Genomic DNA, 86,196 nt, shown 5'->3' with positions numbered 1-86,196 from the left:
GTATTTTTTTATCGATAGTTATATCTATCGTTTAAACTGGTTGCGGGAGCAGGATTTGAACCTACGACCTTCGGGTTATGAGCCCGACGAGCTACCAGACTGCTCCATCCCGCGACAATGCTGTGTGTTCTTCATCAGAACTAAAGAAAGTGGTGGGCTGTGAAGGATTTGAACCTTCGACCAATTGATTAAAAGTCAACTGCTCTACCAACTGAGCTAACAGCCCCCGTAGCCTTTCTTTATAAAATCTCGTTACTTATATTATAAAATGTATTACAACATGTATTATAAAATAGTTAACCAAACTTAATAATTTGTGGTGGGTCCTACTGGGCTTGAACCAGTGACCCTCGCCTTGTAAGGGCGATGCTCTCCCAACTGAGCTAAGGACCCACAAATTTTGCTATATACATAGCGAACAAATTGGTTGCGGGAGCAGGATTTGAACCTACGACCTTCGGGTTATGAGCCCGACGAGCTACCAGACTGCTCCATCCCGCGACAATATGTTTCATTTAGCTTACGTTAGGGTACGTAATTAAATGTGGTGGGTCCTACTGGGCTTGAACCAGTGACCCTCGCCTTGTAAGGGCGATGCTCTCCCAACTGAGCTAAGGACCCACATATACCAAGTAAATTGGTAATAGAAATGGTTGCGGGAGCAGGATTTGAACCTACGACCTTCGGGTTATGAGCCCGACGAGCTACCAGACTGCTCCATCCCGCGACAATTCTATAATTAAAAGTAATTAGCTAAACGACTTACGTTGTTTCCGCTAACCCCTCTCAATGGCGGCTATAATACTTTTTTAAGAAAACTCTGCAAGTAAAATCTGCTTAGAATCACAATTCAATGATAAAACCCTGAATTACGTTCAGTTTAACACCAATGAGATGGTAAATAGTACAAGCTTAACGAAAATTAAAACGTATCAACTTCAACACATTATTTTAGAGCGGCCAGTTCTTGTTTGGCAAGCTTAGCAACAGTGTCATTAGGATAATCTTTGATCACTAACTCAAAATAACGTTTCGCCTCACTATTCGAACCAGCTAGCTTGGCAAGTTGACCGAGCTTCTGTAATGAGTCTGCGCGTTTATTCGATTCTGGATATTTAGTAACAATCTTTTCGAATTCAACTTTCGCTTCATCATTCTTATTATCTTTACGTAACAAAAGACCTAACCAATAATGTGCATTAGCCGCTAACTCTGATTCTGGATACGTTGAAATAAAACTTTGTAGCGCAGGAATAGCTTCATCATATTTACGCTCGTTTTTGATTAACTTTATCGCGTAATTATAAGAATCTTTCCCAGTTAAATTTACCGGCTGATTTGCTACATTTAGAATATTAGTGTCAGTTGCAACAGGCGTAACCGGTTTGGCGACCAGCGTAGTACGAATACGCTCAATATCATTAAGGATATCGCGTTGACGCTGAGTCACTTTGTTTTGTTCTAAATTGCTTTCTTCAATAGAGCCCTGCAAGTTCATCAATTCAATGGATAATTGATCAAGTCGTTGCTGAGTTTCTAATTGCGCTCTTGTTCGAGCTTGGAGGATATTCTCTATTCGGGTAAGGCGCTGCTCAATTGAACGAGTTGGTTTGTTCGTTACCACCTGGTTAGCACTTGCTGTTGCATCAAGTACCGTAGCGGGTGCAGCATGGCCTAAGCCACTATAAAGAACGGCCATGATCATGGCCGTTTTAGTATTAATTCTAATCAAGGTGACTAATCCTTAGTAAACTAGCACTGCACGTCGATTTTGAGAGAATGCAGCAGCTGTGTGAGAAGTATTTACTGGTTTCTCTTCACCATAACTAACTGTTGAAATTTGGCTTGAAGAAACACCTAGATTGTTCAGGTATTTAACCACTGCATCAGCACGACGATCGCCTAGTGCGATGTTATAACCTGGCGTACCACGTTCATCAGCATGACCTTCAATTAATACTTTAACCGCTGGGTTATCAATTAAGAAGTTAGCGTGATCTTGTAATAGCTCACCGTATTCAGCTGTAACAGCTTGTTGATCAAAACCAAAGTAAACAACGTGACGTTTACGTAATTCGTCAATCACTTGTTTTTTAGCTTCTTCAGTTGTTAGATTTTCAACACCATCGATACTTACATCAGTGTCGCTACCAACAACAACATTTGAACCAGATTCAGCATCTGCGTTAGCTGCATCATTAGTTGCTTGTTGTGCAGCACTTTCTACTGCATCGTTTGTAGTTGTATCAGTTGTTGAGCTACATGCAGCCAATGTCAGCATTGGTAACGCAATCACTAAACTTTTTAAGATTTTATTTAGTTGCATTTTCATTTTCCTATCAATGATTAATTCTTTTTAGATGTCAAGAAAGGTGACCAAGCTGGTGCTTTTACTTCTCCATCACTTGCTGGTAATACGGCCTTAAAACGTCCATCCATTGAGACTAGCGATAATACCTGTTTTCCCTTAACAACCGTGCTGTAGATCACCATACTGCCATTTGGTGCAATGCTTGGTGATTTATCAAGACGACCGTCTGTCAGTTTTTGAACATATCCATCTGACAAATCCTGTTTCGTTACACTATACTTACCTTTTTGCAAACTGACCATAACTAAATTCTGGCCATCAGGGCTAATTGAAGGATTTAAGTTCGCGTTGCCCTCAAAGGTAAGTCGTTTAATTTTCTTACTTTCTAAATCAATTTGATAAATTTGCGGGCGACCACCACGCTCAGATGTAAAGACGATCGACTTGCCATCGGGAGCCCATGTTGCTTCGGTATCAATACCGCGATTTTTAGTCAGTCTATCTAGTTTTTTCGTTTTCAAATCGTAAACATAAACGTCGGCTTGGCCTGATTTAGACAATATCATCGACAGTTTAGTACCATCAGGTGAAAATACCGGTAAAATATTACTACCTTTATACGGCTCTATTAATTCACGTTTTTGTGTTACCAGGTCATAAATCCAGATTTCATGCTTTTTGTCTTCCATACTCATGTAAGCCAACTTTTTACCTGTTGGGTCCCATGACGGTGACATAACCGGCTCTGTCGAGCGGAATAGTACATGCTGATTCATGCCATCATAATCAGAGATTAATAATTTAAATGGATACTTGTCGTCATAATTAATAGCAACATAAGCAATACGCGTTAAGAATGCACCACGCGTGCCGGTTAAGTTCTCAAAAACATAATCACTTAAACGGTGTGAGATATGGCGCGGACGACGCGTCGAGAAATTGCCTTTCAAGTTCAACTTAATATGATCGTTATTTTTTACTAATTGTTCATCAATTTTTTGTGGTGTTTGGTTTTTAAAACCAGACAACACATTTATTAACTGAAAATGGATCTGCAAACGACCATCAGCTAGAGGTTTTACGGTACCGATAACAATCACTTCAACACCGGTTTCTTTCCATGCCGCATAATCAACCGCATTTTCTGTTGCTGGTGTTTGTGGCATCAAACTACGATCTAATGGTGAGAAACGACCACTGTTACGTAAATCATCAGCAATAATACTGGCAAAATCGGTCATGTTCTTTGGTTTTGGCTGTGCACCTAACCATTTGAACGGTACAACAGCAACAGGTCTAGCACTGTTTGTACCTTCGGTAATGACAATTTCTAACGCCGCATGCGCGATTTGTATCTGCATGAAGCACAAGATAAAGAAAGATAACAATCGTTTAGTTATATGCATATTAAATCTCTGGTCTAAAAATTAAATTAATATTTTTAAGCTTGTTAGCCACTTCCGGATCAGCAGAAATAGGTAAGGACCCAGCCTTATTCACTGCGTTAACACCTGCACGACAAACAATACTATCGCCTTTGCCACTGGTTACGCTTAACACCAAGCCTGAATCGGATAAACGAATATTAAGCGCACAAGATTTACCTTTCATTGCATCACTGGTTAACATATTACGTTGGATCGAATTTTGAATCCGCGCCGTATATTTATCAATTTCACTAAGTACTTCTTGCTGACGTACCGCATCAAGCTGTTGGATCTCACTATCAAGCTCGGATGCAAATTCCGCTTCAATCTGTTCTTGCATCAAGCGCTCTTGCTTGTCTCGTTCAATTTTAGCTAAACGTTGACGTTCTTTTTCGGCCGCTTTACGTTTTTGCTCAGCAACACGCTGCTTTTCAGCTTCCTGGCGTTTACGCTCTTGCTCGGCTTGCTGTTTCGCTTGTTCTGCTTTTTTACGTTTATTTTCGGCTGCAACAGCCGCTTGACGTTTACGTTCTTTTTCCTGTGCAGCGAGACGTTTATTCTCCGCGGCGACAGCTGCAGCTTCAGATTTCTTACGCTGCTCATCGGCTTTTTTGGTTTTCGCTTCCGCTTTTTTACGTTCTTCGACTTTCTTCAAGCGTTGCTGCTCAGCTTTAACCGCAGCCGCTTCAGCATTTTTGCGTTCTACTTCTTTTTCTGCTCGTTTGGTTTCAGCGCGTTTTGCCGCTTGTTCGGCCTTTTTCTGCTGTTCTTGGGCCTTTACAATGGCCGCTTCTTTCTGCTGACGCTCTTTATTAAGCTTGTTGATACGATCTTCAGCCGCCTGTATACGTTGCTGCTCTTTTCTGCGCTTTTCTTGTTCCGTGCGTTTGATTCGATCTGCATGCTGCTTTACAGCCTGCTCACTAACAACGACAGCTTGGATCGCTTGTGCTTTTGGTTTTGGCAGCGGTTTCAATGGTGTAGATGTTGCACTCAAACCAAGTAATACCAGTAGTACAACATGTAATCCGACCGAAACAATAACAGCAACGGAGTACTTAGACTGATTATCCTTCATCTTTATTTATACCCTACTCTACTGCTCGACGGGGTCTGTCATTAGACCCACAGAAGGTGCACCAGCCTGCTGTAGAACGACCATTAAACGGATCACTTGTTCATACGCTACTGAACCATCACCTTTTACCACAACAGGTGTATCCGGCTGTAGTTTCAAGTGAGCAGCAACCAACACAGCTAAATCATCTGGTGACATCGGTGATTTATCACCATCGCCAACATCGAGATAATACAAACCATCTTTATCAACAGAAGCGACGATTGGTGGCTTACTGTCTTCAGATAATGCTTCGGAATGTGCTTGTGGCAAATCAACTACCACACCTTGAGTCACGAGCGGTGCTGTCACCATAAAGATAATAAGCAGCACCAACATGACATCGATATAAGGTACTACGTTAATTTCCGCAACAAGTCGTCTACGCTTACGTTGATAAGGCTGCATCGCTTAATCCTGCGTTTGTTTGGCCAAACTCTGGCGATGTAAAATACTTGAGAATTCATCCATAAAATTAACGTAATTATTTTCAATTCTCATTACTTGACTAGAAAATCGGTTATAGGCAACGACAGCAGGAATAGCGGCAAATAGACCCATAGCTGTTGCAATCAATGCTTCAGCGATACCTGGCGCAACCATTGCCAGTGTTGCTTGCTGCACGGCACCTAATGCAATAAATGAGCTCATGATACCCCATACGGTACCAAACAGACCGATATAAGGACTAATTGAGCCAATTGTTGCTAGGTTATTTAAATTAACTTCAAGCTCATCAACTTCACGTGATAAAGCAACGCGCATCGCACGATGACTGCCATCCATGATCGCGTCGGTATTCTCTTGATTAGTATTATGAATACGCACATATTCCTTAAAACCGGAATGGAAAATAAGTTCCATACCTTGGATATTATTCTTGCGCGCTTCACTTTCTTTATATAATTTTGATAAATCAATACCAGACCAAAATCTATCTTCGAATCGTTTTGATGCTTCGTTTGCTTGCTTCAATGCTTTAGAACGATGGAAGATCATCGCCCATGATGCAACTGACATTGAAAGCAATATTAACATGACTGCTTTTACCAGCAGACTTGCTTCCCAAAAAAGACCAAAAAATGAAATATCAGCAGCTTCCACTGGTTAGTTTCCTTATAATTTCTATCGGCATCGCACAAGGTTTCTTGTGAGACAATTGAATGCATGCCACTTTAACTGTTAATTCTGACAATAATTTACCATTTTCATGATAAATGCTCTGAGAGAAGACCAGCGATGCGCGTTTTAGTTCCTTAATATGTGATTTTATAATTAATAAATCATCAAGGAATGCGGGGTAACGATAATCTATGTCTATTTTGCGTACCACAAATGCAAGATCTTGTTGTAATAACAGCGCTTGTGAAAAGCCTTTATCACGTAACATTTCTGTTCTGGCGCGCTCTGCATAGTTCAAATAATTACTGTGATAAACCACGCCACCAGCATCGGTATCTTCAAAATAAACACGAGCCTTAAACTCACTCTGTATTATTTCACTCTGCGTAGCATCGCTCATTACCATTTCGCTTTTTATTGTTTTCTGCTTCATTCGGCATCTTTTCACTGCTTCATAAAGCCGAGATTGTAAGGTCATCACTCGAACTTATAACGCAGCAATCAAAACATTTAGCGTTATAAGTTTATTAATATACCTGACAAAAATGAGATATGAAATTGATTTAATATCAAGATTAGGTTTCTACGACTATTTTTCTGGATAGTCAAAACCTAAATGTAGATAAGCACGCTGTGTCGCAATCCGACCACGAGGTGTGCGTTGCAAGAAACCTTGCTGAATAAGGTAAGGTTCGAGTACATCTTCGATCGTTTCACGTTCTTCACCAATCGCCGCTGCAACATTATCTAACCCAACCGGACCACCAGAGAAAGTATCAACGATGGCAATAAGTAACTTCCGGTCCATGTAATCAAAACCGCATGTATCAACGTCCAGCATACTTAACGCCGCTGACGCGATCTCCGCGTCAATGTCACCCTCGTGTTTTACTTCAGCATAATCACGCACACGACGTAATAAACGATTGGCGATTCGCGGTGTACCACGTGAGCGCCTGGCTATTTCTAGCGCGCCAGCACTGTCCATATTCAACTCTAAACACTTTGCCGAGCGTAATACAATATCTTGTAAATCTTCCACTTTGTAAAATTCAAGGCGTTGCACAATACCAAAACGATCACGCAATGGTGATGTTAATGAACCCGCTCGCGTCGTCGCACCAATGAGCGTAAAAGGAGGCAAATCAAGCTTAATAGAACGGGCTGAGGGCCCTTCACCAATCATAAGGTCTAATTGATAATCTTCCATTGCCGGATATAATATTTCTTCAATTGACGGATTTAAGCGATGAATTTCATCAATAAACAACACGTCATGGGGCTCTAGATTAGTCAGCAAGGCAGCAAGATCGCCCGCTTTCTCTAATACTGGACCTGACGTGGTTTTGATGCTTACGCCCATTTCGTTAGCGACAATATTCGCTAACGTGGTTTTACCTAATCCAGGTGGTCCAAAAATTAATAAATGATCCAGTGCATCATCACGACGCTTACTGGCTTCAATAAAAATTTCCATTTGACCACGTACGTGATCCTGACCTTGGTAATCTGACAACATTTTCGGGCGAATGGCACGGTCTACCACTTCTTCTTCACGGACGGTACCGCTAGAAATTAATCGATCAGCTTCAATCACTAAAGTAACTTCCTAAATTAATTCTGTAAGGTGGCACGTAATGACAGACGAATGATATCTTCACAACTCATACTTGGCTGTGCAACTTGTTTGATCATCTTCGCGACTTGCGCAGGTTTATAGCCTAAACCAACCAAGGCCGCTTCCGCTTCTTCAATCGCATTTGATGCTGTATTACCATAGCCTTGGAGTTGGGCTTTATCCGCTTCAGGGGTAAATAAATCTTGCGTCACCCAGTTTTTAAGGCGATCGCGCATTTCAACTAATAAACGTTCGGCCGTCTTTTTACCGACACCCGGTAATTTAATTAAACTGTTAATATCATCGTGTTCAACACAGTGAGCAAATTGGTTGGCGGTCATACCCGACAAAATAGCCAACGCCAGTTTAGGACCAACACCGTTCACTTTAATCAATTCACGGAACATTAAACGTTCCATCTTGTTGTTAAAGCCATAAAGCAATTGAGCGTCTTCTCGAACCACAAAATGGGTGTAAACGATCACTTCGCTATCAACATCACCAAGCTCATAAAAGCAGCTCATTGGCAGTTGAACTTCATAACCGACACCATTTACTTCAAGTAAAATTTCCGGTGGTTGCTTTTCTAATAAAGTGCCACGTAAACGTCCAATCACAATTATTTTCCAACATGTTAAATACGAATATAATGTTCAATAGCATAATAAAATACTGGTTAAATATCCAGATCTTTTATCTCAACGTCAAAATACCTAAGGTTATTAATTGAAGCGTCCGCGTGCTGTTCCTTTGACTTTACCCGCCATATTTATCAAAGTACGTAAACTCTGCGCATGGCATAATGCCACAGCCAGTCCATCAGCAGCATCCGCTTGTGGCGTACCAGGTAACTTGAGTAGATTCACCACCATTTGCTGGACTTGTTCTTTATCCGCGCCACCGTTACCTACGACGGCTTGCTTGATCTGACGGGCGGTATACTCCCCCACTTCCAAATCATTTGATACCGCAGCAACAATAGCGGCACCACGGGCTTGACCCAACTTCAATGCCGATGCCGCATTTTTACCCATGAATACATCTTCAATGGCAAATTTATCGGGCTGGAATTGAATAATGATTTCACTCACACCCGCATGAATTTGCTTTAATCTTTCCGGTAAGTTCTCACCAGAGGTGCGGATACAACCGCTACCCAAATATTGGAACTTGCCGTGTATATGTTGGATCACGCCATACCCGGTGATACGCGAACCGGGATCAATGCCAAGAATAATGCTCATAGTCAATTTTCTTCAAATGTCATGTTTATAATTACAGTATACCTGCTCCTCAGCTTGAAACCTAAACGCACTAACACATCCAGCATGCCGGAAGAATAATGTGTATAAATCAAACAGTAAAAACGGCTAATCAGGCGTTGCATTTTTCGTCATGTTGTAAAGAAGTGTATTTCAAATCATTTGGCCATATTGATACATTGTCAATCAGGGCTAGCTTGCTATAATGCGGTTTTTACGATGTACCTTGTGGGGCTAAAATGAAAAGAGTCGTGTTATATACACAGAAAAAGTGTCCAAATTGCGATACGGCGAAGCGCTACTTAGATGAAAAAAGGATCCCGTATCGTTTATGCAGTGTAAACGACCCACGCGGCAGTAAAGAATTAGCCGCTATTGGTGGTCGTGGCGTACCAACGCTTAAGATTGGTGACCAAGTATTACGTGGATTCTCAATTAAAACATTCGAAAATGTATATCGCGATTAATCTCGCGCACGGACCTGACTGTTATTACACTTATTGTTAATGGCAGTATTTAATCATTACTTATGAATATGGATAATAGATCATGAAGAATCGCATTGCTCAGCTAGGACTTATAATCAGTTTATTGTTTTCAACTTTAGTAAACAGTGCTGAGATAGACAACATCGAGCTTAAAGTGACCATGAAGCAAATGAGATTAGCGTATACTCAAGCAATGAAAACAACATCAGCGGATGAATTCACTACTCGTATTGATGAAATGAGTAAAATGCTAGCCGTAGCGCAAAGCTATAACTTTTCACCTGATCGTGCAGAAATGTCACATCAAGGTTTGGATAAAGTAGAATCAATATTGAACAGCATTCAACAAACCGATATTACCGAAGAAAATCTTACGGTTGCCAAAAGCAAACTAGAAGATGTTGATAGCTTAAGAAAAGAATACCACAAGAAAAGTAAACCAAGCGTATGGCAGCTTATTTTCGGTTAATACTGAGCAGCCGCTAATATAAACACTTATATACGTTATTTGACGGTCATAATGCCGTTATTTTGCTAAACATATCTTCATAGAATGTAGGAACAGATTAAATGTCAAAGACTCTCGATAGCAACCAAATCGCGACAATTCAAGCTTATGATGCAGAAAAACGTCTAAGCTATTTATTAAAAGAAGTAACTAGCGAACGTCAGATCTGGATCCTAACGGATGAGCATGGCTGCGTAATGCTAAACAATGAAGACGAAGATTGTGTTCCTGTATGGCCTAACGCTGAATTTGCACAATCATGGGCAACTGGCGAATGGAAAGACTGTAAAACAGAATCGATCTCATTAGCTAAATGGCAAAGCCGTTGGACATCAGGCCTAATGGATGATGATTTAGCACTAGTTATTTTTCCTAATCTTCAAGACGAAGGCCTTATTATGTTCCCTGATGAATTTGATATGGCATTACAGAAACAACTGAAGAAAAACAGCTAATCGCCAAATAATAATTCTAACAGCCTGCCTGCATCAGATGATAACGGCAGGCTTTTTTTTGTTTACTTCCCCCGCCCGCTACGGAGATCTTCATCACTAAGTGATAGCAATGTTATTTTATTTATCATCAATCTCATGTATGGTTTCTCTTTCCTGTGTAATAGGCCTAACGATATGATTTCAAACAAGCTAAAATTATTTATTGTCTGTATATGTTTCTCACTATTAAGTGGTTGTTCACTGGTAAAATGGAAAATAGGCAGTGATGAGGACAGCCTTAAAGCGGTTGGTTTTACACAACAAGATATTAGCCTAGATGAAGGCGGTACTTTGAGCTATTGGCGCGGGGGCAAAGGCCAACCACTATTATTAATCCATGGATTTGGTGGTAACGCCATTACCACTTGGAAAGATGAAATGCTTGCCTTAAGCGCAGATTATGATGTTATTGCACCAGACCTCGCTTGGTTTGGTGATTCTTTTAGTGCCGGTGAAGCCAACCTCACCACAGGAACACAGGCTATATGGCAGCTAGTGAACCAACTGCAGCTTGATAATATCAACATCGCCAGTATTTCCTATGGTGGCTTTGTTACCTTCAATATGATGAATAACAGTCCTCACGAAAACCGTCAGATTAATAACGCTATTATTATAGCCAGCCCAGGTCCCTACTTCAGTGATGATGATCTTGGTGCGTTAAACACCCGTTTTGCTGTTGATAACCCAGAGGACTTCTTTGTACCAAAGAACAGCGATGAATTACGTCGTTTATTTGATGGCACTTTCGTTGAACCTAAAATGATGCCAGATTTTGTTGCCGACCAAATTTACCAAACTTACTTTGCCGCTTGGCATAAGCAGAAAGTAGCCATGATCCAATCGCTACCTGCAGATCGAAATGCGTTACTGCAAGCGCCCCTATCATCAACACCGACACTCCTAATTTGGGGTGAAAAAGATCGTATTTTCCCTATCGAAGACGGTATTTATCTCAGTAAAAAAATCCAAGCACCCCTTGTTATCATTCCAAACACTGGCCATGGCGTCACCAATGAGCAATCTGAAATAGTCGTACGTTTAATCAAGACCTTTATCGAAAGCGAAAAGATATAACGACTATTTAAGCGTGTATCACGGCATAAAGACTGATTTATCTACAAGGCTGAGGTTATCCTTGGTATTTTGTAGGTAAGACATTTATTATTTAGCTGTTATTATGCCGTTATGAAACTTTGAGAGTATTGAATTAAATTATGAGTAAAAAACATTACGTAGTATGGAAAGGTGTGAAGGCTGGGGTATTTGATAACTGGTCTGAAACTAAAGCACAAATTGATGGCCGCAGTGATGCTCAATATATGGGTTTTCCGTCAAAAGATGAAGCAGACCAAGCATTCGCCTCAACCTATACTCGCGCATTAATGAAACGCTCATTCGCAAAAGATGATGCGACGGGGTCTGGCGTTAAACCAAAAACAACACGTCCAGCCGGCGCTCCAAAATCAATTTTATCCGCAGCGCCACAAGTCGCTGACTTCAATATTTACTGTGATGGAGCTTGTTCTCCGAACCCTGGTAAATCGGGCACCGGCGTGGCAGTTTATGAAAAAGATAAACTTTCGCAATTATGGTTCGGTTTATACGAAGAGAATGGTACCAACAACTCCGCAGAGTTAAATGGTTTATTAGTTTCATTCCGCTTAGCCGCCCCACATATTGAACAGGGTAAAACCGTACAAATCTTATCTGACTCAAGATACTCAATTGATTGCATAACTAAATGGGCAAAAGGTTGGAAAAATAAAGGTTGGAAACGCGGTAAAAACGAAGAAATTAAAAACCTTGCTGTTATTCAACAATGCTTTAGCTTATACGAGCAATTAAAATCTAATTTAATTATTTCTCATGTTAAAGGCCATGCCAATATTGAAGGCAATGAATTGTCGGATCGTATGGCTGTACTAGCACGAACTCAGCAAGAGCCAAAATTTGTGCAATATACTAACAGTATTAACATTGCTGACATTCTAGCGATGCCATCGGGTTAATTGATTCCCGGTGTAAAACTATATTCAGCCCCTCAAAAACAAAACAAACTGGCTTGTTTATTATTCACAGTGAATAACATCACTGCCAGCTTGTTTTCATCATCCGAAATAAACCACTAACATCAAGATAATTTATTGAATTGGTGAGCAACCTTTAAGCAACAGTGCTACGTTCGCACTTGATTTAGCCTGTGCATAATAACTATCTGTCGTGGTGACAGCGCCTTCGGTCATCGTACCAATATCTGCCGATATAAGTGGCGCGATAACCGTTAACGCCGATGCAGACTGACGATCAGCTTCATACGCGGTAAATGCTTTACTGATCTCTGGACAGGTAAAAGCATCCGCACCTTGCTGCGCCATACTGTAAGCTTGAGAAGACGTTTCACAACCAGCAAGCGAGCTGGCAAATAATGCTATTGCAATTATTTTATACATTCATATTTCCTTATTTTATATGTACACACTGCCAATACACAGCGCTTCAATCAACCCTGTCTCATCCAGTATAGGTTATAAAATCAAGATAATGTACGACAAAGCACGCTGCACTAGGCTACAGCATATTTACATTTATCATATCCACGTTAAGATACTCATCACACACGACTTAATGCATGGGTTTATATGTCAACATATTGTTTTAAAAGGTTAATATCGCTTCTAATTGGTAATACCCTCATTCCAGTCTCGGCAGCGAGCATCTCTGAACTCTCAGACATTGACTGCAACGCGATGGTAACAGCAGGCGTCATGTCCGCTGCTGCACCAGTACAATGTGCGCGTTTAAAGCAAGTGCAGTTCGACTATATCGATTTCCAAGATCAGCAACACAATAATGGTTCAATTATCGTCATGGATGCGGTTGCACCGTATATCGCGACTATTTTTGAGCGCTTATATACCTTGAAATTCCCTATCAATAAAGCCCAGCCAATACGTCATTACCAAGGCAATGACGATTTATCCATGGCTGATAACAATACCTCTGCATTTAACTACCGCCCTATTGCAGGTAAGCGTTCACTCTCTATTCATGCCTATGGGTTAGCTATAGATATTAACCCCAAACAAAATCCGTTTGTTGAGTTTGGTGAACAAGGTAGCGCTAATTTCAAGCCTGAAGATGGGGCTAAATATGCCAATAGAATGCAATTTAGATATGGTAAAGATCAACGTCAAGGTTTTGCGGAAGATGTAATAACGACGTTTGCTGATAACGGTTTTTTATACTGGGGTGGTTTTTGGAATACGCCGATTGATTACCAGCACTTTCAAGTTAGCCGTAATATGGCCAACTTGATGTCGGCAATGCCTGCTGATAACGCAGCTCAATTCTTTGACAATTATGTGCAGTGGTATCAATCATGTAAAGCCAGTTATCCGGTGGCTTATGCTGAACATAAAGTCAGTGATTATACCCACTATTTAGAAAACAAACTAAATAGTGGGTCATTAAGTAAAACATTTAGCCAATCACCTGCGACTGTCATAGCGGCGATGCAGAAACCGCTACAGACTTCAGCTATGTGTGTAAAAGACTAGATTGAATAAAGTAAAACTGAGAACGTTATTATTCGTCGCCCAATGATTTATACGGCCAGTAAAAATGGCCAGCACGGATGATAACGGTTGCTATAGCCAATACTAATGCAGCCATTGACAGCCAAACAACATCTAAACTCTGTAATTCTTTCATCCCAAGTGTGACATAGCGGGCAATAGCCATCATCGCGATATAAATAGGATAGCGAACTGGGATCTTACCATTCACCACAAACTGCTGGATCATTGCCAGTACTTCAAGATAAATAAACATGAGCAAGATATCAGTTAACTTTACCGTGCGTAATTCATAAACATGATAGAAGTCATTTGCCATCGCAAATATGGTTGCCAGTGTAATTGCAACCAACAGGACAGCTTCGATATAACTAAATAACTTTAAGAAAACATGACTAAATTTCTTTGGTAAATGAGATGGCATAATAGCTCCGAAAGATAAATATAATACTCATTTAACTAATGAGTTATTCTGACAATATACAATAGTTTGTAAACAATTGTATATTTCAATATTGGCTAAGTCGCCGAATTAACGCTCATCTTTTAGTCAGCCAAATTAATACTACTTCAGCAACAACCTCCATTTACATTAAAATAAATATAACAAGATAAACACTAAGTACGATATTTGTTATTATATTATTTATCAATAACTTTTCATATCAATGCCTTAAGATTTTAATTTACGATTTAGTGGATCAGGCCAAAAGATAACCACTGTCAGCACATGTCATACTTCATATGTATGAAATTATCATTATTATATTTTTTATTAATAACTTCATTCTATAATATTAAAAACATAAGACGAGTTGTCGCCAATGGAGTTAGTCGTGCGAAATGTTCAGAAAATAACGATAGGCATAGTGATCGTTACCTTAGTTATTTTAGTTTGGTATCATTTCCGCGCTAATACTAAAACCTATACAGTCACGCCTGACAAGTTCAGCTTTACCAATATCGATGATAGCAGTAAAGGTGGTTTAAGCAGTTCTGCAATTAATTTTAAAGATGGCAAAGTTTACCTGACTTGTGAAGTCGTTAAAGACTCTAATTATCCATGGCCATATTGTGAGTTAGAGATCAGTCTTTCAGATAGTATTTTTCAAGGCATCGATTTCTCGGAATATAATAAAATCAGTCTTGATATTGATTATACCACCACGCATGCTAATAAACGGCTACGTGTATATATCCGTAATAGTCATCCTGCCTATACCCGTGCGGATGAGCGAACCTCATTAAAATTCAATGGTATTGAATACCCTCCAGGTTTTGGCGACGGCGCAAAAGCCATTACGCTTGATACTTTCCAGGTATTGACCTGGTGGATAGCTGATAATAATGTCGATCTTGAGCACGCATCCTCTGATTTTTCCAACGTACCAATTATTGAAATTGCCACGGCATCCGGAGTCACCGAAGGAAGCTTTGAAATCATCATCAATAGCATTGAATTTCAAGGCGTATGGATCGAAGAATCCACCTTACTCAAGGGGCTTTTGTATACCTGGCTATTATTAATAATCGGTTTTATATTATATGAACAAAGTAAGTTGTATCGAAGACTGAAAAAAAGTCATCAAAGGGCAGGACGTCTGTTTAAATTAAATCAGAACTTAACCGAAACCAACGTCAAATTTTCCGCATTAGCCAATAGAGATCCACTCACCGGAGCACTAAATCGAAATGCGGTACAGGATTGGTTAAAAAAAATGGCTCAGGAAGTTCGCTGGGGAAACCAAGATTTCTCGGCGCTGTTTATCGATATTGATTATTTTAAAAATGTTAACGATGAATATGGTCATCAAGTCGGTGACGATATTTTACGTGAGTTTGTACTCGTGATATCGACGAATATTCGCAACAATGATTTTTTAGTTCGTTGGGGCGGAGAAGAATTTATCGTGTTCTTTCCTGAAACCAATAACGAGCAGGCGATGAATAAAGCCGAAACACTTCGACACATCATCGAGTTGCATGAATGGTGCCATCACAAGTCGCTAACGTGCAGTATTGGTGTCGCTCAAATGGGGCAAGAGCGGATAACAGAAATGATTGCACGCGCAGATGAAGCTCTTTACAAAGCGAAAGGTAGCGGCCGAAACAAAGTGGTTTGTAGCTTGCCACCTTTAAAATAAATGATATAAAAAGCCAGCGACAGGGCTGGCTTTTTATATCTCGAAAACAGATCTTGTTACGCTGTTACTGGTTTTTCTTCTGATTGTTTAAGCACGGCATAACTTACACCCGTCACTAACGTACCCGCAGCAATAGCCACTAAGTACATAAATACCGGTGTAATTGCATTTGGAATTAGCAGTACAAACAGACCACCGTGCGGCGCCATCAATTCAGCACCAAACAACATAGATAATGCACCAGTCAATGCACCGCCAGCAATACAGCTAGGGATAACTCGCATTGGATCGCGGGCTGCAAACGGGATCGCACCTTCAGAAATAAAGCATAAGCCTAATACAAATGACGCTTTACCCGCTTCTTGTTCACTACCGTTAAACTTACGTTTCGCAAGGAACGTCGCCAGTCCCATACCTAACGCTGGTACCATACCTGCAGCCATAACCGCCGCCATTGGCGCATAGGTTTGTGATGCTAATAGACCAACACCAAAAGTATAAGCGGTTTTGTTTACTGGACCACCCAAATCGAAACACATCATACTGCCAAGAATAATACCAAGTAGCACAGCATTCGCAGAGCCCATGTTATTCAAGAATTCCGTCAAGGCATTCATTGCTGCAGAAACTGGACCACCAACCACATATATCATAACCAAACCGGTGATCAATGAGGCTAAAAGTGGAATAATTAAGATTGGTTTCAGCGCTTCCATTGACTGTGGCAATTGCACTTTTTCAGCAATTAACTTAGCCGTATAACCAGCAAGGAAACCCGCAACGATACCACCTAAGAAGCCGGCACCAGTAGAGCTGGCTAACATACCACCAATCAAACCTGGCGCTAGACCTGGACGGTCAGCAATCGAGAAAGCGATGAAACCTGCAAGTACCGGGATCATTAACGCAAATGCAGAACCACCACCGATCGTCATTAACGCAGCGGCTAATGTGCCCTCTTCTTTAAATGCTTCAATACCAAACACAAAAGATAAGGCAATCGCTAAACCACCCGCAACAACTAACGGCAGCATGTGTGACACACCTGTCATCAAATGCTTATAAGCGCCGGTTTTTTCTGAGCTAGCATCACCGCTTGCTGCGGCTTTACCGTGACGATAAACTTGCGCATCGTTAAAGGCATTACCCATAGTTTGTTTGGTTTTCTTCAGGGCTAGCCCGGTACTGGTCTTATACACTTTTTTACCATCAAAACGCGCTAAATCGATATCAATATCTGCCGCGATAATCACCACATCGGCAGCAGCAATTTCAGCACTGCTCAATTGGTTTTTAGCACCAACAGAACCACGGGTTTCAACTTTAATACTATGCCCTAAACGTTGACCTTCTTGCTCTAGCGCTTCTGCCGCCATAAAGGTATGGGCAACACCCGTAGGACAAGCCGTGATAGCAACAATCGTTTTACTGCTAGTATCGGCATCAGTACTCGTAACCGCTGATTCATTACTGCTAATTTCATTACTAATAGTTAGCTCAGTCGCATTATCAATCGCTTGCGCTAAATATGCCTTAGCATCTGTAAATACGGCATCCACAGCTGAACGATAGACTTTTTTCCCAATAAAACGGCTGTCATCAACATTGGAATTAGCGGCAATAACAACACACTCAGCCGCGGCTATCTGCTGCTTAGTTAGAGCGGTCGTTGGTGCCACAGATGAATGACACTCAATATCTGCTTGCCAATTTAACTCTGCCACTGCTTTTTCTAATAAACCCGCAGCAATAAGGCTGCTTGCGATGCCACTTGGACACGCCGTTACAATTGCAATTTTCATTATGAATATCCTTTATTCGCCAATAGTGATGCGTTCACTCATCGTGATCACTTCATTTATATCTTTAACGCCAACACCCACTTGTGTCACTGCTAATGCTGATAACGCAGTCGCGAAACCTAATGTTTGTTTTTTATCCCAGTTGTTTAACTGTCCCCAGCACATACCTGCGACTAAGGTGTCACCCGCACCAACGGTACTCACTACGTCCATTTTAGGTGGTTTAGCCTGTAACCAACCTTCATGGTTTAGCCACATAACACCTTCAGCGCCCAGCGATACCACGATATTAGTGATACCAGTACTTGATAACTGCTCTGCGATCTCAACTAAACTCTTGTCCGCCATTGCGGCGCCTTTAGTATCTCTAGCATCTTTAGCCCAGTGTGCCAACTCTTCATCATTGGGTTTGATCAGCCAAGGCTGCACTGCAATACCGGCACTCAGCGCAGCATTACTGCTATCAAAAAATACCTTTTTACCCGCTTGCTGTAACTGCGTGATCCATTTAGCACATTGCTCTGGTGTCACGCCAATCGGTAAACTGCCTGCCATCACAAATACATCATGATCAAGCGATAAGTTAGCGAGCATGGTTTCAAACTCAACAATCGCAGCCGCTGTCACACTCACACCAGGGAAGTTAATATCACTGACCTGACTGCTCGATTCGACTAATTTAACGTTGATACGCGTAGCGCCTTGCACGCGAATAAATTTGTCCTTGATATTACTACGTTCAAACAATTGACCAAACGGCGCTTGATTCTCAACACCTAAGAAACCCGTAGCAGTCACTTCTGCGCCAAGTTCCGCTAATACTTTCGCAACATTAACGCCTTTACCCGCAGGCTCTAATGCACAGTGTTGCACTTGGTTTACCGTGCCTGTAGTCAATATCTGTAAATGCCCAGTTAAATCTAATGCTGGGTTTAACGTCACAGTGACGACTTTTAAATTTGTTAATTTCATGGTCATTATTTACCTTCACCTAATCCAGCTTCGATACCTTCACCTATGGCTTTGAGTGCGAGTTCCGCATCTGTACCATCCGCAGTAAATGTTAATGCTTCATCACAATGCACGCCCAACGACATTAGTTTCATCAAACTTTTCGCATTGGTTGATTTACCCGCCGCATTGGTAACTTGGATATCAGCCTGATACTGCTTGGTAATATTCACCAACATGGCACTTGGTCTGGCATGTAAACCGTGACTATTATGAATGGTAAATGTTGCTGTTATGCCACTTGGCTGCACTTCTGTTAATAAACCAATAATGGTGTCAGCGTCCGCATTAAATAACTGGCTCACTTGTTGGTTATAAATTAAATCGACCACACACTGCATATTATCTAGATGTAGATTGTTAGCACTTGCTAGCATGAGTAAGCCTTTAACAGCTAAGCTATTCGGCTCTGAAATATTCTGCTGTAAGCTTTGTTCTGGCGTCACAAATGAGATTGCGGTAGTGGTTACTGCTTTGCTAGTTCTCGCTAACCATAAACCTTGACCAAGATGGCATGCTGGTGTGGTAATAGCATCAGCAACACCGTTATTATCAATGCAATGGTGATGCTTAAGTAACCCTGCAGCGACAGCGGTCAATTGGGATAGATCTTGCGCAGGAAAATCCAGCTGTATCAACTCCGCAGTTAATAACGTGGCAGATTGCTGCTTACCTTCAAGACTATTACCTTCAAGCAAGGCAATAATCGCTTTTGCACTGTCGCATTGCTGTAGTTGCTGCTCGATACCATCTGCACTTAATACATGAGTAAGCTGTTTTAAAATAGCCAGATGTTCATCCGACTTAGCCGCAATCGCAATCGCCAGGTAAACAGTTTGCCCCTCGCCCCAATCAACGCCTTGTGGGTAATGGTGTAATTGCACACCGGTTTTATTGACCAATTCACGTGTATCAACGGTCCCATGCGGGATAGCGATACCATTACCTAGATATGTAGAGTGCTGCGCTTCACGCGCTAACATCCCGTCGACATAACTTGCTTCAACGTATGTTTTATTTGCCAAGCTTTGCGCAAGGGCTTTAATGGCGTGCTGTTTGTTCGGCGCCGATTGCTTTAATTGAATGTCATTCGAAGACAGTGACAACATAACTTTACTCCATACTTCTGTAAATAATATCGTAGGTAATAACACGACGTTGATGTGTTTATTATTTGCTTACCAATTACTGCTTACTTAGGACTTGCTTACTACTTACTTTATAGGTAGCTGAATCGTTTCAGCAATTAGTTTGTAAAAAAGGCTTCAGTGATGACAAAATGATTATAAATGGCATTGCTGAAACCTTTCAGCTAGTATAGTGAAGTGTTTCTTAGCTGATTACAATTTTCAATAACAGATCATTTAAGAAACTTTGAGCAAGCGCACAGATTAGGGATGAAATAATCATGACATTAGATGAAATAGCCAAATTAGCAGGTGTATCACGTACCACTGCCAGTTATGTGATTAACGGTAAAGCCAGTAAGTACCGCATTAGCGAAAAGACCCAGCAGAAAGTAATGGCGGTGGTTAATGAGCATAATTACCGCCCTGATCATGCTGCGCAATCGTTACGCGGCGGCAGTAACCGTTCGCTTGGTTTAATCATTCCTGATTTAGAGAATAGCAGTTATGCCAAACTAGCCAAATTACTTGAACGTGATGCTCGTAAAGCCGGTTATCAGCTAATCATTTCATGCTCTGATGATGATCCAGACACCGAGATGAAAGTTGCAGAGACTTTGCTCAGTCGTCGTATCGATGCTTTATTAGTGGCTAGTGCCCTACCCGCTGAACACAGCTATTATCGGACAGTGCAAGCCAATGGTGTACCGGTTATTGGCCTTGACCGGGCGATGGATGATGAGATTTTCGCCTGCGTGATCAGTGAAGATTTAGAGGGTGCCTATGAGTTAACCCAAGCTTTATTAGCAGACGATATTCACTCTATTGGTTTAGTTGGCGCTGTACCTGAGCTGGGCATATCTAAAGAACGTGAACAAGGCTTCTTATCAGCCATCAGTCAGCATGGTCATGGCATTAAGCCGTTAACCGCTTACGGTGATCATTTTAGTCAACAGCAAGGTCAAGCCCAAGTACAACAATGGATTGATAGGGGCACATTTCCCGATGCTATCTTAGCCACTTCGTATACCTTATTTGAAGGGGTACTGGATTGCTTGATACGCAACCCAAGTTTAATGGCAACCACCAAACTGGCGACCTTTGGTGATAACCGGTTATTGGATTTCTTACCCAGTAAGATCCAATCATTACCGCAACAATTTGAATTAATTGCCGAACATGCGTTAAAAATGGCGCTTAATGCGGCTAATGGTCGCAACCACCCCGGTATTGAAGTTGTGTCCCGTAAGATCATCCGTCGCTAATAGCGAGTGTTCGAACACCAATAGCTTATCGATACGGTGCGAATAAAGGCAATAGCCAGTCAATGAAAGTCTGCACTTTCAACGGTAATGGACTGGCTGTCGGTGTCAGTAAATAATAACTATACGGGCTAACAAAACCTGCTGAAAATGGAATGACTAAGCTACCATCCGTTAATTGTTGACTGACAAAAAACCGCGGAATAAGCGCCACCCCCATACTGCTCACAGCCGCTTGACTAAGCATATAGAAATGCTCCATACCAAATTTGTTATCTGTGGTAATGGCAATGCCAATATCATCAGCCCAGAGACGCCACAATCCAGGACGAGAGGTATGCTCTAACAAGGTCATCTTGTTGATATCTTGCAGTGAGGTCATTTTTTTAGCCAGTTGTGGCGAACACACCAGACAAAGATCTTCATCCATCAGTTTAAGTACATTACAACCCAGCGGCTTTTTCGTCGCACTGCGTATGGCGATATCGTATTGATGCTGGCTAAAATCAATCGCAAAATCACCAATAGACAGATCGACAAACAAATTCGGATGACTGAGTTTAAAGTTTTCTAGGCTCGGAATTAACCAGTTAATGGTTAAACTCGGTAATACATTAATGGCGATACGTTGTGCTAATTGCGGCTGAGATATAAGTTCTTGCGTCGCGCCATTAATTGTTTGCAGCGCACTCTGCACCTTAATCAAATAAGGTTTTGCCTCTTCAGTAAGCACTAACTTGCGGTGCTGACGAATAAACAAATTAACCCCTAGATATTGCTCTAATATCTTCACCTGCTTACTCACTGCGCCATGAGTCACGAAAAGTTCTTTCGCTGCTAGCGTAAAACTCACATTTCTCGCTGCTGATTCAAAAACACGCATGGCATTTAATGGCGGTAGATTAGGATACATAGAAATACTCATTTTAAATAAGGAATAAAAACAGAGTGAGTTTATCTCACACTACAAAGAAGATAACTCCTTTGCACTACACCTGCAAATAAGATTATATTGTCTTCTCACATTACGCAGGAGCAAAGCATTATGATTTTGGATATGTCATTACAATTATCAACAGAAATTGTTGGTATGCTATTTTTAGTCGCCGTCGTCGCCGGATTTATTGATGCGATTGCTGGCGGTGGTGGTTTACTGACTATTCCAGCATTATTATGGGTTGGCCTGCCTCCAGCAACCGCGCTTGCCACCAACAAACTGCAAGCCTGTGGCGGTAGCTTCTTTGCTAGTGTTTATTTTATTCGTAAAGGCCTAGTCGATATAAAGAAAATGAAGTTCGCTATTGGCTGTACCTTTGTTGGTTCAGCCTTAGGTAGTATTGCCATCCAATCCATTGATCCCAGTATTTTGGAAGTCATTTTACCTTTCCTTATTCTGGCTATCGGTGGGTATTTTTTATTATCCAAACAAATCACCGATGAAGATAAACATCAGTTACTCACACCGACCCTGTTTGCTATTACAGCCGCATTTGGTATTGGTTTATACGATGGTTTCTTCGGCCCTGGCACAGGCAGTTTCTTTGCGTTGGCGTTTGTATCATTGGCAGGGTTTGGTTTAGCAAAAGCCACAGCGCATGCTAAAGTGCTAAATTTTACCACCAATATCGCGTCACTGTTATTCTTTGCATTAGGCGGGAAAGTATTGTGGGCACTTGGCGGCATTATGTTGGTAGGCCAAGCGTTAGGGGCAACACTTGGTTCACGCTTAGTATTATCCAAAGGCGTTAAAATCATTAAACCCTTGATGGTGACTATGTCTATCGCCATGAGCTTAAAGCTGCTCTTTTCTTAAGGTATGCGTCTTAATATAGTTAGGCCTATTTAAGCAGTACTTATTTAAGGAGTGACTTGCCACTGATGCTGCTCGGCATCAGCTTGCAAGTGCGTATCAAAGCTGGCTAATAAGGCCGCAGAACAACTTGATAACTCCACATACGCCTTGCCTTCTTCTGGAAAAGTATGCACAGCAGCATGACTTTCAGCTAGCAACCACAATGCGGTATAACCTTGCGGTTGAAAATAATGCTCAACAAAATTTAATACGCTAAAACCTGCATGCTCAAGGTCTGCAGAAATCACACGTTTAAGTGCTTCACTATCACAGCAGCTTAACCACCAGCGTTGATTATATATTTTTGCTTCCATCGTTATTTTCACTTACTCAAATTACACTAAAACAACATAGTCACAGGGTATCAATCATTATCCACTGCAACTAATTCTTATACAGTTCTGACTCAGTTTGCCACGCCGCACGATTATAGTCATACAAGACCCCAGAGCCTAATCGGTTAATGTCAATCGTGTCCATTTTGTCATAAAAATTACCGGGGAAAACAAACGACGCCAACAAGAATTGCTTATTTAGCCACTTAGATGGTATAGGCAAGGTATCGAATTCAGCAATACGCTGACTTGCTGATTTACCGCGGGTTGTCGCTATCGTCCAGCCCCACTGGCCAAATGACGGAATATTACGTTGATACTGTTCTACGTGTAGAAAACCCGCTTCTTTAACCGTCTTACCTATGCTTAAAAATGCCTTTTGAGCATGATAAGGTGACGTCGATTGTATCGCTAAGGCACCATCAGCCGCTAACAATTGGCGCACCTGATTATAGAAAAAATCACTGTAGAGTTTATTCAGATCAGGGTGATTTGGATCGGGTAAATCAATAATGATGGTATCAAACTTAGCCCCTTCATCGAGCAATGTTTCCACTTGTAAAAATGCATCAGTAGCAAACAATGTTAACCGCGGATCTTGTAATGACGCTTGATTTAAGCGCAACATACGTTGTTTAATCGCTTCTGGCGCCGCATAATCAACAGTCTTAGCACCAAACAGGGCTAATAGTTCAGCATCTAAGTCCACTAAGGTCACCGCCTCAACAGGCCAACGTAATACATTACGCAAGGCTAAACCGTCACCACCACCAATAATCAACACTTTATCATGACGATTAGAAGCCATCATTGCCGGGTAAACTAACAAATCATGATACAGCTGCTCATCGACACTGGAAAACTGTAAATGACCGTTAATGAACAAATCTGTCACCGGTTCAGCGTGATTTTTTAAATAACGTTCCGTCACCACTACATGTTGATATTTTGTCGATTGGGAATAAATCACTTTGTCTTTATACAACACACTACTTAATTGCGCTAACCAACCTGTACCTAAGGTAAGAATAACCGCGAATAATGCAATTAATAATAAATGGCAGACAAACAACAACTTCGCCCAACGGATCTTATCTTGATAACGCCATAAAAATGCTAAACCAGCAATAATATTAAATAATGCCGTCCATGCCGCCGCTTCCATAATCGGTAACGATAACATGATCAACACCCAAATAGCCGCGCCAATACCAGCACCGATATAGTCAGCACCGTAAATAGTACCGGCATTATTTTCTAAAAATCGGCCATACACTTGTTGGCGCACGCGGGCAATCAACGGGATCTCCATACCAATAAAGATACCTAGCACTAAACCGAATACATAAGGCATGAATTTAGCTATTTTTTCTAGCTGTTGTGGCAGGTAACCATCGAGTACTACGTTACTGGGTAAGTTAAACGTCGCCGATAATAACTGTGGCAAGCTATAACTTAAAGCGATCATCGCTGAAATAATTAAAATACAGCTCATACCGATTAAGGCGATCAGGGCTTCTAACCAAGCGAATGCGGTAAAGGCATCTTTAAACCAACGCGCCATAAATGCGCCTATGCCCATCGCCACAATCATGGTACCGATCATGGCATAAATAGCACTCTCGACAGAACCTAATATCCTGCCCGCATAATGCGAAAGCAAATATTCATAGATCAAGCCGCAGCCAGCAAGAATGATCATCACCGAAATTAATAACGCATCGTGAAACCATAATGAACGTTTACGCTGTTGTGCTTGCTGGGCTTTATTATCACTATTTACAACTGAGGGTTCCACACAATGCCTTACTGTAGTTTAATTTAAAAAGCTCAAACTCAATAACATCAACAGTATAAGAAAAACTGCTGCAAATTATCGAATTTGAGCCATATCGATGACTTAGATAAAGAGATTATCTTAACGAAGCATTAGCTACCAAGTAAGGTTGCCATTGTTAAGCCGATTGAGAATGATACCGTTGCCGAGATCACTGCAACACCGATATTCTTTTGGCGAATAACTTCATCAGCAATATCAATACCAGATAAGATCACTTTGATGGTAATCAATTGTAACACAGCGAAGATAGCCACACTGACAATCGCGGAGAATGCCCAATATGTCAGGCTAAGGGTGATATTATCAGCAGCATAAGGTGCGAGACCGGTTGCCGCGGTAATAGCTAAGCCAGAACCGATCAAGAAACCAGAGTAACGGATACCAACAGCCAAGTTATCGTCTAAGATAAGTTGCTGTAGACAATCACCCGTACGCTTGAATAAACGTACACGGTATTTACTCACTAGCAGCATAATGATGTTGGCAACAACAAACGCAGCAACCACGACAGGTAATCCATGCCAACCTTCCGTTAGTACCCAGATCAACGCAGAACGTACCACAATCGCGACAGTGACAATATGACCAAAATCAACGAAGGCCGCCGTGACGTTACCTTTTACGATCTCATCGTGCAGACTGACTTTTTGCAGTGTCACTTTATCTTGGAAAAAATGACCGGCTTTAATTAACGCGATAGCTAATAAGCCATAACCCAGCATTTGAGTTGCTTCTTCAAATAATGAATCCGCAAAGTCGCCACTGGTGACGCCAGTTAATACAATTGCAAGTCCAGCTAAACCGGCGGCGAAACTAATACCAAAGGCAAAGTTATCGCGTTTGGCGATTTCATCATTGGCATGTAAATTTGATACCCAGCCTTTGATCATTTTTAAACTCACAAATAACGCAATGATGACAATAAAGTCAATAACCAGTGCTTGTGTCGTCCACATAGTCAATCCATCAAACTCGTACATACTCAATCTCCATAACTTGTTCTTTCTATTTGCTCAAGGCTATCTATCTTGCTCAAAGCATCTATTTACCGCGACGGACACCACGTGATGTACGGCTGCCACTATTACGAAATGTCCCCGTCTGACTGGTCGCTTTATTACTGCTAGTGAACGACTTTTTCGGTTTAGAATAACTGCTCACCGTTTTCGTTGGGGTATAACTAGAACGACTCAAGCCAGCAGAGCCAGCACGTGTTTTCGCATAAGGCGAGCTAAATGACTGGCCTTTACGCTGAAATGATTTACGGGTTCTCGTTTCAACAGCCGCTTGCTTTACACTCTGTTTTGGACTGGTATAACGTGAACGTCCATGGTCATTGTAGTAACTATAACGACGATTTTGACTCCAATTCGAGTAACCAACACGACCGGTTAAATCACCCAGCATGCGATACATACCGTACCACTGCCAGAAACTGGTGCCGTTGCTACCGCTTTGCCAACCACCATAGTTGGGATTGCCGACCATCTGACTACCTGCGCCGTAATCAGCACCATCACCGGCACTTTTTTCAGCAAATTGGCTAATTGCACCGACTCGAGCAAGTCGGCCGTCAGACATGTCTGCTAACACGTTAATGGGATCTGTTAATGCATCATTAAACAAGCTTGGTTTGGCGGCTTCTTCAATACGCATTAGCTCATCCAGCAAAGGTCCTGAATTATCTAACGTTACAGTCTGTGCTTTTACATCATTCAATCGCATCGCAAGATTCTGATATAAAGGCCCCTTTCGCGTTGCATCTTCAGCAATCAAATCAGCGATACGAGCCAGTTCTGGTTTTTGTTGTTTTAAAACTTGTGCATACTCAGTCAACAATCTGGCATTGCGAACAGAGCCGGTTTCAATGGTAGAACCTAATCTGCTAAGACTGCTTTCTACACTGGCTACTTGTTGGTTAATTGTCGTTTGCGTTTGTTCAAGTTTCGATTCACAGCCCGCTAACAGCTGCAAAATAAATAACAGACTTATTAACTTCCATGGTTTAATCATTGACATAGATGGTCACCTATTTTGCCTGCCGACTCTAATATAATTACGCCATCATCTGGCTTTCTAACATCTTGCTACTGTACGTTTTAAGCATCAAAAAATCAACTGGTTATAGCGTGGTAAATTACCTATTTTGTAAACGATTGTAATCTAATAAACCGGCGTTAATAGGCTGTAACTGTTGATTTAAGGTTTGGATAGTATCACTGTGTGGCCAGAATCGAGGGTCAGAGCGTCTAACACCATAATCATCTAGCCAAGCAGTATAATCTGCGGCTGTTTTCATTGCCGCTAAACGAGCAAAAAATGTGAGTGATAGTGTAGCGTCTATCGAGCCAAGTTATAAAACAAGTTACGCTATTATTTGCTCGCGTTAGTATCAACAAACTTAAAAATAGCTATCAAAAAACATAAACGCCAATTCAACTATTAAATTAAATTGGCTTTAATATGCATTACGCAATCTATTATATCAGGTGCTTTGTTTAGCGCGTTAGCGCAACTAGCCCATGCTATAAGTGTAAGGTGCTTGAATACCTAGAGGGATACCAAGTGCCCAATAACCCAGTAAGAATATTGTCCAGGCGATTAACATCGCGATAGAATAAGGCATCATTAATGCTGCCAACGTGCCAATACCTGAACTCTTCATATAACGTTGTGTGTAAACAACCACTAGCGGGAAGAACACCATTAATGGTGAGATAATGTTAGACACTGAGTCACCAACACGATAAGCCGCTTGGGTTAATTCAGGAGAGATGCCCACCGCCATTAACATAGGCACAAGTACTGGACCGATTAATGCCCATTTTGCTGAAGCACTGCCGACTAATAAGTTAACAAATGCCGTCAATAAGATCATACCAACAATAGTGATTTGTCCTGGCATATCCATTGATTTCAATAAATCAGCACCAGATAACGCCAGTAAGGTACCTAAATTTGATTGGCTAAATGCAGATAGGAATTGTGCACAGAAAAATGCCATCACGATATAACCACCCATAGTGCCCATCGTAGCAGCCATGGCTTTAATTACATCATCACCTGATTTGAACGAACCAGAAACACGGCCATAAACGATACCCGGAATAATAAACAGTACAAAAATAAGCGGCACAATTGATTGCATAATCGGCGCACTAAATGACGTTAATTCACCTTCAGGCGAGCGCAATGGTGATGCTTCAGGATAGAGTGCAGTAATTAATGCCACGATACCCGCTACCATAGTCCAACCCGCATAGCTAAATGCTCTTGATTCTGCTGTCGATAACACAGCTAAATTAGGCGCTTCTTCTGCGTTCTCATCAACAGGCGTAGCTGCAAGTCGAGGCTCAATGATTTTCTCTGTTACATACCAACCGACACACACCACTAGGATTGAAGATAAGCCAGTAAAGAAAATATTTGCCAGTGGATTAACAACATAAGCAGGGTCTAATACTTGCGCAGCTGATTGCGTAAAGCCAGCCAGAAGTGGATCAATACCCGATGGGATAAAGTTAGCAGAGAAACCACCAGATACACCAGCGAATGCAGCGGCAATACCCGCTAACGGATGACGACCTGCCGCATGGAAGATCACACCACCCATAGGGATCACTAACACATAACCAGCATCAGCCGCGGTATGTGAAATGATTGCCACTAAAATCAACATAGGTGTTAATAACTTAGCTGGGGTGAAGTTAAGCATTTTCTTCAAACCGGTATTAATAAAGCCTGACGCTTCTGCAACACCAAGACCTAGCATAGAGACCAGTACAATGCCTAACGGCGCAAAACTGGTAAATGTGGTCACCATATTAGCGAGGAAAGAGGCCAGTGACTGCCCAGTGAGTAAATTATTAATCTCAATAGCTTGGCCAGTGATCGGATGGATCATGCCAAAATCAAACTGTGAAAATAACGCTGACAATAGCCAAACGATGACTAATCCCCAGAAGAATAAAATGGCAGGATCTGGGATTTTATTACCAGCCCGTTCAATTAAATTCAAGAATTTATCCATTGCCCCAGAGGGTTTCCCTGGTATTTTTGCCACTGCTTGCTTACTCATTATTACTCCACCGTTAATCACTACGTGCGATTTAAAAGCAAAAATAATAGCTAAATAGTGGGGATTTACAAGAGCATAATGAGGCCAGTTACGTCATCGAAAAGCACATAGATATTACAAAATAGGTACTTGAGTATTATATTCTTCAGTTATACTTTCAAATCAATCAAAGTGTTACATAACTCTACTATATCAACAATACCGATATTTACATCTAGCAAAGAAGTTATTTAAAGCAGTGTAAATTATTTACCTGACACTTTGACTTGTATGATTAACCATCATTTATTAGTGGTATTTAGTACATTGAAATAATAAGCATGTAAAACTACTGTATCCAATGCAGTGTTACGTCAGCTGAAATTGCATATCCTCATCAACTCGGCGCAGCAATTATTGATTATAACGACGCAAGAAACTATCTACTGATTTTTTTGGCGTTTTAGCTAACGTTTGTACCAACGGAAAAGGAATGCAGGCTAAGCTATAACGTGATTTCATTTCATCTAACATCACCAACCAGAGTTTAGTGGTCATTTCCGAATCAAATAGCGCACGGTGAAAACCACCGTCTGACGGGATATTGGTATATTTAATTAACTCACCTAATTTATGACTCGGGGCATCTTGAAAAATACGTCTTGCCACCAGCAGTGAACAACTAAATTCACCATCATAACCGCGACCAATACGTGTCAATTCAGCGTCTAAAAAGCGCTTATCAAATGAGGCATTATGGGCCACTAAATTGTAACCTTGGATAAAATCAGCAAATCGGTGCATGACTTCTTCACAAGGGGCGGCGTCTTCGAGCATGGTATTGGTGATACCTGTGTAATCGGCAATAAAGCTACTAACACGACGGCCTGGATGCATCAACTCTTGAAAGCGCCCAGTGATCTTGCCGTCTTCAATTTTTACCGCTCCGATCTCAATCGCGCGATCACCCATATCAGGAGATAATCCAGTGGTCTCGAAATCCAATATAATAAGGGTATCAGCGTTCACTATCATTGCTACTTTCTCTCTCGTTATAACTTATAAGCTGGTCGTGAAGTATAAAACAGTATGCTCACACAAGCGATCTATGTCTACACTAGGGGTAATAGCTGTTTTATAAGAGGGAACTGTATGTCGATAAAACCTCTAGATTGTAATCAATTGTATAGGATTTCAACACTCACAGAGCTTGCAGCTGATTGTAAGTCAACTAAACATCTGCAACCACTCGATCAAATTATCGGCCAAGACCGGGCACAACAAGCGGTCGAATTCGCCATGTCGATAAAAGAAAAAGGCTATAACATCTACGCCCTTGGCCACAATGGCCTCGGCAAGCGCACCATGATATTACGCTATCTCAATCGCCATGAGCCAAGCAGTAATAATCAGGCCATTTTTGACTGGTGTTATACGGTTAATTTTGATGAAGCGCGTCACCCAAAAGTATTAAGGCTACCAGCTGGTACAGCGCATCAATTTAAAAAAGAGGTAGAAAGCCTCACCCTGCGCTTAGTAAAAGCATTATCGATGGCCTTTGATAATGAGATCTACTTCGCTCGCGCTGAAAAACTGAAAAACAGATTAGAAAAAAAACAAGAAGCGATATTACAAGATCTAACGAAATCTGCCGAGCAACATAGCATTAGCCTAACATTAACAGCACAAGGTGATTACCAGCTCGTCGCCATGAACGACAAAAATGAAGCCTACTCTGAAACCGATTTTGACGCGTTAACTGACAGTCAAAAAAAGCGCTTTGAAACTAAAATTACAGAATTAGAAATAAAGTTACGTGACATTATTCGTCAATTAACCATTTGGGAAGAAGAGTTCACTGATAAGATCCAAAAGCTTGATGAGCAAATTGCTCAGGATGTATTAGTTCATTGCACCACGCAATTAAAAGACAAATACAGTCACCTGCCCGAGGTGAAAGCCCATCTAATCGCCATGAATAAAGACATATTAGACAATCTTGATATCTTTGTTGAAGATAGCGAGGATGATATTACTTTGGCTTATGCCGCATTAGACAAAAAAATGCCTCGCCGTTATCAAATTAACGTACTCGTTTGCCAAGAAACCAACACCTTCCCTATCGTGGTGGAGGAAAGTCCCAATTACCATACTATTTTTGGCTATATCGAAAATGCAACGTTCAAAGGTACGGTGTTTACCGATGCCTCCTTGATTCGAGCGGGTAGCTTACACCGTGCCAATGGTGGGGTATTAATGATTGACGCGGTCAAGGTACTGGAGCGACCTTATGTTTGGGATGGCTTGAAACGAGCCTTGCGCGCCAATAAATTAAGCCTCAGCTCACTGGAAAGAGAAGTCAGTTTATCAGGTACTATTTCGTTAGATCCCGAGCCAATACCACTCTCGGTTAAGATCATCCTGTTTGGTGATTATCAGACTTATCAACTACTGCAACAATATGATCCTGAATTCAGAGAGTTATTTCGTGTTACAGCCGATTTTGAAGATGTCATGCCCAGAACAGAGATAGCGGAAGCCAACTATGCAAAGTTCATTTCCAGCATTGTCCACGATAACGATATGCTGCATTGCGACCGTAAAGCCATGAGCAGGATCATCGAGTACAGTTCACGCCAAGCGGAAGATCAAGACATGCTCTCCTTACATTCTGTTGATATCGCCAACTTATTACGTGAAAGTAATTACTGTGCACGTCTCGCCAATGCCACCCTTATTCGCTATCACCATGTTGAACAAGCGCTGACAAATAAACAGCAACGTGCAGGTAGATTACAAGACTATCTATTACAAAGCTTTATGAATGGTTCCACGCTCATTGATATTAAGGGCCACGTGGTAGGACAAATCAATGCGCTTTCCGTTATTGCAACAGCAGACAGTCAATTTGGTATTCCCGGTCGCATCACCGCGACCGCTTCTTTTGGCGAAGGTGAAATATTCGATATTGAACGACAGGTCAAACTCGGTGGTAATATCCATTCTAAAGGGGTTATGATCCTAACAGCTTATCTGGCTTCGGTATTTGGTCAAACTGCAATTATCCCACTCACAACGCGTTTAACGTTCGAACAATCTTACGGTCAAATCGATGGCGACAGTGCCTCTCTCGCCGAATGCAGCGCCATCATTTCGGCATTTTCTCAGGTACCATTACGTCAAGATATTGCCATCACCGGTTCCATGGATCAATTTGGTCATGCCCAGCCTATCGGCGGCGTAAATGAAAAAATAGAAGGCTTTTTTGATGTTTGCTCATCGATTACAACATTATCAACACAAGGGGTAATCATTCCGCGCGCTAATGTGCATAACCTGATGTTAAGAAGTGATGTAATTGCCGCTGTTGAGCAAGGTCTATTTCATATTTGGGCAATTGACCATGTCACCGAAGCGATTAATTTACTCACTAACATCATCGCAGGCTCAATGAACAATAAAGGCGAATATGCTCATAACTCTGTTTTTGGTATAACCCAAAGTCGATTAACCAATCTGCGCAAAGATAATAATAACGCCACCGCAAGCACGTAAACTTATACGGCTTAACAAATGAATGGGGACAGCAATAACATTGCGTATTAATGTATTCCCCAGCAGCGACATAAACATGAATAAGTATAAACAAAAATAATAAAAACAAACATTTAGGGTTACTTTCCGATTAAATGTGTTGACATAAACCAACTAAATTTTATACTGCAACTTCTTTAATCAACGCTAAGTAGTCGCTCTGATGATCAGTCTAAAATGGAATGAAGACATGTCTGTTGGTATCGATGAGATTGATACCGATCATAAACAGATCCTCTCTATTATTGCATCTATAATCGAAGCGATTGATACCAACGCGAATGCCGATACGATGGAGCAACATTTTGCTGACCTTACGGCTTGTAGTACCGCGCATTTCAAGCATGAAGAAGCATTAATGGAGACAATGGCCTTCGATGATTTTGTTGAGCATAAAAAAGGTCATCAAACGTTTTTAAAGCAACTCCCTGAATTGAAGAATAAACTGTTACATTCAAATGATACTGATGCGGCAGAACAAGTAAGTCAGTTTTTATATGATTGGGTGATTGAGCATATTTTCATTTCTGACATGGATTATGTACATGCATTTCATAATGAAACAAAACATTCAGTTTCATTGAAAGCCATATTCCAGCGTACATCGGAATGGCTAAGTCATCGAGTCAGCATTTCGACTCGCGTGCTTATTACCTCGTTATTACCAATCCTTGGTATGTTATTACTCAGCTTTATCGCAATTAAAGACAATTACCAACAATACAAAAATATGCAGCTGTTAGATAATCTCACCCAGATCGTGCAGCAAGTGAACTCACTAACACATAACTTACAAGTCGAACGTGGATTACTGTCAAGCTACATGAGTTCAGACTATAAACGTTTCTCTAAAGCGCTCACCACCCAACAACACAAAAGTAATGATGCAATATATACGTTTACCACGCTGCTCAATTCACGTCAGGCGTTATTAACTGAACCTATGTTAATTGAGTTTATTAACTCAACCAAAATTGACATTGCCGAGTTGATCATATTTCGCAGTGGTTTAAACAATACCGACATCAGTAGTGAGCAAATGCTAACTGGTTATAATGAGATTATTGGTAAACTATTATCGCGGGTAAATCGTTTATCGCATATCAAAATGGATGCCGAGTTTGCTAATAATATTACTGCGATTAATGCGATCGTAGGATTGAAGGAGATCCTTGGTCAACAACGAGAGATTGGTACATTACTCATCGATGATGATCTATCCAAGCATGAGTTAATGCACAGCGAACGTTACAAGCATATTTATATGCAACTGGGAATGCAGCTCAATGCTATCTTCATTTTTAATTATTCAGCAACCCCAGAGCAACTCCAGGCGTGTGGTCAGTTATGTAATATAGCAAAACAAAAAGCATTTATTAGCAACGCGATTGAAGACTTCATGCTCAAACCTGAAATAGAGCAAAACAGTCAATTTTGGTTCATCCAACTAACAAATCGCATTGATGACATCGAAATAGTGGCAGATAAAATCATCAATGATCTCGACGTTAAAACACAGTTAAAACTCGAAAAATTAGAATCTAGGTTTTATCTAGTACTTATTATAATTAGCACTATTGTCATTTTTAATACCTTACTTTTCACCATTCTCTATCACAGTGTTATTACCCCTATTCGCCGAATTACCCATGCGTTAAAACAAGTCACATTAGGCCATTACAACCAACAAATGAATGCATCCACATCCAGTGACGAAATTGGCGCTATGTACGAGGCTTACGAAACATTACGCCGAAAATTATTACAAGCTGACATGTCAAAAAATATCATTAAACGTCAGCAACAATCGCTATTAGATCGCCGTAAAGAGCGAGATAAGTACCGTGAATTGGCATCAAGAGATACTTTAACTGGCGCATTAAATCGACGTAAATTTAACTTGGTCCTGAAACAAGAAATTGGCTTTGCCAAACAAGATAAACAAAAGTTGTCATTATTATTACTCGATATTGACCACTTCAAGAATATCAATGACTCTTATGGTCATGCTGGCGGCGATCAAGTATTACGCGATTTCTACGACGCCTGCTTCAGCAGTGTCAAAGCATCCGATATCGTCGCGCGTATTGGTGGTGAAGAGTTCGCCATCTTAATGCCGGAAACCAACAGCACCCAAGCACACGTCATTGCTGAACGACTTCGCCATAATATCAGTAACCTGCAGGTACCTTATGGCCAAGATACGATTCGTCTCACCGTCAGTATTGGACTAGCCCAGTGGCACGAGTACAACTCCTTTAATGTCGAAGAATTTATTTCACATACCGATAAGGCACTTTATCAAGCAAAACATGATGGTCGAAATTGCGTTGTAGCAGCATCTGAATAGACACAAAAAAACGGATATAACCTAAGGCTATATCCGTTTTTTATTATCTGCGATTTACCCGCTATTATCCGTAATGCTTAATCACCGCTATTGTAGGTAAATAGCGGTGAATAAAATTACTCAGCGTCAGTCGCTTTCTCTTTCTTCACAACAGCAATGCTTAGCTCTTCAAGTGATGCTGGGTTTGCTTCACTTGGTGCTGATGTTAATAAGCACGCAGCAGTTGTTGTTTTAGGGAATGCGATAACGTCACGGATGTTATCAGTACCTGTTAGCAACATAGCTAGACGGTCTAAACCAAATGCTAAACCAGCATGTGGCGGCGTACCGTATTTAAGCGCTTCAAGCAAGAAACCAAACTTGTCTTGTTGCTCTTGTGCTTCGATACCTAAGATTTCGAATACTGCTTTTTGCATTTCACCTTTGTGAATACGCACAGAACCACCACCAACTTCATAGCCATTAATAACCATGTCGTAAGCGTCAGAGATAGCGTCAGCAGGGTTAGCTAATAGCTCTTGTGCATCAACATCCATTGGCGCTGTGAATGGGTGGTGAACCGCGTGTAGGTTACCTTCGCCATCTTCTTCAAACATTGGGAAGTCAACAACCCAAAGTGGTTTCCATTCGTTTGAAGTAAGTTCTAAATCAGTACCTACTTTAAGACGAAGTGCGCCAAGAGCTTCAGTTACAATTTTGTTTGTATCTGCGCCGAAGAAAATGATATCGCCGTCTTTGGCGTTAGTACGCTCAAGTAATGCAGTGATCACGTCAGCTGTTAAGAACTTAGCTACTGGCGATTGTACGCCTTCAGCACCAGCGGCAACGTCTTTCACTTTCATCCATGCCATGCCTTTCGCGCCATAGATGCCTACAAATTTAGTGTATTCGTCAATTTGCTTACGAGACAGTTTAGCGCCGCCAGTAACACATAATACCGCTACACGACCTTTCGGGTTGTTGGCAGGTTCAGCGAATACTTTAAATTCAACATCTTTTAGGATGTCTGCAACGTCAACAAGTTCTAACGGGTTACGTAGATCAGGTTTATCTGAACCAAAACGACGCATTGCTTCAGCATAAGTCATGCTTGGGAACGCTGGTAATTCAACGTCCAAGATTTCTTTCCACATGCTCGTGATTAAACGTTCAGTCACTTCACGCACTTGTGGTGCAGTCATGAATGATGTTTCGATATCTATTTGTGTGAATTCAGGCTGACGGTCAGCACGTAAATCTTCATCACGGAAACATTTAACGATTTGGTAATAACGATCGAAACCAGACATCATCAACAGTTGCTTAAATAACTGTGGTGATTGTGGCAAAGCAAAGAATTGACCTTTATGCGTACGGCTTGGTACTAGGTAATCACGTGCGCCTTCTGGCGTTGCTTTTGTTAGTACTGGTGTTTCAATATCAAGGAAACCGTGGTCATCCATGAAACGACGAACAAAGTTACTTGCTTTAGCACGGATCTTAAGACGGTTGCTCATTTCTGGGCGACGTAGATCTAAGAAACGGTGCTTAAGACGTTGCTCTTCGCTGTTCACTTGGTTGAAATCAAGCGGCAGTGCTTCTGCTTTATTGATAATTTCTAGGTCTAGGCCTGAAACTTCAATCGCGCCAGTTGCCATGTCTTTATTTACTTGGCGTTCTTCACGAGCACGTACAGTACCAGTGATTTTCACACAGAATTCGTTACGTAATTGGCTAGCACGTTCAAATACAGCTTCTACATCTGGATCATAAACAACTTGCACAATACCTTCACGGTCACGTAAATCGATAAAAATAACACCGCCTAAATCACGACGACGATTAACCCAACCACACAATTCAACCTGTTGGCCGATATGTGCTTCATTTACTTGTCCGCAATACACTGTGCGCATCTGTATAATCCTACTAATCGATGGATCGGGTAGCCACTTTGGCAACCCTCAAAAAATTACCGTTATTGTAATAGAAATTAGCACCGCAACCAATACTTATACTCAAACAACGTCAAGTTATCCCGAAACTACTTCCAGTTATAGCCAAACAGCCTAAGAACCCGCTTATTCACACCGCTTGCAATTGTCCTTGTTGGTTAAATAACCGTTATTTTGTTAACAAAAAAGTCATTATTAACGCTGAAAAAACCAACACGACAGCGAAACAAGCAAATTATTCCATCTATATGCGGTTTAGCTAGAGACAAAGCTGGTCATTTTAACTAAAATACGTCGCCTTATTTTGCTAATTTTCATTGCAGGTTATAACAATGCAACAACGCGATCAGATTTTCTCAGCCCCGTTAGATCAAATCGGTGACTTCACCTTTGACGAACGTGTTGCAGAAGTATTTCCGGATATGATTAAACGTTCTGTACCCGGTTACTCTAATATCATTTCTGCTATTGGCATGATGACCGCGCGTTATGCTCAAGACAATACCCAGCTTTATGATTTAGGTTGCTCACTTGGCGCTGCCACTATTGCGATGCGCCGTAACGTGCAAGCAAGCAATTGCAATATCGTCGCGATAGATAACTCGCAAGCAATGCTGGAGCGTTGTGAGCGCCATCTCTCCGCTTATAAAAGTGATACACCAGTACAAGTACTGTGTGATGATATTTGTGCGGTGGATATCACCAATGCATCGATTGTAGTGTTGAATTTTACCCTACAATTTATTCCATCAGCAGAACGCCAAGCGCTACTCACCAAAATTTATGCTGGTTTAGTCCCTGGTGGTATTCTGATCCTGTCAGAGAAATTCTGCTTTGGTGATGAAAACGTCAATGATTTACTGATCAATTTACACGAAGATTTCAAACGTGCTAATGGGTATAGCGAATTAGAGATAAGTCAAAAACGCAGCGCGATTGAAGATGTAATGCGTCCCGACAGTATTGAAACACATTTGAAGCGTCTAAAAGATATCGGCTTTAGTAGCGCCAACTCTTGGTTCCAGTGTTTTAACTTTGGTTCTATGGTCGCGATTAAATAACACCGACACGATTGGCACTACAGTCGCACGACCATAAATAGAAAATAAATAGCACAATACACCAAATTAATTTAAGCATTTGCATTAATTTAAAGCAGTAACATTAATTGAAAGTAATATAGGTTACCCATGATCGACTTTTCAAATTTTTACCAGATAATTGCGAAAAACAAATTACACCATTGGCTGTACACGCTGCCTGCACAAATGCACGAATGGGAACGCGAACATAAACATGGTTTTTTACCGCGCTGGGAAAAGGTACTAAAGAAGCTACCTAAAATCGAAACCAAGCACATCAATATTACCGACAAGTTTGAAGTTGGTGCGCCGGGTGAGTTAAGCGAAAGCGACCTGCGTAAAACCGAAAGTCTATTACAAAAATTCCATCCATGGCGCAAAGGCCCATTCAACATACACGGTATTCACATTGATACAGAATGGCGCAGTGATTGGAAATGGGAACGTTTACGTGAGTTTATCTCGCCGTTAAAATACCGTTATGTGCTTGATGTAGGCTGCGGTAGCGGTTACCACATGTGGCGTATGCTCGGTGACGGTGCAGAATTTGTTGTGGGTATCGATCCAAGCCAATTGTTCTTAGTGCAATTTGAAGCAATCCGTCATTTTGCCAATAACGACCAACGTGTGCACTTATTACCCCTTGGTATTCAAGAATTACCTAAATTACGTGCCTTCGACACAGTTTTCTCTATGGGTGTTCTATATCATCGCAAATCACCAATTGACCATATTGAACAGCTTAAAAACCAGCTGCGTGATGGCGGTGAATTAGTATTAGAAACATTAGTGATTGATGGTGATGAGCAAGCAGTATTAGTCCCTGGCGATCGTTATGCGCAAATGCGTAATGTATGGTTCTTACCAAGTTGTGCAGCACTCAAACTTTGGGTTGAAAAACTCGGATTTGAAAATGTGCGTATCGTTGATGTTTCCGATACCAGTATCGAAGAGCAGCGTGCGACAGAATGGATGCGTAACGAGTCATTGGTTGATTTCCTTGACCCGAACGATCACAGTAAAACGGTTGAAGGCTACCCTGCACCGAAACGTGCGGTATTAATTGCCACTAAACCTTATGCAGAGCAGTTAGACGAATAACTTCAGAGTCGAAGCGCCCAATCTGGCGCTTCGCTTAAACATAAGCGCATTACGTTATGCACATTGCCCACAGTTTAATTTAGAGTTAGAAATGGAAATGGATACTTTCAAAACCCCTCGTCAATTAATGACCGCTGTCATCATTAGCGCCCTACTTTCAGGCTGTGCGAATGTGGATCAATTTCTTAATCAAGGAGAGACCGCAGCGCTACTGAAATCTCAAATTGAACAACAGAGTGAACAAATAACGTTATTAGTTGAACAACAAAATACCATTTTAGCTGAATTACAAAAACAGCCAGCTTTATTTGCTCACCAAACACAAAACATCAGCCAACTTAACAGTAAGCTCGAAGATTATGTGCAATTACGCCAACAAGTCATCGACAATAGCGAGCGCATTGCGACTTGCCAAGCCGATAAAAAAACTCAATCCAGCGATAACCATCTGTCCCTTGCACAGTCAACCGAAGGGATAACACCGCTGGAGAAAAGAGTGATCGGCTCAGAAGAACTGGTCTTGCTCGATGATCTAAAAGAACAATATAAAGCCCGCATCGATACAGGTGCAACGACCTCATCATTAAACGCGACCAACATTGTTGAGTTTGAACGGGATGGCAAAAAATGGGTTCGCTTTAACTTCAATCAAAGTCTCAATGATGACCAAGTCATTGAAGCAAAAGTGGCACGTACTATTTTGATCCGCCAAGCCAATAGCAGTGAGCCGACACGCCGTCCTATTATCGAATTACCCGTACAGCTGGGTGATCTAAAAACCTTAACTGAGTTTACCCTTGCCGACCGTCGTCACATGTCATTTCCGGTATTACTTGGACGTACATTCTTAAAAGACATTGTCATTGTTGATGTTGCACGTACTTACACATCAACTAAGTCCATCACTCAGTAATTCATCATCATTAATTTAGAGTGCGAAGTGATACATTAGCTCGCACTCTATAACAGCTTCTTTATATTGTTCCACCACTGCCCATCCACATTCTCCGCTTAGTAATAACCGCCCATAGTAATCAAAAAATTACAGTGATAAATTGCAATTCATAAACAACTACCGTATAAATAATTGATATATAACTATTGTATTAGACATGTTTCACATTTCTGAGGTGTAATAATACCGTTATTATGAACATCTATCTTAAAAACAACTATAATCGATTAAATACCATTGTTATTAAATAGATAGTCATTATTTTTAAGGTCGACAAGCATATTTTAAAAATAAAGATCATCATTATATTAAAAATATATATTGTTTATATAAGAATAACGGAACTATTACCCCACTTTGGTGAACTAACCCTCTTTTTCAGCAGTCAACAGGGCCAAATATCGAATGAAAAATACAACTACAACTCGCACACTAAAAACATCAAAGATCGCTATTGCTAGTGCTCTTAGCCTTGTATTTTTAAGTGGCTGTGCCATGACACAAAATAAAGAAAATACCGCGATTGTCAGCAAGCAACAGGCGCAGATAGAAACTATTTTGCAGCAACAACAACAAATATTAACGACATTACAAGCACAACCAGATAAGTTCAGCGAGCAAGATGAAGCCATCAGTAAACTAACAGAACAGCTTGACGGCCTGGGAGCTAAAACACCCGTGAATAAAACCACAGCAATCGTGATACCAACCACCAAAAAAGTACACAATGACATCGCCGGTAAAGTCATTCTTGGTCAAGAAGAATGGATATGGTTTGACCAATTACAAACTAATTTCAAATCACGTGTCGATACCGGCGCAACGACCTCGTCATTAAATGCAACTGACATCGTTAAATTTGAACGTGATGGCCGTGACTGGGTTAAATTCAATTTATCCCACAAAGATGATAATGAAGTGTTTCCAATTGAAGCGCCCGTTGTCCGTACCGTTAAAATTCGTCAAACCAATGCTACTAAAGCATTGGAACGTTATGTTGTTAGCATACCCGTTGAGCTTGGTAGTATAAAAACAGAAACTGAATTTACACTAGCAGATCGTAGCCGCATGATATTCCCAATTCTATTAGGCCGCACGTTCTTAAAAGACATTGCCATAGTCGATGTTGCGCAAAAGTATACTCAACCGAAAAATAAATCGGTGTCTATTAAAAAACAACCGACTGCAGTTAAAAAAGGGACTAACTAATCATGCCATCTAAGATCCCATTTCGCATCTTCGTTGCGATACTTTTCCTACTCGGTGTTGGCAGTATCGCACAACGCCATTACAGTGGTGAGATCCCTTGGTTACCGGGTGAGACTTACTCGACGTGGATGATTGAAGCTAAAGTTGAATTCACAGCGCAAGGCGATGCGGTTAACGCTTCTTTTGCTACCCCTTCAACACAAAGTAACTTCACCGTTTTAAATCAAACAGCAGCGTCTCCTGGTTATGGCTTATCGTTTCTTGATGATCGAGCACAATGGACAATTCGTAACGCCGAAGGCAAGCAAGATCTATACTACAAAGTGAATGTACTGACTAATGACATTCCATTAGATGTGGCCAATAAACAAGATGTCAGTATTCATAAAACGACTTGGTTACCACCTTATGACATAGCGGCAGAGCAACTTGTTACTAGCGCAATGGAAAAAAGCGCCGATGCATTTTCATATAGCCGTGAATTACTAAAATTACTTTCGGGTGATAATCTAGGCCAAAATGCGACATTGATGCTCCAAGAAAGCAGTAAATCCGATTTATTTGTCGCGCTGCTTAATGAAGCCAATATCCCCGCATTACTGGTTAAAGGTTTATACCTTGAAGACGGTCGTCGCCAACAACAACTACAACCATTTGTATTAGTATTTGGTGAAGATGATAGCCGTTTAATTGATGTTAAATTAGGTCAAGTAGCAGATGCACATAACTTGCTACTTTGGGAACAAAACGGCGAACCGACATTAGACCTCATTGGTGGTTCTAATTCTCGCGTTAGTTTCTCTATCATCCAACAGACTCAACCTGTTATGCAGGTACTGAAAGAGAAAGCCAACGATACCGATCTTTCAAACTTCAGTATCTACAGTCTACCACTTGAAGAACAAGCGCTGTTTAAAGGTATTTTACTGATTCCATTAGGTGTCATGATCGTGGTGTTGATGCGTATTCTTATCGGCTTACGTACATCAGGCACCTTCATGCCGGTGTTAATTGCCATGGCATTTGTGCAAACAAGTCTCGCCACTGGTTTAATTGGCTTTACCTTAATCGTCGGTATCGGTTTAGTGATCCGTTCCTACCTGTCGCGACTAAATTTATTGTTGGTATCACGGATATCTGTGGTCATCATTACCGTGATCGCCATTATTTGTCTGTTCTCAGTACTGTCATACAAAATTGGTTTAACAGAAGGTCTTAAAATCACCTTCTTCCCAATGATCATTTTATCTTGGACCATCGAACGTATGTCAATTCTATGGGAAGAAGAAGGCGCGAAAGAAGTATTTGTACAAGGTGGCGGTAGCTTATTCGTTGCAGTACTTGTCTATCTAACCATTAGTAATGAGCTATTACGCTATTGGGCATTCAACTTCCTTGGCTTACAACTTATCATTATGTCAATCATCTTAATGTTAGGTACTTACACTGGCTATCGTCTGCTAGAACTGCGCCGCTTTAAAGACATGCAAGGTGACTAATGATGACATTTTCATTTTTAAAAGAGTTCGCTCAGCCGCGTAAATTGAAGCAGCAAGGTATCTTAGGAATGAACCAGCGTAATAATATGTATATATCACGCTATAACCCAAGAAAGTTGTTTCCGTTAGTGGATAATAAATTAAAAACCAAACAGATAGCTGAAGACGCTAATGTTAGTACCCCAGAGCTTATTGGCGTGGTTAATAACCAACATTCGGTTAAATCTGTTGATAAGCTTATCGCCGGACTTAATGGCTTTGTGATCAAGCCAGCCAAAGGTTCTGGTGGCAAAGGTATCTTAGTTATCACTAAAGTCGAAGCTGGTCGCTATTACAAACCCAGTGGCAGTGAATGTTCACTCGATGATATTGAACGCCATTGTTCTAACATATTAGCCGGTCTATTTTCACTTGGTGGTGGTATCGATGTTGCCGTTGTGGAAGCACTTATCGTCTTTGATGACAGCTTTGAGGGTTATAGCTTTGAAGGAGTGCCCGACGTGCGAGTGATCGTATTTAAAGGCATCCCAATGATGGCTATGATGCGTTTATCAACATCGATGTCCGATGGTAAAGCAAATTTACACCAAGGCGCTGTTGGGGTTGGTATTAACATCACCACAGGTGAAGCGTTAAACGCGGTGCAATATGATGCGATGGTGACTCATCACCCTGATACCCAGAAAGAATTAGCGCTATTAAAAGTGCCGCACTGGGAAGAAGTTATTCGATTAGCGGCCCAGTGTTATGATATATCAGGCTTAGGTTATTTAGGTGCGGATGTGGTATTAGACCGGGATCATGGACCAATGTTATTAGAATTGAATGCGCGTCCTGGACTGGCGATTCAGATTGCCAATGGCATGGGATTACTACCAAGATTACAACAGATTGAAGCTGCCAATACTGATAATATGGATTTAGACCAGCGTCTTGCCTATTGTAAACAGCACTTCAGCTAATGAATCAATCGTTAGGCCGGATTGGCGTCATTTAAAATAATAAAGGCATATAGTTAACGCTATATGCCTTTATTTATTCAATACACTGTCAACGCATTTTACAACGAGATAGTAGGTCGAGAAAAACTGTATTGAATAGCGTATTTCTGCAACATACTAAGCCATTAAATGGCGCAAGTTCATTTCAAAAATCATTTTTTCAGCAGTGCAAGTAAATTGTAACGTCACTAGGTAAGCATTTTCACCCTGCGCAATAAAATCAATCGTTACTTCTTCACCAAATTGCTCATTCACATAAGCTTCAAGCTCACTGCGTTTTTCATCTGCTGCAAGTTGCGAGTCAAAAGCAATAGGGAAAGATAGCTCGGTATCGTCAGGCTGAATAATGCTACCAATTTCGGCAAATGCACCACAGCAATCTTTAATATCAGTGTTGTTATTATTCGACATAATTATTCTACCTATTAATTTAAATTTACGTTCTACCTCAGCAACCATACCACTAAAGTATAAGTTCTAAAAACAAAAAACCGCTTACACCTGAGTATAAGCGGTTTTTATATTAAAATAGTCGACTTTTTAACTAATATAAAAAGGTAAGCTAAAAGTACAAAATACTAAAAAGAAACTAAATAGTAATTGGCGTCGGCGCTGGCGCAGTACTCATTGCTTTTAATTCTTGATCCATAATAAATAGACCGTAACCGTTATCAACACCAACACGGCGGATTTGGCTAACGATACCATTAAATAATGCTTCTTCTTCTGTTTGCTCTTCCATTAATGTATTAAGGTGAGCAACAGATTGGAAATCTCTGAGTTCATGCGCTAAGCCAAGGATCTCAGAAATAGACTCTGTGATCATTACTTCATGGTCTAATGCTTTGTTAAACACATCAAGTAGATCTGTAAATTCAGACTCTGCCGCAGGAATAGCTTCCATCAATGGCTGAATGCCGCGGTCGATCATATAACGGAATAATAACTGGGCATGTACCTGCTCTTCAGCTGCATGCTTATAAAAGAAATCACCTGCGCCAATAAAATCAGATGCGTAGCAAAAAGATGCCATGCTGCGATAAAGGTGCGAAGCAGTAAATTCTTTTGTCATTTGTTGGTTAAGCGCTGTCGCCATAACCTTAGATAATTTTGGCATAGTATAAAATCCTATAATAAACAGTTCCGGCAATGCTACCGCAACACGTCTTAAATTAACAATAACTTTGTCATATTCACAAATTTTTTCTACGATTAAGCATACGGCAGCAATTAAACGCGCCATAGGCGATGTTGAAATAAAATTACACAATACGTTATTTTTTAATATTTATGACCCAGTTAACACTCTTATGAAAATATAATACGTTATTTTACTACAATTGATCTAGATCACTTTTTAATCCTCAAGAGTACCTATAATTCAAATCAAAGGTATTCACTAAGAGGTAACACTTTGTAAATACTTTTTAAGATTTCAAATTAGTTTTAAGGGAAAATTATGACTGTTAAAAATATTGAAACACTAAATGCAATGGTTGCTAAAGTGAAAGCAGCACAACAAGAATTCGCTACATTTAATCAAGAACAAGTTGATAAGATTTTCCGTGCAGCAGCACTTGCTGCTTCTACATCACGTATCCCGCTAGCGCAAATGGCTGTTGAAGAATCAGGCATGGGTGTATTAGAAGATAAAGTAACTAAAAACCATTTTGCATCTGAATACATCTACAACAAATATAAAGATGATCTTACTTGCGGTATTGTCGCTGAAGATAATGTATTCGGTACGATTACGATAGCAGAACCAGTTGGTATCATTTGTGGTATCGTTCCAACGACAAACCCAACATCTACCGCAATCTTTAAATCATTAATTTCACTGAAAACACGTAATGCTATTATCTTCTCGCCACACCCTCGTGCAAAAAATGCAACGAACACGGCGGCTAAAATAGTCTTAGACGCAGCTATAGCAGCTGGTGCACCAGCAAACATTATTGGTTGGATTGATGAACCTTCAGTTGAACTATCAAATGCATTAATGCAGCACGCAGATATCAATCTTATCCTTGCAACTGGTGGTCCAGGCATGGTTAAAGCAGCTTACTCATCAGGTAAACCTGCTATTGGTGTTGGTGCTGGTAATACACCGATTGTTATTGATGAAACTGCAGACGTTAAACGCGCTGTATCTTCTATCTTAATGTCAAAAACATTCGATAACGGCGTAGTATGTGCTTCAGAGCAAGCAGTTATTGTAGTTGACGAAGTATATGACGCTGTAAAAGCACGCTTCATTACACACGGCGGTTACATCTTATCGAAGAAAGAAGCTGATAAAGTACGCGAAATAGTATTAATCAATGGCAACATGAATCCTGCAATTGTTGGCCAATCTGCGATTAAGATTGCTGAAATGGCTGGTATTAAAGTGCCTCCGTTCACTAAAGTTCTCATTGGTGAAGGCCCTGAAGTACACATTGATGATGCATTCGCTCACGAAAAACTATCTCCAACTTTAGGTATGTTCCGTGCTCGTGATTACAATCACGCAGTAGAACAAGCAATCACTATGGTTGAAATTGGTGGTATCGGTCATACTTCTGGCATCTACACAGACCAAGATGCAAATGAAGATCGTATTAAAGACTTCGGCGATAGAATGAAAACTGCCCGTATCTTGATTAACCAACCAAGTTCGCAAGGTGGTATCGGTGATTTATACAACTTCGGTTTAGCACCATCACTAACGCTAGGTTGTGGTTCATGGAGTGGTAACTCTATCTCTGAAAACGTAGGTCCTAAGCACCTTATGAATAAAAAGACTGTGGCAAAGCGAGCTGAAAATATGTTGTGGCATAAACTTCCAGAATCAATCTACTTCCGCCGAGGTTCATTACCAATTGCAATGGATGACCTAGTTGGTAAAAAACGTGCTTGTATCGTAACGGATAAATTCCTATTCAATAACGGTTATGTTGATGATTTAGTTGCAATCTTAAAAGAAAAAGGTATTGATACTGAAGTCTTTTACGATGTAGAAGCAGATCCAACACTTGCCATTGTGAAAAAAGGTGTGGCTGTGATGAACAGCTTCCAACCTGATGTTATCATTGCATTTGGTGGTGGTTCACCAATGGATGCAGCGAAGATCATGTGGGTAATGTACGAACATCCAGAAGCACACTTCGAAGACCTTGCAATGCGCTTTATGGATATTCGTAAACGTATCTACAAGTTCCCTAAAATGGGTATCAAAGCGAAGTTAGTTGCAGTTACAACAACGTCTGGTACTGGTTCTGAAGTAACACCGTTCGCTGTAGTAACAGATGAAATAACAGGTCAAAAATACCCAATTGCCGATTACGAACTAACACCAAACATGGCTGTTATTGATGCAAATCTAGTAATGAACATGCCAAAATCACTAACTGCCTTTGGTGGTTACGATGCAGTAACTCACGCACTTGAAGCTTATGTTTCAATTCTAGCGAACGAGTACTCTGATGGCCAAGCACTACAAGCAATGAAATTATTGAAAGAATACCTACCAAGTTCTTACAAAAATGGTGCTAAAGACCCAGTCGCACGTGAAAAAGTACACAATGGCGCAACGATTGCTGGTATCGCCTTTGCGAATGCTTTCTTGGGTGTTTGTCACTCAATGGCACACAAAATTGGTGCTGAATTCCATATTCCACACGGTTTAGCAAATGCACTACTTATCACGAACGTTATTCGTTATAACGCCACTGACATGCCAACTAAACAAGCTGCATTCTCACAATATGACCGTCCGAAAGCACGTGCTCGTTACGCTGAAGTTGCTGAGCACTTAGGTTTCCGTGAAGGTAAAACAGCTGACAAAGTTAACGCACTACTAAACTGGTTAGACGAACTGAAAACTGATTTAGACATTCCTAAGTCAATTCAAGCTGCAGGTGTTAACGAAGCAGATTTCCTTGCTAAAGTAGACCAACTAGCAATCGAAGCATTCGATGACCAATGTACTGGTGCTAACCCACGTTACCCATTAATCAGCGAGTTAAAAGCACTATTACTTGCTTCTTACTACGGTCATGATTACCAAGAAAGTTATAACATAGAAAAAAAAGCGGCTACAAAAGAAACAGTAAAAAAATAGTCGTGAAGTAATACAATAATAGTTATCACCAACAGCGTGATAGCTATTACCTAAAAAGGTGTGGTTTTTAAGGTTTTATTAAACAACCTTATACTCCACACTTTTTTATTATGTATACAGTAATAACATTATATTTATTTATGCCAGCCTAAAATCTAATTATTAATAATAAAATCCGCGAAAAGATAACTAGCCCACACCTCACATATTTAACTTTGATAAGCCTAAATTTATCCCCTATAATTATTTCAACTGCATTTTCAATAAACAAGTCACGATATTTAACTCTATTTATATAAACGGATTTAGATAAGCAAAGGTAAATAATGGTAAATGTCTCATTAGCGATCAAAGACCTGCAAGTAGGTCATTACATTAATCTTCCCATTGGTTGGACATCCCACCCTTTTATTCTCAATTCATTTTTAATTAAAGATGCCAAACAGTTACGAATATTACAGCATCTCAGCTTAGAGACAGTTTCGGTCGATCTATCTCGAAGTAAAATAGCGCAGACACCAACATCAGCATCATTACAGCCAACACAAAATGACCAAGCCTCGGCTGAGGCATTTGCACAACAAGCCGTATTCAAAAAAAGAGAAGAGCAGCAAACACAATTATCACAGCAACAAGCCTGGTGGAAACAAATCCGCCATACTCGCTCGAAGTATCAAGACAAGATCACCATCCTCAAAGATATTTACAGTAAACTGAGTTTGCAGCCTAAAAAAGCCATGCAGCTATTAGAATTACTTTCGGGTGAGTTAACTATCGCCGCTGAACAACAGCATGATTTTAGCTTCGTGTTATGCAATGAGGAGATATCAAGTGATAGCCTTTATCAAAACGCGATGAATGTGACGGTACTCAGCACACGCTTAGCAAAGCAACTAGCCTTTAGTACCCAAGATGTCGCTATCATTACGCAGACAGCCTTACTCAGTCAGTTTGGTATGTTATGGGTACCCGCTTCAATTCGTAATAAAAGATCTGAACTGACCAAACCAGAAGTAAATTACCTTAAACAACACCCAGCCTATGCAGCGCAAAGGCTACAAGGTATTGATGCTCTTCCTGATATCGTTATTCATAGTATTTTACAGGTCAATGAAAAGTTCGATGGTAGCGGTTATCCGCGTGGTTTCAAGCAAGACAAAATTTCAAAGTATGCACAATTAGTTGCTATTGCTACCCGCTATAACGAAATGTGTAACGCTAGTTTACCGCAACAGCGTTATTCACCACATCTTGCGATTGGCTTGTTGTTTAAACAAGCAGATAAGCATTACAACAAAACCTATCTCGAGCAGTTTATTAAAATGCTCGGCATATACCCAGTTGGTACTATCGTCAATTATGATAGCAATCAAGCCCTCGTACAGATGAGTATTATAGATAGCCTACGACAACCACTAATTGTCGACTTCAGCGAGCTTGAACCGATAAAAAAACAACCACTTTTACACCATTGTGGTGATGAAGATATAACGATTACCAAAGCTATAGGTAGTAATAATATAGCTCCTGAGCACCTAGCAAAGTTTAATTTACTCCAGCGCAACAATTTATACTTCCCCTGCTAGCACAAAGGAACAGTCAGATATCATAGATAACAGCTGCTGTTTATCTATGATATTATTACGCTCTTATCTTTAATAAATGAACCACACACACTATGTCAAAACGCAATACTCAACAACGTCGTCATACCATTATTCAGCTACTTGAAGAGCAAGGTAAACTCAGCGTTGATGAACTAGCCCAACGTTTTGAAACATCAGAAGTCACCATCCGTAAAGATCTTACCGCGTTAGAGCAAAACGGTTTATTATTACGTCGTTATGGTGGCGCAGTACCGATCCCAAAAGAACTGCTCCCTGAAATTGAAACCGATAAAGTTTCTCAGTGCAAAACTGAAATTGCCATTGCAGCGGCATTACGGATCCGTGATCACAACCGGATTATAATCGACAGTGGCACCACCACTGCCAGTTTAATTGAGCAGCTCGCGAATAAGAAAGGCTTAATAACCATGACTAATTCTCTGCAAGTTGCCACGGCACTTAATGGTTTAGAAAATGAGCCTACGTTATTAATGACGGGCGGCACTTGGGATCCACACTCAGAATCATTCCAAGGTCAGATTGCCGAGCAAGTGCTGCGTTCATACGATTTTGATCAATTATTTATCGGCGCAGACGGCATTGATTTAGAACGAGGCAGCACCACGTTTAATGAATTAATTGGACTAAGCCGAGTAATGGCTGAAGTATCAAGAGAAGTCGTCGTCATGGTCGAATCAGACAAAATCAGCCGTAAGATGCCCAACTTAGAACTCGCATGGGATAATATCAGTACCTTGATTACCGATGCTGATATAACCAATGAGCAGCGTAGCGCTATTGAATCTAAAAATATTGAAGTCGTCGTCGCAACGAGAATCTAAAACACTGGTCAGCCTTAATAAACACTACTTAATAAACACTACTTAATAAACACTAATAGCCCCAAATTTTAGGTAACCATCACTTACTAGAGATGGTTACCTTTAGAGCACCAATTATAAACATTATTATGGTTAGAGTTGATTACTTTATTAAATGTCAACTTACTCCACTTTTTGAGTCTATATATAAATTATAGTATTGAATTAGCCGCTAATTTGGAGCACTGTGCACAACTAATAATAACTCTATCCGATGTTATTTCAACAATTCAAATTTAGCGTTACAAGGCAATAAGCAAACATGAGTAGCCACAGTATTTCTCTCTTCAAACATATCAAACTTAGCACTATGGGTTTATTTTTCACCTGTGGTTTTGCCCTCTCCGCTCTGGTCTTTATTGCTTCAAGCATTATCATCAACAGTAATGTCTCGCTCGCATCTTCGGTATGGACGGAATACAAAGCTAACAAATCTGAAAAAATCAGAATCGATAGTGCCTTACGTTCATCGCTTGGTTATGGTGGTGCTATTCATGAGTTTAAAAACTATTTATTACGCCCAGAACCGTGGCGAATTGAACGCGTTCAGGCAAAACTCGGCGCAGTAAATGCCGCTATCAGCCAATTTAATACGCTAGGGCCAAGCAACGCACAAGCAATCGCCTTGAATGATATTAAAAACATGGTTGATGCTTATAGCGCCGCACTAATACAAGCTGAACTACTTTTTAGTCAAGGGCTACAGCCGCTTGACGTCGATAAACAAGTGATCATTGATGATTCGCTCGCCATGCGTGGGTTACAGATCTTAAATCAAGAATTACAACGTGAATTACACATCAACAATCCGAGTGATGACAGCCCCAATATCACTAAAGCCGACCTCGCCGTTAAGTTACGTTCGGCTCTGGGTTACGGCGGCTTTATTCATAACTTTAAAAATGCGGTATTACGTGGTGATGAAGCATACCTCAGCGAAGCGGCTGGCTGCTTAGTAAAAGCAGAGGAATTGATTGCCCTGTATCGCAATCAAGGCCTTACCAGTGCCGAACACATCTCGCTTGAAGATATAACCAGAACATTAAATAACTACAAACAAGAAATAGACACGATTCGCCAATTAATCAGTCAAAATGCAAGTCCGCAATATATTGATCAACAAGTAAAAATTAACGACACTTCGGCATTACGAGGTCTTGCAGTATTAGACCGAGAAATCGTGGTTCAAATAGAACAAAGTGCTGACAACGTCAGTGCCACATTAGACTTTGTCACCCAACTGATTAGCTGGTTATCTTGGTTTACCGTTATCTTTACCACTGTTTTCATCATTGCAGCCATCCTACTGATGCGTAACCGTTTAATGAATCCGATTAAAGAGCTCATTAAGGCAATGAAAACCTTGGCCGAAGGTAACTTTAACATCAAAATATTTGCCACCGACCGAGATAACGAAATCGGCGAAATGGCGCGTGCATTAGAAATTTTTAGTGCTAATGCCTTGAAACATCGAGATTCAGAAGCACAAGTACAGGCGGTTATCAATACTGCTGTACATGCGATTGTAACAACCAATGATCGCGGTGTAATTGTCGCATTGAACCCAGCTGCATTAGCTATTTTTGATTATGAACTGGATGATATTCTTGGTCGAAATATCAAACTGCTCATGCCACAAGCAAATAAATCATTTACCGACAGTGTCCAAGGTAAAGTATACGAAGAAGATGCATTACGTGCTAACGGCGTACACTTCCCAATTGAATTATCTGTTAACGAAATGACCGTGGGCGATAAACTCATGTACACCACAGTTATTCATGATATTACCGCACGTAGAGCAGCTGAAGCAGAGATCCGTAAGCTCGCGATGACAGACCCATTAACCGGTGTCGCTAACCGAAATCAATTTGAATTATGTATTGAAGAAGCGATTCAAGTGGCAGAACAAAACAATAAATCTGTTGGCTTACTGCTATTAGATTTAAACAAATTCAAACCGGTGAATGATACCTATGGTCATCATGTTGGCGATCAATTATTAAAAGATGTTTCCGCGCGTATGGTTGAAGCAAGTCGTCAAACCGATACGGTTGCACGCTTAGGCGGTGACGAATTCGCAATCATCTTTAATCACCTCGATACACCTGAATGTATTAAAGTACCTTTCGACCGTTTGGTGAGTGAATTATCTCGTCCCTATGTGGTGAACGATATGGTATTAAACGTAACAGCGAGTATAGGTGTGAGTATGTATCCACAAGATGATACTAATATTGATGAGCTGTTACGTAAAGCCGATCTGGCAATGTATAAGAATAAGAATATCGACCTAGTATCCTGATTTATATCAATTACTCCTTAATATTTTAAAAGACAGATCGAAAGATCCCGCTTACTGCAAATAAGCGGGATTTTACATAAAGGATTTACTATTTATTATACGTTACGACTTAGAAGCCGTAAGATGCACCTACAACAAGCACGTTATTGTTGTGACCAGGATTCGTTTTCGCTGAAGACTCTTGGTTACGGTATTCAACGTATGGTTGAACACCAGCACGTGTCCAGGTTGCACGTAATTCATGCTCCATAGAGTTGTCATTGTTAACACCATCATTTACGTAATAAACATTGTTGTATTTAACATTCACAGGCATATCTTTGAATTGGTAAGCAATGTTGTTATCTAAACGAACTTGATCGTTTGTTACATCTACACCAGCATCGATTGTATCATTTGCTTGGATTTGCATACGAGTACGGTTAGAGATAGAGAGACCATTATCGAAGTTGTAACCAATTTTAACTAATGGACGGTATTGAACAGCTTCACCGTCGTGTAATAAATGGTGGTAACCAGCTGCTACCCATAAATTCTCGTTAATGCTGAATGATTGTTCAACACCTAGCGTAGTGTAAGCAGAAGCTGCTGAACTACCTTGCTCACCATTAGCGCCATAGTTAGTGTTACCAAGTTGAATACCATCAATCTCCACTAGAACTGTAGTGCCAGTTGTAAACGTATGACCCGCTTCGATAGTAGATGTCACATCTGAACCGTTGAAATCAGCACGGTCATGCATTTGAACATTACCTGTTACGTAAGATGAACCACCAGCAAGTGCAGGTGCAGCGATTGATGCGCAAAGAAGAGTTAATGCAAATTTTTTCATGAAAGCCTCGATTATATAAGTACAATTTTAATCTTGTTAAACTGCGAATTTAAGTGAACTATTTCACTGACTGACTTGTCGCCAGAAGATGAAACAAATATATCACTTAGTGGGCAGTTGATAATGCTATTGACTGGTTTCATCGACTTGGATCACAACTTAATTCACATCGATAATTAAGATTAAGTCGAACATTAACATTTAGCAAACAAAAAGCCATCTAACTCACTGTACCCACATTATTTTTTCACTTTAAAATCAATCGATTAATTTGACAATATAAAATAAAATAACGTATGAAATCAAAGTTATTAACAAATTAAGAAAAAACAAATGAAAATGAACTAAATATTAATTAGTTTATAAGCAGCAACATAATTGTGAGTCAGTTAACATTTCCCAATACAAAGCAAGTTGAATCAAACAGCATATAACACCAAATTAAAAACGTAGGCAGCATCAAACCCAGAGTATTATACTTATCAAGCACATTTAACTTAATTTACAATGTAAAATATCATTAAATAGACCTATTCCATGCTTACTCATCCTTATTTATACGGTGGTAGTATTAGCACATTGCTCGATTTCATTTCTTTAATGTAAACCATTACAGAATTAACATTTTGGTTACATTTGTAGTGACAAGTCTGTAGAACTGAGTAGACTCTTTATTCTATTATCTATAAACACATAATTATTGAGGCGTTATGATCAGTGAATTGATTCGTTGCTTTTATCTACGTAACAAGCAAAAAAATCCAAAAGGATTTTTCGATACTATCAGCCGTTCTTTTCGAGTTGGCTTTCGTCATATCGATCTGAACTTACATATTAACAATGCCAAGTATCTGATGTTTCTTGAAAAAGCGCGTTGGGATCATGCAATCCAGACTGATTCGTTTAATACCTTATTAAAGAATAAATTAAACTTCATCGTTGCGGGTGTTGAGGTAGGCTATATTCGAGAAATACGTTTATTTAAGCAATTCGATGTAGAAACGACTTATTTAGGCTGGGATGAGAAATACTTTTATCTGGAACAAAAATGTGTCGCCGATGGTAAGTTATGTAACTACAGCTTAGTCAAAGCGGTGTTTGTGCAGAAAGGTAAAGTAATCTCTCCAGAGAAAGTGATGACTTATATCCCCGCAGATCAACGTCCACAGCAGCTGCCTGAACATATGCAGATATGGAAAGATCTGGGTATTGCCAAGCGCAACTTCACCACCAGCGAGCCAATGGATAAAGCGGCTTAGCACACTTAATCAAAATTAACTTAACGGGCGTTAAGCAACGCCATGGCCTTTTGATGCAACCCAGATCCGATACCATTGTTGGTTCGTCAATGTTAACGCTGTCGCTGCAACCGCACTGCGTACCCGCTCGATGTTACCACTGCCGATAATCGGCAGAGGTTGAGAGGGTAGCTTTAATATCCACGCAAAAACCACCTGATCAATCGACTCTGCACTAATTTCCTGCTTAATGGCTTCCAACGTATTTTGCAAACGCTGTATTTGTGCTGAATTAGCATTAAATAAACTACCACCCGCCAAGCACGACCATGCCATTGGTCTAATCGCTAATTGTTGTAATTGATCTAAGGTACCATCTTCAGTCACAGCCAAATTAACCGGGTTTATTTCAACTTGATTGGTCACTAATGGAGTGTCCCAACGCGATTGCAACAGCGCAAACTGCGACGGGGTAAAGTTAGATACGCCTAAGTGCTTAATCTTACCTTGATGCTTTAACTGCTCAGCGGCTTGGGCAACATCATCTGCATTCATTAACAGATCTGGGCGATGAATTAACAGCACATCCAATTGCTCGACGCCTAAGCGCTGTAAAGAGGTGTCTACCGAATGAATAATACTGCTTTGTGAACTGCTGTAATGATTAACGTGATCACTCGGTGCGTCACTGTGCATGACTTCAATACCGCATTTAGAAATGATCTCGATATTATCTCGCATCGTCGGATCAAGTTTCAGCGCTTCACCAAATAAGGTTTCACACGGCGCTTGTGCAGAACCATAAACATGCGCATGATCCACCGTAGTGATACCCAACTCGACATGCTGTTTCAAAAAGGTTAAACGAGCTTGCGGATCCATGCCCCACTCACCCATACGCCAATAGCCTTGTACTAACGATGAAAATTCGGGGCCTTCAAGAGCCATTTTAACGCGAGATACACCTGTCATAGTTTTCCTTAATTAACAAATAAGCTGAACTCGAGATTAAATCGAGAGATAACTTGAAAATAGGTTAGTTTTAACGTGAATACTCATAGACTACTCTCAGGGTTACGCTTTGATACATAACGATACTATTTCTGTGAATTAACTAGCAGTTTCGCCTACCTAAAAACAAGTAATAAGCTCCCTTTGCTATGCTGCATTAACATCATAAGCAATTGAATAGGGAAAATTCATGCCAACGACACACCTTTTTAAAGCGCTAACCTTCGGATTCATAGGCTGCATTAGCTTAACGTTACCAACGGCTATTGCTAAGACCACCAGCAGTGACATCGTCGCGAAAGTGAAACCATCGAGCAGTGCTATTTACAGTCAAATGGCGATCCATCATCCCGTTTGGGCTGCTAATGGCATGGTCGCGAGCCAAGAAGCGCTGGCCACCAAAATCGGTGTCGATATCATGCAACAAGGCGGGAATGCCATTGATGCTGCGGTCGCTGTTGGTTACGCGTTAGCCGTTACCCTACCGCGTGCTGGTAATCTCGGTGGCGGTGGGTTCATGTTAGTCTATTTGGCCGATGAACAGCGCTCTATTGCCATTGATTATCGGGAAGTGGCCCCACAGAAAGCTTCTGCAGACATGTTTTTAGATGAAGAGGGTAATCCAAATAACACCTTATCTCGCTTTCACGGCCTTGCAGTCGGCGTACCTGGCACTGTGCTTGGCTTAGAACTGGCGTTAGAAAAATATGGCACCATGTCGTTAGCACAAGTGATCGCACCGGCAATCAAATTGGCCCGAGACGGTATTGTCGTCACCCCTGACTTGGCCAACTCGCTTAGCGCAACGCAGAAACGCTTAAGCCAGTGGCCAAGTACCCAAGCTATTTTCTATAAAGCCGATGGTAGTAGCTATCAACCTGGTGAAGTATTAAAGCAAACCGATCTCGCCAACACCCTCAGTGCGATTGCTAAACAAGGTAGTCCAGCATTCTATCAAGGGCCGATAGCCAAACAGATAAGTGATTCAGTACGTGACGCTGGCGGCATAATGACCATGCAAGACTTAGCCAGTTATAAAGCCATAGAACGACAACCTGTCACTGGTGATTATCGCGGTTATCAAGTGGTATCTATGCCACCACCGTCTTCAGGAGGTGTGCACATAGTGCAAATGCTGAATATGCTCTCGCAGTTCCCGATTGATAAAATGGGCCATAATAGCGCTGCAACCATTCATATCATGGCAGAATCAATGCGCCGTGCTTATGCAGACCGCAGTTTATATTTAGGTGATCCCGATTTTGTAAATGTACCTGTCGCTGCGCTCACCAACAAGCAGTATGCCAAGCAATTGGTCAGCCAAATTAACCCTAACAAAGCAACACCAAGCAGTGAAGTATCTCCGGGTACACTATTGCCTTATGAAAGCAATCAAACCACCCATTACAGCGTGGTTGATAAGTTTGGTAACGCAGTCAGTAATACCTACACCCTTAACTTTAGTTATGGTTCCGGACTTGTCGCGAAAGGCACAGGGGTATTGCTTAATAACGAAATGGATGATTTTTCAGCTAAACCGGGAGTCCCTAATGCTTATGGTCTGATCGGTGGTAAAGCCAATGCCGTGGCAGCGAAAAAACGTCCGTTAAGCTCAATGACACCGACCATCGTATTAAAAGATAACAAACCTTATTTAGTCACAGGTAGCCCAGGCGGCTCACGTATTATTACTACGACATTACAAGTGATCATGAACGTAATAGATCATGACATGAACATTGCCGAAGCCAGTGCTGCGCCACGTTTTCACCATCAGTGGTTACCAGACATGATCCGTATCGAGAAAGGCTTAAATGTCGATACCATTAACTTATTAGAAAGTAAGGGCCATAAGGTGGAAGTAAAAGCCGCTATGGGCAGCACTCAAACCATTATGTTAACTGAAGAAGGGGTTTATGGGGCATCAGATCCACGCCGACCAAGTGCGCTTAGCTTGGGTTATTAACAGCCACAGTTAATCAATAAAAAAGGGACGTGATACTTAGCGTATGACGCCCCTCCTTTCTATTTCTATTTCTATTTCTATTTCTATTTCTAATGCTAATTAAAAATTGTAACTCATACCAACAGAAACAAAGTTCGTTGTGCTGTCATAAAAATCTATATTGGCGTCAATATCTTTATTTTGATAGATCACATTTAGATTCGTGTCCGCAATATTAAACGGTTCTGTGTACGCGTATATTAGGGAGTAACGCGCCGCATCTTGTTGTTGTGTTTGTCCAAACATTGGATTTTCTGCGCTATATTCGCGATCACTGAATGCCGCTTGCACAGATAAGAAATGACGTTCATATTTTGTCATGATGCTTAAACTATAATGTAATTCATCATAGCTTTGACTCTCGCCTTTGGAATCCTGGTTGGCATAATATACATTAGCTTTAGCAAACATGCCTTGCCACAATCTCAATGAGCTTTCTAGACTTAATCTTTGGTAATCACTGTCTCGCTTAAGTAGCGCCTGCTCTTCGGCAGTACAATTTTGACCATTACATGCGCCATTTTGAGCACCGCTTTGCTCGTCTTCTATATCATACGATGCATAAGCGTATTCAACTTGTACAGGGGCAAATTTATAAGCCACGCGCACCGCGGTTGAATCAATGTCGGATTTTTCTCTTGCTGCATCCGTTAAGAAAGGATCAGACCAAGTTTCTTTTAAGAATGGCACATGGGGAATATAGGCCAACATCATACTCTGGCGTTCATCAAATTTATGGGTCACGCCCAGTTCATATTGAATGGCACTGTCTAAGATATTTTGCGGACTTTGACCCAGAAAGTATTGGGTCTGTAAATCTTCCGAGGTATAAGCCACACGGAAAAACGGAAATAACAACCCAGTCGAAATATCCTTTCCAGGGTTATTTAGATCATCAGTTTGGGCGTTATCATTATCGGTATTAAATTGGTTTTGTGAGTCACTAAAACCGGCATTGATACCGATAGTCCCAGAAAAACCGGGACTCTTTGCTAATGGTTTCGCTATTGCTACACTACTAAAGCCAAGTAAACTGCTAGTTAATAATAGCGGCAGTGAAAGTAAACTGTGCTTTCTAGATATCATGTGAAAATAGCTCCAATAGTTAGTCCATAAACAAGAATGTCGATCATGCTTGATCAATATCAAATTAGTCACGAAATCATAGCACAACAGCTTTAATATGAAATGATAAATACAGTTTTCTAAAAATGTCCAATCAATGATGCGAAAATAAAATAAATATCAGTCTGAAAAACTAAATAAACACTGAAATAATTTGTTTTATATTATAAGCTTAGATAGCAATAATTAATAAAATACACACTTTAGGCACTAAGCCATTGAATGCCCGTATAAAGATCTATTTCAATAAAGGATGATTGAAAATCATATGCACAAAATTCTCGTTATATTTGCCCATCCTGCATTACAAAAATCAATTGCACATAAATCATTATTCAATGAAATTCAAAACATTGAAGGCGTTACTTGTCACGACCTTTACGATACTTACCCTGATTCATTTATCGACATTAAGCATGAACAAACCTTGTTGCTCAATCACGACATCATCGTCTTGCAATTTCCACTTTACTGGTACTCCTGCCCTGCAATTTTAAAAGAATGGCAGGATCTAGTTCTTGAACACGGTTTTGCTTATGGTGAACACGGCGATAAATTGGTGGGCAAAAAAATAATGCTGGCGATCTCAACGGGTGGTAGTGCCAATTCATACTCTACGACAGGTTACAACGAACATGACATTAGCCAATTCTTATTACCTTTTAGCCAAATGAGTAAGTTGTGTAATCTAGAATACCTGTCCCCCTTTGTTGTGCATGATATTCATAAGCGTCACGACCCTGAGCGAATAGCAGATAAAACCAAACAATATCGCCAACTGTTATTAATGTTGCAACAGCAAAGTGATGGCGCGACCACGACAGACATGGAGCGTAACCAATAATGGAACACGGCGTATTATTTAATATCTTCATCTACCTTGCAGCCGGAGTGGTGGCGGTACCGATCGCAAAACGTTTGGGACTCGGCTCAGTGCTAGGTTATTTGATTGCAGGCGTCATTGTCGGTCCTTATGCACTCAGCTTGATATCGAATCAAGAAGACGTCATGCATGTGGCCGAATTCGGTGTCGTGATGATGTTGTTTTTGGTCGGTTTAGAATTAAGGCCCGCGTTATTATGGCAACTGAAAATGCCTATTCTCGGTACCGGTGGCCTACAGCTTTGCGCAACGACTTTATCTATCTTCTTAATATTACTGGCTTGTGGTCTTGCTTGGCAAACCGCACTCGCGATAGGCTTAATCGTGGCGTTGTCATCCACTGCGATTGTGTTACAGAATTTACAAGAACGGGAGTTAATGAAAACAGAAGCCGGTAAGAATGCCTTTGCGGTATTATTATTTCAAGATATCGCCGTGATCCCTATTCTGTCTATATTACCTCTGCTCGTGATACAAGATACCGCGATCGTGGAGTCGACAACATCAGGCTGGCTAAGCGCACTCATGATTGCTGGCGTGATTGCTGGCATCATCATCGGTGGTCACTTTCTGGTAGTGCCGCTATTACGCGTTATCGCCGGCTCTCGCTCGCGTGAAATTTTCATCGCGACAGCATTAGCACTGGTTGTCGGCATTGCGTTAGCGATGGAAGCCGTGGGCTTATCTGCAGCACTCGGTACCTTCTTAGCTGGCGTGGTCTTGGCGGACAGTGAATATCGCCACGAACTTGAAAGTGATATTGAACCGTTTAAAAGTTTATTGCTCGGTATTTTCTTTATCTCTGTCGGTGCCAGTATTGATTTTACTTTGTTACTTGATCAACCGATATTAGTTGCCATGCTGGTTACTGGACTTATTGCGGTTAAATTTATTGTGTTGTTTATCACCGGCATCGTATTCAAGATCCAACGCAGTCAAAATTGGTTATTCTCATGCGCACTAGCACAAGGCGGTGAGTTTGCCTTTGTACTCACCTCATTCGCACTACAACGCCAAGTGCTTGATAATGAGATAGCCAGTTTATTGGTTCTGGTAGTGACTTTATCGATGGTATTTACCCCACTGTTGCTGATCATCTACGATAAAATAATCGCCCCAACATTCAAACGTAAAATTCCACTAGCCGAGAGTGAGGCCACTCCTGAACATCAGATCCCTGATGATACCGACAGCTCAGTGATCATCGCCGGCTTTGGTGGCTTTGGACAAGTTGTTGGTCGCCTACTTCACGGTTACCATATTAATACCACGATTTTGGAAAATGACGTTGGCCAGATAGAGTTATTACAGCAGTTTAAATACAAGGTATTTTATGGCGATGCCGAGCAGCTTAATTTATTACACGCTGCGGGGGCAGATAATGCCAAACTGTTTATTATTGCCGTTGAAAGCGCGAGTCGCACCAAGCGTATTTTAATTAAAGTTAAAAAGCATTTCCCACACTTAATCGTATTAGTACGCGCTACCGACCGTAATCATGCTCAGCAATTAATTCGTCTCGGTGCCGACCATGTATTTCGAGAATCGCTCGACTCAGGTATTAGCTTAGGAGTAGAAACCTTAAAGGCATTAGGGATGCGAGCCAATCAGGCGCATCGTGCTGGACAGGTTTTCCGTCGTCATGATGAAGCGGTATTACATGAAGAAGCCAAACATATACACGAAAATGAACCGGAATTTGTTAATCGTAGCCTGACAGAACGAAGAATATTGAAAAAACTATTAGGACTGGATGCGTTAACTTATTACGACAATTTAAATGATGCTTGGTCAACAGAAGCGCACAGTAATCAAGATAAAAATACCGTGGATAACTTAGCCGCGGCGCACAAACATAATAAATCGACAAGTGAACAGAGCTAATAACAGCGATGCTCACTTAACATCAGACTTGCTGAATTATCAGCAAGTCTGATGTTAAGTGAGCAAGTCTTCGGCAGCGTTAAAAATGCCACTGCAGATAAACAGTTTGATAGTTACTGCCACCTTTAATACGACCAAACATCGAGCTAGTTTCAAAGATACCCGAGCGATGATGGATGCTATAACCAAACCAAGTTTGCGCTAATGCTGGGTGATTAAAAATATCACCGACATTCACATCTAACGAAAAATCCAGATAGTTAAGGAGCTTAGATGTATTTTCATAATCACGTTTACCATCGTCACCCTCAAAATCTATGCCTTCAATATAAGTAACATTAGAGACATAAGACAAACCCTCTGCAATACCGACACGCCAGCGTGGGCCGAAATCAAAAGTATAAAACACTTTGATCGCCAGTATGGCTTCGGCAATATCGCTCTGCACATCAGAGCTATAATGCCATACTAGACCTGGAGTAAAGTAAATATCAATCGGCATTGTCAATAAGCTATCTGCAACCTGTGTACCATAAAAAACCGAGCTCATTTGATTGTTTTCGCTATCACGCTCGGCATTGAAGTTAAAAATATCACCGATATTAGACGGTGTGGCCCAACCATGGGCTAACCTTAGATATTCATCATTTTTATCTTTGCCAGCAGCCCTCACAAAAGGTTCATTTGGGTCGGGATAAAAAGCAATACCAAGGAAAGACTCCAATTGATAATTCTTTTCCACTACCGCTAAATCATAAACGTTATCTTCCAAACGTGTCACACCAAACTGGCCAATTAAATGTAAGTTACTGGTAACATGATAAGATGCTTTAATACCACCACTGGCAGAGACACCGGCGCCAGCTTCTTCAATCTCAAAACCGTAGTAATAATCATTAAATTCAGCACTTTTCCACCTTAACTCTGCAAACGGAATCAGCGCCCAGCTTTCATACTTCCAGCTATATTGCGTTCGTGTATAACCATAAACACGTTTACGACGATCAGATAAGACCGCAAGATCCGTTGTCCAAGGTCCATCGAAATAACGATACTGTAAACCAAAATCAAAAGACTGACCTTTTATCTCATTTTGGAATTCTTTAGGGATGTCGTTGAATCGAAAACGACTATATACATTGACCTGATGATCAGCATTTTGCCATAAATGCACACCACCTTCTAAGCCATTAATATAACCGTAGTCATTTTTAAATCGGATCATAGGTAAAATATCATACACGGCGGTATCTTCACTCACTTCAGATACAGCAAAAGGAATATCAGCGCGGCGTATGCCTATCGCAATCCCCCATTCGCTGACAGGCAAAAGCGGTAACTTAGCCTTTGTTACATCAACACTTTCACTCTGAGCAACCTCAGCAAGCGGATGAGCTTCAGCTTCAGATTGAGTTTGAGTGATATCAGCAATATTTGCTGTATTTTCAGCAGAAACAACACTTGAAGATAAGCTGAAAATACACACTAAATATATAATCTGGTGAAAACGGTCTGACATAAATTTCTTAATACCTTCAAGTTATAAATAATGATTTTTATATTACTAATAACCATATGAAACCACAATCTAAATTACGACTTAAGTCACAATATAGCTAAGTAAGTATTGACTAATTACACGCCAATTGGCTAATACCATCTAAATTTTCCCTTATCAAAATTTAGATTACCAATATTAATTAAACCATAAAAAACCACACGGTTAGTAGACGACCGGTCTACTAGGGAGTATGGTCTATCCATAGAAACTAGTTCAAGTAATTTTGCATTCAATTAAAAGACAATCGGTCACATACACTATCACGATTTAAAACAAGGATCTTTCATGACTCAATCAAATTCAGTTAATCGCCGTATTACACTTGCTTCACGTCCTGTAGGCGCGCCGACAGCAGCAAATTTCAGCCTTGAAGAAACCGTCATTCCGACACCTTCAGCAGGTGAGTTATTATTACGTACAAATTACTTATCATTAGACCCTTACATGCGTGGTCGTATGAATGATGGAGCCTCTTACGCTGAACCCGTGGCGATTGATGACACCATGGTTGGCGCGACAGTATGCCAAGTAGTAACGTCTTTACATCCTGATTATCAAGCTGGTGAATGGGTGCTGGCTTACACAGGCTGGCAGGATTATGGTATTTCAGACGGTGAAGGTTTGATTAAACTAGGTGCTGAGCCCACTAACCCTTCTTATGCACTTGGCATCCTGGGCATGCCAGGTTTTACTGCATACATGGGACTGCTCGATATTGGTCAACCTAAGTCAGGCGATACGCTAGTGGTAGCGGCAGCAACAGGTCCTGTTGGCGCTACTGTTGGTCAAATTGGTAAGATAAAGGGTTGTTACGTCATCGGTGTCGCTGGCGGTGCTGAAAAGTGCCAATATGCGGTAGATGTATTAGGCTTTGATAAATGTATTGACCACAAAGCTGAGGATTTTGATGCCCAGCTACAAGCAGCCTGCCCGACTGGCATCGATGTTTATTTTGAAAACGTCGGCGGTAAAGTATTTGATAGCGTGCTGCCACTGCTAAATACGGGGGCACGAGTGCCAGTTTGTGGTTTAGTATCGCAATATAACGCCACTGAATTACCATCAGGCCCAGACCGTTTATCACTGCTAATGGGCACGTTATTGGTGAAACGTATTAAGATGCAAGGTTTCATCATTTTTGATGATTATGCACCTCGCTACAATGAATTTTTCGTTGATATGATGGATTGGCTACAAGCAGGCAAAATCAAGTATCGCGAACACATGATTGATGGTTTAGAAAATGCATCAGCGGCATTCACCGGCATGTTGCAAGGTGAAAACTTCGGCAAACTTATCATTAAAGTTGCGTAATTCAGCAGTTATACAGAAAACGGAAGCTAACATGATCACATTACACCATTTAAACAAGTCACGTTCTAAACGTATTATCTGGTTATTAGAAGAGCTAGGTGTTGATTATAATGTTATTGCCTACCAACGCGATAGCCAAACATTCTTAGCCCCAGCAGAATTAAAAGCGATTCACCCACTGGGTAAGTCGCCAGTTATTGAAGATGACGGTTTAGTGATTGCGGAATCAGGCGCGATTACAGAATACCTGATCAATAAATATGCCGCAGAGACCCTAGCACCTAAGCCAGGATCTCAAGAATACATAGCCTATTCACAGTGGTTACATTTCGCTGAAAGCTCTGCAATTTTACCACTGTTATTAAAAATGTTTGTCGATAAAGACGGTTGTAAAACCAACTTTATGGCAGGGTATGCTGATATTGAGATTGCGAAAGTGATCAGTTATTTTGACACTTCACTAACAGGAAAAACCTATCTGGTTGCAGAGCAGTTAAGCGGTGCCGATATTATGATGTCATTTATTGTTGAGATCTTAGCAAACAATAATGTCCTGCATAACTTCCCTAACCTTACTCGCTACAATGAACAGCTGCATTCTCATCCAAGTCTATCAACTGCTGGTGACATTGAAGCAAAATACGACAATAGTTAATTTAAACTAATAATCTTAATATCACCAAGCCTCAGTTCATTATTAACTGGGGCTTTTTTGTATTCATTGTTACAAAAACAACAGGTTTTGTTATATTATAACATAACACTTGCGCACCGTTATTGTTATGTTATAACATCCTCAATCCTGAAGTAGCATAATAAACAATAAAGAAAATAAAATGCCGCACACTCAATCATCCACAACGACATCCTTGTTATTAACCAGTGTATTTACACGCCTCGGTATTTCCCTTGCCATCATTGGCATGCTTTGGGCTATATTGCCTTACCTTGCTGGATAATAAATAATGATTAAAATTAAAAACTTAAGTGTTTATTATCAAAAAAACATCGCGCTTAACAATATATCGACAACGTTAGATGACGGTGATCTCGTCGCGATTGTCGGTCCCAATGGCGCCGGTAAATCAACCTTATTAAAAAGCATCATGCGACAAATAACCATAAAATCAGGTTCTATCGATCTTGGTGATTTGAGTTTGCAGAATATTGCTTACTTACCACAAAGCAGCCAAATAGATCACACGTTTCCAATTACAGTGACTGAGTTTGTATCTGGCGGGGCTTGGCAGCGCACCCGTTTTTGGCGCGCCTTTAGCCGAGACGAACAGCGCTTATTACAGCAAGCATTAGCAAAAGTAGATCTTGCAGATATGGCTGAACGCCAAATTAGTCAGCTATCAGGCGGACAATTTCAGCGCATGTTATTTGCCCGCATGTTATTACAAAACGCCGACATTCTATTACTTGACGAACCCTTTGGTGGCGTTGATGCCCAGACTACGGAATTATTAATGCGTGTGATCCAAGAATGTCAGCAACAAGGTAAAACAGTTATAGCGGTGATCCACGATCTGGCCTTAGTACAACGCTACTTTCCCACCACATTACTTGTTGCAACCAACTTAATTGCCGCCGGTAAAACAGCTGAGGTATTAACTCAACCGTATTTACTGCAAGCAGGCTATCAACATTTTGCTCACTGCGCTGTGCATAACAGCTTTAATAATCCTGCTCTGAATGCTGTGAATAGTACCGCGAACAACAGCACAAGTAATAACACTACCGAACGTACAGCAACGTCTGTTACGACTAACATCGAGAACCGCGCATCATGAGTGCTCAATTATACGAACTATTTATCGCCCCTTTTGCTGATTTTGTATTTATGCAACGCGCCTTATGGGGAATTATAGTGCTGAGTATTAGTGCCACACCCGTCGGCGTATTCTTAACACTGAGACGAATGAGTTTGACTGGTGATGCGATGGCGCACGCTATCTTACCCGGCGCTGCCATTGGTTTTCTTATCTCTGGTTTATCCGTTACCGCTATGACCATTGGCGGCATTGTTGCTGGCTGTGTGGTCGCGGTATTAGCAGGCATAGTCGCTAGGCATTCAAAAGCAGAAGAAGATTCCAGCTTAGCGGCGTTTTACTTACTGTCTCTGGCCGTTGGCGTACTAATCATTTCCGCTAATGGCAGTAATGTCGATTTATTACATGTGCTATTTGGTTCGACACTCGCACTGAATAACGATGCTCTAACACTCATTACCATCATTGCGACTATCTCCACGTTAGCGCTCGCCCTGCTCTATCGACCGTTAGTTTTAGAGTGTGTTGATCCGCACTTCTTTAAAACGGTCAGTAAATTGAGCTCGATTGCTCACTATGGATTTTTACTGCTTGTGGTACTCAATCTGGTCGCTGGTTTTCAAGCGTTAGGCACCTTAATGGCAGTCGGCTTAATGATCTTACCCGCGGCAATAGCTCGATTTTGGTCGAATCATTTAGGCGGCATGTTAATCGTGGCCTTTATCAGCGCAGTGTTAAGTGGCTACTTCGGGTTGTTTCTTTCCTACCACGCCAGTTTAGCCACTAGCCCCGCTATTGTGTTGGTGCTTGGGCTGCTTTATATCACCTCATTAATATTTGGCCGCCAAGGCGGATTACTGTTTAAAAATCGCAATTAACTGTTAATGCTTAACAACTAACTCTTAATAAAAAATTTATAAAGGACGATCACATGCTTAAAAATACCCTGACGACATCAATGATACTACTTGGTTTAGGTGCCAGTTCTGCGGCGATGGCAGAACAAAAGCTGGCTGTCATTAGTAGCTTTTCCATCCTAGGCGATCTGGTATCAGAAGTAGGCAAAGAACATGTAACAGTGACCAACTTAGTGAAAATTGACGGTGATGCGCATGTATTTAGCCCCACACCTCAAGATGCTAAAGCTATTTCCAAAGCGCAGTTAGTTGTCACCAATGGATTACAGTTTGAAGGTTGGATGCCGCGTTTGATTGAAGCGGCTAACTACCAAGGCGTACAAGTTATCGCCGCTGATGGCATCGATGAACTAAGCTCAAAAGAAGGTGGCTGCGGGCATGACCACCATGATCACGAACAACATAACGATGAACATGAACATCATGACCACGAACAACATAACGACGAACACGAACACGAACATCATGACCATGAACAACATAACGACGAACACGACCACCATGATCACGAACTACATAACGATGAACATGAACAGCATAGCGACGAACATGCACATCATGACCATGAACAACATAGCGACGAACACGAGCATCGTGACCATGCACACCATGACCACGGTGATATAGATCCACACGCTTGGCATAGCATTAACAACGTTAAAGTCTACGTACGTAACATCGCAAAAGGACTGATTCAAGTTGATCCTAAAAACCGTCTTGATTATCAGCAAAATGCCGCTCACTATACTGAAGAACTTGATCAGTTAGCCTTAAAATTATGTGCTCAACTGGCAACGATACCGGAAGCTCAACGCAAGGTGATCACACCCCATGATGCGTTTGCTTATTTCGCGCGAGATTTCAATGTCACCTTCTTATCGCCACAAGGAACAAGTACAGGTTCTGAAGCAAGTGCAGCTGATGTCGCTAAGCTAATTAAACAAATTCGTCATGATAATGTCAACGCGGTATTCATGGAAAACATCGCCGATAATCGCTTAATAGAACAGATTAGCCGTGAAACAGACGCTAAAATAGGCGGCAAGCTATACTCTGATGCGTTATCGTCTCCTGACCAACCTGCGTCGACTTACCTAAAGATGATGCAATATAACGTAAATACCATAGTCGACGCTTTAAAGTAATAACAGCAAGACACAAAAAAGCCCGAAACATATTCACGAGTAAAATATTTTTATATTTAGTCGGTTTATGTTTCGGGCTTTTCAATGATGTTTAATGACTAAAACATCGGCGACATACCAACAGGTCGAGACTCAAGTAATAATACCCCGAGTAATATTAATACCAAACCACCAACAATCGGTACAATGAATTTGCTGATATTCACTTGATTACTCGGTGCTTTACGCTGTTTGCCAGCGGATAAATAGCGTCTAACCGCCTGTTTGCCGGTAATGGTCATAATTGCAATAGTAGACGTAGTTAGCGCCGTACCTAACGCCATGACTACAGCACTGACAATCCCTAACCAATAAATATCCAGCATATTGGCAAATAACAACACCATGATAGCGCCAGTACAAGGACGAATACCAATACTTAAGATGATAGCCAAATACTCTTTAAATGATGAAGCATCGTTAATTTGTGCTGACGACACCACATGCTGATGACCACAGCCACAGTTTTCATCATGTACATGATTAGCTAAAGGTGACGCCGTAAATGCTGTTTGTTGCGCATCTGATAACGGTGTTAAGCGTTGAATAACGCTACTATCATTACTGTTTAATGCCTTTTTATTGTCTTTAACCACCCGGTACATCAACACTAAGTTACGCCAAATAATGACAACACCTAATAAAATAGCGGTATAGAAGCTTAAAGGAATGAGCAGTTCAGCTTTATGGTTAATATCTCGCATCGATGCATCAAACAGCATCAATAATACCGACACTAACCCCACAGCAACCAATGCCTGCATAAGTGAAGAGACCAGCGTAATGATAAGGCTTAACTTTACTTTTGCATCTTGCGTGGCAATATAAGTGGTGACGATGAGCTTGCCGTGACCAGGACCGACGGAATGTAAAATACCATATAGAAAGCTCATCACCATGAGCGACATTCCCGCCATTAAACCCTCGTGTTTAGCCGCATATAACAACTCACTAAGCTCACTATTTATCTGCTTTTGCCAATGCATACCAGTCGTCATAAGTGTTGGCCAGATAGTCCAAATACCAAGGCCCAAAATAGCAATACTGGCGATAACCATGATGAAGCTTAATTTCGTTACCAAATGCGATTTAATAACCTGTTGCTTAGTCGTTCTACGATTAGAAAATAACGGTGTCATTCTTTATTCCTGTGTTCATATCTGCGAAGGCTGGCAATTAATTATCGCCGTTTGAGTAAACAACTCCCCAAGCGCATCATCGCGCGAAGAATCGACAGGTAAGGACATCACATACGCCAGTTGTTCGGATGTAGGTTTAGCATCAATAACCGACAACCTACAGTATTGTGCCAATTTCGACGATAGCTGAATTGCATTTTTGGCCGGCCAACTCATATCAACATAGTAGCTTGGATCATAAATGAGCAGTTTGAGTATTTTATTAGACAAAATTAACGGTTTTTTCAGTGGTAAATAAAACGCTAGCCGCGCCTTAAGTTTATCTTGCACTAGAGAGCCATTTTCAGCTAAAGCGTATTTAACTGGCATACCTGCTTCATAAAAATAAGTAAGGTAATGATTGGTTGTCATATTCTGCATAATCGAATCTGCCAGTAGCTGTAATGATTCGGCTTTATTTTCCGATGATAAATCTTCACCATCAAGCATATAAGCAGAAGTCATGGCATCAAACTCCCACGACATCTTAAAACCAGTAATATGTTTACCGTCGCCCTGAATTTCAGTTTGCATGTCTACCCATGAGTGCGGGTGTGCAACGCTACCTATACTAGTAAAAGCCAGCAACATCAGCGCTACTTTCCTAAATAGATCAAAGTAATTACCTGTTAATCTTACACTAAAGTTCATGTTCAACTCTCTAAACGGCTATGAATAGCAAATTCGACTAAACGTTATAATATAACATTACAATGTTTAGATAAAGTCCTAAAGTTGATTGCTGTAACGGATAATTTGAGAGATTAATTCAACTACACAATGAGTTTATGCTGAATTAATAAATCGACATTTATATGCCGTGCTCTTCCGACCAATCTTTTAAACGTTTTAGAATATCCAACGCAGTACGACCAAATTCGGTGATTTCATAGGTTACCGCAATCGGTCTGTCACTGATCACTTCTCGTATAACCAAACCTTCGCTTTCCAACTCTTTTAGACGTTGATCAACCATCTTCTTACTTGCGCCGCCTAACATCCGCGATAAATCATTGAAACGGACGGGGCCATCTTGTAGGTGCCAAAGTATAGAGGCTTTCCATTTCCCACCCAGCATGCGCATTCCACGCTCAACAGAACAAGGTTCTCCACACGGATTGATAACTTTTTTTTGACCATTAGCCATTGTTTCTACAGTTGTTTTCATTATTCACCACTAGGTTACTAAAAGTATACTGGTTGCTTTTATATCCCAGTATATCAAAATAGCCTACATAAACACCTTATAAACTTACTGTATATTCAGGAATGACCAATATGCCAACGTTAACTTCTTATGAGCCAATCAGTCGTGCTGCTATCGGCGCGGTGAACATTACCACAGCTGAGCAATTACCAATCTTAGTCAGCGCCGCCCAACAAGCGCAACGAGACTGGGCAAAGTTATCGTTAAGCATGCGTCAGCAACAACTCAACCACGCTTTTCAACAGCTAACGCCTGTGCAAGATCAGTTAGCCAAATTGATCAGCCAAGAAATGGGCAAAGACTATCGCCGTGCAACCTATGAAGCTGGAGGTACAGTCCAAAGCGCCAGCTACTTTACTGATGAAATTGCGCAAGCGTTGGCTCCTGAGCGTTTAGATCGCAATACCGAATTACAATACCGGCCGCTGGGTATTATCGCGGTGATCGCGCCTTGGAATTACCCTTTAGCTATGGCCAACAATCTATTAATGCCGGCATTAATGGCTGGTAATGCGGTGATATTAAAGCCCTCTGAAGAAACGCCCTTAGTCGCCGAATTGTTTGTTAATACCCTCAATAAAGTATTGCCAAAGGGGTTATTACAACTTGCCCAAGGCGATGGCGAAACAGGTAAAGCATTAGTGGCTAGCGCTATCCATATGGTGGCGTTTACCGGTTCTATGGCAACCGGTAAACACATTATGGCCCGCGCCGCGCCAGCGTTGAAACGACTGGTGATGGAACTTGGCGGTAACGATCCAATGATCGTCATGGCCAGTGCTGACATTGATGCTGCCGTGCAATTTGCCGTTGCCAGCTCATTTGAAAATGCTGGGCAGATGTGTACATCAACCGAACGCGTTTATGTCGATGCTCGTATTGCAACAGAATTTGAACGTAAAGTGGTGGCGCTTGCTCGTCAATATCAGGTCGGGGCTTGGGATAAACCACGCGTTAACATTGGTCCTCTGGTTAATCCTGTGCAACATCAAAAGGTATTAGAGCAATTGCAAGATGCCACGCAAAAAGGCGCACAATTACTCTTGGGTCGTGATGATTACCCATTGCCTTTTATTCAGCCAACAGTCGTTACGGGCATGACTGCCGACATGAGCCTAGAGTGCGATGAGACCTTTGGTCCGGTTGTAGCGATTAGTCATTTCAAGCATATTGATGAGGCGATCAGCCGTGCTAATGACAGTCCGTATGGTTTAGGCGCGGTAGTATTTGGTGGTCAGGGCGCAGCGGCGGTAGCCGAACAACTTGAAGCTGGCATGGTCGGTATTAATCAGGGTGTGGGCGGCGGCGGACCTTGGGTTGGCGCTAAGCAAAGTGGCTTTGGTTTTCATGGTACCGCAGCAGGTCACCGCCAATTCGCCCAAGTGCGAGTCGTCAGTAAATAACCCCTGTTTTGATTAATGTGCGGATTAACAGCCGCCTTATTACACTTGCAGTTACAGTTCGAGGATAAGTCATATGAATACCACAGAGAACGGCACTGAGAAAAGCACAACGTCGAGCGCGAGCACTGCTACAACGACGACAGCAACATCGAGTAATGATTTTTTTGTCGCCGCTTATGAAGCCGGCGCAGAACACCCTGCACTGCCAACTTGGGCAAATCATAAGCTTAATCTCGCGGCATTAGCACCGCGCGCGGCACAGACCGTAACCCGTAAAGATTTAGATCAAGTACCCGGTGCGTTTCAGCTGTTAAATGTATTCTCTCCAGAGGAATGCCAACGACTTATCAATACCAGTGAGTCAATGGGTTACTTAGCCGATGCAGCGGTGTCTTTACCGCGAGATGTGCGCCATAACGACAGCCTGACTTGGGTCGTGGATAAGCAAACCGATGGGTTAATTTGGAACCGCGTGAAGCATTTAATGACCGATGAACAGGGGTTATTTGGTGGTAAAGCGGCATTGGGGATTAACGCCCGTTTTCGTTTTTACCGTTACAGCAAAGGCGATTACTTTAAACCACACTCTGATGGTTCTTGGCCTGGCAGTCGAGTGATTAATAATAAATTAATTGCCGATTCTTATGGCGATCGTTTTAGCCAAATGACCTTCTTGATCTTACTAAGCGAAGATTTTGATGGCGGCGCGACTCGGTTCTTAGTCAATGCTAATGATGCCAGCCAACCCGCTCGTCGTGGTAGTCCAGTGGCTGAAGTGGATATTCGTACGCCAGCAGGCAGCATTTTATGTTTCCCACATGGCATGCATCCGCTGCATTGTATCCATAGTTCGGAGCCGATTTATCGCGGCGTTAAATACATCATTCGTAGTGATGTGTTATTTGCCTTATAGAGATTTAAATTTAAAAACTTATCTCATTCCTGTATGGTGAAGCACAATAAATTATAAATTGACTACTGTCTGCTAAAAGACACTGTAATCAACACCATTTGCACGATATCAGGGAATAGTTATGAAAATTATCAGCCAAAAAATGCGTAAGTTATTATTAATTATCGCGTTGCCAGTACTCGCTTCGGGCTGTGCAGGTAAAATGGAAAAACTCGATAGCAATACTGAATTTGGCCCAGAGCCACAAAATTACCAACAAACCATTAAAGCTTACTTTGCAGAAGAGTTAAATAACCCTGAGTTAGCAGAATATGTGATCAGCGAACCAATGAAGTTTTATCGCTCACAGCCATCTCTTTCTGGTATTGGTGGCGGCGTTAAGTGGCACGCTTGGGTAGCAGAAGTAGGTATTCCAGGTAAAGCCGTATACAAATTCCTATCAGGAAGTAATAACGATCTTCTGCATTACTACGTGCGTTTTGACGGTAATGAAATTGACACAGTTTATGAAGGTAAAGGCTACAACTCATTAAAAAATGAAACTGGCTTTACCGTTGGTGAATACGCTAGCATCGACAACATTACAATGACAGCAGAAACAACCAAAGTCATTGAAACTGAAAAAGCAGAAGAAGAAGCAGAGTTGATTAACAGCTTTGAATCTATTCGCGCATTAAACACGCTATATAAAGAAGGTATTATTACCGAAGAAGAATATAGCCTGAAGAAAAAAGCTATCTTAAAAATCTAATCATGCTTTAAATTATCGTCATGAATGAATCAAACGCCAAAGTATCACATTTGATACTTTGGCGTTTTTCTATTGTTCGTCAAATACATCCATCATTCTTATATCTTTAACTCTTATCTCTTATCTCTTATCTCTTATCTCTTATCTCTTTAATTCATATTAGCCACATCATCCACGCTAATCACATCTTTAGGCGCAGAAATATAACCTTGATAACCAGCAGTACGTAATGATCGGATTTGTTCTAATTGTTGCTGATTTTCAATCGCGGTCATGATCACCTCAATATTAAGTCCTTTGGCAATATTAACTAACGCGCGACATAATTCATTATTCTGTTGGTTATTACTGTAAAAAGCCAACGATTGATCCAGTTTCACATAATGCGGCTTTAACTGCTGTAAATAACTTAACGACCCCATCTGACGGCCACAATGATCAATACCAAGTTGCGCGCCGCCTGCACGGATCAGTTCAGCTAACTGTATACATGCAGCCAAATTATTATTCGCACCGACTTCAGGGATCTCAAAATAAATCCGCTCGGCAAACTTAGTTTTCTGTAAAAATGCAGCTAACCAAGTATGAAATTCAGGGTCCTGTAAACTATCATGGGTTAGATTCACCGCGACGGGTTCGTTGTGCATAGCCAAAATATCTTGCTCAACAAGCGATTCTAATAAACAACGATCGAGCTGACTACCCAATGACAATAATTCGACATACGGCATAAATTGACCTGCACGCACTTGCTTACCATCAATGTTTAATCGGCAATATAACTCACGCTGTAATACCTCATTATGCTCGCTATCCAACACTGACTGCCACTGAAATACAAACTGATTTTGATTAATAGCAGTCACTAAACGATTACGCCACTGCTCACGATTAAACTCTTGTTGATTCTGACTATCAAACCAACTGCTGGCTTTATTCGTCGCCACGGCTTGCTGTAAAGCATTATCAGCCTGTGATAATAGTTCGCTAGTTTGCATATCACCATCACGCTCTGTCACACCAATGGCAAAACCACTGTTAGGCACACAACCTGCTTTTGACATTTCTTGATTAATCAAACGGATCAATGATTGTAAATATAACTTGATATCCTGACGCTCACCCTTAGTGATCAGTAAAGCAAACTCAGTGTTAGCGATACGGGCAATCACACTTTCAGCAATCGGAGGTAATTGCTCTTGCATCCGCAGCGCCAATACTCGAATAGTTTCATCGCGGACTTGATAGCCATATTTACTGTGGATCTCATCTAGCCAATCCATCTTCACTAATAACAGGCCGCCATAACCGGGATCGGTTAACCAACTAGTTATTTGCCCAGTAAGGTACTGACGATTAGGTAAATTAGACACACCATCAATCAAATTATCACGGCGTAAACTATCCACTTCATTATCTAAAGTATTAAACACTTGCTTAAGCTGACCAGACATCGAGTTAATCGATTCCACCACCATTTTCAGTTCGGCTGTTTTTGGCAATGCCATATCAGGATTAAATACCCGCTGCGCGATCTCACTGGCATGAGTAGCAATGTCATTCAACGGCGTTAATAATGTCTTTAGCCTAAAATGTAACACTAAAATAGATAACAAAAATAATACTGATATCACCATTAAGGTATTGTTCATCACCCGCCATAATTCTCGATAGCCTAAACCAGGATGCGCTTCAATCTTCAAGTTAGCAAGTTGTAACCATCCCGACGTAATAACACTTTCACTGCTTTGACTCGCAAATAAATCCAAATCAATAAACCATTGCGGTACCCCTTCCACTACGATCGGGTTTTCCCACTCCTGAACCTGCTGATCGGCTAACCAAGTCAAACTGACCTTACGGTAAAAGCCACCTTCAAAGATCACGTTAACTAAGGTTTCGGCGGCAACCATATCACCTGTTTGTAGGTGTGGTTTTAGCATCAAACTTAATGAAGTACTGGCATTATTCAGCTCTGATTCCATTTGATTGGCCATAAAGTTACGCGTTTCAGTAAACTGAAAATACGCCAAACTTGTCATCACCAATACAAAAAGGCCAAATAACAACGAGTAGATCTGTTTAAACAAGGTCATTCATATTACTCCAAACTCAGCTTGGCTTGTTTAAGGTTTAACAAGCCCATGCGCTGATTTAAATTACTCCAACGTTTTAAACGTTGTGATTTACCGGCCAAAACCCCTTGGCCTTTTTCTTTATTTAGCCATAATTTTTTACCGTTAAAACTGTATACTGGCAGCAGATCATTGCGTTGATCTGCGGGTTTTATCTCACCATCAATATTATCCAAAATCAGTGGTACAGCCCCAGGTGTTGGATAATAGGCAACCACCATATGATATTGGTTCAGCGTTAATGACTTAACCATAGTGATGCGCATCTTTTCGTCGTCAATACCCAGCTCTAATAAACTAAAATATTTAGCGATTGCAAAGTCTTCACAGTCACCACCGTTGACCCCAATAAACTCGATCGGTGTGGCCCAATAGTTTTCAACCCCCCACAATTTACTGTCGTCAATAAACTGTAATTGATTAAAAAAACTATTTATCTTACTCAATTTTTCCGCAGTAGAAGCCCCCTCCGCATTCGCCATAATAGTCAACCAAGCACGACCTCGCAGCGCGGCTCGTTGGCCATAATTATCACTAAGTGCAGCTACAATTTTTTGGTTATTAAGTTTAGGTACCGATTTAGCAGGTAAACCAAATACCAGTAATAACATCAAGGTAACTGTTAATTTAACGAGTCGAATAGGATCCATCCCAAGGTGAAAAATACTAATGACAGCGACGACTAAAGCGTTTTATCAACACTGTAAATCGTCCATTTCATATCTTGAGTTAAATTTTCACCACTTAACTCCGCGACGATCCGACGATTACGTTTATGCGCTGACTTACTATTGCCTTCATCGAGTAACCGTTCAAAACCATAACCTATCGCCGATACGCGTGACGTGGTGATACCAAATTTATTAATCAACAGGTCCATCACCGCTTGCGCTCTGCGCTGGGATAAATCCATGTTTAACGCCGCACTACCCTGCTTACTCGAATGTCCTTCAATAATCACATCTAAGTCGGGGTAGCGGGTCATAAAGTCGGCAAGGCCTTTAATATCAGCGAAGTAACGTGCAGAGATAACTGCTGAATTATTACCAAAATTAACATTTAATTCTTGTCTCACGGTATTAACCGTGTCACCACCACAGCCGCTATTATTGACCTGTGAACCCAGCACTGAATTTAAGCACTGCTCACGATAAGTAATCACCCCATCGGCGTCATCATCACTTAAATCATTTTCTTGTTGCTGTTGTTCTGGCATAGCGATGGTTACTGTCGGCGTCGATGGCGCCGCGGCTTTTGCTTGTAACTCAGCGATAGTTTCACAGCCTAATAGCAGGAAACTCATTAAAAAAATGCTTAATAATTTCATTACTCAACGCCTCCCGCGTATTGATGTTCACCTTGCCAAACAGTCGGTCGCGTCACCCTTAACGAATCCAACAATTGGCCGGTCGCGTTTAATAATCGATACTGAGTGATAATCTCACTAAATTCAGCATCAACGAATTCTTTACGTGCTTCAAATAACTCATTTTCGGTATCGAGTAGATCCAGTAAGCTACGTTGCCCCAGTTTAAACTGTTGTTCATAAGCCGCTTGTGAGTCTTTCGAGGCAATGACGTGCTCTTTGATATACTGCATCTGTAAGCCCAGTAGCTCATGTGCATTCCAAGCTAAGGTAAAACCTTCGGTGATTTGACGATGCACGCTGCGATTAATTTCACTCGCTTCTGTGATCTTATATGCAGTCTCTTTCGCTAACGCTTTGTCTTTGCCGCCGGCATACAAATTGTAAGAAAAACGCACCATCGCTGTCACATCATTACTATGTCCGCCAACACCATTACCATCGACACCGTCAAGGTCGTTATTAAAGTTAGCGTCCACTTCAAATGTCACTTTCGGATAGTAATTCGATTTGGCGGCATCATGCTGATAGCGCGCCGAGGTAATATCGTTGTTCGATGATTTAACCACCGGATGATTAACCAGTGCATCGCGTAATCCGATTTGTCGATCTGTTGGCAACAACGCTACATCTGGAATTGGAATGACCAAATTATCAGGCTGCTGGTCTGTCACTCTAATGAATTGTGCTTGGCTGTCTAAATAATTATTTTTTGCTGAAATGACATTTGATTGCGCACGCGCCAATCGACCAGTAATTTGAGATAAATCGGCAATACTACCAAGACCCGAATTGGTACGTTCTTGGATCTGCCCAAAAATAGTCTTATGTGTCGATAAGTTACGCTCAGATAACTCCAGAATACTCTGACTATTTAGCAGGTTGGTATACACTTTAGCGACATCTAACGCGACATCTTCAGCGGTACCGAATAAACGCCACTGTTCAGCGCTAGTCGCATAACTAGTGCGGCTAATATCACTGCTGGTTTGAAAACCACTAAATAAGCTTTGCTTAAGGCTCATCCCAAACTCACCGCGATTTAGATCCTCAGTCTCATCTCCACTTGCGCGTGTCCCTGGGCTATTGGTATATTCATAACCATAACCCCCAGTCATATTAATACTCGGTAAATAGCCCGATTCAGCTTGCTGCACTTGTTCTTCACGCACTTTGAATTTAGTGAAGGCAATGCGAATATCTGGATGACTACTTAACGTCATCGCGACAGCTTCCTCTACAGACTGGGCATTAACAGCTGTAGACCAGCCAATCACAGAGCACATCAGTGCAGGGTAAAGTAACCCTTTAGTGAATAATTTCGGCTGACAAAAAGAGTCGCTGATTAGCATTTTTTTTTCCTTGTTATATGTATTCATGTGCAATTTAAAGCTCCCTGAGCGCCATCGCTTTGGCTCTCAACACTGGATTTAATATGTACTCAAGTACTGTTCGTTTACCGATGATGACATCAACTGACGTCATCATCCCGGGAATAATCGGCATGTCATGATTGCCCTGAATATCTGAAATATCTGTTCGAACCCGAATAATATAAAAACTATTACCGTCTTCATCTTGAGTTGTATCTGCACTGATGTGTTCAACCACACCTTTTAAACCACCATAGCGAGTGAAATCATAAGCGGTTATTTTCACCACAGCCGTTAATCCTAAATGGACAAAGGCAATATCCTTAGGTTTAATCTTGGCTTCAATTAATAATTTATCTTCTGTTGGTACTATCTCTAATAATGCTTGACCAGGCTGTATTACACCGCCCAATGTCCTAATATGTATTGTTTTAATTGTACCGACTACAGGTGAGACGATTAGGGCTTTATTGACCTTATCTTCTGCACCGACCTTAGCTTCTGTAATGCGAGAAAATTTACTTTGTAATTCATTAAGCTGGGCACGCGCATCGGCGCGGTAGTTCAGTACCGCTTCTCGACGTTTTAATACTGCTTCTGCCATCGCTGACTCTAGTTTTGGTACCATTAAACGAATCGAATTTAACTCACCTTTAATACTATTGACGCTGCGCTCTAACTTAAGTAATTCAACCTCTGAAATGATAAACTTTTTCGCTAATGGTCGCGTTAATGCGAGTTCTCGCGAGGCAAATTTATAACTAATTTCTAACGTTTTAATTTTTGATTTTAGCTCTTTGGTTTCTTCAAATCGCTGCTGGATCTGCTGCCCTTGAATGGCAACCTGATTGGTTAGACTATCTAATCTAGCCCGATATTCATCTTGCTGACGGGTAACCAAATAAGGTAAATTTTGCTGTAGATCATCGGGGAAAATAAGTGGTGTTTTAGTGATCTTAATTTGCAACTGCCAATTAGGCACATCCGCCACTAAGATACTGCTTAATTCGCTGCGTAAACGAATAATATCGGCCCGTAAACTATCAACTTCCTGACGTTGCTGCGCTAAGTCTGCTCGAAAACGGGTATCGTCAATCCGTGCTAACGCTTGGTTTTTAGTAACTAAAGCGCCTTCTTGTACATATAAATCCTGTAAAATACCGCCATCTAAGCTTTGAATAATCTGGATTTGAGAAGAGGGAACCACTTTACCCATACCCGTAGTCACACGATCTAACTTGGCAAAATAAGCCCATACGATAAAACTAAATACGAAAGCGGTAACCGCCCATATGGTTAATCGGTGAATGCGGGGACTTTGCGTTAATAACGCACCATAAACATCATCAGCCATCTCTAAATCTTGCTTACTTATTTTCATTGTGTCGCACCAGGAACTAAAGCGCCACTCTTCAATTTTTCGAGAATAATGGCTTTCGGGCCATCAGCCACTAACCGGCCTTTATCCAATACGATGATCCGGTCAACCAACTGTAATAAATGCATTTTATGGGTAATTAATAATAACGTACGATCTTTGGCAATGATCTGCATTGAGTTAATAAATTGTTTTTCCGAGCGCGCATCAAGGCTAGCCGTAGGTTCATCTAATAATAAAATCTGCGGATCATTTAAGATGGCTCGTGCTAAGGCGATAGACTGACGTTGACCGCGAGATAAGGCTTTACCGCCCTCGCCGACTTGTTGATCCAGACCTTGTGAATCTAGATCAGTAAACATGTTTACCCCAGAAAACTGCACGGCTCGGATCAATTGGTATTCAGTGACTTGCTTAGCACCAAACAAAATATTCTCTTTAATGGTACCGTGAAACAGGGTGATATCTTGCGGTAAATAACCAAAATTACGGCGTAGATCACTGGGGTGGATCTGCTGTTGATTCATGCCATCAAACTGTAAACTGCCCGTAGTGGGTTGATATAAACCTAATAATAATTTGGCTAAGGTACTTTTACCCGAGCCATTACGACCAATAATCGCTACTTTCTCACCCGGTTGAATCTGCAAAGACAATGGGTATAAGCTTGGTTTCTCTACGTCAGGATAGTTAAACCCTAATTGTTCTAAGGCGATCTTACCTTCCAGTTTACTGCGACTAGCAAGGTGGGCTTTATCTTCAAATTCATCAACTTGTTCCATGATCGCATCAAGCTGGCGCATGGCACTGATGGTTTGATTAGAACGAGTCATTAGCGAGGCTATTTTAGCCATTGGGGAAATTGCACGACTGGATAACATCACAGCTGCGATAATAGCACCCATCGAGATCTCGTTGTCTGCAACGCGATATACCCCTAATACAACAACGCCAATAACAGAGACTTGCACAATCAAGCTCGCCACATTCGCTACTGAGTTAGTGATCACTTTCGCTTTTAGCTGCCAAGTGGATATATGCCCGAGCATTTGTTGCCAGCTTTGTTGTACCACACCTTCAGCACCGTTAGCTTTAATCAATTCAAGAACCGATAAACTTTCCACTAAATGGCCATGACGTAAACTGGAGAATTTGTTGCCTTCTTCAATCGCATGACGTAAACGCGGTTGTATCAATAAGGTATAACCAATAATCAGTAAGGTTGCGATCACCGAAAACATGGCTAAGTCACCAGCGACTAACCAGATAATAATCATAAACAAGATAGCAAAAGGAAGATCAACTAACGCAGTGATCGTCGCAGAGGATAAAAATTCGCGCACACTATCAAATTCACTGAGTTGCTTGGCCATGCCACCAACACTCGATGCCCGTTTTTCTAATGGCATACCGATGACTTTGGCAAACAGTTTAGCGGAGGTTTCTAAGTCGACTTTTTTCCCTGCTACATCGATAAGATAACCACGTAATTGCTTCATGATGAAGTCAAAGATATAAGCTACTGTTGCACCAATCGCCAATACCCAAAGTGACTCAAAAGCCAAGTTAGGCACTACCTTGTCGTACACATTCATCACAAATAGTGGCGATACTAAGGCAAATAAATTGACTAATACCGAGGCGATAATAACGTCACGATAAATAGAACTCGAAGACTTAACCGTTTGCCATAACCAGTGTTTTTTGGTGTCATGTAAATGCACATCAAATTCACGGTCACCGTGGTATTGCTGCTTAACTAAAAACAAATAACCCACATAAATAGCTTCCAACTCAGCGATAGCCAGTACCACTTCACCACCGGTTTCTGGCATGGAAATAACCGCTTTGTCCGCTGCAATATCTAACTCTTGCAGCACACAAGCTTTTTGATCTTTTAGCAGTAATATACACGGCAATAACATGCGCGGTAATTCATTCAAGCCTTTTTGACTTAGTTTAGCGCTGAGTCCGGCTCGCGATGCCGCTTGAGGTACCAATTCAGGTGAAAGATGTGCACCCGATATAGATAAACCAGCTGTCAACGCTTCACCCGAACACGGATTACCAAAGTGTTCAGTCAATAAAATTAAACAATCCAGCAGTGGATCCTCAATCATGCGTTGAGAAGGGTGTATATCCCACTGTGATGTTGACGCTGTATTCGTTACTACCTGCACTGCCATTTATTCCCTTAAAATTTCAAAAAATCAGCTATTAAATTAAGATGTCATCAACATCATTCAATATACTATTAATACCTGCAGTACTTGTAAAGTCAACATCAGGATAAGCAGCGCTTAAATCAACATTATCCAGAATGATCACTTGGCTAACCGAAGAAGAGTCTCCTTTAGCATGGATGCTGATCGTCGTTGTATCACTACCAAAACTGAGATCCAAGTAATCACCAAGGTCATCCGAGTTTACACCTTGCAGCAAATCGCTCAAATCTATTTTATCTTCGAGGATATTAAAATCAGTAATAAGATCAGTTGCAGGAACCGCCACAGTACCGTCTAACCAAACAAAGGTATCAATACCGCTACCACCAGTGAGGATGTCGTTGCCTGTGCCGCCGATAAGAATATCGTTATCAGTACCACCATTTAAAGTATCGTTATCATTACCACCGAGTAAAATGTCATTACCCGCCTCACCATTTAACGTATCATTCTTACCCAAACCAGATAGTAAATCATCACCGTCACCACCATTTAATTTACTTTTAACACCATTATGACTACTGTCATAAATATAATCATCGGTATCGCCAGCATTATATTTATTAGCGGATTTATGTCCCGCTTGGGTTTCGGTATCAGCAATCAACTCGCTTAAAACATAAGGGTTGGAGTCAATATCAGTAACAATATTAGAGTTAGCGTTATTTCCTGAAACAACATCTTTAATTTCTATATTAAGCTGACCATCAACAGTATTACCTTCTGCATCACGCAGCTCGATTGCAATGATTTCAGTTTGATCTTGGTCGACATCATTAGGGATAAACGTATAGCTACCCGTTGCGAAATCAATTTCAAATATGCCATACGTAGTTTCAATGGCTGCACTAGTATCAGTTGTACTCGTTGGCGCATTATTTGGGTTATCCCAAGTAATCGTTTTTTCACCATCAAAACTATAACGAGTACCATTAATAGTGACTGATGCGACTTCTGCATCGAGCGCTGCACTCACGCCGGCTAAGAAATTACCCGTATAATTAGCATTGAGTGAATCCTGCAATACTTTTGTTAACTCTGCAGGATCATCAAGTATTATCGGTGCGTTACCAAGTGAGATAGGGGTTAAATTATCAATAACATCTTGTTTCTCATTAGTTGAAACATCGATACCTACGGTATACACATTATCAATGTTGTAATTTTTTGTGAATGCAATCCAATCAGCTTCAACATCATCTTTCACGCCATAACCATCCGATGGTGCGCCATCACTAATGAAATACACATCAGTTGGATCGCTAGGATCTACATCACCATTGGTAATGCCCTTTTCAAACTCAGACATAACTTTTTCAAGTGCATCTTTATAGCTGGTACCACCATCTGCACTTAGTTTACCAATAAACTTATTCGCCTCGCCCAACATATCATCACCACTAAACCATACTGATGCTATTGTCTTGTATTCAAAACCGATAATTTGGATACTGGCATTAGTTTTATCATCGTACGTAGCCAACAATGCTTTAATCGCATTTGTTGCTTCAGTAAAGGTGTCCCCTTTCATGCTGCCAGAGATATCTAACACAATAATGACGTTTGTATCCGGCGTCATGTCATCATTCACCGAGATAGTTTGATCTACATTGACGATAGCAAGCGGAGATACTGGTACAACGACAGGATCGGAAGTCAGTTCACTGGTCACTGTCTCTCCGTCTATCACGGCAGTGTCTGTAATATTTGCAACAACAGAAACGTCAAATGCAGGATAGTCTGTTTCAACAATGACTTTAACATCTGCAGCTTCAGCGGGGGTTAGTGTCCAAGTGCCATCATTATTTAGTTCTCCGGCTGTTAATGAAGCATCACTCGGAATACCAGAAATGGTATATGATGTAATGACTTCACTGCTGTCAGTATCGGTTACCGCACCTGAGATGTTAAGTTCAATCTCATAACCTTCGACTTGCTCTGAAGTTTGCTCAAGATCCGAGATATTGGTCAATACTCCATTTTGATAATTGAAAATACCGTTGTCAAAAACAAGTTCTTCGACATCATTGCTACCTGAGATTTTTATATAGCTACTTTTGCCATTAAACTTCATCAGTATATAGTTAGAGTCATGAACATAAGGTAATATATCAGCTTCACCCGAATTACCATTAAACACCAGCTTATCATCACTTTTATACCCACGAATTGTATCTACAGAAGTACTTGAACCTGAATTGAAAAATATAATATTATCAGGTAATTCATGATCACTTAGCGCAGCATAATAATCATAATCCATGTCTATATTAGTAGTTATAGTGCCTGATTCTACATCCCCGAGCTCAATACTAAGCATCGGCTGGTCAGCTTCAGGCTGCACACCAATAGACACAGTAGCGACATTAGAAACATTGCCTGCAGCATCTGTTAAAGTATAAGTAAAGCTGTCATTACCGCTGTAATTACCAGTTGCTTGATAAGTAACGGTACCATTATCATTAATGGTTACAACACCATGCACTGGCTCTGACTCGATAGTAATGGTGACGCCTTGTTGCTCACTATCATTACCCAGTATATCGATATCAACATCACCGCCTTCGTTCACCTCTATCACACCTCTACTTGAGCTATGCGATAAATTCTCTTCTACCCAGACATTTTGATTGTTACTATCATTGAGTTCCATTTCAAATACATAAGCACCACCTTGGTCCCAATAGTAAACTTCAACAGTATGCTCACCCGCCGCTAATGCAATATTGTTGAATTGGGTCGTTTGCGATGACGTATTACCATTATAGGTATATTCCTTACCGTCAATGATCACTACAAAACCGTCATCATGAGTAAGATTTAAACTAAACTTCCCACCTTCGGTAATATTCAGCTTACCTGAAAGTTTAATAATACCGTCAGTAGCGGCTTCAGTACTTGAACCTTCAATACTACTTGCGTCATCGTTAAGGAAAGAAATCAAATTAGATGGGATACCATCACTGTTAATATCATCAGCTAAATCTTTATCACCTTTATGGTAATCAACTTCGGTTGAAATAAAGTTTATTTCAGCTTTATTTGCGGCAATGTAATCTTGTATTTGTTGGTAGTTATTCAGATTGCTGTGACCAGCTGCTTTATCGTTATAACCCCAGTATTCGCCTTTAAGGCCGCTGATTGTTTGGATTGGATCGTCTATGGCGATTGGGGGAGTTATATCAACTATCGTGCTCACAGTTCCGGTATCGGCGGTCAGTTTTTCATAACTGCCGGTTTCTCCGGCATGCGCTTCCGAAACGTCCGAGATACTATTAGTGATAACAATATTGTTATTCGAATCATCCGTGTTCACCATAATTACTAGGCTACCGCTAAGACCATCCTGCGTCACCCCGTTAAGCACACTGCCTTTAGCATAAATGGTAATTTCGCCTTGAGTGGTTGTCACGGTCACATCGTTGTTAGCTGCATTGTCTAAGGTCACCGTATACGTTAATAATGCGCCATCTTCATTGATACTGCTGTGATCAACACTTAACGTCGCGGTGGTGGTGTCCACGCTATCTGTTACCGTCACGGTCGCCGTATCGCTCGTCG

At 41.1% G+C, this 86,196-nt stretch carries 74 protein-coding genes and 6 tRNA genes; 34 read left to right on the top strand and 46 right to left on the bottom strand.

The features are described 5' to 3' along the window. Positions 1-37: 37 nt before the first annotated feature. The 16 genes from CXF93_RS16670 to ruvC all read right to left on the bottom strand — a co-directional run bounded on the left by CXF93_RS16670 (position 38) and on the right by ruvC (position 8,839). Positions 38-114: transfer RNA gene (locus CXF93_RS16670), tRNA-Met, on the bottom strand. A gap of 36 nt (positions 115-150) precedes the next feature. Next, positions 151-226 (bottom strand) — tRNA-Lys (locus CXF93_RS16665). Positions 227-317: 91 nt separating this feature from the next. Next, a tRNA-Val gene (locus CXF93_RS16660) sits at positions 318-393 on the bottom strand. A gap of 31 nt (positions 394-424) precedes the next feature. Continuing rightward, a tRNA-Met gene (locus tag CXF93_RS16655) sits at positions 425-501 on the bottom strand. A 44-nt stretch (positions 502-545) separates the two neighbouring features. Beyond that, positions 546-621: transfer RNA gene (locus CXF93_RS16650), tRNA-Val, on the bottom strand. 29 nt (positions 622-650) lie between these two features. Further along, a tRNA-Met gene (locus tag CXF93_RS16645) sits at positions 651-727 on the bottom strand. Between the two features lie 219 nt (positions 728-946). Next, positions 947-1,732 carry a tol-pal system protein YbgF gene (gene ybgF / locus CXF93_RS16640; protein WP_101063655.1) on the bottom strand — a complete coding sequence of 262 codons (786 nt, stop codon included), beginning with the start codon at positions 1,730-1,732 and terminating at the stop codon, positions 947-949. A gap of 12 nt (positions 1,733-1,744) precedes the next feature. Continuing rightward, positions 1,745-2,326 carry a peptidoglycan-associated lipoprotein Pal gene (gene pal / locus CXF93_RS16635; protein WP_101063654.1) on the bottom strand — a complete coding sequence of 194 codons (582 nt, stop codon included), beginning with the start codon at positions 2,324-2,326 and terminating at the stop codon, positions 1,745-1,747. Between the two features lie 20 nt (positions 2,327-2,346). Continuing rightward, positions 2,347-3,717 carry a Tol-Pal system beta propeller repeat protein TolB gene (tolB, locus tag CXF93_RS16630; RefSeq protein ID WP_101063653.1) on the bottom strand — a complete coding sequence of 457 codons (1,371 nt, stop codon included), beginning with the start codon at positions 3,715-3,717 and terminating at the stop codon, positions 2,347-2,349. A gap of 1 nt (position 3,718) precedes the next feature. Beyond that, positions 3,719-4,816: a cell envelope integrity protein TolA gene (gene tolA, locus CXF93_RS16625; protein ID WP_101063652.1), complete on the bottom strand. Its 1,098-nt coding sequence runs from the start codon at positions 4,814-4,816 to the stop codon at positions 3,719-3,721. Between the two features lie 18 nt (positions 4,817-4,834). Further along, on the bottom strand, positions 4,835-5,263 hold the full coding sequence (gene tolR, locus CXF93_RS16620; RefSeq protein ID WP_101063651.1) for a protein TolR: 429 nt from the start codon (positions 5,261-5,263) through the stop codon (positions 4,835-4,837). 3 nt (positions 5,264-5,266) lie between these two features. Next, complete coding sequence (tolQ, locus tag CXF93_RS16615; RefSeq protein ID WP_101063650.1) at positions 5,267-5,959, bottom strand: protein TolQ; 693 nt, start codon at positions 5,957-5,959, stop codon at positions 5,267-5,269. Beyond that, on the bottom strand, positions 5,946-6,410 hold the full coding sequence (gene ybgC, locus CXF93_RS16610) for a tol-pal system-associated acyl-CoA thioesterase (RefSeq protein WP_232784246.1): 465 nt from the start codon (positions 6,408-6,410) through the stop codon (positions 5,946-5,948). The genes tolQ and ybgC overlap by 14 nt, the downstream gene beginning before the upstream one ends. A 156-nt stretch (positions 6,411-6,566) precedes the next feature. Next, complete coding sequence (gene ruvB / locus CXF93_RS16605) at positions 6,567-7,574, bottom strand: Holliday junction branch migration DNA helicase RuvB (RefSeq protein ID WP_101063648.1); 1,008 nt, start codon at positions 7,572-7,574, stop codon at positions 6,567-6,569. Between the two features lie 17 nt (positions 7,575-7,591). Further along, positions 7,592-8,212 (bottom strand): Holliday junction branch migration protein RuvA, encoded by a 621-nt coding sequence (gene ruvA / locus CXF93_RS16600; protein WP_101063647.1) that lies wholly within the window; start codon positions 8,210-8,212, stop codon positions 7,592-7,594. Positions 8,213-8,317: 105 nt separating this feature from the next. After that, on the bottom strand, positions 8,318-8,839 hold the full coding sequence (ruvC, locus tag CXF93_RS16595) for a crossover junction endodeoxyribonuclease RuvC (RefSeq protein ID WP_101063646.1): 522 nt from the start codon (positions 8,837-8,839) through the stop codon (positions 8,318-8,320). A gap of 257 nt (positions 8,840-9,096) precedes the next feature. On the opposite strand from ruvC, the gene CXF93_RS16590 reads away from it, so the two are divergent. From CXF93_RS16590 to CXF93_RS16570, 5 genes are all read left to right on the top strand, one after another. After that, positions 9,097-9,324, top strand: coding sequence for a glutaredoxin family protein (locus tag CXF93_RS16590; RefSeq protein WP_101063645.1), 228 nt, complete (start codon positions 9,097-9,099; stop codon positions 9,322-9,324). An 82-nt stretch (positions 9,325-9,406) separates the two neighbouring features. Beyond that, complete coding sequence (locus CXF93_RS16585; protein WP_101063644.1) at positions 9,407-9,814, top strand: cytochrome b562; 408 nt, start codon at positions 9,407-9,409, stop codon at positions 9,812-9,814. A 101-nt stretch (positions 9,815-9,915) separates the two neighbouring features. Beyond that, complete coding sequence (locus CXF93_RS16580) at positions 9,916-10,308, top strand: DUF2750 domain-containing protein (RefSeq protein WP_101063643.1); 393 nt, start codon at positions 9,916-9,918, stop codon at positions 10,306-10,308. Positions 10,309-10,482: 174 nt separating this feature from the next. Next, positions 10,483-11,424: an alpha/beta fold hydrolase gene (locus CXF93_RS16575; protein WP_101063642.1), complete on the top strand. Its 942-nt coding sequence runs from the start codon at positions 10,483-10,485 to the stop codon at positions 11,422-11,424. 140 nt (positions 11,425-11,564) lie between these two features. Then, positions 11,565-12,359: a ribonuclease H family protein gene (locus CXF93_RS16570; RefSeq protein ID WP_101063641.1), complete on the top strand. Its 795-nt coding sequence runs from the start codon at positions 11,565-11,567 to the stop codon at positions 12,357-12,359. 132 nt (positions 12,360-12,491) lie between these two features. Here the strand turns inward: CXF93_RS16570 and CXF93_RS16565 are convergent, their stop codons facing one another. Beyond that, on the bottom strand, positions 12,492-12,800 hold the full coding sequence (locus tag CXF93_RS16565) for a hypothetical protein (protein ID WP_101063640.1): 309 nt from the start codon (positions 12,798-12,800) through the stop codon (positions 12,492-12,494). A gap of 189 nt (positions 12,801-12,989) precedes the next feature. Between CXF93_RS16565 and CXF93_RS16560 the strand changes: the two genes are divergently transcribed. Further along, complete coding sequence (locus tag CXF93_RS16560) at positions 12,990-13,907, top strand: M15 family metallopeptidase (RefSeq protein WP_101063639.1); 918 nt, start codon at positions 12,990-12,992, stop codon at positions 13,905-13,907. A gap of 28 nt (positions 13,908-13,935) precedes the next feature. Here the strand turns inward: CXF93_RS16560 and CXF93_RS16555 are convergent, their stop codons facing one another. Further along, the gene (locus tag CXF93_RS16555; RefSeq protein ID WP_101063638.1) at positions 13,936-14,349 is read right to left on the bottom strand and encodes a phosphate-starvation-inducible protein PsiE; all 414 of its coding nucleotides are present in this window, start codon (positions 14,347-14,349) and stop codon (positions 13,936-13,938) included. Positions 14,350-14,761: 412 nt separating this feature from the next. Here CXF93_RS16555 and CXF93_RS16550 point away from each other — a divergent pair, with 412 nt between their 5' ends. Beyond that, positions 14,762-16,069, top strand: a complete 1,308-nt coding sequence (locus tag CXF93_RS16550) for a GGDEF domain-containing protein (RefSeq protein WP_101063637.1) — start codon at positions 14,762-14,764, stop codon at positions 16,067-16,069. Positions 16,070-16,125: 56 nt separating this feature from the next. Here CXF93_RS16550 and fruA read toward each other — a convergent pair whose 3' ends face one another. From fruA to fruB, 3 genes are read right to left on the bottom strand one after another with little or no spacing between them, the layout of a single operon-like run. Beyond that, the gene (gene fruA / locus CXF93_RS16545; protein WP_101063636.1) at positions 16,126-17,871 is read right to left on the bottom strand and encodes a PTS fructose transporter subunit IIBC; all 1,746 of its coding nucleotides are present in this window, start codon (positions 17,869-17,871) and stop codon (positions 16,126-16,128) included. A gap of 12 nt (positions 17,872-17,883) precedes the next feature. Next, positions 17,884-18,849 (bottom strand): 1-phosphofructokinase, encoded by a 966-nt coding sequence (gene pfkB / locus CXF93_RS16540; RefSeq protein ID WP_101063635.1) that lies wholly within the window; start codon positions 18,847-18,849, stop codon positions 17,884-17,886. After that, positions 18,849-19,991 carry a fused PTS fructose transporter subunit IIA/HPr protein gene (fruB, locus tag CXF93_RS16535; protein WP_101063634.1) on the bottom strand — a complete coding sequence of 381 codons (1,143 nt, stop codon included), beginning with the start codon at positions 19,989-19,991 and terminating at the stop codon, positions 18,849-18,851. Before fruB ends, pfkB begins: the two co-directional genes overlap by 1 nt. 299 nt (positions 19,992-20,290) lie before the next feature. Between fruB and cra the strand changes: the two genes are divergently transcribed. Further along, entirely contained in the window at positions 20,291-21,274 is a 984-nt protein-coding gene (gene cra, locus CXF93_RS16530) for a catabolite repressor/activator (protein WP_101063633.1), read from the top strand. Positions 21,275-21,299: 25 nt separating this feature from the next. Here the strand turns inward: cra and CXF93_RS16525 are convergent, their stop codons facing one another. Beyond that, positions 21,300-22,184, bottom strand: a complete 885-nt coding sequence (locus CXF93_RS16525; protein WP_101063632.1) for a LysR substrate-binding domain-containing protein — start codon at positions 22,182-22,184, stop codon at positions 21,300-21,302. Positions 22,185-22,316: 132 nt separating this feature from the next. Here CXF93_RS16525 and CXF93_RS16520 point away from each other — a divergent pair, with 132 nt between their 5' ends. Next, complete coding sequence (locus CXF93_RS16520; RefSeq protein WP_101063631.1) at positions 22,317-23,084, top strand: TSUP family transporter; 768 nt, start codon at positions 22,317-22,319, stop codon at positions 23,082-23,084. A 44-nt stretch (positions 23,085-23,128) separates the two neighbouring features. On the opposite strand, the gene CXF93_RS16515 is transcribed toward CXF93_RS16520, so the two are convergent. From CXF93_RS16515 to CXF93_RS16485, 7 genes are all read right to left on the bottom strand, one after another. Then, positions 23,129-23,437: an S-adenosylmethionine decarboxylase family protein gene (locus tag CXF93_RS16515; RefSeq protein ID WP_101063630.1), complete on the bottom strand. Its 309-nt coding sequence runs from the start codon at positions 23,435-23,437 to the stop codon at positions 23,129-23,131. Positions 23,438-23,507: 70 nt separating this feature from the next. Beyond that, positions 23,508-25,256, bottom strand: coding sequence for a polyamine aminopropyltransferase (locus CXF93_RS16510; RefSeq protein WP_101063629.1), 1,749 nt, complete (start codon positions 25,254-25,256; stop codon positions 23,508-23,510). 131 nt (positions 25,257-25,387) lie between these two features. Then, positions 25,388-26,278 carry a DUF350 domain-containing protein gene (locus CXF93_RS16505; protein ID WP_101063628.1) on the bottom strand — a complete coding sequence of 297 codons (891 nt, stop codon included), beginning with the start codon at positions 26,276-26,278 and terminating at the stop codon, positions 25,388-25,390. A gap of 61 nt (positions 26,279-26,339) precedes the next feature. Beyond that, positions 26,340-27,317 (bottom strand): hypothetical protein, encoded by a 978-nt coding sequence (locus CXF93_RS16500; protein WP_101063627.1) that lies wholly within the window; start codon positions 27,315-27,317, stop codon positions 26,340-26,342. Between the two features lie 118 nt (positions 27,318-27,435). Further along, positions 27,436-27,642, bottom strand: a complete 207-nt coding sequence (locus CXF93_RS16495; RefSeq protein WP_255418850.1) for a fatty acid cis/trans isomerase — start codon at positions 27,640-27,642, stop codon at positions 27,436-27,438. A gap of 171 nt (positions 27,643-27,813) precedes the next feature. Next, on the bottom strand, positions 27,814-29,376 hold the full coding sequence (locus CXF93_RS16490; RefSeq protein ID WP_101063626.1) for an AbgT family transporter: 1,563 nt from the start codon (positions 29,374-29,376) through the stop codon (positions 27,814-27,816). Between the two features lie 393 nt (positions 29,377-29,769). Beyond that, the gene (locus CXF93_RS16485) at positions 29,770-30,390 is read right to left on the bottom strand and encodes a PolC-type DNA polymerase III (RefSeq protein ID WP_101063625.1); all 621 of its coding nucleotides are present in this window, start codon (positions 30,388-30,390) and stop codon (positions 29,770-29,772) included. A gap of 117 nt (positions 30,391-30,507) precedes the next feature. Here CXF93_RS16485 and CXF93_RS16480 point away from each other — a divergent pair, with 117 nt between their 5' ends. Further along, the gene (locus CXF93_RS16480; protein WP_101063624.1) at positions 30,508-32,910 is read left to right on the top strand and encodes a Lon protease family protein; all 2,403 of its coding nucleotides are present in this window, start codon (positions 30,508-30,510) and stop codon (positions 32,908-32,910) included. A 202-nt stretch (positions 32,911-33,112) separates the two neighbouring features. After that, the gene (locus CXF93_RS16475; protein ID WP_157824463.1) at positions 33,113-35,299 is read left to right on the top strand and encodes a bacteriohemerythrin; all 2,187 of its coding nucleotides are present in this window, start codon (positions 33,113-33,115) and stop codon (positions 35,297-35,299) included. Between the two features lie 116 nt (positions 35,300-35,415). Here CXF93_RS16475 and aspS read toward each other — a convergent pair whose 3' ends face one another. Beyond that, complete coding sequence (gene aspS / locus CXF93_RS16470) at positions 35,416-37,194, bottom strand: aspartate--tRNA ligase (RefSeq protein ID WP_101063622.1); 1,779 nt, start codon at positions 37,192-37,194, stop codon at positions 35,416-35,418. 371 nt (positions 37,195-37,565) lie between these two features. Here aspS and cmoA point away from each other — a divergent pair, with 371 nt between their 5' ends. From cmoA to CXF93_RS16440, 6 genes are all read left to right on the top strand, one after another. Then, on the top strand, positions 37,566-38,294 hold the full coding sequence (gene cmoA, locus CXF93_RS16465; protein ID WP_101063621.1) for a carboxy-S-adenosyl-L-methionine synthase CmoA: 729 nt from the start codon (positions 37,566-37,568) through the stop codon (positions 38,292-38,294). Between the two features lie 129 nt (positions 38,295-38,423). Next, positions 38,424-39,416 (top strand): tRNA 5-methoxyuridine(34)/uridine 5-oxyacetic acid(34) synthase CmoB, encoded by a 993-nt coding sequence (gene cmoB, locus CXF93_RS16460; RefSeq protein ID WP_101063620.1) that lies wholly within the window; start codon positions 38,424-38,426, stop codon positions 39,414-39,416. Positions 39,417-39,507: 91 nt separating this feature from the next. Then, on the top strand, positions 39,508-40,329 hold the full coding sequence (locus tag CXF93_RS16455) for an ATP-dependent zinc protease (RefSeq protein WP_232784244.1): 822 nt from the start codon (positions 39,508-39,510) through the stop codon (positions 40,327-40,329). A gap of 447 nt (positions 40,330-40,776) precedes the next feature. Further along, positions 40,777-41,580, top strand: a complete 804-nt coding sequence (locus tag CXF93_RS16450; protein WP_101063618.1) for an ATP-dependent zinc protease — start codon at positions 40,777-40,779, stop codon at positions 41,578-41,580. A 2-nt stretch (positions 41,581-41,582) separates the two neighbouring features. Continuing rightward, positions 41,583-43,079, top strand: a complete 1,497-nt coding sequence (locus tag CXF93_RS16445) for an inactive transglutaminase family protein (RefSeq protein ID WP_101063617.1) — start codon at positions 41,583-41,585, stop codon at positions 43,077-43,079. Continuing rightward, positions 43,079-44,041: an alpha-L-glutamate ligase-like protein gene (locus tag CXF93_RS16440; protein WP_101063616.1), complete on the top strand. Its 963-nt coding sequence runs from the start codon at positions 43,079-43,081 to the stop codon at positions 44,039-44,041. Before CXF93_RS16445 ends, CXF93_RS16440 begins: the two co-directional genes overlap by 1 nt. Positions 44,042-44,197: 156 nt before the next feature. Here CXF93_RS16440 and CXF93_RS16435 read toward each other — a convergent pair whose 3' ends face one another. Beyond that, complete coding sequence (locus CXF93_RS16435) at positions 44,198-44,491, bottom strand: DUF406 family protein (RefSeq protein ID WP_101063615.1); 294 nt, start codon at positions 44,489-44,491, stop codon at positions 44,198-44,200. Between the two features lie 178 nt (positions 44,492-44,669). Beyond that, positions 44,670-45,197, bottom strand: coding sequence for a ferritin (locus CXF93_RS16430; RefSeq protein WP_101063657.1), 528 nt, complete (start codon positions 45,195-45,197; stop codon positions 44,670-44,672). Between the two features lie 342 nt (positions 45,198-45,539). Between CXF93_RS16430 and adhE the strand changes: the two genes are divergently transcribed. The 4 genes from adhE to CXF93_RS16410 all read left to right on the top strand — a co-directional run bounded on the left by adhE (position 45,540) and on the right by CXF93_RS16410 (position 52,978). Continuing rightward, the gene (gene adhE, locus CXF93_RS16425; protein WP_101063614.1) at positions 45,540-48,185 is read left to right on the top strand and encodes a bifunctional acetaldehyde-CoA/alcohol dehydrogenase; all 2,646 of its coding nucleotides are present in this window, start codon (positions 45,540-45,542) and stop codon (positions 48,183-48,185) included. A gap of 326 nt (positions 48,186-48,511) precedes the next feature. Further along, positions 48,512-49,771, top strand: a complete 1,260-nt coding sequence (locus CXF93_RS16420; protein ID WP_101063613.1) for an HD-GYP domain-containing protein — start codon at positions 48,512-48,514, stop codon at positions 49,769-49,771. Between the two features lie 92 nt (positions 49,772-49,863). Further along, positions 49,864-50,634, top strand: coding sequence for a DeoR/GlpR family DNA-binding transcription regulator (locus CXF93_RS16415; protein ID WP_101063612.1), 771 nt, complete (start codon positions 49,864-49,866; stop codon positions 50,632-50,634). A 301-nt stretch (positions 50,635-50,935) separates the two neighbouring features. Continuing rightward, positions 50,936-52,978: a sensor domain-containing diguanylate cyclase gene (locus CXF93_RS16410; protein WP_101063611.1), complete on the top strand. Its 2,043-nt coding sequence runs from the start codon at positions 50,936-50,938 to the stop codon at positions 52,976-52,978. Positions 52,979-53,087: 109 nt separating this feature from the next. Here the strand turns inward: CXF93_RS16410 and CXF93_RS16405 are convergent, their stop codons facing one another. Next, positions 53,088-53,810 carry an oligogalacturonate-specific porin KdgM family protein gene (locus CXF93_RS16405; protein ID WP_101063610.1) on the bottom strand — a complete coding sequence of 241 codons (723 nt, stop codon included), beginning with the start codon at positions 53,808-53,810 and terminating at the stop codon, positions 53,088-53,090. 710 nt (positions 53,811-54,520) lie between these two features. Between CXF93_RS16405 and CXF93_RS16400 the strand changes: the two genes are divergently transcribed. After that, positions 54,521-55,069, top strand: coding sequence for a thioesterase family protein (locus CXF93_RS16400; protein ID WP_101063609.1), 549 nt, complete (start codon positions 54,521-54,523; stop codon positions 55,067-55,069). A gap of 30 nt (positions 55,070-55,099) precedes the next feature. On the opposite strand, the gene CXF93_RS16395 is transcribed toward CXF93_RS16400, so the two are convergent. Then, complete coding sequence (locus CXF93_RS16395; RefSeq protein WP_101063608.1) at positions 55,100-56,020, bottom strand: aldo/keto reductase family oxidoreductase; 921 nt, start codon at positions 56,018-56,020, stop codon at positions 55,100-55,102. A gap of 229 nt (positions 56,021-56,249) precedes the next feature. Here CXF93_RS16395 and ggt point away from each other — a divergent pair, with 229 nt between their 5' ends. Further along, complete coding sequence (ggt, locus tag CXF93_RS16390) at positions 56,250-58,025, top strand: gamma-glutamyltransferase (RefSeq protein WP_101063607.1); 1,776 nt, start codon at positions 56,250-56,252, stop codon at positions 58,023-58,025. 99 nt (positions 58,026-58,124) lie between these two features. On the opposite strand, the gene CXF93_RS16385 is transcribed toward ggt, so the two are convergent. After that, a complete protein-coding gene (locus CXF93_RS16385; protein WP_101063606.1) occupies positions 58,125-59,150 on the bottom strand; it encodes a DUF2860 family protein in 1,026 nt (341 codons plus the stop codon). 307 nt (positions 59,151-59,457) lie between these two features. On the opposite strand from CXF93_RS16385, the gene CXF93_RS16380 reads away from it, so the two are divergent. Further along, positions 59,458-60,033, top strand: coding sequence for an NAD(P)H-dependent oxidoreductase (locus CXF93_RS16380; protein ID WP_101063605.1), 576 nt, complete (start codon positions 59,458-59,460; stop codon positions 60,031-60,033). Next, positions 60,033-61,955, top strand: coding sequence for a monovalent cation:proton antiporter-2 (CPA2) family protein (locus CXF93_RS16375; protein WP_101063604.1), 1,923 nt, complete (start codon positions 60,033-60,035; stop codon positions 61,953-61,955). The genes CXF93_RS16380 and CXF93_RS16375 overlap by 1 nt, the downstream gene beginning before the upstream one ends. Positions 61,956-62,034: 79 nt before the next feature. On the opposite strand, the gene CXF93_RS16370 is transcribed toward CXF93_RS16375, so the two are convergent. After that, positions 62,035-63,474 (bottom strand): MipA/OmpV family protein, encoded by a 1,440-nt coding sequence (locus CXF93_RS16370; protein ID WP_101063603.1) that lies wholly within the window; start codon positions 63,472-63,474, stop codon positions 62,035-62,037. A 327-nt stretch (positions 63,475-63,801) separates the two neighbouring features. On the opposite strand from CXF93_RS16370, the gene CXF93_RS16365 reads away from it, so the two are divergent. The 6 genes from CXF93_RS16365 to CXF93_RS16345 all read left to right on the top strand — a co-directional run bounded on the left by CXF93_RS16365 (position 63,802) and on the right by CXF93_RS16345 (position 68,667). Beyond that, complete coding sequence (locus CXF93_RS16365) at positions 63,802-64,830, top strand: NADP-dependent oxidoreductase (protein ID WP_101063602.1); 1,029 nt, start codon at positions 63,802-63,804, stop codon at positions 64,828-64,830. A gap of 31 nt (positions 64,831-64,861) precedes the next feature. Beyond that, a complete protein-coding gene (locus CXF93_RS16360) occupies positions 64,862-65,485 on the top strand; it encodes a glutathione S-transferase family protein (RefSeq protein WP_101063656.1) in 624 nt (207 codons plus the stop codon). Between the two features lie 181 nt (positions 65,486-65,666). Then, positions 65,667-65,789 carry a hypothetical protein gene (locus CXF93_RS22380; RefSeq protein ID WP_255418848.1) on the top strand — a complete coding sequence of 41 codons (123 nt, stop codon included), beginning with the start codon at positions 65,667-65,669 and terminating at the stop codon, positions 65,787-65,789. Positions 65,790-65,795: 6 nt separating this feature from the next. Further along, the gene (locus CXF93_RS16355) at positions 65,796-66,626 is read left to right on the top strand and encodes a metal ABC transporter ATP-binding protein (protein WP_101063601.1); all 831 of its coding nucleotides are present in this window, start codon (positions 65,796-65,798) and stop codon (positions 66,624-66,626) included. Beyond that, positions 66,623-67,483: a metal ABC transporter permease gene (locus tag CXF93_RS16350; protein ID WP_101063600.1), complete on the top strand. Its 861-nt coding sequence runs from the start codon at positions 66,623-66,625 to the stop codon at positions 67,481-67,483. The genes CXF93_RS16355 and CXF93_RS16350 overlap by 4 nt, the downstream gene beginning before the upstream one ends. Before the next feature lie 53 nt (positions 67,484-67,536). Further along, on the top strand, positions 67,537-68,667 hold the full coding sequence (locus CXF93_RS16345) for a metal ABC transporter solute-binding protein, Zn/Mn family (RefSeq protein WP_101063599.1): 1,131 nt from the start codon (positions 67,537-67,539) through the stop codon (positions 68,665-68,667). 98 nt (positions 68,668-68,765) lie between these two features. Here the strand turns inward: CXF93_RS16345 and CXF93_RS16340 are convergent, their stop codons facing one another. The 3 genes from CXF93_RS16340 to CXF93_RS16330 all read right to left on the bottom strand — a co-directional run bounded on the left by CXF93_RS16340 (position 68,766) and on the right by CXF93_RS16330 (position 71,052). Further along, positions 68,766-69,845, bottom strand: a complete 1,080-nt coding sequence (locus CXF93_RS16340) for a nickel/cobalt transporter (protein ID WP_101063598.1) — start codon at positions 69,843-69,845, stop codon at positions 68,766-68,768. A 15-nt stretch (positions 69,846-69,860) separates the two neighbouring features. Beyond that, entirely contained in the window at positions 69,861-70,535 is a 675-nt protein-coding gene (locus tag CXF93_RS16335) for a DUF1007 family protein (RefSeq protein ID WP_101063597.1), read from the bottom strand. A gap of 160 nt (positions 70,536-70,695) precedes the next feature. Continuing rightward, positions 70,696-71,052, bottom strand: a complete 357-nt coding sequence (locus CXF93_RS16330) for a helix-turn-helix domain-containing protein (RefSeq protein ID WP_101063596.1) — start codon at positions 71,050-71,052, stop codon at positions 70,696-70,698. A 110-nt stretch (positions 71,053-71,162) separates the two neighbouring features. Here CXF93_RS16330 and CXF93_RS16325 point away from each other — a divergent pair, with 110 nt between their 5' ends. The 3 genes from CXF93_RS16325 to CXF93_RS16315 all read left to right on the top strand — a co-directional run bounded on the left by CXF93_RS16325 (position 71,163) and on the right by CXF93_RS16315 (position 74,158). Beyond that, a complete protein-coding gene (locus tag CXF93_RS16325; protein WP_101063595.1) occupies positions 71,163-72,494 on the top strand; it encodes an aldehyde dehydrogenase in 1,332 nt (443 codons plus the stop codon). 73 nt (positions 72,495-72,567) lie between these two features. After that, positions 72,568-73,407 carry a 2OG-Fe(II) oxygenase gene (locus CXF93_RS16320; protein ID WP_101063594.1) on the top strand — a complete coding sequence of 280 codons (840 nt, stop codon included), beginning with the start codon at positions 72,568-72,570 and terminating at the stop codon, positions 73,405-73,407. 121 nt (positions 73,408-73,528) lie between these two features. Continuing rightward, positions 73,529-74,158 (top strand): SHOCT domain-containing protein, encoded by a 630-nt coding sequence (locus CXF93_RS16315; protein WP_101063593.1) that lies wholly within the window; start codon positions 73,529-73,531, stop codon positions 74,156-74,158. Positions 74,159-74,307: 149 nt separating this feature from the next. On the opposite strand, the gene CXF93_RS16310 is transcribed toward CXF93_RS16315, so the two are convergent. The 7 genes from CXF93_RS16310 to CXF93_RS16280 all read right to left on the bottom strand — a co-directional run. Further along, positions 74,308-76,254 carry an EAL domain-containing protein gene (locus CXF93_RS16310; RefSeq protein ID WP_101063592.1) on the bottom strand — a complete coding sequence of 649 codons (1,947 nt, stop codon included), beginning with the start codon at positions 76,252-76,254 and terminating at the stop codon, positions 74,308-74,310. Between the two features lie 5 nt (positions 76,255-76,259). Continuing rightward, complete coding sequence (locus CXF93_RS16305; RefSeq protein ID WP_369832226.1) at positions 76,260-76,943, bottom strand: transglutaminase-like cysteine peptidase; 684 nt, start codon at positions 76,941-76,943, stop codon at positions 76,260-76,262. 32 nt (positions 76,944-76,975) lie between these two features. Further along, complete coding sequence (locus CXF93_RS16300) at positions 76,976-77,620, bottom strand: OmpA family protein (RefSeq protein ID WP_101063590.1); 645 nt, start codon at positions 77,618-77,620, stop codon at positions 76,976-76,978. After that, the gene (locus tag CXF93_RS16295) at positions 77,620-79,011 is read right to left on the bottom strand and encodes a TolC family outer membrane protein (protein ID WP_101063589.1); all 1,392 of its coding nucleotides are present in this window, start codon (positions 79,009-79,011) and stop codon (positions 77,620-77,622) included. Before CXF93_RS16295 ends, CXF93_RS16300 begins: the two co-directional genes overlap by 1 nt. Positions 79,012-79,045: 34 nt before the next feature. Beyond that, entirely contained in the window at positions 79,046-80,413 is a 1,368-nt protein-coding gene (locus tag CXF93_RS16290) for an HlyD family type I secretion periplasmic adaptor subunit (RefSeq protein WP_101063588.1), read from the bottom strand. Further along, on the bottom strand, positions 80,410-82,596 hold the full coding sequence (locus CXF93_RS16285; protein WP_101063587.1) for a type I secretion system permease/ATPase: 2,187 nt from the start codon (positions 82,594-82,596) through the stop codon (positions 80,410-80,412). Before CXF93_RS16285 ends, CXF93_RS16290 begins: the two co-directional genes overlap by 4 nt. A 31-nt stretch (positions 82,597-82,627) precedes the next feature. After that, a partial coding sequence (locus tag CXF93_RS16280) for an Ig-like domain-containing protein (protein ID WP_157824462.1) occupies positions 82,628-86,196 on the bottom strand: 3,569 nt, incomplete at its 5' end.

The organism is Moritella sp. Urea-trap-13 (assembly GCF_002836355.1).
In the GTDB taxonomy this organism is placed as follows: domain Bacteria; phylum Pseudomonadota; class Gammaproteobacteria; order Enterobacterales; family Moritellaceae; genus Moritella.
The sequence above is the reverse complement of the archived record's forward strand: the minus strand, read 5'-3'. Positions and strand labels throughout refer to the sequence as shown.

Bases quoted from the DNA above. Each gene is read 5' to 3' on its own strand.
- CXF93_RS16315 (WP_101063593.1), top strand. From the start codon at position 73,529: ATGAAAATTATCAGCCAAAAAATGCGTAAGTTATTATTAATTATCGCG.
- CXF93_RS16380 (WP_101063605.1), top strand. From the start codon at position 59,458: ATGCACAAAATTCTCGTTATATTTGCCCATCCTGCATTACAAAAATCA.
- CXF93_RS16570 (WP_101063641.1), top strand. From the start codon at position 11,565: ATGAGTAAAAAACATTACGTAGTATGGAAAGGTGTGAAGGCTGGGGTA.
- CXF93_RS16480 (WP_101063624.1), top strand. From the start codon at position 30,508: ATGTCGATAAAACCTCTAGATTGTAATCAATTGTATAGGATTTCAACA.
- CXF93_RS16555 (WP_101063638.1), bottom strand. From the start codon at position 14,349: ATGCCATCTCATTTACCAAAGAAATTTAGTCATGTTTTCTTAAAGTTA.
- fruA (WP_101063636.1), bottom strand. From the start codon at position 17,871: ATGAAAATTGCAATTGTAACGGCGTGTCCAAGTGGCATCGCAAGCAGC.
- tolA (WP_101063652.1), bottom strand. From the start codon at position 4,816: ATGAAGGATAATCAGTCTAAGTACTCCGTTGCTGTTATTGTTTCGGTC.
- cmoB (WP_101063620.1), top strand. From the start codon at position 38,424: ATGATCGACTTTTCAAATTTTTACCAGATAATTGCGAAAAACAAATTA.
- CXF93_RS16385 (WP_101063606.1), bottom strand. From the start codon at position 59,150: ATGATATCTAGAAAGCACAGTTTACTTTCACTGCCGCTATTATTAACT.
- CXF93_RS16330 (WP_101063596.1), bottom strand. From the start codon at position 71,052: ATGAAAACAACTGTAGAAACAATGGCTAATGGTCAAAAAAAAGTTATC.
- CXF93_RS16515 (WP_101063630.1), bottom strand. From the start codon at position 23,437: ATGGAAGCAAAAATATATAATCAACGCTGGTGGTTAAGCTGCTGTGAT.
- CXF93_RS16580 (WP_101063643.1), top strand. From the start codon at position 9,916: ATGTCAAAGACTCTCGATAGCAACCAAATCGCGACAATTCAAGCTTAT.
- CXF93_RS16505 (WP_101063628.1), bottom strand. From the start codon at position 26,278: ATGTACGAGTTTGATGGATTGACTATGTGGACGACACAAGCACTGGTT.
- CXF93_RS16485 (WP_101063625.1), bottom strand. From the start codon at position 30,390: ATGATAGTGAACGCTGATACCCTTATTATATTGGATTTCGAGACCACT.
- CXF93_RS16320 (WP_101063594.1), top strand. From the start codon at position 72,568: ATGAATACCACAGAGAACGGCACTGAGAAAAGCACAACGTCGAGCGCG.
- CXF93_RS16585 (WP_101063644.1), top strand. From the start codon at position 9,407: ATGAAGAATCGCATTGCTCAGCTAGGACTTATAATCAGTTTATTGTTT.
- CXF93_RS16420 (WP_101063613.1), top strand. From the start codon at position 48,512: ATGGTAAATGTCTCATTAGCGATCAAAGACCTGCAAGTAGGTCATTAC.
- CXF93_RS16590 (WP_101063645.1), top strand. From the start codon at position 9,097: ATGAAAAGAGTCGTGTTATATACACAGAAAAAGTGTCCAAATTGCGAT.
- cmoA (WP_101063621.1), top strand. From the start codon at position 37,566: ATGCAACAACGCGATCAGATTTTCTCAGCCCCGTTAGATCAAATCGGT.
- ybgC (WP_232784246.1), bottom strand. From the start codon at position 6,410: ATGAAGCAGAAAACAATAAAAAGCGAAATGGTAATGAGCGATGCTACG.
- CXF93_RS16300 (WP_101063590.1), bottom strand. From the start codon at position 77,620: ATGAAATTATTAAGCATTTTTTTAATGAGTTTCCTGCTATTAGGCTGT.
- ruvC (WP_101063646.1), bottom strand. From the start codon at position 8,839: ATGAGCATTATTCTTGGCATTGATCCCGGTTCGCGTATCACCGGGTAT.
- CXF93_RS16565 (WP_101063640.1), bottom strand. From the start codon at position 12,800: ATGTATAAAATAATTGCAATAGCATTATTTGCCAGCTCGCTTGCTGGT.
- CXF93_RS16455 (WP_232784244.1), top strand. From the start codon at position 39,508: ATGGAAATGGATACTTTCAAAACCCCTCGTCAATTAATGACCGCTGTC.
- CXF93_RS16395 (WP_101063608.1), bottom strand. From the start codon at position 56,020: ATGACAGGTGTATCTCGCGTTAAAATGGCTCTTGAAGGCCCCGAATTT.
- CXF93_RS16500 (WP_101063627.1), bottom strand. From the start codon at position 27,317: ATGTCAATGATTAAACCATGGAAGTTAATAAGTCTGTTATTTATTTTG.
- CXF93_RS16415 (WP_101063612.1), top strand. From the start codon at position 49,864: ATGTCAAAACGCAATACTCAACAACGTCGTCATACCATTATTCAGCTA.
- cra (WP_101063633.1), top strand. From the start codon at position 20,291: ATGACATTAGATGAAATAGCCAAATTAGCAGGTGTATCACGTACCACT.
- pal (WP_101063654.1), bottom strand. From the start codon at position 2,326: ATGCAACTAAATAAAATCTTAAAAAGTTTAGTGATTGCGTTACCAATG.
- CXF93_RS16430 (WP_101063657.1), bottom strand. From the start codon at position 45,197: ATGCCAAAATTATCTAAGGTTATGGCGACAGCGCTTAACCAACAAATG.
- CXF93_RS16305 (WP_369832226.1), bottom strand. From the start codon at position 76,943: ATGGATCCTATTCGACTCGTTAAATTAACAGTTACCTTGATGTTATTA.
- CXF93_RS16370 (WP_101063603.1), bottom strand. From the start codon at position 63,474: ATGTCAGACCGTTTTCACCAGATTATATATTTAGTGTGTATTTTCAGC.
- CXF93_RS16355 (WP_101063601.1), top strand. From the start codon at position 65,796: ATGATTAAAATTAAAAACTTAAGTGTTTATTATCAAAAAAACATCGCG.
- CXF93_RS16340 (WP_101063598.1), bottom strand. From the start codon at position 69,845: ATGACACCGTTATTTTCTAATCGTAGAACGACTAAGCAACAGGTTATT.
- CXF93_RS16575 (WP_101063642.1), top strand. From the start codon at position 10,483: ATGATTTCAAACAAGCTAAAATTATTTATTGTCTGTATATGTTTCTCA.
- CXF93_RS16560 (WP_101063639.1), top strand. From the start codon at position 12,990: ATGTCAACATATTGTTTTAAAAGGTTAATATCGCTTCTAATTGGTAAT.
- CXF93_RS16450 (WP_101063618.1), top strand. From the start codon at position 40,777: ATGAAAAATACAACTACAACTCGCACACTAAAAACATCAAAGATCGCT.
- pfkB (WP_101063635.1), bottom strand. From the start codon at position 18,849: ATGACCATGAAATTAACAAATTTAAAAGTCGTCACTGTGACGTTAAAC.
- CXF93_RS16490 (WP_101063626.1), bottom strand. From the start codon at position 29,376: ATGAGTAAGCAAGCAGTGGCAAAAATACCAGGGAAACCCTCTGGGGCA.
- CXF93_RS16325 (WP_101063595.1), top strand. From the start codon at position 71,163: ATGCCAACGTTAACTTCTTATGAGCCAATCAGTCGTGCTGCTATCGGC.
- CXF93_RS16475 (WP_157824463.1), top strand. From the start codon at position 33,113: ATGATCAGTCTAAAATGGAATGAAGACATGTCTGTTGGTATCGATGAG.
- CXF93_RS16400 (WP_101063609.1), top strand. From the start codon at position 54,521: ATGATCAGTGAATTGATTCGTTGCTTTTATCTACGTAACAAGCAAAAA.
- aspS (WP_101063622.1), bottom strand. From the start codon at position 37,194: ATGCGCACAGTGTATTGCGGACAAGTAAATGAAGCACATATCGGCCAA.
- CXF93_RS16290 (WP_101063588.1), bottom strand. From the start codon at position 80,413: ATGAAAATAAGTAAGCAAGATTTAGAGATGGCTGATGATGTTTATGGT.
- CXF93_RS16410 (WP_101063611.1), top strand. From the start codon at position 50,936: ATGAGTAGCCACAGTATTTCTCTCTTCAAACATATCAAACTTAGCACT.
- fruB (WP_101063634.1), bottom strand. From the start codon at position 19,991: ATGTTGTCACTGTCTTCGAATGACATTCAATTAAAGCAATCGGCGCCG.
- CXF93_RS16445 (WP_101063617.1), top strand. From the start codon at position 41,583: ATGCCATCTAAGATCCCATTTCGCATCTTCGTTGCGATACTTTTCCTA.
- CXF93_RS16350 (WP_101063600.1), top strand. From the start codon at position 66,623: ATGAGTGCTCAATTATACGAACTATTTATCGCCCCTTTTGCTGATTTT.
- tolR (WP_101063651.1), bottom strand. From the start codon at position 5,263: ATGCAGCCTTATCAACGTAAGCGTAGACGACTTGTTGCGGAAATTAAC.
- CXF93_RS16440 (WP_101063616.1), top strand. From the start codon at position 43,079: ATGATGACATTTTCATTTTTAAAAGAGTTCGCTCAGCCGCGTAAATTG.
- CXF93_RS16335 (WP_101063597.1), bottom strand. From the start codon at position 70,535: ATGAACTTTAGTGTAAGATTAACAGGTAATTACTTTGATCTATTTAGG.
- CXF93_RS16295 (WP_101063589.1), bottom strand. From the start codon at position 79,011: ATGCTAATCAGCGACTCTTTTTGTCAGCCGAAATTATTCACTAAAGGG.
- CXF93_RS22380 (WP_255418848.1), top strand. From the start codon at position 65,667: ATGCCGCACACTCAATCATCCACAACGACATCCTTGTTATTAACCAGT.
- tolB (WP_101063653.1), bottom strand. From the start codon at position 3,717: ATGCATATAACTAAACGATTGTTATCTTTCTTTATCTTGTGCTTCATG.
- CXF93_RS16360 (WP_101063656.1), top strand. From the start codon at position 64,862: ATGATCACATTACACCATTTAAACAAGTCACGTTCTAAACGTATTATC.
- CXF93_RS16285 (WP_101063587.1), bottom strand. From the start codon at position 82,596: ATGGCAGTGCAGGTAGTAACGAATACAGCGTCAACATCACAGTGGGAT.
- CXF93_RS16435 (WP_101063615.1), bottom strand. From the start codon at position 44,491: ATGTCGAATAATAACAACACTGATATTAAAGATTGCTGTGGTGCATTT.
- ggt (WP_101063607.1), top strand. From the start codon at position 56,250: ATGCCAACGACACACCTTTTTAAAGCGCTAACCTTCGGATTCATAGGC.
- CXF93_RS16375 (WP_101063604.1), top strand. From the start codon at position 60,033: ATGGAACACGGCGTATTATTTAATATCTTCATCTACCTTGCAGCCGGA.
- CXF93_RS16405 (WP_101063610.1), bottom strand. From the start codon at position 53,810: ATGAAAAAATTTGCATTAACTCTTCTTTGCGCATCAATCGCTGCACCT.
- CXF93_RS16310 (WP_101063592.1), bottom strand. From the start codon at position 76,254: ATGACCTTGTTTAAACAGATCTACTCGTTGTTATTTGGCCTTTTTGTA.
- CXF93_RS16520 (WP_101063631.1), top strand. From the start codon at position 22,317: ATGATTTTGGATATGTCATTACAATTATCAACAGAAATTGTTGGTATG.
- adhE (WP_101063614.1), top strand. From the start codon at position 45,540: ATGACTGTTAAAAATATTGAAACACTAAATGCAATGGTTGCTAAAGTG.
- CXF93_RS16525 (WP_101063632.1), bottom strand. From the start codon at position 22,184: ATGTATCCTAATCTACCGCCATTAAATGCCATGCGTGTTTTTGAATCA.
- CXF93_RS16365 (WP_101063602.1), top strand. From the start codon at position 63,802: ATGACTCAATCAAATTCAGTTAATCGCCGTATTACACTTGCTTCACGT.
- CXF93_RS16345 (WP_101063599.1), top strand. From the start codon at position 67,537: ATGCTTAAAAATACCCTGACGACATCAATGATACTACTTGGTTTAGGT.